Source organism: Parabacteroides goldsteinii (genome assembly GCF_020091425.1).
Lineage (GTDB): Bacteria > Bacteroidota > Bacteroidia > Bacteroidales > Tannerellaceae > Parabacteroides > Parabacteroides goldsteinii.
Genome location: NZ_CP081906.1, coordinates 4902070 through 5017412, shown reverse-complemented (window position 1 = coordinate 5017412; position 115343 = coordinate 4902070). Strand labels below are relative to the sequence as shown.

The window sequence follows — 115343 nt, the reverse complement described above, 5'->3', positions numbered from 1 at the left end:
CCATGAAATTAGGTTCACTAGCTTTTTCGTCCAGGAAGTAGTTAAATTCATGGCTGAAAGAATTGCAGGATTCAGCTGATCAATCAACTCGATTCCGAGTTCTGTAAGTTTATTCTTTGCTTGGTCACGTTTTGCAGCTGCAGTCTCGCTTTTAGTTACTGCCTGTTCAATGGCAACGGTTGTTCCGGTAACAGCTTTGGTATAGTATTCTACTTTCTCAGCTTCGTTGATCAGGACGGAAGCAACGTTATATCCTTCTTCTCCGAATTTTGCTTTGATATCGGCAGCTGTCATTTGTTGTTTACTCAAATTCTCCAGAGCCTGGGTTAAGCCAACTACTTTTGGATTCGTTGTATCTGATCCGGTTTGTAAGGTCAGGAAGAACTTTTTTAACCCGGTACCAGCAATTTCGTCTTTGATACCCTTTTCTCCTAGTGTTTCGATAGTACCGATCAGCTGCTCGATGGGTATTTTTGCTGAAGCTGCAGCGACACCGGAAGTTTTGATTGCTTTTGTCTGACTTTCGACTGCAGCGGATCCGTATTTACTACCGGCTGCTAGTGCATTGGTGTAGCGGGCTGCCTGATCAGCGCCGTCGCCATATTGGTTCAGTGCCAAAGTGGTTGCGTCTACTGCATCGACCAGGCGCATGCCGGAAGCAGAAGCAAGAATCAATGTTTGTTTTGTGACTTCGGCCAATGCTTCTTTGTTACCGAGTAGTTCTGGTTTTGCCGATCCTACCAGTTTGTAGGCTTCGAGGATTTCAGTTGATGATTGCCGGATCCGGATACCTTCTTCTGTGACTGTTGTGGATAGTTTTTGAGCTTGTCCTTTTAACCAAGCAATACTATCATCATCCAGGCCAGTTAACGCCTTCAGGTCTGCAGCAGATTCTTCCAGGGCGTCGCGTTCCTGGCGAAATTTACTGAAGGCAAGAGTAATGCCGGTGAGAACGGCAATGACAGTTCCTATCATACCGGCATACTTTCCGATTAAATTGTTAGCTTTCGTCCAACGGGATTCACCGACCTGTAATTCAGCATTTACCTGGCTAAGTTCTTTTTTGCACCGGCGGATCTGATCATTGAGAAACTTCCAGTCCTGGGAACCTCGCTTTATTTTAGGATCCGATAGTTGTCTGGTTAATTCTCGGATGGTAGCATTTAGTTCTTTAGGCTTGGCCGTCGATAAGTTATTCAGGATTCTGTTGACTTCGATAGCCTCTTTTTGTAGAGCTTTACGGTTTGCTAAGAGTTGGTTTTTCTGATCCTTGAGAGATTTAACGAGTTGAGCATCGCCGGTCTTTCTTGCTTCCCGGATCTGTTTGTCAACGCTTTTTACCTTTTCTTCGATTAGGGTTAATTCTTGTTTCGCCCGTTCACCGTCGATAATTAATTCGGTGGTTGCTGTTTGTTGAATAGGCTGCATAAATTATTGTTTTTGGCGAAAATAGAGGGTAGTCGTGTAGGGTAAAAAGACAAGGGAGAGGCTAAAACCTCTCCCTCCGCGTTAAGGATAGAAATGTAAATCCGGGAACCGATTGTAATGTATAGCCTGCCGGGAACGCCGGAACGCCCTATCCTAAATATTTGAAATCGTTGATTCGATTAATCCAACCCTGAAGGAATACTTTTTGTGATGGATCCTGCTTGCATAGATCTTCACAGAACTTGATACGTTCTTCTTTCAGACGTAAGAAAAATGCTTTCGGGTTAACCTGGTTAATTGTGGCTAACGTTACCGGCCCAACCTTGCCATCAGCTGTAACATTGAGTAAGCGCTGTGGGATAATGACACCCCATTTACCGGAAGCCCAAACCCAGTCTACAAGGATATTTGCAATCGACTGATCCCGGATCTGGTCTGCTTTCCAACGATTCCAGTAGTTTTTCCGGAGCACTTCAACTACGTCGTTACGGGTGATTAGTCGCAGGTCATCAGCGTCAATGTCCCCGTCGCCGTCTTTGTCGTAGCCGCAGGACTTCCAGGTCGAGAGTGTTATACCCATGTTTGTTTTGCCGCCTTTATCAGCTTTGTGGTCAGCCCAACCACCTTCCCATTTGAAGATGATCGGGACGAGTACTTCAATTTTTGCCATTGTTGTTTTTTTGTTTTAGAAAGGTATCTATGAAGGATACATTTTTAATAAATTCGATACTTATTACATAATGAATGAATGCGATCCATTGACTTTCAGTGAAAAGTCTTTTTAAATTACCCGTAACATTGACAGAGAAGAAATAGAGTAAAGCGTAAGTAATCATTGAGATTGATTGTAATGCTCCATTTTGGTTATTCATATGATCACCGATAAAAAAGGTACAGGAAATCAAAACGTAGAATACTGTTGCTTCGATAACACAATTAAATGCTTTCTTGAATGAGAAGTCTTCATTGTCAACTCTTTTACTTGTCAGGTAACCGACAATAAAACGAAGAATAAAAATAACAGTAGCGGATAATACCATCCCGTAAATAGGAGAAAAATAGGCTGCGAGTGCAGCTAATGTTGTAATGATGAGAGTTTTTAAATCTTCCATTGTATAAGGGGTTTAAATTTGAGACAAAGGAAGAATTATAGAGCCTGATCCAAAAAGACAAAAAAGGGCGTCCGGATATCACTACCCAGACGCCCTAACTTTACCTATGAATAGGTTTACGTTTTTGATGCCACAAACATACGACTAATTTCGATCCCTTGTCTTCGGGATCGTATGTTGTTCAACATTTAGTACTGAAAGTTAAAAATGGATATTTAAGCGCTATCCAATTAATACTTAAATGCTCCAAGGAATTTAAGGTAATTAAAAGTCTTCTATAATTGCTAAGGGTAAAACCCGAACATATTTTTAACAATTCGTACTGCTACGCGAATTTGATCCGCAGCAGCTTGGTCACCTTGTGCTCTAAAATTAGCTTCATCCTCTTGTGCTTCATCTACTAATTGTTGCCCATAATGATTAGGAACTCCCCCTGGTTGATTATGTATTGGATGTGCATTTTGAGCTGTTATTGATCCTGCGTCAATTAGAATTTGGCGTGCATTATTATAGACTCCTTGATTTATTTGCCTTTGAATAACATTGATCATTTTTGCCTGAATAATGGCATTTAGTCTGTTATCTACAAAACTAAACTTCGATCTTTCCTGTTTAGGTTGAATTAAACCCGCTTGTAAAACCTTATGTTGCTTATCTGCTTTCATAACTATTATTTAGGGAGGAAAGATACCAAAGTAACAGAAAGCTACCAAACTTAATTTGTAGATAATATAAATAGTACGATGAACAACAGAATATAGAGTGTGAATGTAAAAGAGCGTCTGGTTAGTGACATCCGTAACGTTCACATTTTTTCAAATTTTAATAAAAAAGAAAGCCAGCAAGGACATCTTTGCTGGCTCAACTCTTTTGCGTTTTGAACTATTCCAGTTTGGCAATCTCCAGTTCCAATTGGTTGATCTGATCCCGGATAGATTGTCGTTCTTGATGTATGGCATTAAGATCATATTCACATTTTAGCCCCAAAGCTGTATATTCTGTTGCTTTGATAATCTTATAATCAGAGGCTTGTAAGGATTCTATAAGCTCCTGTCTATCTCGATTGAGATAGTATCGTTTTTCTGTATTTTTATTCATAGTATTCTTAAACTAAACGTTATAGCTCTTGTCATTTTATTGATTATATAAGCCTGAGCCTGCTCGCCACTTTTGACTCCAATGGATACTTTTCCTTCTTTTTCAAATACATCAGAAAAGATATTATCTCCTGAAATTAGTACGCCACCTTGATAATGATTAGTCCTATATAAAGCGCTAAGTCCATCACTGACTGCTGAAATATAGTATAGGCCATAAAAACCAGATCCCTTGGGTATTTTGTATTCACCACCAGCTTCAATTCTTACATTATAGATCATTCTATTCAAAATAACTGACTCCTTAGCCATTAATCCATTAGACGAATCAGTTGCTACAGGTTGTTTATTCGTAAATAATTCAATAAACCTTGCTATTGTCATATTCTCCGAAGGGGCTCCTGTTGTCGGATTAACTAGCGTCACTAACCAGTTATCCGGTAGGGAGTCTGATTTTATATTTAGTTCATTTAAAGCTTTATCTGCCATATTACTTTACTATGTTGTGGGATTTCTCCCTGTTAATTAATTTGATAAAGAAAAGGTCATGGCAGATATAGATAATCAATTAGGCTTTCAAATTGGCAACTTGCTTCTGTAGTTCGAGGATAGCTTCACCCATCTTTTGGATATTGTACTCGTAGTGTTCGACAGTTTGCATTGTCGGTGTCGGTAGTCCATTTTCTTGCAATGTCATCGGGATATCGGCTGATACCGGGACTTCTTCGATAATTGTCTCAGTCAAGTCATTCGGTGTAAGACTGAAAGCGTTAAGAGTAGAAACACCTGCAATCTTTTTGAATGTGAAATTTTGAACTATATCTCCAACCGGTATTCTTGTCCGATCTGTCGCCGCGAAATATATCCCGTCATTAGCAAAAAGGTACATAAAATAAATCGAAGGCTCATTTTGATAACGAGTACTGACTATATCAAACGATTCTTTTTTATATTTGACACCATAGCCTATGTAAGCGAAGCTAGAATTCATTTGAACCCCTATGTGCATTATATCTAATTTATCTTTTATCATTACTTCCCCGCTGGCTGCAAATCCGAATTCTAATGTAGATTTAATCGTTCCACCTGAGGTCGAAAGGAAAGGTAATAATTCTATGAATCTCGCTATCGTCATATTCTCTCCTGGTTCTCCGGTTTTAGGATTAACCAATGTCACAAACCAATCATTTGGTAAACTATCTGATTTTACACCTAATTTATTTAATTCTATATCTGTCATATGTTTGTTAATTAATTAACCGGGGCGGTCCCGCCCGCGGAAGGTTACATTTGTTGTACCTCGCTATCGTCAGAGATATTGAGGATTTGTTTAAGTCTCTTGTTTTCTTCCTGTAGTTCCAGGACAGCTTTTCCGATCTTGTCAATTGACCAGACATACTGTTCCTGTAGTTCACTTTTAACTGGTGTTGAATCTTCCTGACTGGCTGAATCCGATACAGCGGACACCGCAAATTGTTCGACTGAACTGTCTGTAATAGAGGAGTTTGGCACGCAATTTGCGGGGGGGGGGGGTAAAATGCTGTTATTCAGAGAAGTAGTCTCAGTTAAGGCGTTAGCAGAAGCTGCCATTGATCTGCTTGTCCGTATCTCTAATCTAGTTAACCCTCCTGGATCACCTGATACTGTCAAAGGATATGTTACTCCAAAATATCCTATTGGAGTAATAGAAACTTCTATACCATTATCTGATTCAACATATAGTTCCAGCATATCATTATGTACTCTATAATAATACCCTCTATTTAAACCGATATTACCGTCTAGCGAAGTTAACACCGGTATTGAATTTTTCTTTAATACAGCACATATAGGACCGATTAAATAAGAAGAAAGATTACCAGCCCAAATCAAGGCACACCCTTGACTATAATGAAAATCAGCTGTTCTCATTAATAAAATATATTGAGAATCAGAAGAAGCTCCTGTTTTGTATTTTAATGATGACAGTAGTTTTGAGTTTTCGCTACTAAATAAACCATTTGTGTCACTTGTCGCTACGGGCATTTTCCCTGTTAGCGACTCAATAAATTGAGCAACCTTAATATTCTGAGCCGGCTGCAACGTTGCCGGATTAATTAACGATATTTTCCAATCATCAGGCAAGTTATTTGTGTCAGCCAAACCATTTAATTCTATTTCATTTGCCATAATATTTCAATTTTAGTTGTTATTATTTGATTCACTTTTTTATCGTTATGAGCCTAAACCACTCATAATGACTTCGCCTTTTTAGATAATCCTGATCAAAGCGATATTTATTAGCCTCTTTTTCAAACGAGATATTTTCATAGGCCTTTCGGCCATATATAAAGAGCTTGATAAACCATTCGATCACATATAGCAAATAGAAGCCTATAAAGGCTAACTCCTTCATCTGAGCCGTATGTATTGATTCATGATTAATAAATCCTGGCTCCGGAGTATCTCCAGTCCTTATGAAAAGGAAACCAAAAACATTCATGGCGAATCCCCGTTTAGGGATTAAATTATTGTAAATCACTTTTATCATCCTTTTTTTACTTTTAATGTTTCACCATCCAAATACACCTCGTTAAAACCGACTTTATCTCTCCCTAATGGCATACGATCGGCATTTATCTTTATCCTTTTATTTGTAGCATCTACCGCAAAAAAAGGTGCATAGATATAATCATCATAAATTGATAAACCATCACCGGTAATAACTAAGTTCGCTTTCTTAATTCCTGAGTTATAAAGATCAAAAGCAAGACGGGGACCAGACCTGGTTGACGTTACGAAAAAGTCCAAACGAGTAATTTCCTTATTATCGCTATTGATCATTTTAAGGCACTTCTCAACCGGATCAATAATAATTCGATTACCTCCCTTTGATGTTTCAAACTTCCCGCGAAGGGTACATTTGTTACTGATAAGTTCACCAGTCTTTCCATCTAACAACAGATTGGGTTCTCCAGAGTCAGGATCAATATCCTGGCTTTGCATCTTTTTGTTTTTAAACATAAACTCGGCAATGTTAGCCCCATCAATAAAGGCTGTATCCATCGCGACAAAACCGAGTTTATTCGCCGGCTCCCAATTACTATCACCAGACGATGATGTTGGTGGAACCGAAATGCCCTGATCCGGATTATAATTCTTAACTTGAAATATGTAATACACATTACCGAATGGATATAGTATAATATCCCGATAAAGGGAGTTCCAATAGTATGGAGCTTCATTTACATCGAAAAAGCCACAATTACGAGGCATTGATCCGGTAGCTCCACGTTCTCCATCTATGCCATCACGGATAACAGACACCCCAACTTCATCTACATAATTAGAGTTCCAGGCTTGTGCATCTGCCTGTTTTTCATACATTCGGATTGAGTACGCCTTTATTCCCGCTATTACTGTCACATTGATAGACGAGGTTTTAACCGGAGCCACATGTTGTTCCCATGCCGATGTGCCTGTTGCCGATTTGCGGCAGGCCAGATAAAATTTATTTGACGCTTGTACTGCTCCCGCACCGGTCTGCTGTTTACTGATAACGGTAAAAGCCGATGGCGTAGGTGTACCAACTGAGTTAAATACAATGTTTGTTACCGGAGATACCAACCAATAGGCCGTAGCATCAGTTCCGGGCTTGCCGTCTTCGGCCGAATATTGTACAGGATCACTCCAAGTGCCGGCAGCATCTGACACCGCTTTCTTCGTGGACTTCCAACGAGCTCCAGCCATGATCATTTGACTCCAACCACAAGAATTACCGGTCAGGATCGGGCGGGGCGGTTTGGTTATGCTCGTATGATAAGTCGTAAATTCCTTCTCTACAAGTTCAATAACTGTCGGAGGAATAAAGATGTCCCAGTATTCCGAATTAATATTTTCGACTGTAAGAGGCTTGTATAATAGGTAACTACCACCGGTCTTTAGATACTTACCTCCTGTGCTCAGGAATGGCACAGGGGTCTGCCCTGTATTTTTCTTTTTACAAAATATCTTGCCACCTGCAAAAGATAAGAGATCACGTTGGTTGTATTCCCGGTATGGACTATAAGGCTCTGTTATATAGTTCAAGCCAGCTTCACCCGGATCACCTTTAACTTTACTCCATATATAATCAGCAGGATTGTTTGATTCTGTGATAGTTTCTTTATTATATGCCAGCCCTATATATGCCTTTCCATCAGGACTATTACTCATCCCATTACCCTGCGCGTCATCTGCGTATCGGACCCATGTGTAGTAAGTTTTTCCATCATCTCCAGGCTTCCCCGGTATTCCTTCTCCGACAATTAAAGCCCAAGTATATTCAGCAGGATCACTGGATTCGATAGGGCTTAGTTTATTTATGGCCAGTCCTATATATTTTTTCCCTGCCGGTAACTCAGACATACCGTTACCCTTATCATCATCAGCGAATTTTAACCAGGTATAATACTGTATTCCGTCATCTCCTTTTTGGCCAGGAACACCTTGTTGACCAGGTTTACCATCCTCGGAAATTAGTTGCCAAGGATGATTGGGATCACCGGTATATAATCGTTTGCCACCGGTGGTTAAGTATTTTCCTCCGGTGGTCAAATATCCTCCCGGATTCTTCCGTGGCTTTACTCCTTTATTGTCTCTATTGGCAATAAAGGAGGCTCCATCACTTCGAACGATGTTACTTTTTTTATAGCCACGGGCAGAGTCCCATTCACCGACGGCCTCGGCGCTAGTCCCATCTTTTCCGTCTTCGCCTTTTGAGACGCGCTTAAACCAATCCAGATTACCATCGGCCGGCTCCGATGTTGTTCCATCCGGATTGATACAAAGCCAGGAAGATCCGGCATGAGTTACTTCATCATAGTAAGCGTATTTCCCTTTAACCCAAGCACCTTTAAAAAATGGTACTCTTTCAACAGACGTTCCATCTGCTGACATCTGGTTGATCACACCAGTCATGTAAATGTTATTCAAAAAGATTGAATAACCGGTCATGTTATACCCATGTACCGACAGATTGGTTAGATCACCAAACTGAGCAGCAATCTGACGTTTTTCAAATTCCCAGCCATCAACATGATAAAGATAGCGGGTATAGGTCCGAGTTGAATAATTAGATGTCTGACGGTCTTTGTTGACAAAGTTTCCGTAGCTGACAAAATGCATGGCCTCGCATGGATGGAACTCATGAGGATAGCTGGCTGATGAAGGACGGACCTGATATCTAAATGTTTTGTTCTCTTTGTCCAGTATTTCTGTAATGGTGAAATAGGCAGTATAGAAGCCGGCAAAAGTAAATCCTCCCTTGCTATCGTCTTTATCCTCTGTCGAATTTTCAGAAGGCGTAAGAGAGTGAAATATACCCATACTGATATCACCCACTGAGATAGCACCAAATTCACCATCCTCTAGCTTCAGTTTAGCAGTCCGATTTTCTACATCTACAGATTCAATGATACCGCCGCCTGGAGCATTCCACTTGATACCTGTAAATACTTCAACCCGATTAAACCTTATTTCAGGCACTTCCAAAAAACGACGTATAATAAGAGACTCTAGTTCTCCATTTCCGAAAGCATCGATCATTCCACCTTTGCCAGTCAAAATACCAGGAATGAACTCCCCGAATTTTGTTCCCTTCAAAAAATTAATCAACTCCTGAGCAAAATCTTCAATATCTTTCCGGAGGCGTTTGTCATCCTCATTCTTAGCCCGGAGAGCCGAATAAAGATTATTGTCTGTCGGTACAGTTTCGGTGTCAGTTGATTCAATTATTTCAAGATTCGAACCACTCTCTATTATATCAATTAATAATTGACCGACACGTCCTGCAGTATTAGCTGAAATTTGTGTTTCATCCCGGATTATTTCGGCCCTTCGCCTTAATTCATCTATTATTGATCGAATCTTATCCATGCCGTAAAGATGTTAATGTATGGAGGTTTTAAAAAAGACAGTTAACCAACTTGTGCTTCGAGTGTGTCTTTAATTATTCTGCAGAATTGCTGTCCGTAATTAGCTGCGAAGTGATCTCCCAAACGGAAAATACTGTATAAGTATTTTTTTGTCAGCCAGGGTTTAGGCATTCTTTTGGGGGATTGGCCGATATCCCCATTGTTGCCGACGGAGATTTCTCGGCCGTGTCCTCGTTCTACATAAACTCCATACTGGAAGAATTTATGAACGATACTTCCTTTGTCTGAATCATCTGCCCATTTGGAGAGTTCCATCTGGAATGACTTCATGAGTGTACCGGTATCGTAAACCTCATATTCCTGCATTTTTTCTTGCCAAATGGTGACCATCATGTTCATCCAGCCTTCCGCATATTGCCGGGCGTCTGTGTTGCTTGCTTTGTAACCGAGTGTCGTCATTTCCATTTATTGGGGTTAACACATAGACTCAGCGGAGTATTTACAGTAATAGAAAAATAGAGACCGGCTGTTTCCGGGAAAAGCATCAGGGGAATTTCCCAAAAAGGGAAACGATCGGACATATAGGTTAAACCGGATTGCAGTTTATCCCTGTCTGTGATCAGACGAGAAACAATATCGCGATATATTTCCCTGCAGGTATTCATTGTTTCATTCTGTGAGATCATTCCGTCAGGGCCTTTACTGTGATATTTTTTCAGGATCCAGATAAAATAAACCCTGCGTTCCACATAGCCACCAGCAGCCGGCATGATTTGTCCGTCTTCTGTATCATCAACGCAAAAAAAAGCATTCGACGTCCTGGAGTTGCTGATCAGTTCTTCGAGTGTATTTTTGTCCGATACCCGGCAAAATTTGAATGACTCAAGATCTTTTAAGCTGGCATGTATATTTTCAAAATAGGGGTAACAATCAAATCTTTCCATTACGTTGTTTTGTATTAAATTCTTCGACTTCCCGGGCTTTTTCGTTTAACTCATATAACGCATACCAGGTTTCACTATCCAGGACGGCATTCATCTTTGTTACGTCGCATGACGTTAGTACACGCAGCATATTGTTTATGTGTGATCGCATATCCGGAGTTTCGCTACCGGTATTTTCTGAAGGGGAAAATAGAAACGGAAATTTGTCAGACAAGATCTGCTTGATCGAATTGTACCATAGGAATACTGTAAATAATTTTGCCGGGGAACAGTGTTTAAATTTATTCTGCTGTTTGGCCGTGTTGCTGTCATTCCAATTTGTTCCTGCCGAGTATAGGACCGAAGTCAGGCAACGAAGGTAAAAATTGTCTTCAGTATATAGATATGCTTGATAATAGTTTTCGGCTGCCAGATATAACTTTAACGGGGATCCTTCCAACGTATCGAATACCGGCCGGAATCCTTTCAGCTTGCGAAGAGGTTTAATACCTTTCGGCACGTCTGTAATCCAGGAGAGTTTTTTTCGATGAAAATAAATTTGGTAGCTCTCAAGCAGGATCTTACGTTTTTTGAATTTACATAAGAATAGACCAGGCCCGGCGGCCTTGAGTATTTTTAGACCGGAGAAAAATTTCAGGGCCCAGATTTGAATATATTCTTCGCTTTTCCCGGTAGAGAGAAGCATTTCAGAAACAGCCAGGAATTGTTTTTCCGATAAATCAGCCCAGCTGTGTGGTACGGATATTTCAATCTTACTTATCATATACCACCGAAATAAGTTGCATGTTCTTTCTTGTTTTCATATTGCACGGCCGTTTTGAGCGCATATTCATCAGATCCGGCATAAGTGGGGAATAGGTCAAGCTGTAAACACATCGTATTTACCGAGGCTTCCATTGTCCTGATTGCTGCATTTATATCAGATTCAGATGGTGTGTTACTTCTGATCAGCGTGCCAAGGGCACATTTTACTGCATGTAGCACCGTATAATCTGGTGTTGCCGGAACAGAAGTATATTGCTTATTTAAAAGCTCTGCATAATATTCAGAACTAATATATGAGAAAATATATTCCGGCAAAAATTTGAAAGTCCGGGCGTGGGCCTGCCGGTAGATTTCTGGATCTTTCATGTCTTCAGACGGTACGAATGTCCGGAAGTCGGAATAACCGACAAACAGATGATCAGTGATACTGTGTAGTGTCGGATTCCTGTTCCAGAGTTCTTGTAGTTCCTTGTTGATTGATAGCCTGCGAATAATATTTTCTTTGAATTTTTCCTGCCAAACATCTTCCTGCAAACGTAATGCTGCAACCCTGTCTTTGCTGGCCGGTATATATTTGGAATTACTGCCACCAACGACAGCAAAGCCGTTGTTGGTTAGAATCAGGTCAAGGTTCGGAATAGCTTCAAAGAGTGCTTGGTGACAGATGTACCGTTTACATAAGATCCGGAAATTGTCAGTATCTGGAAGATTAGATATGTGATTGTAAAGATCCTCTCCGAATAATCTAAGTGAGGCTGTTTCTTCTGCGATATCAACCCATTCTGAATACAGGCCAACGTCTTGATTTGAATCAAACGTTGTCGGTATAAATTTCATAAATTCCTCGTAATTACTCAGTATCGCCATTGTTATCGTCTCCATCTTTTAGTTCATTACTTGATGTTGCCTTTGCGTCTTTACCCTGGTCAAGCGTGGTGAGCATGATGATCGGAATGTCGAATATAACTTTGTCCCATTCAGGATCTGTTGCTTTATTAAATTCCTGAATGATGAAAAACTGATCGAGCAAAAGATCATGAAACGGGATTTCCATTGACTGTTTCATAGTAAATAATTCGCGTTTGTCGGAGCCGGAGAAAGATCCTTTCGTTTTACCTGGTGTTGCTCCAATGAGTGACGGATGGATCCCTTGACCATAACAAAGCATATTGCTGGCTTCTTCCGAATCTTCGATCCAGTCCCCCCCCTGTTTTGTTTTGTCAATGCAGGTAATTTTTACATAGGATTGTTCAACGCCTTTGGGATCGACGTAATAACCGGTTATCCAAACTTTTCCTTCATTTTCAATCCCCATCATAAACTCGCGGATATTCTCTTTTTCCTTATTCCACCTTTCGATCTGCTTTTTAGGATCGGTGATCTTTTCTTCGTCCATGATCGTTGCCCTATATTTGGGGTTGATTTCAACTAACCAACGAACTGCCAGGGAATTTTGAAATTTTGCTTTTTTGCCAATCGGGATCATTTGTTTAATGTCGAACCAACCCGAATTGAATATGGCCCAGAAGGGTACAAACGGGTAATATTTATTCCCTACGCAGGGGAAAGTAGTCAGGATTGCGAATTTGCGTAATCCAGAATCTTTTTTTGTACCTTTTTCATCGGAAGCTCTGCCTGTTCTGATCTCCAGATCTCCGATCGGGTCTGCAGGATCCAGTAGGGGAATAACTTCGATTTCATCTTTAGAAATATTTTTTTCCCAATTACCGAAAAAGATGTGCTCAATTTTGCCGGTTTTCGGGTCGCAGGTTTCAAACCGGCAATAGCAAGCCTCCTTGTGTCTTAGCTGTACAATTTTTTTTCCGTCGTTGCTCAAAATAAGGACTGATACGCAGAAAAAGAAATGTTTGAAATCGTTGATCTGTTCCATGAAGTATCTGGCCGGCCTGTTGTGACGAAAAAAATTGAATACTGGGCCTGTCTTCGGGATCGGTTTGTTTGTAGTTTCATCAAGGATCTTTATTCCTCCGGAATAGCAGCAGAGCACATTGAAAAGTTGGTTCTGGCTTAAAACTTCGTCTTTGCGAAGTAGTTTCATAATTTCATGAGGCCGCAGGTTATCATCTCCCCAGGGCACATAACCTCTATACCTCCAATCATCCCCACCGAGTTTGATCGGTGTAATATCCGTATTCTCTTCAAATACCTGTGTCCCGACATTAATAACGTCGAGTATTTTGCCATATCCACTGGACATGACGAACATATTTTCTTGTGTCATAGACATACTTCTAAGTCATTAATCATGTATATTAATTTTGTTCGTATCTGCCGGACTTCCCGGCTGCTCTGGTTCATTACATTGATCACGTCCGGATGATAGCGGACAGAGGTAACGATTACTTTCTCGTATCGCTGGATTTCACCCTTTTTATTCCAAAACATAAGAGTGACAATTGCCCCTGGTTTCAGTAGTTTGCGTGCTAATTTTAAATGTATCAGTTCCATATTAATTAAATGATCTGTCGAATGTTGCATCAAATATTCGCCCGGACGTGGCCGTTTTATATCGCTGATTACTTTGTGTCAACCGGTATGAAAATTCGTACCGTGGTATTTCATCAGGAAGAGAGGATCTTTTGACCGATTGATCCAGGATTACAATCTCTTTGATTACCCCCAGCTGGTCATATAGCCATATTTCTTCGCTAGAGAACATATCGTCAATCGCGTAGGCAGCAGCTTGAGTGAGTAAGCCGGTATTTACCGTGTATTCTCTGAGGTTTTTTCGTTTGAAGTTCTTATAACCGCCGCCGAAAGTTGCGTAATAACGCTCGAATTTTCCTTCGCTGGCGGCTTCTCCTATGCAAGTGAAAGTATCTTCAACGCCAAAACAATTTCGGTAAACAAAGTGAGTTTCCTGCAAAAAAGGGGTGTAATCGATTTCGTATTTCATTGAACGCTCACCAAGGGTTACAGTATAGTACAACAATTGTTTTCCTTGATCTTTGAATATATTCGGAGAAACATCCAGGTACTTGACGGTACCGCTACCAATTGCTGCACGTTCAAAAGATTTGGATGATATTTTACCGTCTGCCAGATAGGTCGCATTAACGGTTGCTGTCGTCGATAGGGATTCTTTTGCATAAAATGCTAATGTTTCCCGACGCGAAAGGGCTGTTTTCTTCGTTGAAAACATCAGTGTCAGAAAGTGTGTGTTACAGAATGCTCCAGCTGTCATGTCGAAGTCAACGTCGCAACGCATCACTGTATGTTTTGTTTGCTGACTACTGTTGTAAATGAAGGTAAATTCAGCCACATTGATTTGTTGCTTGAGCAAATAGGCGATAGGGCCTTCGTTGCGAAGCCAGTTGGATAGAACGTCACCAATCCCGGTTATATATACGACACCGTCCGTATTCCTATAATATTTTTCTGTCGGCAGGACGATAATATTACCCATTTGGATCGTAAAAGTGATTGGCTGATTACTGTCCGGACTGATAATGATGTCGCCTATGGAGCTGGTAAAGCAGAATGAATCGGGTTGTTTCAGGATCCGCATAGTTAGTAAATTTTAAATCCGACGCCTAAAAAGGGGTGTCTCTCTTTAAAGTCATATCCGCCCTGTATAAGCCACCTGTTTTTCGTGATAACCAATGAGGTCGATAGCCTGGTATCTGCCGAGAGAAACAAGGAAAACGGCCTCTCAGGACATTCTATGACGGGTGTTGTGAGGGTGTAAGTGAACGTCCGACCGACCAAAGAGTTTTGATAAACGGTGTCTTTGAGTATAGCAATAATACTGTTGTTAGCAACTAAAGTATCGTTGTAGACTTTAGCAGATAAATAGTCTTGAATGATTGCTGAAGTATCTATTAAGACTGGCGGTTCCGGGATGAAGATATCTACGAGTTCTGGTTCCGGTATAAAAACAATATCGGAGCTAAAAATAGTATCTTTAATCTCTACCGGTATCTGTTTATAAATAGTACGGCCAATACCGAAACCAAAGCTAATGCAACCTAGGGTAAAGATTAGGAGGAATAGTATTATACTTTTTTTCATGTCATTTATTTTGGAGCGAATATCGTATACAAATAAGTCTTGTAAAAAGACAAAAGCCCTTTCCGTAACTTTAGGAAAGGGCTTATTATTATTCTATGATTGCTTTATTTGGAGATGATCGTTTTTTCATTAGCCATACAGGTTTATCATCAATAAAAGCAAGTGAATATTTATTACTAATCATCATGATTGAGACATCATCTACTCTTAGGGTTATAATATCTTCCAGATCCTGTGCAATCTCCAAACTACTTTTTCGAAATGTTGCATCTTGATCAGTCGCAGGTTCAAATTCTCCAAGATATCGAGAAAAAATAATGGTGGTAAGTTCTTCGTTCATGCAATACCTCCTTTCATTACAACCATTTTGCAATGGTTGTTTCGTTTTAAACTTTCAGCCAGGAGGCGTGAATATTCTTCTTGTAATTTGGTGTATTGTAATGCGTCGACATATACTTTACCATTGACGAACAAAAAATCGCCAATAATTTCTGTTTTTTTCTGACTCATAAAAGACCTCCTTTCTTAGCTGAACAATAAATCCAGTAAGCCGCAAGAACCAGAGGCAGGAACACGATAGTAAATACAGCCAGCAACGCGGCTGTGTACATCTTAGCTTCGTAGATATCTTTACAAAGGGTAACTTTATCAGGCATAGCGTGGTAGGATTTTTGGACGGTTGTCCAAGAAAAGAAACTCGTTTCGTGAGCTAACGTTGATTGTAGGGTACTATTATTCCCCGGCAAACAAATGTTTTCGTTGAGTTTGAGCATAACTAACATTGTTTGTTTTTGTGGACAGTAGAAACGAAAAACGGTTCCGCCTGTCCCTTTGCTCTACACCTCAACCGGCAGTTACGGCCATTAAGCCGTATCAAGGGGGTACGAAACCGTAATATTATATATACGTATAGTACAGGCACAAAAAAGGCCGATACAAAAATGTTCGGCGGACGATCCGCCAGTTGAGAAATAGAGCATTGCAAATATGAGGAAAGTTTTTGGAATGGCAAAATATTGTCTTATGATATCTTCCCTTTAATTTTTAAATGAATGAGTTGCCCAAAGTTAAATACGTTAATAACCATATCTTTAATAGCAAATACTGCATAAAAGAGAATATAACAGAGTAGAGATAGAATTCCATAGTTGAACTGTTCTATTGGTAAATAATCTGCATATGGCAAAGGTACTATTATTTGGGCCTTTAGAATGAGTTCCACAATTAGTCCAGCAACTAATCCAATGAATAAAGCGAACAGTGCTACAGCGAAAACCGTATTTTGTTTCTGATACAATGTTGGCTTATCATCTTTTGATTTTGACATAGTTTCTACAATGTTACTGCCGGAAAACCCCATGAGTAAAGCGTATCCACCCAATAAAAAGCCGAGTACATTAGGTATGATGGTAATAATTAAATTGGTTATCTCTGAAATAAAGAAAAGAGATGTCTGAGTGGAAAAAATAAAAACAGGGAGTACTACAAGTGTACAAATCAATGGCCACTTGGAGGACTCCCAAAATTTTTTGCGGGTATACAGTTTAAATACAGTTTTCCAACCGAAATTACTCATTTTTCTTCGATTTATACCTTTGTATCATTTGTGTATATACATCATGTTCCATGAATTCTTTATCTACCTGTAAAGATAACCTATTTGGGTGATCTTTTGTTATAATTTTTTTTCTGGGTTTCTTCCCATTTTTGATAGTTGCTGTTGCTGAGCCATTTTTTCTAGAGAGCATCAAGTATCCTTTCAAGAGTTTACTTTTCAATAAATCGAGAGTGGATTTTTTCCGACTATTAGCAACCAGATGTAAGCTACTAACTCCAGTGTCTTTTAAATCATCATCAACAAACATTTCATAATCCTCTGTAAGGTCGTTATTTGTATAACTGACATCTATTTCAAGCCTTGAAACGATATCTGCAGAAAGAATCTCGTTAATAGCATCTAATGATACTTCTATATCAATTTTCAGTTCTTCAGATTCATTAATAGCTGTTTGAAAGGAAGAACGTAGAAAATGTTCCATTTGTTTATCTGAGAATTCATTTTTATCAATATAACAAAAACGGTGAATTTCAGGGAGGAAAAAAAATTTGCACTCAACTGAGTTTGGATACATATCATCATCAATCTCATAAGATTGGAGTTGATTAGTCTTTCTGTTATACCAATTTTCATCGTCCAAAATAGTATATTTGATAATTTGTCCATAGTATAAGAGGATATCCTTATCTTTAATTGTGCGCATAAATTCAATTGCCCTATGGCTACCGACATCGATTCTTGGCCAGTTCTTAAAGACTCGTTCTATTAATTGAATGTACGCTTCGGTACCTTTCCTTTCCTTAGAAATCAATTTGATATTAAATATTTTTACCTTGATTTCTTTTTTTCTTTCAGTTATTTTGTATTCCATTGTATTAGATTGGCGAACTCTCATACGGTGCGCCCATCGGAACAATTAACCGAAACAGGATTGATGACCTGTTACACCGTATGAAAATTCATATAAATTGTTTTTGTTGGGCAATGCCAAAGGTAATGGAACTTTTTGAATAATAAAGGCTCTCTGCGAAAAAAATAATCGCAGCAAATGATTTATAAATAGGAGATTACCAAAAGTATGCAATGTTTTTTCTTGGAAAATATTTGATTTTTCCAAAGTTGAAACACTTATACCCTTGGCAGTGAGGAAGATGGTGACGGAAGAAACGCAGTTTCTTCTGTCTTTCGTACGAAGTACCCCCCTAGGCGCCCTGTTCCGTCCTCGTAATTACCACCCGCCCCCGATTTGTTATATGAATTTTGACATTTTGTAACCTTTGGGGCGGCGGTAAGCTGCCATCCCCGCCAATGAAGTTGGCGGGGTGTGCTTACTAAACAAATGTAATTACCTTGTAATTAAATCATTGAGGATGCTATGCCAGTACCTAGGCCATAGACATAAGGGAATTTGTTCATACCAATGTACAAGGTGTCGAATGCATCTGTACCATCTGTTCTGTATTCAAGTTTGTCTTCGTCTGATTCCGCGAGCTTCTCGCCGCGTTTGTCCTTCTGAAAGCCACGGGTACCGACATAAACCCCAGTTGATTCCATGGCCAGGATTAGTTCTTCGTTGTTATCTTTATTGATACGGGGGATCAGTCCGGATTGACCTTTGAAACCTTGATTGATCAGGATGTGTTTTTCGTGGTGTGGGAGAGGATTGCCTATCATGACAGGTGTAACAGTCCAGCCAAGCCGTTCGTATTCGCTGATAACAATAGAGGCAAAGTCTTCCTCATTTACAGCGTAATTACTACCCAGGGCTGTTGTATCGTAATAATAAACTACATGCTTGAGCGGCTTGTAATAGTAATATGCACAGTACTCTTGCACTACTTCACGGATCTTGCGGTCATATTTAACAAAGAAACTTTTCTGGATCCTGGCATCACGGCCAACTGCTTGCCCTGATACGATCCAGTTAATATTCGCATTGTAGTCCATGCCGATGCAGGTAGGCTCATTAGGTAGCAGATCCTTATCCTGCCGGCATTGCGCATCAGCGATAGCTGAGAAGTTATAATCAAGGCCATCCAGGTAGCTGTAATCGAATGAACTGTAATAATGAACATTCTCTCGCATGGCCGAATAGAAGCCGTCTGTGAGCACGCCAATACGCTTACAGAGGATTGAGGTTTGAAATACTAATGGCGGGAGATCCCGCTTCATTTTCCGGATATAGTTTTCACCCAGGACTAGCAGATTCTGAATAGAAGAAAATTCCTCATAATAGGTAGCGATTGCCCTGAACCTATTTAGCTTTTTGTTCAGCATTTTGATATGTCCGGGTAAATAGGAAGGGATGTTTTTACCTGCTCCGATCAATTGCCGGCATTTATCCTCTAATCGCCAGATCTCAAATACTAGGCCCTGAATGGCAGCGATCAGCTCGTTGTCACAATGATCTTTGTAATTTAGAAACCAGGATCCTTTTTTTGTGGTTGGCATGTCGGATATGATTAGTTCCGAATGATGCCAGGGAATGTGTCCGAAATGACCTTTGTAACCACCATTGGCCGGAAATGTTTCTTCCTTCAGCCTATCGAAATTTAAGAGCTTGGCTTCATCCATACCAAGCCAGTCGAGTGTAAATGAATTTGAAGTACCTTCACGGTCTTGGCTGATCAGGTGGGCGATAGAGCCTGTATAAAAAGAGATAACATGATCGTAGCATTCCGGATCAATATAGGGTACGGGAAAGCCTGCTGATTTTGGTGGCCGACGGCCAACATAAAAATGTACATTTCGCTTATATCCAAAGCTCTCAAGGGCGGTAAGCGTTCCGGGTAGTGTACGTGTAAGGAGTTGCTGAAAAGATGATCCTACGAAAGCGCCTGCGCTCTTAGGCATACGTTGAACATTACGAAGAGTCCAGGGGGCAGCGATTCCGTGCGTTTTACCCAGGCGGCGACCGCCAACAAATACTGTTTTGTTGGCAGCTGTGAACATAACCTTTTGCTGCGGTGGATTGAAGTAAACTTCTCTGGAGGATCGACCGGCAGAAAGAATCTGATCATTTCCATTTATCATCTTCAACCTCCTTCTCTGTTTTGAATATGTCTTCAGGATTAAAGGTTACATCCTCGTAATCGGTATCAGTTGCCTCCAGATCAGTTGCATATTCTTTCTCCAGCTTATTGATTTTATCCAAGATATTGGGTACATTTTTAATGCCGATGACACGAGGGTCCGATGTGGGAGTAAAAGGTTGTACTCGGATAGAATCCCAGTCAATTTCTGTAACTTCCTCCTGATCCAGTTTATTGAATTTGGCATAATCATGGTCGCAACGAGCCATCGCGTTACCGTTTTTCCATTTACGGGCCAGCTCCCGGGTTTCTTCATTGCGTTGATTAAATTTCCATAGGTGCCAGTCGCGGCTTGCCTGTTCAAAGTTACCAATCAGGATCTTGACAACTTTAAGATCATTATAGGCTTGACTTTTGGCGATCCCATATATTGTGATCAGATGATCGACAATTTCCCGCTCTTTTTTGGAGGGATTATCCCGTAGCATGGTATATGCGTCCCGGATCCGGAGAACAACGTTTACCTGATTGGAGGTTAATCCTGATTTCTGCATGACGGAAACGTCGTCATACAAATGATCTTCTGCCAATTTTATGTTGCTCTGGTTCATCTTAATTCATTTGTTTCCATTTCGGTTAAGTAACGACTTACGTTTTCAACGGCTGCCGGGCTTGCCAGTTTTGCCAGGGTAATTTCTTGTCGTTGAATTTCCAGCATTGTCTTGGCTTTGCCGAGCCGATAGGCTTTTCCTGCAGGACTATTTTTGTTTTCGATTTCTTGCCTGAGCTGATCTTCATCTATTTTGGAAAGAATCGCAATGTACTCGATCGGCATGAAGTTAGAGGCCAGATTTTCTATTGAGGAAAGTTGTTCATCGGTGTATTGCATATTTGTACGGCATTATCGGTAATGGCTGCCACGTCTTGAGCGAGATCCAGGTAAACCTGCAGATCGGTTGTTATGACGGTTGATTCCTGCCTGTTACCGCGTGTTAGATTTTGTGAGGTAATAATGGCAATCTGAGAATGATCATTCCAGAGTAGAACAACTTTGGAATGATTACTACCCAGGAGTACGGTATCAAATACATTACCGGCGAAGTTCAGTAACTTCGATACTTTTGCAGAGGCTTTATGGTCGATGATAACTGTCACGCCCTGGATCCTGCCCGCTTCTTTGAAACGGTAGATTTTCCGGATGAACTCTTCAGATATGGAAAAAGAGGTAATGATCATCTGGCATGGTCCGACTTCCTTCAGGACAGCTTCTATCGTGTCGAAGAGCTGAAATTTATCAGTAACGAAAGCCTGTAAAGGACATTCCCGTACAGGCTTGATTCTTTTGGTGGCCTCGTTATACATTGATCCCTAATTTTGCCAGATCTGTTAATTGTTCGTCAGACATTCCGGCATTGGCTGTAAGGAGTTCTGTTACCCGCTCCTGCATTTTTACCCGGAGAGCTTCCGCCTTTGGAGAATTTTCAGCTGATAGTTTTGCCAGTTTTTCCTTGTTGTCAGAGATGTATTTTCTATTCGCAGAAATACGTTTTGCATCAATGTTTTGAGTGGTTTCTGCCATCATTTTGTTAACAGTCACATTTTTGTCACCATCGGTATTTATCTCAGTTTCCAGTTTGTAGGCATCGTACATTTCCCAATTTTTTACGACGGTATCATCCAACTCTAGGAACTCTTTGATATAAGGGAAACGATCACAAGGTTTGGCGCCGTCCATTGTCTTGAGAGCTTCATGCAATTTTCGCATTCGGAGATAAAGTTCTGAGTTTTGCGTGAAAAGTAGGCGGATATTTTCGGGAAGTGCATTGTGATCAGCGCGGATCCCCCTCGTTTTTTCTAATTCTTCCACTGGAGGAATGGCTTGGAAACGTTTTTCCTGTTCTTCCATAACAGCTCCAGGATCTTCTTCAAAGCTGTCGGAGTTGATGCCTAAACGAGCACAAAACAGGTCAAATGTTTTTCTGGCCTCATATTTGAGTTTTGCATACAGCTTTCTTTTGGTGATGTTGTCATATAGGATCTTGTTTCGATTGAATTGCAGCAAAAGTAGTGCTGCTTTCTCCAGGTCAATTTCTTTTTCCGGAGCATTGGAGATCTGCTTTAACTTTTTTAGTTGTTGGATGACTTCTTCTTGATTTTCCATGCGTGTTAATTAATTGATTTATTGATAAAGAGCAATGCGAATGTATTACAGGCCGGTAATTACCGAAAAGACATAAAAAAAGGGACGTTTCACAACGGCCCTTTTTTTCGATATTAATATTAAATTTAGAAAAGAACAGAATGATTCTACTCTGCGGGTGTATCAGGATTTTGGTTGATTGTTCCTTCTTCGGTTATGATCTCACCGGTGTAGAACGGCAACGGACATTCCGAGGTGCATGAGGCTTCGATAGTTGTCCCTTTTTCTGTACCTCCGACCTGGCCGAGTTTAGTTGAAACCTTTGTTGCCGTTTCATACGCTTCGTTACCGATTATCCGGTACTTGCCATCGATCTGAGCAAACAGATACACATAGTCATCATTTGCAGCCTGTCGAGCGAATGCAGCGGCTTCTTCTGCTGTACCCGGATGGACGAACGTTGCTTTGTCCAGGTAAGTAGAGAATGGAGGATCGCCCTGCGGATCTGATACCGGTTCAGATTTTTTTTGATCAACCCGGATCGATTGCCATTTTTTTCCAACGGCCAGTTCAAAACTTCCGGCATATACTGCTAGCTTGTTCGGATCCGAAGAATCCGGAGCAGGTAAGGCCGGCCATTTGACGATATCTCTTTTGGGGATAAAGTAAATCATGTATCGAATACCCGGTGAAACTAATTGCCCACTACACCAGTTTAAGGATCCTGGTGTAGTGGGGGTTTTACATACAACTACGTTTGCCATGAGGTTAAGAGTTAGAAGGTGCGACATATTGTTTTGCTACCAGTAAACGGGTAGAATCAATGCTTTCCATCTGAGTACCCATGAACATTGTGGTAACGAACTGCATCAGGAATGGATTATCACCTCGACGGATTTCAATTTTCTCAAAATCCCCCATCTGGTAACAACCGATCAGCATATTTGATTTTGGAGTGAGGTGCAAATACGGAGAATCCTTCTTTGCAGCCAGGGGTACGATTGTACACATATCGTTTGAGCCTTCAACGAAAGTTTGATTGAACTCTTTGTTATAGGCAACGTTACCGGTTGTTTGCTTGTAATCGTCACAGTAGGCATTGTAAACGAAACGTGGAACATACAAGTTTACTTTTTCTTCTTGTAGTTCGTCCGAAGCATTACGGTAAATTTCTTTCAAAACGTCTACAGCGTTGGTCGCGTCGATGGCACTTGTCAACTCAATCAGATTTTTTTTATCTGCAGAGATAGTGTTCGCTTTGACTTCTACTTCTGTAATGGTGTCAATTCCATTGTACAAATCGACGGTTTTTGTTCCACTTGCATCTCGTTTGGCCTTGAAAATACTTTTTGCGATTGATTCGGAAAGGCGTTTCATCATAAGCGCATTCACTTGCTTATTAATGTCAACACCTTCCAAGCCTTTACCTGAAGTGATTCCGGATCCGTAAATTGTTTGTACCAATTCATTCGGATCAAACTCTTTTACACAGGAGCCGAGGAATGTTTCAACTTCTCGACCTGTAATTTTCAAATCAGATGTTGCATTTTTCTGACCGGTGTAAGGACGAAGTTCAAACGGACCGTCAAGGGTTCCGACTACCTCTTTGTATCGGATACCGGTACGCAGAGTAAAATAGGGAAGGATCTTCTCCAGACCCAGGATTGCCAGTAACAATAATTGTTTACGATACTGTACGGCGGATTTTTGAAGCGAGGCTTCGGTTACTGAAATGGTTGCCATATTAGAAATCTTTGATTGAGTTGTACAAATCTTTTGCTGCGTTGATGTCAGCAATGGTGTCGTCTGAGCCGCCATTCGTGTCTGTGGCGTTTGTCGGTTCGGTTGTCACTGCGCCTGGTTTCCCATTCAGTTCTGCTACTTTGTTCTCCAGATTGGCAATTTTCTGATCCTTTTCTGTGACTTTAGCCTGGAGCTGATCGCGTTCAGAGGTCAGGTTATTGATTATTTCCTGGCGGGCGGCGAGTTCGTTGTTTACTTTCAGCAGGTGTTCGTCTGTGATTTCCTGCTCCTCACGGTCTGCAGGAAAATTGCAGAAGGCCCACAATGCTGCGAGCGAGTTTTTAATTTTTGTCATAAGATTCTTGTTTGATAGGTTTGTTTCTGTGGGTTTTTCCGGTTCAGGGAAAAGGTTTTCAGGTATTTCAGGGTACCCCATATCTGCGAATAGATCCAGGTCTATGTTTACGGCTCCGGAAACGGTAATGATTTCATCGGCCAGACCTAAATTAACCGTATCTTGTGGGGATAACCATTCTCCATTACCATTCTTGCGATCAAGGATATCTCGGAAATGATCTGCCGGTTTCCCTGTGCGGGTTGAATAAATATTGACGATCCGATCGTTGGTTTTTTCCAATGTATCGATTGTGTCTTTAAGATCTGCGATATTTCCACGTGCCACGGTAGAACACTGATGAATAAGATACAAAGCATTGCTGGAGATCTGGCGGGTCTTGCCGGCCTGGGCGATTAGTGTTGCTGCGCTGGCCGTGTAGCCGTAACAAATAGTCGTGACGTTTTCGATCTCACAGAGAGAATCATGAATTAACAGTGCGTGACTTACATCGCCGCCGATCGATCGAATATTAACGGTGACTTCAGAGGCTTTGAGATCACGGATTTCATTGCACTTTTTTTTGAACTTGTCAAAAGTTGCAATTCTGTCCTGCGGATCATCAAATTGCCACCATTCCGGGATTCCGATGATTCCTTCGATGTCGATAATAGCCTTGTTGGGGGCCTGATTGGTGATACAAATTGTTCCAAGTTGGGGCATAAATAGTAATGTTGCAATAAATTATACTGCAACATTACTACTTACCAAGGCGGCATAAAAAGACTGTAAAAGGTGGGTTAATGGCAAAAATAAAGGGGATCAGGGCTTTTGAAAGAAAGAGTAAGTCCCCGGTACCGCTTCCCGGATGCTTCATTTTCGATTGACAATCCAATCGAACAGGTCGCAAAGGGTTTTTCTTTACTTCCCAGGAGATAGGTGGATCGGTTTATATCTGTGACTTTAGCACAGACCGGGATGGCATTCCACTGCCAGAGATTTATTGTATTTTGATCAAAGAGGGATCCCTTAACTGTGTAAGTATAGATTAGCTGGCCCTTTACCACTTCGGAAGAAGTGTCAAAGGAGCATAGACCGGCAATAGGAAGTTGTACAAAATTACCTGTCACATTAAATGTATTCATTTCATTGTAGAATTTACCGATTTCAGCTTCTTCCAACTTGGCGAGGCTGATCGATTTTATCCCAGGCAAAATCAGTTTTGTATAGTTTGTGTCCATTGTGTCCAGTATTATCCACTGTGTCCCGAATTTCGCAGTTGTGTAAAAAACGGGTTGAAGTCGAAAGATTCTTTTGTTATTTAAGAGAGTTTAACACCTGCATGGCGGTAATACTTTTTCCTGAGGCGATAATACTTTTGCCGAACGGTTTCAAAGTTGCGGGCGTTTTGTTCTTCCACTTGCTTGAGTAGATTCATTTCGGTTATATGATTGGTCGGCTGAATGATTCCATGCTTTTCGCACCAACCACGAATAACAGACGTCAGCCGGCAATTCAGGTTTTCCAGATTACCGATCTCGCTCCACATGTTGTTAACAAACATAGCTTCAAAACTTTCAATCAAAGCGTATTTCCCTGATTCACAGAGATAGGAATATACGCGCGGATCTTTGTCTTTGAAATACTGAAGGCTTACAGAAATATTTCCGGTTTCGGGAGTAATGTTGTCGGGTTGTTTGTCAAGCAATCGCTTTAAGAGCTTTGCTTCAGGACCATCTTTCAAAAGTTCGATGGGATTACCAAAGTGCCGCGTTAACCAGGCGGCCAGATACGGTTCTACGTTGAGAGTGATTGTATTCATTACTGATGATTTTATATAGCAAAGATACTGAAAATAAGTGAATTAAACTAAGACGATGAAGTGAAAGTTTAGGTTGCACTTTTAGAAACAAAAGTGTAACCAATTGTAACCGAAAATTGTAACCAATCTAACTTATTAATATAATATCTTTTATATCCTTTTTTCCCTTAGTGGTTACAAAGTTACATTTAATTAGAGTATAATAAGGATGAAAAGGAAGAAGGAAGGATAACGGAGAGGGGGGAGGGGTGAAAAATAGATGTGCTAAAAGATGCAAAACAGGGTGAAAAACAAGGGCTGAATAATTGGTTTGTCACTGAAAATTACTATCTTTACACATGCTTATATTGGGGCGGTATAATCCTCTTTATAAGGATTGAAAGGAAATTAGGATATTTAGAAGGGTGGGAGTTTAAGAATACTCTCAGCAAAAAGGACAGGCACATAACAGGAATAGCGAACCTGATGTGTCTGTCCTTTTTGAATATAACGGAGAATACTCTCAGCGAAAAGAACAGGTTCCTGATCCTGATTGGCGATCGTGGATGTTTTTGTTCTTTTCGAGTGTTACAGGAGAATACCCACTGAGCAAAAAGGACAGGCACATGGCAGGAATAGCGAACCTGGTGTGTCTGTCCTTTTTGAATGTAACGAAGAATACTTTCAGCGAAAAGAACAGGATCTTGATCCTGATTGGCGATCGTGGATGTTTTTGTTCTTTTCGAGTATAACGGTCACTCTGTCCGGCGGATGGCAGAGTAATCATTCAGGAACTCATAGCTAGAGTGTTGAGTGATATAGAAGCAGGCTTGTTTGATAAATATCTCAAGTTCATTTTCTGGAATATATTTCTGGTAATTGAATACCTGACGGGGAACCATTCCATTGAGGTTGGTTTTAACTTTCTCCCATACCTGGAGATAAAGTTTATCACCTACACGTCCCCTTAACTCCTTTAAATCTTCAATCCGATTCAACCGATACTTAGAAAGGCATTTCTCCTGATTGTTCGATACGTTCAATTGAGGCATAGTCGATTGTTTCTTTTGTTTGTATAAAAATCATTTCTGTTGTTTTCTTATCAATCTTCCGGATGATGCGTCCCTCGTTATTACAAAACTCAACCGGATTATATGAGATTATGTGGTCAGCCAGTTTACAATAAGCCTTCAGAGCTTTTGAAAACTTATGCATCGTCCACCTATTTTGCTTAGTATCGTCAGAGAAAGCCTTCAGCGCTTCAGATTTGGGTTTCATGCAATCGCAATTCTCAGAACCAGGACCGAAATAAACCTGTGCCCAGTCGTAAAAGATATCAGTCATTGCTGATCGTAGAGTTCTGGCCGTGACGTTCTGCATTGGGGGGTTGATCTTTACTCCTTTGTCAATGGTAGAAAGATAAAATTTACAACATTGCATACAAAAGTTAATATCATCGTTCCATTCTTCTTCAGTATATTGATCCCGGAAGAGATCCTTTTTGAAATCATTGTGTATTGTCCTGGTTTCATAGTAATCGTTGTAGTTCGTTTTTTGGTGGTAATAATCAGAGAATACCATATATAACAAGCGTCGCTCTGTACTGCCGTCCGTTCGATCCGGAGTGAAGTTGCTGGTGATCGCAAATTTTGCGGCACGTTCAAACGGTATAGTATAACTTCGGGCAAATTTAGGGTTGACAATAATTTCCCCAGTTACGCTGTCAAAAAAGAAACCAAATGGCAGATACTTATCAGCGTCGTCGATCAGGATCAAGTCTGTATATTCCGATACGTTTTCGTAAATGTGTGCATTTTCCGTCAGCTTTGGATTTCGTCCGGATAAAGTTTCAGTATTCATGAAATAGCGGAGTGTCTTCAAGCATGCGGATTTGCCAGATCCTCCGTTACTCTCATCTGAATTACTGACTTTATTATCCATAGCGAAAACACACCAGGCCCGGTGTTCTGACTTTTGTCGGTGCAAAAGATAACCAATCGTGAAGATCTTATTTATTAGGTGCATTTTTTGTTCATAAATCTGATCATCGCTTAAATTGGGGCCAGCTATATTGAAGTGATTCTCCCGTCGGTATCTGAGGGCCTCTTCGCTATACATATCAGCTAGGAAAGGATCTTCCAGTTCTTTACGCCAATGGATGCGACTTGCATTGATCAGGAATTTGAAATAATTGCTTTTCAGATTTCTGATCTCGATGTCCCAATCATCGTCCGTCTGTGTAATATTGAAGGCGGGATCCTGGAGCGTTACCCGATGCGGAATAACTTCGTTCTCCCAGACATAATGCTTATTTGTTTTTCCGATTTCGATGATACGATCCCCGAACACTTCAAATGTATTGTTCGGGAAAAAGAAATACTGACTTGTTGGAGTAAAATCGGTAAAGTCCAGTTGTATTTCGTCCAGGTCATTTAAACTGTCAGCGTTTAGCCTGGTCGAATTATTTATCAAGTTACGAATCTCTACATTCAAGTAGCGTTCTGTAGCAAATCGTCTGAAGAAAGCACGAATGTCTTTTACCTCCACCTGTCGAACAATATTACCGTTGACGTGTACGAACATCTTTCCGGATTTACTGTTTTTGTCAGACAATGTAGCGAACCCATTACAGTAGAGAAAGTGTGATACATAGTCCGAATTTATTTCCAGATTCATTCTTCCTTTACTGGGTTTATATTCCCAGAACTTTACAGACTTTGCCACTTCCATTAAATTTTTCAGATCCTGTTTTTCCGGCCAGATTTCACAGTAATCCCGGAAGTCTTTGCGAGGTTTTCTTCGGTTGTCCCGGTATTCCTTCAGCTTTTTAGGAAGCCAAATGGTAAAGATCTCTATGTATCGTGTAGCCAGCATTTTACCTCTTTTTATACCAGTGTCATCAATATCAGGAATGTTATATAGTTTTTCGACAAATTTCATGATCTGCTTATATTCCGGCTCAGTCAAATTGTAAGTTTCTGAATTGAACCAAAGTGGAATATAGTTGTGCGCTTTAATACATAAAGCGTCACGTTCTCCGGAACAGACAAAAGCCTCCGGGAGTTTTTTTTCTTTGTACTCGCCTTCAGGATTAGAATCTTTCCAAATCTTTTCCTCCTGGTCGTTGTACTGTTTATGCAGGAGCTTGAGTTCCTCAAGTCCATTAATGTACTTTTGTGGTTTTTCAAATTGGTAAAAAAAGCGATATGCTTTATCTGGGTTTAAGGGTTGATATATTTTGTAGAAGAAACCGTCTTTTGTTTCGCATACGCATTTTCTCATGAAGATGGGATATGTGTCAGTGCTGCTCACAGTCGTTGTGATCAGTCCGGACCCGTCTTTTGCCTTATTGGTTTTCTGGTAATACTCCAGGCTGATCCAGCCGAGTAGTTCACAATGTTCGTCCTTAACTCGCGGCCCCAAAAGTTTCAGTTCTGCATCGCTAAAATTCTTTGCTTTGAAAAGAAACTGCCCGTCGATCTCGCCTTCTTTGGCCGGACGTCTGTCGAACTTGGCCCGGTTTTTTTCAAATGTGACAACATCACCGGAAACATCAAATTCTTTGGCAAGCCAATAAATAGCCTCATTAAATTTCAATCCCTTTTCCTGCATACAGATGTCGATGGGTGAAAGAGCTGTGTCGCTTTGACCAAAATCTGTTACTCTCCAGATACCTTTGATTTCTTTGACAAAGGCGGATGGCGTATCATCACTGTCACGGATTTTGAATGGTGTATTTTTTTTGTCTACAACCTCCCGTGCTTGAGGGTAAAAATAGAGTATGATGTCTAAACCATTGCTGGTTTTATCATAGATGTCTTTCGTAGTAATCATGAGCGTGTAAAAATTTCGTAATCAATAGAATGGGATAATAGCTGCAAGAAAGAACGTTCGTCCTTACTATACAAAGACTGAACGTTTGAATGCGTTTGGGCTACCATCGAAATAACGTATGCTTCAAAAGGGGTAAGGTCGTGGATTGCGACCTTACCTGTTTTATCTTTTTCTATATACATAGTTATTCCTTTAATGAATTTATCTGTTCGTCAATGCTAGCAATACGTTTTTCCCTTTTCTGTTTTCGGATCTTCTGAGTTTCTTCAGTCTGATCAGGATATACTGTACCTGCAAAATGAAGGAATACTTCTGCTTCGGCCCGTCTCCACAATTGATTATTTAACCCGTAATTTGAAAGGGTGACTTTTATAAATAGCATGGTGATTTTGAACCGCACCTTTTCGTTAAGAGATTGAATTACTTTTAGGACTCGTTCAACTCCTTGTTTCTCGGCATGGTCAAGACGTAAGTTAGGCAGGATCCGGTGGTATTCGGATTCTCCAATCTGTTTCAGCATTGCGTAGCATAGAATATCATTCTGCAAAGGAGTGAGCTTCTGTTTATCAGGTAAAGGGAAAAGGTTAAATACTTGTTTCAGATCATCAAATGTATTGATTAACTCAAGTTCAAATTCTCTATCCTTTTTCTTAAGTAACTCTTTGACTGTTTCCTCATGGGAATTGGCAAAGTTCAGGTCTTTTTGTTTTTGTCTGACATAATATGCAGTATCGAGATTGTCTTTATGAACATTTACTGCAGGGACATATCCCTGTTCTGGTAATTTCTCGTATCGATCTAAACGCTTTTGATAATTGGTAAGCCTTTTGTCATAATTTTCATCTGCTTCATTGTTATAACGTTCCGGGTAGGTCGGTGGATATTCTATATCATAGAAATCAGCATCAAAAACAGGAATGCCAGTTGCTTTAATAGATTCAGATAAAACATTGTCTTTTTCATAACTATGTTGGAAAAATACACATTTGATTCCGTCATTTTCATACTCGTTGCTGATTTTCAACGCTTTTTTTGTTAATGCGGCCATATTCTTAGCCTCAAAACAGAATTTGTTAGTGCATTTTTCTTCATCACAAAATAGGTCGAAGTACCGACTGTTAAAGGAACATTTCTCACAGTCTAAAGTTGAAAATAAAGCATTTTCAAAATCTATTGATATGTTATTGATTCTCTTGACAAGTTCTTTACTGGTAATAGTGATCCAACTGCTCCAGTTCTCTTCCTGGTAGTGTGAGTTGTATAGATCCTCTTGAATTTTGGCATCTAATTTGCACAATTCCAGGCCATGAGAGATAGGTATCTGATCTTTTTCAATAAGTACTCGAAACTCGTCGATCAGGTCATTTAAACGTAATCTGTTCCGTATATACATTTCACTCTTTCCAAACCTGGCAGCTAGTTCCGGAATAGTTATTTTACGTCGTTTAATCAATTGTAAGAATGCAACAGCTTCTTCCATAGGGGAGATATCCCGACGTTGAAGGTTTTCTGTGATCATGATATCGAGTGCTTCATCATCCGTCAGATCTCGGATCATGGCCGGTATCGTTGATTGTTGCGCAATCATGGATGAACGGTAACGACGTTCTCCGCAGACGATTTCATACTTACCTTCATGTATCTTGGATGGGCGGACCATTATCGGCTCGATCACGCCTTGAATGGCTATGGATTTAGCCAGTTCCATAAGGCTTTCTTCGATGAAAACTGTTCGATGATTCATCGGACTAGGATGGATCTCTGTAATGTCAATAATATTAATTCCTAGCATAGTGTGTAATTTTTTATCTTTGTACAGCAATCGGTTATTACTCCTATAAGTTCAGTGCATAGTTCTTAGCGAACCTCTGCTGGAAGCTGAATACCGATTGCTTCATTTCTATTTAATGATTCAGTTTATTCAATAGCATATCAGCAAGTTCCTGTGTTTTTTGCTCCGTCTCCTGCTCTTGAACCTCGCAAATAAATCTCTTAATTGAAAATACATTACCAGGCAGGATAGTGCCTTCGATGATGTATGTCTTACCGCTTGGATCGGTTTCTTTTACAAACTTTGTTTTCATGACTTATTTATTTCTTAGATTTACGCTAATCATTGTAATTTTGTTCCTCATAAACATTCGTTGTATTTAGAACATTTGCACTATCCTTAGTTTTTCCATCTCGAATGAAAAATTTTTCAGATATAAGTGTTTTATATTCTGATTCAGGAATATACATTGTGTGACAAACCCCGTTGAAATATAAATTACATCGCATTAAAGTTGTATTTTTCAACTTCCCTTTTACATCTATTTGCAATATTCTTTTCTCCATCTTTCAATAATTTTTAATTGTTAATACTCTAACTCCACGCGGTCCTTTGGTTGCTGGATCAGATTTAATTTCTTTGTATGCACAATGAGAACATAGTGTTTCTGTTTCATCAATCCACCAACAGTTACCATGTGTAGGATTAGAACAGGCGTTATCCATAGTACAACCACACATACGACAAATTCCTTTTTGTGGTTCCATCCTGAAGAGGCCGGCATTAAAATATTCACAAATACGAGTGATAGATGTATGTACCTGTTCCTCTTCTGTAAGGTTTTTAAAAAGAAGTTCAGCTTTTTCGTAATCAGTCATCTTCTCGATCATCTCATTTTGTTCTTCAGTAAAGTCAAAAATGACTGCTTCACAGTATGTAACTGGGTATAGAATAGTTCTAATCATAATGTTTTGTTTTTATTAATACTGTTGTTGTTTTGTTCACCTTGATTGGTGTTAACTTCTTTTCCCGTTGTATTTGCTTCCGAATGATCTCATCTAACCCGGAAGCATTAGTTGTAGTGTCTGGCTTTATTTGCCGGTTGATCCGTTTCGCACTCATACTCTAATTTTGCGAAGGATTGTTTTTGAGATCTCTGATCTTTTCTCTTTCCTTTAAAGATTCAACCGTTTCTATTGCGGCTATTGCTAAGTATTCTAATATTTCAGCTTTGGAAAGGCTGTCTTTATTTTCCTTCTCTAATCGTTTTTCTATTTTAGCGGCGAAGGATCCGCCTAGCATGAGAATAAATAAATCGTGCATAGTTGTAATTGTTTAATGTGTTAATCTTTTATTCTATTTCTATATTCAATTCTGCAACGTCTTCCTGCCCTGTATCGGCAGAAGTCTTTTGAGTAGTGAATTTCTCCACCTATAAAGACCATTAAGAGTACGGAAGCTATGGCTGATCGAACCGCAGGTGATAAGTCAAATGAAATATTATAGTGCGTACAAAACCACCAAGCAGAAAGCTCATTGATTTTAGTACATCCAGTTTTTTTGAAAATCCTTTGTTTTACATTATCTACAGTTTTGTATGCTATATGAAGAGCGTAAGCTGCTTCTTTGAAAGATGCGCCCCAGGCAATCCGTTCTGCTACCTGTCTTTCACGTTTTGTTAATTGTGCATCTTTGTTCATTGTTAATCGCTTCTGTAATTTCCCAAATCTCAGTACTCTCCGTAATCCCATATTTCGCGAATATCTTTTCTACAGCTTCTTTTTGATGTGCTGCAATATTCGGTATACACTTTCGCTTTCGATAATAATATTGGGAAGTACGACACCCAAGTACATTCATCAGGTCTGCTTTGAGCTTGTTGTAATTCTCTTTTACAACCTTTTGCGTTCCAGGAAGGAACGAATAGTTTAACTTCTTTTGTTTCATGTGTTTATAATGTTTATAGGGTGTTTACCCTATTGTTTGTGTAACTGAAAATGTCTACCTTTGGAAACATATTTGTTTCCGATTGGTGCAAATTTCATGCATATTATTGGTTAAACCAAATATTTTATTGAATATTTTATGGATGATTGTAATAATATTTTTGATAGAATACAATATATTATTGACAGAGAGGGGCTTAATATATCTTCTTTCTCTAAAGAAATTGGCGTTGTAGATCAGACGGTTCGTAATATTTTGAAGAAGAGAGGTAGTAAGCCTGGTTTCGATGTCTTATCCAAAATAATTCAAAGATTTACATGGGTGGATGCTCGATGGCTTATGACCGGTATTCAACAAGAAACAAAAGAAACCAATAAAATTATTGCTGAAAGTGCTGGTTTTGACGAATCATTTTATAAACAGATGGTTTTCAGCCAACAAAAAACAATTGAAAATTTATCAGAAATTATTCGGGATGCTAAAAAAGAAATTGTCCCAAAGGACACACTTGCAATATGTGCAAGTGCAGAATGAAATTTGGATTTAAAGAGTATAAATATTAATTATAAATTGGCCTTAAAACAGAATTAAGCAGACGTTGAATTACCTACATTGTAGGTAATTAGTAGGTAATTTCAATTGTAAACATTTGAGTATCAATTGTGTTCCTTCTCCAAGTGGGACCACGTTGAAAAAGCAATTATCGTATTGATAATTGCTTTTTTTGTATTCATGTGAAAGCAATGTGAAAACAAAATCATAGTTGTCTGTGGTGTTATGCAGGTGTTATTATATAGAGCTTACTTTTAATCCTGTAGAAGACGCAGAATCCTAAATGGGAGATTACTTAGAATTCTGCGTTGATCAAAATGTTTTAGAAACCATTTACCGCTTCAGCAGATGCGCCGGCTTCTGTCGGCCATCCGGGGTTTTGGTATAATGGTGAGATGGTATAGTCTATATTTCCACTGTTACCCGAAGATGTTATGTTGAACTGGCTCATTCCGATGGGAGATAGATAATAGGCTGCCATCCAGCCGGAGGCCGTAATTTGAACTGTGTCAGCTAAGGAAAAGAATAAAATATTAACTTTGCTAACACAGTTTATTTTATGAGTGAAGAATTTGATTTTGAAAGTATCAAGAACAAGGCTCTTGAACAGTTGAAGTCTGGTAAACCCTTGTTAGGTAAGGACGGTGCTTTTGCTCCGTTGTTGGAGAGTATATTAAATGCTGCCCTTGAAGGTGAGATGGACGCTCATCTTTCTGAGGATGAACGCATGAGTGGCAACCGTCGTAATGGCAAGATGCAAAAACAAGTACAGACTTCGATGGGAGAAGTCACCGTATCTACCCCTCGTGACCGTAACTCCACCTTTGAGCCCCAGTTCATAAAAAAGCGTGAAACCATTCTTGCGGAAGGTGTTGCAGACCGCATCATCGGACTGTATGTTTTGGGAAACAGCACACGTGAAATAAGTGACTGGATGGAGGAGAACTTGGGTAATCGTGTGTCTGCTGAGACGATTAGTGCCATCACCGATCGTGTACTTCCGGAAATAAAGGCATGGCGTTCCCGTAGCCTAGACAGCGTTTATCCGATAGTCTGGATGGATGCCATTCATTATAAGGTAATGGACGAGAGAGGCTGTGCCGTAACCCGTGCGATTTACAATGTACTGGCTCTGGACAGCGAGGGACATAAGGATCTGTTAGGGATGTATATCTCTAAAAATGAGGGTGCGAACTTCTGGCTGAATGTATTGACAGACTTGCAGACCCGTGGTGTCTGTGACATACTCATAGCTTGTGTTGACGGATTGAAAGGCTTCCCGGATGCTATCCAAAGTGTGTTTCCTGATACTATTGTCCAGCTCTGTATTGTCCATCAGATACGTAACTCCGTCAAGTATGTCGGCAGCAAGCACCAAAAAGAGTTCATGAGGGATCTGAAACATGTCTATGGTGCGGTAAATAAGGAATCCGCTGAGACAGAACTTCTTAATCTGGAAGAAAAATGGGGTGAGAAATACCCTATCGTTATCAAGTCTTGGCAGGATAACTGGGAAAGGCTTACTGAATACTTCCAGTTTACGTCGGATATACGACGTATGATTTATACCACGAATACAGTCGAGGGATATCATCGTCAAATACGTAAAGTCACAAAAAACAAGGGCGTGTTCCCTAACGACACCGCCCTTGAAAAGTTGGTTTATCTCGCTTACCGCAACATACGTAAGAAATGGACCATGCCCATAGCCAACTGGGCGGCCATCGCACAACAATTAGCGATAAAGTTTGGAGACAGATTTAAATTGTTGTAACTTTACGCTCGTCGGGAGTGCTGGTGCACCCCCTTGGCGCTGGCCGATCCCCGACCGATGAGATTGGAAGAAAACGCCGCATGACACAGTTTATTTTACGCCCCCGTATTTTTATAAATTAGAAATCCATTTTTTCAATTGTTTTACCATCGGAATTTCAAAGTAAAACATCCAGTCACTATTATTTGTCCTTGCCGAAAGATGTTTATTAGAATCAACCTCCTCTATATAGCCGTCTGCTACGGATAGGAAGCGTATTTCAGAATAAACATTTTCAAATTGACTTCTCATTACATTGAAATAATTGCATAAGTTGTTTATTTCGGAAAGAGCCAGCTCTTTTTGTACAGAAGTACTTGCTAAATCATATTTATGAAGAGCGATTATAACTTTTGCAGAAAATGCGAACAAATGGGCTGTTTGTCTGTATACTTGAAGTGTATATCTGTTTCTTAGAGCAACTTTTTCCCCGAGATTGAGGATAGAATCAATCTTTTCATATCTTTTGATTGCTGTTGTTGCATCTTTCACCCTTTTATCGTTATTTAAACTCCATTTTCCCGAATTATTAGGATCAGGCATATCTAATAAGGTAAAAGGCGTAACACCCCATGCCGGATTTCTTCTTCCACTTGTGACCAGCGCTTCGTCAAAAAAGTCTGCTAAAGCTTTCAGATCATTTATAAATTCCGTTAATGAATCAGCCGGACAAAAGCCGAACTCTCTTTGACCATGTGCCAGGCTGAAAGATTTCCTGTCTTTGCCGGTAGGGTTCCAACTATATTCTCCCAGAGCAATAAACTCACGCCATACGGCTTCTGCATGTGGCGAACCGTCATCCCAGGTTGTGGCCAGAATCCCTGTCAAATTATTTTTTGCAGTGATACCACAGAACCCTTTTATGAAATCTGTCCTTTCAATTTCTCTGGGAAGGTAAAGACTGTTTCCGGTAGCGGCGGCTGTTGCTGCCATTACTTTCAGGCCTTTTTCTTTATACCAATTTAAAAGTTTCTGATGGATAGGAGTCACGGCTTGTTCATATTTCCAACGCATATAAATACAATCTTTAGGAAATAGATTAATAGCTTCATCAAGTTTCTGGGTATTCCATTGAATATCCAATTCTTTCCCTTGAAGAGTATCGTTTTGGAGAATATTCCATAAACCTGCGTGCTTCAGAGGCATATCATCCCAAAAGATAGGAGTGCGTCCATGCTCTGTCGCATAGCTACATGTTTTTTGCAACCAATCCATTTGTAATTCAAAAGGAGTCTTTCCTGTAGCTTTACATCGTTCATCAATACCGATAGACTGAACTTCATCTCCTCCTATATGAAGATATTTTCCATAGGGCATTGCTTCGATGGCATCCTGGTATAAATCAAATTGGAGTTCATACGTTCTGGGATCTGCAGGACAAAAGTCTCTGTCGCTTGCCGGATTTTCCCGTAGTTCCCAATGGTGTTTCAGAATATAAGAAGCATGGCCTAAACCTTGAACAAGAGGTGAAACATCAATATTTCTATCTCGTGCATAACGACAAAGGGCTATCATTTCTTCTTTGCTGATAGCATTAGGTGCTCCTATTTCCGGGCGACGAATGTAGCGGAGTTTATCTTCCAGTTCCCAAATTACAGCATTGATCTTATATCTGGCCAACCGATCCATCGCCTTGTAATAATATTCCATCCGATTTAGATGGTGTTTTGTATCGAAGTGAATGGCTCTGTAAGCTAAGATTGGATAATCAGTGATGATCATTTCTGGAATACTGCGTTTGAAATCCCGACTATCTTCCAATAACTGCTCCAATGTTTGACAACCATAAAAAATTCCAGCTTTATCTTTGGATGCTATAGTAATTCCTTTTGAACTAATATCTAATACATACCCTTCAACGGAAGAAGGAACTCCCTCTTCCGTAATTATTAATTGTACACCTTTACCTGGTTTTTCAGTTTGTGGCAAAGCATCTAATATGGGGGGAAGCACCGGAATCTTGTTATTATGGGTGGATATTAAATAAGTTAACTCTCCATAATGTAAAGCCTTTCCTCCTTTTACTTCTATTTTTTGAGGTGTAGGTACTAGTTGGAATACATTGTCAAGCTCTTTTCCATTGATATTGGATAAGAGTAATAGCATGATTGCAATTAACTGTATCTTCATTTTAATAACCTGGATTTTGTTTAAGATTCGGATTCTTATCAATACTTGACTGTGGAATAGGCAAATATCGATTGTAAGGAGCGAATTTCCGGGTTTCGATCAGAGATAAAACTCCTGGTTCGATTACAGCTCTTTTATATGGATCTGCTTCGTTGTAATTTATTGTCCCCGTAATACGGTATAAATTACTATTCAGCAAGTTTTCTGCCAGCATTTTCCCCGAGGAATCTTTCCATCGGAGGATGTCTGCTTTGCGAAGGCCTTCTCCTGCCAATTCTATTGTTCTTTCTCTTCTGATCAGTTCTCGAAGTGTTTCTTTAGTTCCGTACTTAGTCCGGTTTACAGTCGGCATGCTTACTCGGGCACGGATTTTGTCCAGTACTTTATACACATCATCTGATGGACCATTCAGTTCGTTTTCTGCTTCAGCAAAGGAAAGTAAAACCTCCGCATAGCGAAATACGATTGGGCAAGCACCTGTGTCCCATATATTGCTATATTGATCCATTGGTGCCAGATACTTAGACCATGAAAGAGCCGTTTTAGATGCATTATCTAATCCTTCAGGATAATTGTCATTGCTGATGCCATTAATTTCTTTGTCTAAAGTATTAAGAACTACAGCATCTTTTCCTTGCGCCTGCCACATTTGTCCAGGGAACAAAATTGTCATTTCCATTCTAGGATCTCTATCTTTGAAGGGATATTTAGGGTCGTATATATCTGATTCCTCTTTTGTCGATCCATCCTTCATTTCATACATATCTACTAAATTCTGGGTTGGAACGATAGACGACCATCCTCCATCTACGTTGTTATACATTTGTCCGATAACTCCTAATCCTTGGAGGTTTTCGAGATATTGCACAGACAAAATTATTTCATTCGAACTTTTCCCCTTTAATGTGAATAGCTCTGCATAGTTAGGATGCAGATCATATTTTTTCATGTCTATAATTGCCTGAGCAGCATCTTTAGCACGTTGATAATCTCCCCAGTAGAGAGCAGATCTCATTTTGATTGCCAAACCGGTAGCTTTAGCCACTCTCCCCGATTCAGATGGTGTTTCTTTCAGGTCTGGGATCAAAGCATCCAATTCATCATAAATATATTTTTTTACTTCTTCTTCCGTATTACGGGGAACTTTTGCTTCTTCAGCAGTAGTATAGGATGCTATAATGGGAACACCACCATACCAGAAGTTCATTTCAAAATACTTATAGGCCCGTATTGCTCTTATTTGGGAAATCAAGTCTTTTTTTTCCGCTTCGTCAGTAAATGATATGTTTTCTATGTTTTCCAGGAAATCATTACAACGACGAATTGTTGTGAAATCGTAGAAACTGGCACCAGTATTGGAAGCACTGAGCTTTCCATTTCCGTGTACTGTCCATTTTTCCCAGGGGAAATTATTGTAACCAATATCGGAAGCGCAGTCCTGATAGAGAATTGTGTATCCGTCAAGCCATTTATTGTAACAACCGACAGCAAAACTTCTGGCATCAGTTTCACTATTCCAGGTAGTAGCTGGAGATAATGCATCATAAGGTGCAGTATCGAGAAAATCAGAACAGGATGTAGTAGATACAACAATGGTAGAACTGATCAATATATATGATAATAAATGTTTCATGATGTATAATTTATAGTTATGTAATTTAGAATGTTAAATTAACACCGATAGAATGAGTTTGTACCAGTGGATAATGTGATCCGCGTCCCTCCGGAGCTTCCGGATCTACATTGATCATTAAATTATCGATTGTAAAAAGATTTTCACCGGAATAGTATATTCTCAAGTTGGATAATCCTGATGGTTTTATCCATTCAGAGGGAAATGTATAACCTAGCTGAATACTTTTCATTCTGAGGAAGTTTGCATTTTGTATCCAAAATGTAGAGACTGTATTCATAGAGCTACTGGGTGAGTTTACTGCAACCCGGGGCATTTTCCCATCAGGGTTTTCTGTAGACCAGGCATCCAACCATGCTGTAGACGGATGAGTGGTATCTCCGGAAAATTCACCATACATTTGTGTGTTGAAGAAGCGGGAAACTCCGGCAGCTCCTGTAAATATGGCAGAAAGGTCAAAACCCCTCCATCCTGCATTAATATTTAACCCATAGGTGAATTTGGGGTCTTTACTACCGCAAATAACGCGATCTTCTGAGGTCATTTTTCCGTCTCCGTTTGTGTCTGAGTATATAATATCTCCAGCTTTGAAGTCTGATGTAAACGGATAACCCTCTTTCCCTTTGTATTTATCCATATATGCTTGTGCTTCTGCATCTGACTGGAAAAATCCAACAGCCTTGTATGCATAGTATGAATTAATCGGTGAACCTATTTGTTTAATATCATTTCCGTTAATCATACGTTGTACACCTCCCAAATTCATGATCTCATTCCGGTTATATGTAAAATTACCGTTAACAGACAGGCTCCAGTCTTTCCATCTGTTATTGTATCCAAGTGCAATTTCAATACCACGGTTAACCATTGCTCCTACATTATCTTTATATGCACCTAGTGCAAATTCAGAGGGAACAGGAACATCCATGATGATATCCGTCGTTTTGCGGTCGTAATAATCCATAGAGAAATTTATTTTATTCATTAAGGTCATATCAAGACCAATGCCCCATGTACGTGCCTTTTCCCAGGATATACTTGCAAGTCTGTAGTTTTTCTGATAATATCCTGTTGATAAATTGTTATTGAACGGGTAATTAGCCCCAATAGAATAGGTATTCATCCATGGATAATAATCATTTAGTGCATTCTGATTTCCTAGAAAGCCCCATGAACCCCTTATTTTCAGGTTGTTCATCCATTCATTCGTGTTTTCCATAAAATCTTCCTCGCTTAGGCGCCAGGCAGCTGATAAAGAAGGAAAATATCCCCAACGATTATCTGGGCTGAAGCGGGAAGAAGCATCAGCTCTGATGTTTGCTTCGAATAAGTATTTATTGTCGTAATCATAATTGATACGTCCAAAATAGGATAACATGGCTAACTCGCGTGTAAAACCACCATTGGTTTGTGTAGAGGCTGTACCTGCATTCATATCTGTAAGATCGTTGTTTGGAAAACTTTTACGGAACATTGTGTTTTCATAATAATTATATTTCTCCAAATGATAACCTAGTAATACTTTTAGTCCATGTAGGTTGAGCTTTTTATCATAATTCAATAGCACATCCAGATTGGAGCGGTTCCAGTTATAAACAGTTTCTGTTAATTCGTTCGGACCGTGATATTTAATCGGGTTATATTGTATATCTTTTACAAACGATTTGTAGTGCTGGTTATTTGTGATATATGCTCCTTGTACGGAGGCCTTAAGCCCATCAATTATTTGATAATCTACAGCTACAGTTCCGGAGAAATTCTGGATATTGTTGTCTACTGTTTGATCCATATCCAACCATGCTATAGGGTTTCCATCTGAAACGGTTCCATAACTTCCATCTTCGTTTTTGTATGGGATCCAGGGAGCTACAATATTTACTTCACGAATCAGTAAATTCGAATTACCTGGGATAATACAACTATTTGGATCAGAATATGTGTTATTAAAATAAGCCATATTCATTCGGACATTTAATTTTTCTGAAAGTTTTATATCCAGATTTGTCCGTGCATTGAATTGGTTTCTGGAGGAGTTTCTCAGAATCCCAGATTGATTTAAATATCCTACAGATGCCAGATATCTTATATTATCGGTACCTCCACTAATGTTTACATTGTGCTGATGTTGTACCCCAGTCCTGAATGCCAGATCTTGCCAGTCCGTGTTAGGATATTTGTAAGGATCTGAGCCGTCTCTGAATTTCTGAATTTCTTTTTCATCGAAACGGGGATTTTTTCCTTCTGCCGTTAATGCCTGGTTGTATAATGTTGCATAATCAGCCGAAGATAGAAGATCGATCATTGCGGTAGGGTTTTGGATCCCAACATATCCATTATAAGATATTTGAGGTTTACCGGTTTTTCCTCGTTTAGTAGTGATCAATATAACACCGTTCGATGCTTTGGAACCGTAAATTGCAGCAGAAGAAGCATCTTTTAAAACAGTGATGCTTTCAATGTCATTCGGATCTATGGAGTTCATAGAGCCACTTTCTATTCCGTCAATAAGGACATAAGGGTCTGAAGAATTTAATGTCCCTACACCACGTATGCGGATTGAACCGTTATCTTGTCCTGGACGTCCTTCTGACGTCGTGACGGTTACACCGGGCATTAATCCTTGAATGCCGGATGAGATGTTTGTGATTGGGCGATTGCTCAGTTCTTTACTGTCTAATTGGGCTACAGCTCCGGATAGATTCGCTTTTTGTTGAACACCATATCCAACAACGATAACTTCATCTAATGCTAATTGATCTTCAGACAGTTTAATTGTAAAATTCGTTTTGTTGCTGACAGAGATAGTCTGAGACTCATAGCCTAAGTAAGAAACCACTAACAGATCGTTTGGGGAGACTTCCAGAAAGAATTTACCATCGATATTTGTAGTTGTACCGATGTTTGTTCCCTTAATGATGATGTTAGCACCAATAATCGTCTCTCCGTTGGAATCGGTAACAACTCCGGTTATTTTTTTCTTTTGTGTCGTTACGGGAGTCGATCCGTCCGATTCCTTCTCGAAAAGATAGATCTTGTTGTCTTTGATTTCATAATTTAAATTAGTATCTGCTATAAGTTTTTCCAATACCAGATTAACATTTGCATTTTCAACTTTAATACTAACTTTTCTGTCCAGATTTACAATCTGTTTGCTATATGCTATACTAAGTCCTGTTTGCTTGGAAATGGAAGATAGTACTTTTTCTACCTTTGCATTATTAAAGGAAATAGACACTTTTTGAGCAGAAGCCTTTACTGTGAAAGTTAACAAAGAAATAACCAGAAAAAAGAATGTCAGTTTCATTGCATTCGGAATTTTCTCAATTAATATTAAAAGGTACCTGGATATGAGGCACAAATAATTTTTTTTCATACTTTTGAAATGAATTAATGTATTAGAAATTGAACTAAATTTCAGTACTGCGAATAACCGGGAATGTGGGGACATTTCCGGTTGTTTTTTGAGCTTGTTAGGTTGTGTTGTTCATACAGTCTTTATTTTAAAAGGTCGTTAAACAAAATAGTCTTATCTCGATTTCCTCTGATAAGAATGAGTCTTACCAGTGCTTTGTATAATAGACACATGATAAGAGAAAAAGTATGAGTCAGAAATGTAAAATGTCTTATTTTTTTCTTTTTATTTTAATAATACCTTCTTCCTCTGTAAATTGTATCGGCGTTATTTTCTCAAGATCTTTAAGTATTATCTGAAGTTCTTGATTGGTCGAAGTCAATGTATAGTTGTAATATAGAGCAGAAGAATCCACAACAGTGAACTCTACATTATACCAGCGTGACAGGGTTTCTATGACTTCAGATAGAGGAGTATTATTGAATATGATCTGATTCTGTTTCCAGGCAGAGTTCTGTTCTATGTTTTCGGGTCTGGATATTTTACATAAGCCTGTTTTACGATTGTATGTTGCTTTATCCCCCGGTTTTAGATGACCAAGCGGACGAGTATTGTTAGCTAGTGCTACTTTCCCGGTTTCCAGTGAAACAAAAATATTCGGATCTGTAATATATGCTTTTACATCAAATGTTGTACCTAATACTTTTACACTGACATCTTTCAGATCTACAATAAATGGGCGATCTTTGTTTGGAGACACTTCAAAAAACGCTTCTCCCTCCAATTCGACTTTACGCTCGTTGAAACCGAACTTTCGAGGGTATTTGATGCGTGTCTCGGCATTGAGCATGGCCTTGGAACCATCCTGGAAAATCAGTTGCATACGTTCACCTTTGGGAACATATATCTCTTCGTAGCCGGAATCGGCAAACAGGTCGATACGTTTATCTATATACCAGAATTGACCGAGGAATAATAGTAATGGAATGAGAATGGCGGCTGCCCGGAAAAGCATCCGTTTTCTTTTCCGGAGTTGGATTCTCTTCATGATATACTGATACATTTCATCGGAAGGGATGCTGCGTTCGGCATACAGTTCTTCGTTGCCCGGCTGTATCTTTTCTGCGTCCTCATCCATTAAGGAGGACAGATATTTTGTACCCTCGGGCGTGGAGAACCAGCGGATTACCTGGCGGGCTTCCTCCGGGGTGGCCGTGTTGTTCAGGGTCCTGTCGATGATATGTTTATCTGGTGCTTTCATTTTATTCCTGTTTTCTTAATTGACACATAACTGGGTGGATGGTATGAGTGTTTGCTACTCTTTTTTTCTTTTCAGGAGAAAAGAGAGGAGAGCAATAGGATTAGTAACTTATCGAAATGTTCACGGAGCAGCTTGATAGCCTGCGAGTAATGGGTTTTGACAGTCGGTATGGATATCTGCATTTTTTCTGCGATTTCCTGATTGGATAAACTGTCTTTCAGCTTGTACAGGCAGACTGCTTTCTTTTGTTCCGGCAGGCCGTCGATGGCCCGGTACAGTTGCTCGGTCATTTCCTTCTCTTCCAGTTTCGATAATATTTCGTTTTCATATTCGATTGTTTCCTGTGCCAGTTCGTAATTCTTCTCCAGAGCGGTGTAGTTGTTGCGTATCTCGTTCAGGAGATGGTTTTTCAACATGGTGTACAGGTAGTTTCTCAGGTTGATATGGATGCTGAACAGGGAACGCGATTCCCAGAGTTTCAGAAATATCTGCTGGACAGCGTCTTTTGCGGTGTCATTATCTTTTAAATATTTGTATGCCAACACATAGAGCAGCTTGTGGTAGCGTTCGTAAATAGCAGTAAAAGCCCTCTCATTTCCTTTTTGCAAAAGAATAAGTAACTCGTCATCGGTTTGCCCGGATATGGAGAGGAACCGCTTGTGCATATAATAGTATCCCTTTTAGATTTCTGTGCAAATATAGCTTTAATATGAAACTTTCCAATCGCTGAACTCCAAACTTAACTGTTCCCACCGTTCTTTTCTTTCTGTTTCCTCACGCTCTTCCAATGGATTTGAAACGGAAAGGCCGATTAGCCGGATGGGGTTGGTTGCGTAATCCACTTCCCTGAGCAGTTGTTTAGCCAGGGGAAGAATATCATTCAGGGTGATGAGTTCATGGGGTTGCGTGATACTTTTCGTTTTCAGGGTGAAATCATGGAATTTAATCTTTAATGTCAGTGTGTTCCCTTTGAAGCCTGTCCGTTGCAGGCGGCCGATTAATTCGGTAGCAGCATGATAAAGCTCGATGATGACGGAAGAGGTACGGGAAATATCCTTTTCCAATGTATGCTCACACCCGACGGATTTACGGATACGGACGGCTTCTACCGGGCGAAGGTCTATTCCCCGGGCACATTCGTAATACAGACTGCCTGCTTTACCGAACTGGCGGCTCAGCATTTCCAGCGAACAGTCCCGTAATTCGGCACCGTTATGAATGCCTAATGTGTGCATTTTTTTGGCAGTGACCGGACCCACACCCCAGAATGACTCAATAGGTAGCCGGGCGATAAAGTCGAGTGCCTGAGCCGGATGGATGGTGCAAAGGCCGTCCGGCTTACGGTAATCGGAGGCGATTTTAGCCAGGAATTTATTGTATGAAATACCGGCGGAGGCGACCAGATGCAGTTCTTGTCTTATCCGTTGTTTGATTTCTTTGGCAATGTCGACAGCCAGGGGGATTTGCTTTTTATTTTCCGTCACATCGAGGAAGGCTTCATCCAGCGAAAGCGGTTCGATGATATCCGTATACTCATGGAAAATCTCGTGGATTTGTGAAGAAACTTCTTTATATACGCTCATTCTGCCCGGTACAAAAATCAGGTGAGGACATAAGCGCTTGGCTTTTTGTGACGACATGGCGGAACGGACACCGTATTTACGTGCCTCATAACTGGCCGCGGCAACCACGCCGCGCTCTTCCGAATAACCGACCGCCAGCGCTTTTCCCCGCAGCTCCGGATTATCCCGCTGTTCGACCGATGCATAGAATGCATCCATATCTATATGTATGATTTTACGTTCCGTATAACCTCCTTTTCCTAAACAAAGATACGTAAAAGGGAGGAGATACCGTAGGGACACAACCTTCTTTTGGCTAAATTGCAGATTTTCAAGCGTTTGTTTTAGTTAAGAACACCAAAAAGAACATGAGAGCCTACAAAAAAACAAAATTAGGTGTCTCTAATAATGTCGCAAACATATATATATATTCTTTTTAATCGTATGGTTATTATTGGTTTAAAATAACTTTTCATTCGACAATTATTCTTTATGCATTTAACATCTGTCGCATAATCATTCGATAACTGTCGAATGAATAAAGAACATATGTCGAACGATTATTTATGTGAAACGGAAAAATAATTCAGAAGACAGTGAAAAGTAACTGTGGAAGATTTGGATTGGGTGAAAGGCGAATATCATTCCGTGAATAAAGAGATAATCAGTAATTGAGGTAGTGATGTCTGTAATTTATCTACAAAGGAAGTCTTTTTCTTCCCGTAATTTTGCAACGTAGAAACAATATAGTTAGATAATCCTCCTAAAACATCTTGACAATGCCTATTGAATGGGACTGGAATTATAAAATGAATAACGAAACAATTAAATATTATATCATGGAAATAATTAAAAACAAAGAATTCGGAGGCGAACGTCCTCTATTCGCTACACACGACTTGCAACTGGAAAATGTAACCATTCATACAGGCGAGTCCGCACTGAAAGAATGCAGTAATATCATTGCCGTAAACTGCCGGTTTGAAGGTAAATATCCTTTCTGGCATACTAATGGCTTTATTGTAAAGAATTGCCTTTTTACGGAGGGAGCACGGGCGGCCCTGTGGTATTCCCAAAATCTCCAAATGACGGATACGGTAGTAGAGGCCCCGAAGATGTTCCGTGAAATGGACGGAATCAGGTTGGAAAATGTACAACTTCCCAATGCCCTGGAAACTCTGTGGCATTGCCGCAACGTGGCACTGAAAAATGTACAGATAGACAAGGCCGATTATCTATTCATGCACAGTGAGGATATCCGTATCGAGAACTATAGCCAGAATGGGAATTATTCTTTCCAGTACTACAAAAATGTGGAAATCCGCAACGCCGTTATCAACTCGAAAGATGCTTTCTGGAATACGGAAAATGTAACGGTATACGATTCAGAACTGAATGGAGAGTATCTAGGCTGGCATTCACGCAATCTTCGGCTGGTGAACTGTAAGATTTCTGGTACGCAACCGCTCTGTTACGCCCATAATCTCATTATGGAGGATTGCATAATGGGTGATGATGCCGACCTGTGTTTTGAATATAGCAGTGTGGATGCCACTATCAACAGTCCTGTTCATAGCGTGAAGAATCCGCGTGCCGGTATTATTCTGGCAGAGAGTTACGGTGAGATCATCATTGATAGAAATATCAAAGCTCCTGCCGACTGCGAACTGAAATTATGGGACAACAGAACTTGCTTCAGCGCATGAAATATGTTTTCGATAAAATAACTCCCCGGCGTGCTACCAATTCCTACAAATGGGATACGGCACACGACGATGATGTTCTACCGATGTGGGTTGCCGATATGGATTTCCGTACGGCTCCCGCTGTGGTGGAGGCTCTGCGCAAACGGGTGGAACACGGTATCTTCGGTTACACAAAAGTGCCTCCGGCTTATTATGAGGCAATAACGGATTGGTTTGCCCGGCGGCACGGCTGGCAGATTGAAAAAGACTGGATTATTTATACTTCGGGCGTCGTACCGGCATTGTCAGCCGTTATCAAGGCACTCACCGTTCCGGGAGACTGCATTCTGGTACAACCCCCGGTTTATAATTGTTTTTTCTCTTCCATCCGCAATAATGGTTGCGAAATAGTGGAAAATCCCCTTCTTTATATAAACGAAACTTACCGTATCGATTTCGCCGGATTGGAGCAAAAAGCTTCTGATCCGAAAGTAAAGCTGTTACTTCTTTGCAACCCCCATAATCCGGCAGGGAGAGTCTGGACCCGGCAGGAACTGACACGTATCGGTGAGATTTGTCTCCGCAACGATGTGATTGTTATAGCGGATGAGATTCATTGTGAGCTGGTTTATCCGGGACATACCTATACTCCTTTCGCTTCTATCTCGGAAGAATTCCTGATGCATTCCGTCACATGCACGTCTCCAAGCAAAGCATTTAACCTGGCAGGACTACAGATTGCCAATATTATCTCGGCGGATGAATATATGCGTATGAAAATAGACAAAGCCATCAATATCAACGAAGTTTGTGATGTGAATCCGTTCGGAGTGGAAGCACTGATGGCCGCTTACAACGACGGAGAGGAATGGCTGGAAGAATTGAAACATTATCTGGCGATAAATTACAATTATCTGAAAGCCTACTTCAATGAGTACCTCCCGGAATTCCCTGTAGTGATACTGGAAGGCACATACCTGGTATGGGTGGATTGCTCGATACTGAAACGGCGCTCGAAAGAGATAGTGGAAATACTTCTGGAAGACGAAAAGCTTTGGGTAAATGAAGGAAGCATGTATGGTGAGGCGGGTGAAGGTTTTATCCGTCTGAATATAGCCTGCCCCCGTCAGGTGCTGATAGACGGTCTGGACCGGTTAAAGAGGGGCCTTAAAGAGATAATTCTTTTGCCACACTAAATAGTAGTCTAAATCCTTCAGACCATTTTTTATGAATCAACCAATCCTGAAAGTTCAGATCATGATTGTGGTTTTCTAAAATATGTATGTTCAGGTTTGTTTTATTACAGACTTCGAATCGTTCCTGTAAGTCATAAACACCTTCTACCGGCACGTTTGCATCTTCCTTACCAGTCCCGTTCCTGAGGCTTTTGCCTTTGCTTGTTCAAGCATTGATGAAGTGTAATCTACTCCACAAATCTGTAATCAAGGTTAGAACATCTGTAATTTATCTACAAAACAAAGCAACATAAGCCTTTACCTTTGCCTCTGTAAAATTAAAGAAATCTTTGAACATAGATAAAAACAGAAAAACAATGGAAAAAAGAATTGTCATGGTTACAGGCTCCGGAATGGGGATTGGACTTGCTTGTGCAGAAGCATTTGCCCGTGAAGGGGCAACCGTTATAATGGCGGATATTCAAAAGCCGGAAGAGCAGGCTCGAAAACTTATTGATGCCGGATATGATGCTGTAGCTTATCAATGTGACGTATCGGATGTGCAGGCAGTGAAGGAAATGATCGATTGGATAGTCTCGACATATGGACGCCTGGATGCAGCACTTAACAATGCAGGCATTCAAACACCGCAACGCCCGATGGCGGAAATTACGGACGATGAGTTTGACCGTACTGTTGCAGTCGACCTCAAAGGGGTATGGAACTGTATGAAATTCGAAATCGGGCAGATGCTAAAACAAGGAGGTGGAGCTATTGTCAATACCTCTTCGCAAGGAGGAGTAACAGCTTTCGCCGGACAGGCTGCCTATATTTCCTGCAAACATGGTGTTATTGGCATGACACGTACGGCAGCTATGGACTACGCAGCAAAAGGAATCCGGATCAATGCCGTTTGTCCGGGGGTAATACTTACTCCGATGGCAGAAGAATTAATACGTAGAAACCCGCAATTAGAAAAAGAACTGGTCCGTGATATACCGGCCGGACGTTTAGGTAAGCCGGAAGAGATAGCAGATGCAGTGTTGTGGCTCTGCAGTCCGGCCTCCAGTTTTGTGCATGGTCATGCTTTACTGGTAGACGGTGGCTTTACGATTCATTAAATCTACAAAAAACAACATCAAATAATAAGAAGAATATTGAACTTTTGAAAAATATGAAAAAAGTATTAGTCATATCATCAAGTCTCCGTTTGCGGAGTAACTCGGAAGCCTTGGCGGACGAATTTATTCGCGGGGCTGCCGAAGCGGGAAATGAAGTTGAGAAAATAACCCTAAAAGATAAGGAGATACATTTCTGTAAAGGCTGTCTCAACTGTCAGAAAACACAAAAATGTGTCATCAAAGATGATGCTCCAGCCATCGTGGAAAAAATGCACGATGCCGATGAAATCGCATTCGCAACACCCATTTATTACTATGAAATGTGCGGACAGCTCAAAACATTGCTTGACCGTGCCAATCCGCTTTATCCTTCCGACTATCGTTTCCGTGATATTTACATGCTGACCAGCGCAGCGGAAAATGAGGAGTATGTACCGGAACGTGCTGTTGCAGGGCTCACTGGATGGATCGACTGTTTCGAAAAGGCTCGTCTTGCAGGAACGGTATTCGCCGGTGGGGTTGGTGGACCGGGCGAAACCGAAAGTCATCCCGCGTTAAAGCAGGCATACGAAATGGGAAAGGCTGTCTGAAAAATTTTTATCTGCTAGCCACTTAGAGAGTGACTCCGGATTTGAAGATGGCAATTTCCCGGTATCCTTTCTTTTCGTTGTTTACGAAACGGCCGCTGGCAACTTCCAATATGAATCGGATAAACTGCTCGCTGAGGGTTTCCATCGATTCACCCTCCACCAATGTTCCGGCATTAAAGTCAATCCAGCCGGGTTTGTTTTCCGATAGAGCGGTGTTTGTCGATATCTTGACAGTGGGGATAAACGTGCCGAAAGGTGTTCCGCGTCCGGTGGTGAAGAGTACCATGTGGCAACCGGAAGCTGCCAGTGCTGTGCTGGCTACCAGGTCATTGCCCGGGGCACTTAACAGGTTTAGTCCGCGGGTGGTTAGTTGGTCTCCGTACATGAGGACATCTTTTACTCCGGATTTACCGGACTTTTGCGTGCATCCCAATGACTTTTCTTCCAGTGTGGAGATTCCTCCGGCTTTATTTCCCGGCGAGGGATTCTCGTAGACCGGCTGCTTGTTTTCCAGGAAATAGGCTTTGAAATCGTTAATCAGACGGACGGTTTTGTTGAACAACTCTTCTGTCGCGCAACGGTTCATCAACAATGTTTCCGCACCGAACATTTCGGGGACTTCCGTCAGAACGGTTGTTCCTCCCTGTGCAACCAGGAAGTCGGAGAAGACACCCAGCAACGGATTGGCCGTGATGCCGGAGAAACCGTCCGAGCCACCGCATTTCAGTCCGACGCGCAGTTCGCTCATGGGAATGGCTGTCCGTTTATCGGTCGAGGCGATTGTGTATAATTCCCGCAGGATATTCATTCCTTCTTCGTGTTCATCCTTTACTTGCTGGCAAACCATGAAACGGATGCGTTCGGTATCGTATTCTCCGAGAAATTCGCGGAGAGCATCCGGCTGGTTGTTTTCGCAGCCTAGTCCGACAATTAACACAGCGCCGGCATTCGGATGCTTCGCCATGTCACGTAATATCTTACGGGTATTTTCGTGGTCGTTGCCTAATTGTGAACAACCGTAATTATGGGGGAAGGCAACGATGGCATCGACGTCTTTTCCCGAAGTTTCCTGTCGGAGCGTTTCTGCCAGTTGGTTTACGATGCCATTTACACAGCCTACCGTGGGGATAATCCATATCTCGTTACGGATTCCCACATCGCCGTTCCTGCGACGGTAGCCGTTAAAGGTCAGACCTTTGTCGGGAATGTCCAAAGTCGTGTCCTGCGGTTGCCAGGTATAGTCCTGCAAACCTTCCAGGTTCGTTTTGATATTCTTCTCGTTTACCAGGGAACCTGTGGGTATCTCCTTCCGGGCATGTCCGATAGGGAAACCGTACTTGATGATGGACTCGCCTGTTTTAAAGTTTTGCAGCGCCACTTTGTGACCGGCCGGAATTTCTTCGCGGACAGTGACGGTAGTTCCGACAGTTATATTATCTCCTGCCGATAGCGTATCGACGGCTACGACCACATTATCGGCAGGGTTTATTTGGATGTATTTTTTCATCAGAGAATCTCTTTTACGACTTCGCGCATTCCTTTTTCCTGAATGGCATCCAGGTAGTAGACTATTTTATCGGCCAGGCCGGGTATTCCGTTCAGGTTTTCTCCCCAAATCTCTTCTGCTGCCAGGATTTTATCGGCAACTTCTCGCGTGGAGCCTGTCGCCCAAAGGGTTTTCATCAGGGAGATGTTTTTTGGGTCGTCATTTGGAACGATTGCAGTTCCGTCTGCCCGGTTGCCACCTTTGTAGTAGGTTAAGATGGCTGCCAGTCCCAGGACGAGTCCTTCCGGAAGTTTTCCTTTTCGTTTCAGGTATTCTTTCAATCCCGGCAGGTCGCGTGTCTGGAATTTTGGGAAAGAATTCAACATGATAGAAGTAACCTGATGGTCGACAAACGGGTTATTGAAACGTTCCAGCACATCGTTGGCGAACTTTTCCAGTTCCGCTTTAGGTAGGTTCAATGTTTCCATCAGTTCCTCGAACATTACCTTACGGATGTATTTTCCGACGACTTCATCCTGACAGGCATCCCGCACAATGTCGATTCCTGAAAGGAAGGCAACCGGTGACAGGACTGTATGCGGGCCGTTCAGCAGCGTCACTTTCCGTTCATGATACGGTGCTTCGGATGGAACAAACAGGACATTCAGTCCCGCTTTGTCGGCAGGAAATTCGTTGGCAATCTCCTGTGGCGCTTCGATAACCCATAGATGGAATATCTCAGCCTGCACCACCAGGTTATCGTTGTATTGCAGTTTCTCTTTGATCGCGTCGATGTCTTTGCGGGGGAAGCCGGGGACGATGCGGTCGACTAAAGTGGCATAAACGCCGCAGGCTTCTTCAAACCAATTCCTGAACTCTTTACCCAGTTGCCATAGGTCGATATACTGGTAAATTGTTTCTTTCAGTTTGTGTCCGTTCAGGAAGATGAGTTCGCAGGGAAAGATAATCAGGCCTTTGCTTTTATCTCCGTTGAACGTTTTGAAGCGGTGGTATAATAATTGGGTTAGTTTACCGGGATAGGAAGCTGCCGGAGCATCTTCCAACCGACAGGCCGGGTCGAAAGTGATTCCGGCTTCGGTCGTATTGGAGATGACAAAACGCATTTCCGGTTGTTCCGCCAGCCGGATGAATGCCTCGAAATCCGTGTAGGGATTCAGTGAACGGCTGATCACGTCGATCAGTTCGAGACTGTTAACGGTTTCGCCTTTATCCAGTCCCTGAAGGTTGACATGATACAGGTTGTCCTGCTTGTTCAACATATCGACCATTCCTTTTTCAATAGGCTGGACGACTACGACATCGCTGTTGAAGTCAGCTTTTGCATTCATATTCCAGATAATCCAGTCTACAAATGCCCGGAGGAAGTTCCCCTCGCCAAACTGTATGATACGCTCCGGCCGGGTGATGACCGGAACGTTTTGTTTATTTAATTCTTTCATCTTACTTTTATCTGTTTACGACGAAGTTACGTATCTGGCATTCCGTACCGAGTGAATCGGGATTCTTGTCTTTTGAGATGCGAAGTACCAGTGTATGGGTTGTGTCGTCTAATTCTGTTTCAAACATATATACCCAGGGGATATAAAGATATTTGCTCCATTGAGTGAAAGTATCCAACTTTTTGAACGGGGCACCGTCGATACTGTATTCAAGGATGCCTGCTGTTGGACCGGGCGTACAGAAGATACCGATTGCCTTTCCTGTGAAATCGAGTGTCAGTTTGTCTCCGGGACGGGTTGCTTCGAGCATCGGTACGTCTGCGAATCCTTTCCGTTTTTCGTATTTGTTGTCCGCCCGCCAGGAAGGAACGTATTTCCAGCCTTTATTCAGCTTCGCTTCTTTCAGGTCGATGAAATCACCTTTGTAATAACTGTATTCGTCGAGCGGTTGTTCCGGAATCTCATGGGCAACCACCGGGCTGTCGGGAGTAATTCCTTTCCACATGCTGTCGAACAGGTGGTTGATGGCTGCGGCGTAGAATGTATGTCCGAACGGGAGCGGATGGGTTCCGCCGAACTGTTCCCAGGTGAACTCGCCGTCTTGCATCCGTTCGCCTATTTCCTGCACGAGGTTGACTGACGGGATGAGGTAATGGTTGGCTACCCGTTCATGGTTCAGGACTACGTCTGGCTGTTGCTTTTTCGCTACCATTGGGATAAACGGGTCGTAGATGAAATGCAACATGATAATGTCCATTTCAGGATTGCTCAGTAACGCATGACGTACTTCGCCTTCCATACCGCGCACCTGTTCCAGTGGGGTAAAATAGTTGGTATGGTCGTTTACGGCTGCTTCAACGAATAGCAAATCTATCTTTCCTTTCGACAGCACGTCATTTTGCAGGCGGAAAGAACCCGGTGTCGTACCGGTGGAACCGATGCCGGCTTCCACGAACTCGAATGTGGTGTAGGGGAAACGTTGTTGCAACTGCTTTTCAATCCTGTTCTTCCAACCGTTCATCTCCGTAATGGAACCGCCCAGGAAGGCGACGCGGCCTTTGCGTTCTTTCTCAAACTTGACGAATGAGTTTTGCAGGCTGCCGCGCACATTGTAATGCAGGTACTTTTCATATTCCGGCTGATGGCGGAGGATAAAGTCCACGACAGGTTCCGGGTTTTCGAGGCTGTGCGGATGATGGTCCACACCCGGTTTGATAATCACTTCAACCGGTCCGCCCAATGCCAGGTAACGGGAACGGACTATGTCCATATTATCTTTGAAAGGAACCACCTTGTCTGCATCTCCGCAAACGCTGATGATAGGGATACCAGCTTTAGCCAATGGTTCCAGGTTGTCAATCGGGTTGCCTTTGAATGAATTCATGTCTTCGTCCGTCAGGTTCCATTCCTTCAACAGGTCGTTCCATAATGCTGCATTTTTTCTTCCCGGCCAGCTGAATACGTTGCAAACGGGAGCGTCGATATAGATACAGGCTATTTTGTCTGTATTCTTAGCGGCCCAGTTCAACGCATACAGTCCGCCACGGCTGAATCCTTCCAGGGTTACTTTCGGTGAAAGTCCGTAATAGTCTTTCATGTAGTTATAAAAGTCCGTACCCCATGCAACGGCACGCGGGTTGCCGTAACAATGTGTCACATCATAATAGGCAACATGGAATCCTTTTTCCAGTAGGGCCTTATCTACGCTGGGGAAAGCATCGAAGAAAGCGGGACGCCAAATCCACGGATTCCCTTTGGCTGCCTGTTTCGGCACGACGACGATTGCGTCACGTCCTTTAAACTGAAAGTCGTAGCGGTCGCATCCGTTCCACTCGCTTTTGAAACCGGGAAAGGCCTGCATCCGGTGGGATGATTCCTGTCCGGTGATTGCCTTGTACACCGTTTCCGCAATCTTATGTGCTCCGACAGGGTCGGGATGCACGTTGTCAGGAAAATGCTCTTTCATACCGCTTAGAGCCGTGTGTAAATCGATGACCGGTAATTTGTTTCTTTTCGCAACCTGGTCGATTACAGGGATAACGCCATGTTCGATAATACTGTCGTTAATACTGTACTGTACCTGGTAGGCTTTGGGGGGATAACACAGGTAGATTTTCGGCTTGGACGGTATCGCCTTGAAGGCGCTGACCATTGTCTGAATATCCTTGGGCAGGTCTGCCTTGTATTTCCAGTTGAACGATTTGGAATCGTTTGTTCCCAATTTGATAACGACGATGTCCGGATTGTACTTTAAGGCATCCTGAAACATCTGCTCTTTCATGTAAGGATGATCGCCTTTCATCAGCATGGTGCGGGCACTGAACCCGAAGTTGCGGACTTCATAACCCCGTCCGAGCATTTGCCCGAGCACCGACGGATAACTGTCACGGTCGCGGTTCGCAATACCAGCTCCGAAAGTAATACTGTTTCCTACACAAGCTACCCGAATCACTTCGGTAGCCTCCTGCGCCCAGCCGTTCAGGCCGGCGATTAAAATAAATACAATTAGATTGATTAGCTTTTTCATGGTAACTTATCTCGATTCATGATTATTGTTAGAGAAACCTTGCGAAGATAATGAATTTTTTGATATCTCAGAACTCTACAAGAATACGAAATACTTTTCCCGGATCGGCACTCCATTCCTGCATGGCTGTCAGCGCCTCTTCGGGTGTTACTATTCTGGAAATTAAGTCTTCACGCGGACAACTGTCCTGTTGGAGATAACGGACTACGGCCCTGAAATCTTCCGGCAGTGCATTGCGCGAACCCCGTATATCCAGTTCTTTCTGCACGAAGTATTTGGTCTGGAAAATCACTTCGCTTTTGGCATAGCCGATGCATACCACCCGGCCGGTGAATGCGACTTCATTCACTGCCGTCACATATGTGGCTGGACTTCCAACGGCTTCGACGACTACGTCCGGTCCTAACCCATCCGTCATTTCCAGCAAACGTTCATGCACATTCTCCGTGCGTGAATTGATGGTGTAACGGGCACCGATACGTTTGGCCAGTTCCAGCTTATCGTCATCCAGGTCCATCGCGATGACGGTGGCTCCCCGCAGGGCGGCACGTACGATTGCTCCGCAGCCAATCATTCCGCAGCCGATTACCAGGACTGTGTCGATATCGGTCACCTGTCCCCGGGAGACGGCATGGAAACCGACGCTCATCGGCTCAATCAGGGCACAGTCGCGGGGAGAAATGCCGGCTGCCGGGATAACCTTCTGCCAGGGGAGCGACAGGTATTCGCCCATGGCACCGTTGCGTTGTACGCCGAACGTCTCATTATGTTCGCAGGCATTTACCTGTCCGTTGCGGCAGGCGGCACATGTACCGCAGTTGGTGTAAGGGTTGACAGTTACACTCATGCCCGGCTCGAATCCGGCGGGGACGTCCGGGCCGATAGCTTCGATTACGGCTCCGACTTCATGTCCGGGAATGACAGGGAGTTTTACCATCGGGTTACGTCCCAGGAATGTGTTCAGGTCGGAACCGCAGAATCCGACAAACTTGATTTTCAGAAGAACTTCACCGCTCTTTGCTTCCGGTTTCGCTATATCGACCACCTGCAATGCTGAGGGAGCGGGAATTTGTATTGCTTTCATATACATTATATATATTATAAATTAATCGACCACTTTATAGCCTTTCCATCCGTAGTAAGCACAGAAGAGGAAGCAAACCTGCGGAATGAGATAAGCGGTATAATAGATAGCTTCGAAATGATGCATCACGTAGGCTGTCAACTGGGGCAGGCAGGCGTTTCCGACAATCGCCATGACAAGGAAAGCCGCTCCGCTCTTGGTGTTGTCTCCCAGGTCTTTCAGTGCCAGCGAGAACTGTGTCGGGTACATGATCGACATGAAGAACGAGACAGCCAGCATGGCATACAGTCCGATCGTGCCGCCGCATAATGCAATCACACCGCAGAGTATGACATTCAGCAGGGCATAGACCAGCAGCATATCCTGCGGACGGAATTTAACCATCAGCAACGTTCCTATCCAACGTCCCAGAAGGAAAGCCAGCATATACAGGCCGAAGAAAGTCGTTGCCACGGATTCCGATAAACCGGCATAACTGCAACAGTACACCAGAAACAGGCTGTTGATGGCCGTCTGTCCCCCGTTGTAAAAGAACTGTGCAATCACTCCCCAGCGCAGATGTGAACGTTTCAATACGCTGAAATCTATCAGCTTTCCGTCTTTGTCCTTTCCGCTGTGTTCCTCATCCTGTATCCGGGGCAGTTTGGAGACGATGAATACAACCGCGATGATGATTAATAAAAGTGCTAATATAAGATACGGTTGCTTCATCGAATCCGTTTCAAACTGTATATAGGCTTCCCAGCCGCCGGGATAATCGGCGGGCAGGGTGGTCCGGGTATAGTGTTCTCCGCTCAATACCAACTTACTGAGAAACATGGCGGCGATAAATGCCCCCAACCCATTGAACGACTGGGCCAGGTTTAGCCTGCGCGGTGCCGTCTCCGGATTTCCCAGAGCCGTAACATACGGGTTGGCAGCCGTTTCAAGGAAACACATGCCGGTTGCAATGATAAAGAAGATTGTCAGGTACGCCCAATATTCTTTCAGCATGGCTGCCGGGAAAAACAGTAATCCTCCGAAAGCGGCCAGCAACAGTCCGAAGATGATGCCGGCCTTGTAGCTGTACCGCTTCATGAACATGGCAATCGGTATCGGGAAGATAAAGTAAGCCAGCCAGTAGGCCGTTTCGGTGAAAGAGGCTTCGAACGTATTTAGTTCGCAGGTTTTCATCAATTGTCTGATCATGGTAGGCAGCAGGTTGCTGCTGATTGCCCACAGGAAGAAAAGGCTGAATATCAGTGCCAGTGGCAAGGCGTAATTCTTTTGTTTCATACTATATCGTGTTAGGGTGTGTTTACTCGGACATGTTTTTAATATAAGGTAACTCGATTAGCCGTTCGAAGCCGTAGAAGGCGGCGGCATTTTCTCCTAGGAAAAGGTCTTTCTCCCGTTCCGTCAGTTCATCGGTTTTCAGGATAAAGTCGTACGACATTTTATAGGTAATAGCCGTAATCGTTCGGGGATAATCCGAACCCCACATCAGTTTATCCATGCCGGCCAGGTCTGCCGCCTCGCGTATCGCTTTGACGGCCCCGTGAAAAGGATAAAAACTCATCGTTGAATAACCAGGTAATACCTCCGGATTCAATACGTACATTCGGGTAACGGGCCAGGCGAATCTGCGCCAACCAGTTCGGCCGGGTAACCATACCGAAATGTCCGATTGCAATTCGTAATCCGGGGCATTCCTGTATCACCTCTTCTAATTCACCGGTCTGGACGTCGCCATCGGCCAAATCGATGGAGAGGAGCATATCATTGGTTTCCATAAAATGGAACATTTCCATCATCTCGTTGCAGTTCAGCCAGACGCGCCCTTCTTCGAGTAACAGGCGTTGGGCGGGAATCTTGATTGCCCTGAATCCGCGTGCAGCCAATTCACGTGCCTGTGCCAAATAGCCGGGACGACGAAATTCACAGAGGCCACATACGAAGAAGCGGTCCGGGTACTGCTTAACAACTTCCAGCAGATAATCATTTTGCAGGCCGTCGATAAACTCCTGCGTGATGACGGCAGCCGAGACCTGGGCATAATCCATGTTTGACAGGAATATCTCAGCCGTGTTCCTACCGTCGGTGATAAACGGAGGAACCATCTGCCGGATTTCGCCCATGAAGAGCGAACGTCCGTTGGTCAGTGTCCGTATCGGCATCCCGTCGACTACCGTGTCCTGCCGGAGCCAGAGATGTGAGTGGGCATCTATAATTTTTCTGTTCATGGTATTTTCTTTAAAGGTTATTTATTCTCCGTTTTAAGAATTCGACCAGCTGACCCGTTTCTGGTCGCCGATGATTTCCTGAACTTCGCGCACCAGCTCCCAGTCGATGGGGTCTTCAATATATTGGATATTCTTCCTGACATTTTCCGGATTGGCGGAACTGAATAGGGTGGTCGCTATCCGCGGGCTGCTTACAGAATATTGCATGGCCAGCTTTTCTATCGGATAACCTTTCGAAGCGCAATGTTGTACTGCTTTCCGGCAGGCTTCTACCAATGCCGCCGGCGCCGGATGCCAGTCGGGAGCGCCCCGTTGTGACAGTAATCCCATCGAAAGGGGGGAGGCGTTGATGATGCCAATCTGTTTCGATTCGAAATAGTCGAAATAATCAGCCAGCTTATCGTCGTTCAGGCAGTAGTGGCAGAAATTGAGGATGGTTTCGACCGTACCTTCGGGCACACGGTCGATTACCCATTGCAGGTTTTCCAGTTGCAGGTCGGTGATGCCGACGTGTTTTACAATCCCTTTGTCCCGTAATTCGACCAATGCCGGCAATGTCTCGTTCACCACCTGGTTGAGGTCGGCAAATTCGATGTCGTGAACGTTGATCAGGTCTACGTAGTCCAGATGCAGGCGTTCCATACTTTCGTAAACGCTTTCGGTGGCCCGCCGGGCAGAATAATCCCAGGTGTTCACACCGTCTTTACCGTAACGGCCTACTTTAGTCGACAACAGGAAATGGTCGCGCGGAATATCTTTCAGCGCTTTTCCTAATACTGTCTCCGCCTTGTAATGCCCATAATAAGGGGAAACGTCGATAAAGTTCATCCCGTTTTCGATAGCAGTGAATACAGCTTTGATGCTTTCCGCTTCACGGGTTTCGTGAAATACGCTTCCCAGGGAGGAAGCTCCAAAACTTAGTACGGGAACTTTCATCCCGGTTTTTCCGCAATACGAGTACTTCATGGTTTAAATAGATTGAGTTTGCAATAGTTCAAAAGTATAGCTTTTATGTATTGATAATAACTGCTTTGTGCATAAAAATCTACGCAAAGGTTTGCGTGGCAGGTCCTGTCGGATATAAATGGCTCAATGTCGGCATACAATAGCATCTATCTCGGAGGTAATCGCTTGTATCTGCCGGAAAAAATATATATTTGTCGGACCTAATCGGATTTGTGATGCCTAAGAAAAGACACATATCATTGAAAGACCTGGCGAAGGAGCTGGGTGTTTCCGTTTCTACCGTATCCCGTGCGTTGAACGACAGTTACGAGATCGGTCCCGAGATGAGGGAACGCGTGAAAGCGCTCGCCGAGGAATGGAATTACCGTCCGAACCCGTTTGCCCTTAGTTTGCTGAAGAATACGCCCCGTATTATCGGCATTATCGTGCCGGATATTGTCACTCATTTCTATTCGTCCATAATCAGCGGTATCAATGATGTGGCGCGCAAGAACGGGTATTCGGTCATTATCACTTCTTCGTATGAGCAATATGAGCAGGAGCAACATTGTGTGGAAGACCTGGTGAATATGCGGGTGGAGGGTATGCTGGCCTGCCTTTCGCAGGAAACGACCGATTATGCCCATTTCCTTTCATTGGAAGATATGGATATCCCGCTGGTCTTTTTCGACCGTGTCTGCCTCACGAATGCGATTCCTTCGGTGGTGGCCGACAATCAGGAATCGGCAAGGGTGGCTACCAGCCATTTATTGGAATCCGGTTCGAAGCGGGTGGCCTTTCTGGGTGGTTCCGACCATTTGGCTATTGTGCGGCAACGTCGGGACGGGTATATAGAAGCCTTGAAAGAACATAGCTTGCCTGTTGAAGAAGAACTGGTCGTTTGTAAGAAAATGACTTACGAGGAGGGACGTGAAGGATGCCGGCAATTGCTTTCATTGCCGGAACCGCCTGATGCAATCCTGGCAATGAATGACACATTGGCCTTTGCCGCCATGAAAGAAATTAAGAAACATCATCTCCGCATACCGGCCGATATCGCCCTGATCGGTTATACCGACGAACTTCATTCCAACTACGTGGAACCGGCATTGACAGCCGTTACCCATCAGACCTATAAGATGGGAGAGGAATGTTGCAACCTGCTTCTCAAGCAAATCAAGAAACGGGAGAAACCACGGCAGATTGTCGTTCCCACCCATTTATCGATACGGGAGACTTCGGTTAAGAAGCCTGGTTCTGTTTCTCGAAATCCTTAGGCGTTACCCCGAACTGTTTCAGGAATATCTTGCTGAAATAGGAGGGGGAGTTGATTCCTACCAGATAACATATTTCGCCAATCCGGTGTTTGCCGTCCAGAATCAGCTCCGCCGCTTTTTTCAGACGGATGAGGCGGATGAAGTCGTTCGGCGACAGGCCGGAGAGGACTTTTATCTTACGTAACAGGCTGGAACGGCTCAGGCAGAGTATCTCTGCCAGTTTCTCCACACCGAAGTTTTCATCGGTGATATTTTCATGGATGATGGCTATAATCTTGTCCATAAATTCCTTGTCAGCCTTGTTCATCTGCATGTTGTTGACCGGGAAGAACGGGCGTTTGGAGAAAGCCTCGCGTTCTTTCTGGCGGTTGTTCAGCAGGGAGAATATCTGTGTTGTCAGGTAATTGAAAGAGAAAGGTTTCTCCACGTATGCTTCCGCACCCAGGCGCAGGCCGTTGATTTTGCTGTCGAGGTCGTTCTTGGCGGTCAGGAAGATGACGGGGATATGGCTCAGTTCGATATCGGCTTTCATCTCTTTACATAGTTCGAGGCCGTTCATCACAGGCATCATAATGTCGCTGACGACAATATCGATATGATGATTGCGCAGGATTTCCAAAGCTGCCTTTCCGTCGGGGGCCGTCTCCGTAACAAACATCTCTTGCAGTTTCTCTGCCAGGAACGAACGCATGGTATCGTTATCTTCCACCAACAGGAGCGTATAGTTGCGGCTTTCCACATTGACGGTTGTCCCTTCTTCGGGAAATATGAATTCTTCCTGAATAACGGAGTTTTCCTGTTGCCGCACTTTCTTCTGGGCAAGAGGCAGGGTCAGGACAAACGAATTGTCGCTATTTTCGGTATCCAGCCAGAGTTTGCCGGAATGAAGCATGGCCAGCGAACGGGCCAGTGGCAAGCCGATACCGGCGCCTGTCGTTGCCCCTTCTTTCTTATTGATCTGATAAAAAGGTTCGAATATCTGTTGGCTGAGTTCGGCAGGTATCCGGTTTCCGTCGCTGGTGACGCGGATACTGAAGGTGGTCTCCTCGCACTTCAGTTCGATACGAATGGTATGGGCCGAATATTTGAGTGCATTGTTCAACAGGTTGCTCAATATCTTGGTAACGGCTTCGCGGTCGATAGCAGCTGTGATTTCTTCTTCGGGAATATCGACCGATAATTTCTTATCCTGTTGGACGATGGTCGGCTCGAAGCGCAGGATGGTGTCTTTCAGCAGTGTCGTAACATTGGTCCAGGCAAAATCCATCTTGAATTTGTTGGCCCCGATCTTCCGGAAGTCGAGTAGCTGGCCGGTCAGTTCGAGCAGGCGCTTGGTGTTCTGGGCAATTACGGTCAGGTTACGCGTGATTTTGCTGTCCTGGATATTCATGTCGAGGATTGTTTCCAGCGGACCGTTGATCAGTGTCAGCGGCGTGCGCACTTCATGGGCTATCTCCGTAAAGAATTCTACCTTAGCCTCATAGAGTTCCTTTTCTTTTTCTATCTCGAAGAGTTTCTGTTTCTCTTCCATCTGCCGTTCCTTACGGCGTTTGTACCAGCGGAACCAAGCATATATCAGGCAGAGTACCAGGATCGCATAAACGGCATAAGCCCAGGAGGATAGCCACCAGGGAGGAAGGATGACGATACGGAGTGAGGTAACCGGCTGGTTATCGTCTTCAATCTCAGCTTTTACCAGGAGCGTATAGTTGCCCGGGGGCAGTTTGGCATACGAAATATTCTGGTTATTACTGGTTTTTACCCAATCTTTGTCCAGCGGGTCCATTTTGTAGTAACATTCCTTACTACGGGCAGATGAATAAGAGGGCAGTGCTATATCGAAACTGATATTCGACTGGTCGTACGGCAAGGTGATCCGGTCGGTGTGCAGGATGCTTTTGTTCAACGGGGAGTTGGGGGTATGTACGGTTACTTCCTTATTATATATGCTGAACTTCGTGATGTAGACTGGAGGAATGGAATCGGTCCGCTGGTCGTCATCCGGATTGAAAGCGATCAGTCCGTCGATCGTTCCGAAGTAGAATTTGCCGTTGCTCGCTTTGAGTCCCGAATTATAATTGAACTGGTTGCCGACTAAACCGTCGCGGGTAGTGAATACACGGATATCCCCGGTTTCCGGTTTGAACTTGACGAGCCCCTGGTTGGTCCCGAACCAGAAATAATGATTTTTATCTTCCAGTATTTTATAAGCTACATCGTCAGGTAGGCCCTGTTCTTTGGAGAACGTGGTGAAGTTGTCATCCGCCTCGTTGTACCGGCAGATGCCACCCCGGTCGGTAGAGAACCATATCTGTCCTCTGCTGTCTTCCATGATGGAACTGACGGAGTTTGAACTCAGGCTGGCAGGGTCCTGAGTGTCATTGACATATTTTTTATAAGAATCGTCTTTCGGATTGTATTTCCATACACCGCTCCCCATCGAGGCAAGCCATATCTGTCCTTTTTTATCTTCCAGCATGCATACGATCCAATCGAGCCCGATCTCCGGTATCCGAGTAAAATCGAACGAACCGGCTTCTGCCCTGGATAACCCCCAGGCATTTCCTACCCAAAGACGGCCCCGGCTATCGATCAACTGGGAATATACGCTTTCTTCGTCAAGATTTAATTGCTGGTGGTTGAGATGTTTGATCGAATGGTTGGATATATCTATGATATCAAGTCCGTATTTAAACAAACCGCAATATATTTTGCCGTCGTACATACTCATGGACTGGGTCATGAGATGGCTTTTCCTGTCGGATTCCGGATAGTTGATCTGTGTCACTTCTCCGGTTGCTGGATTCAGAATGTTGATACCGTTATCTTCCGTCCCAACCCAGATGTTGCCGTCTGGGTCTTCCGCCAGTTCGCGGATGCGGCGGGTATTCAGCGAATTTTCCGAACTGGAAGGGACGAACCTTTCAAACAATAGTTTGTAGTTCGGTAAATGGTTGACTCCGCCAAATTTGGTGCCGAGCCAGATGCCTCCTTCCCTGTCTTTATAGATACAGAAAATAATATTGTCGGAAAGGCTGTACGAATGCATCAGGTCTTCCTGGAGATGGGTTACTTTTGGGGATTGCTCGTCAACGATGAACAGTCCGGCATGCGTGCAGACCCAAAGGTTATTCTGATCGTAACAGACCACGTCGCGTAAGATGGTGTGATGCACTCCCGGGGCGTTGACTGTTTGCAGGGTATTTGTCTTGGGATTGTACTTTTTCAGTTCTCCGTCATGGATAGCCAGTGCGATCCAATCGCCGTAATCGCACATAGAGAAGATGTGGGCACCCATCAGGGTGTTGCCATCCTTGTCGGTATGATGCTGAATGAAGGAGTCTGTTTGCGGATTATAGAGGAACAGGCCGACACCGGCTGTCCCGATCCAGACTTCTCCGTTTTCCCTGACGCAGATGGCGCCGGGGCTTTCCCGTTTGATATTATCTTTGTTGGTGATGGCGTAATAATATAATTTCTCGTCTTTATAACGGAAGACGCCCTGGTCGGGAATCAGTATCCAGATATTACCGGAATGGTCGGAGGTGATTTTGGCAACCCAGTTACCCATCTGCTCCCCATTTTCGGTTTTCTGGTCTATAAACGTGAACAGGTCGTATACAGGGTCATAGATATATACTCCCCGGTCTGTCCCTACCCATAATTTTTTGTTTTCATCCTCGAAAAGGGCAGAGATGTTGTGATCGCCTTTTCCAGCAATATAATCATCGCAATTGATCGTTTGGATAGAAGTACCGTCATACCGGTTCAGTCCGTTTTTGGTGCCGAACCACATAAAACCGTAGCTATCCTGTAGTATTACTTTTACCTGGCTTTCCGACAAACCGTCTGCACTCGAAATATGCGAAAAGTAATAGTTGAACGATTTTCTGTTTGCTGCATATAGCTCGGACAGACAGATAATCATCAGGAGAAGATATAGTATAGATTTTCTCATAAAGACAGCCTGTAAAATGTTGTATGTTTTCTTCATACAAAGATGATGAAAAAAAACGTAGAACCAAATATCGTACGAAATCATTTCCGCAATACCTCTGTTTTTACTGTAACTTTCCGAATTAATGTAAATAATCGTGTATTCGCACACACGTTATGCTTTGTATTTAAAAAAATTGATATATATTTGCCGCAAATCATGAAAAACTATTAAGAAATGAGCGCATTAGGGAATGTCAATCAACAAATGACACGGTACAGATGGGTAATCTGTGCGATGTTGTTTTTCGCAACAACGGTAAACTATCTAGACCGTCAGGTACTTTCACTTCTACAGCCGATGCTGGAAGAAGAATTTCACTGGACAGACAACGATTATGGAACAATCACTGCCATTTTCTCTTTGTTTTATGCAATTTCCATGTTATTTGCCGGAAGGTTTATCGACTGGATGGGAACCAGGAAAGGATATGCCTGGTCAATTGCTGTCTGGTCTGCAGGGGCGGCACTTCATGCATTGTGTGGTGTATTAACAGAAAAATGGGTCGGATTACCAGATGCAGATGCGTTACGGGCTGTAGCTGCAGGAACAGACCTTGCGGCTACGATCAGTATGGTAAGTGTTACGTTCTTTATTATAGCACGTTGTGTGCTGGCTCTTGGTGAGGCTGGAAACTTCCCAGCTGCTATTAAAGCGACAGCAGAGTATTTCCCGAAAAAAGACCGTGCTTTTGCAACGGGTATTTTTAACTCTGGTGCTAATGTTGGGGCTATTGTGGCTCCATTGACTGTTCCTCTGATGGCTGAACTATGGGGGTGGGAAATGGCTTTTATTATTGTCGGTCTGATCGGTTTTATCTGGATGGGAATATGGTTATTTATCTATAAACCAATCGCAGATAACCCAAAGGTAAATGATGCGGAACGTGCTTATATTCAGCAGGATGATGCTGAATTGACTCCGGATGAAATTGAGCCTGAAAATGAATCGAAGCTTTCTTTCATTGAATGTCTGGGTTTTAAACAGACTTGGGCGTTTGCTTTTGGTAAGTTTATGACGGATGGCGTATGGTGGTTCTTCCTCTTCTGGACTCCGGCTTATCTGAAGATACAATATAATATGGAGGGAACCCAGATCGCATGGCCAATTGCTATACTTTATTCTATTACGGTGATCGGTTCCGTGTTTGGTGGTAAATTTCCGACTTATTTCATCAATCGGGGGATGAATCCGTATGCAGGACGTATGCGAGCGATGTTGATCATTGCATTCTTCCCATTGGTCGTTTTATTCGCGCAGCCATTGGGATATATCAGCTATTGGGTGCCTATCCTGCTGATCTCTGTCGGTGCTTCTGCTCATCAGGCTTGGAGTGCAAATATATTCTCTACAGTAGGTGATATGTTCCCCAAAAGTGCAATCGCTACGATTACCGGTATTGGCGGTATGGCAGGCGGTATCGGTTCGTTCTTTATTCAGAAGGGGGCCGGCATGCTATTTACATATAGTGGCGATACCAACATGCAGTTTATGGGTTTCGAAGGCAAACCGGCCGGTTATGCTATTGTCTTTATCTTTTGCGCTGTCGCTTACCTGATCGGCTGGATCGTGATGAAGATGCTGGTTCCTAAATACAAGGTGATCACATTAAACTAGTAGGGACTTTTACAAGAATGCAGCTGCCTGGCTGAATATATTATTGAAAGCCTGGTTTACAAGTGTCTGGTCGGTTTTTGACCGGAACGGGAACGGAATCTGATGGGAATACTGGAACGGAAAATCTATTTCTTCCAGTATCTTGTCAGAGGCTTTACCCAGCGCTTTGATCACTCCGTTGGTCGGCATGACAATGTCTTTCTTCAGTGAGATAGCTTTGATGCGGTTGCAGGCTTTCTGGAAAAAGGACTCACGGTATTCTTGTAAGACATCAGGGCGAATCATGGCTTTGAACGCCTGTTCCAGAAAATCATTCTTAAAGGAAGTAGGCAGCGAACGTTCTTCCAGAAAATCGTGGCGGTAAAATCGTTGCAGGCTGTTGAATGCATCCTGGTCCATAATATCCCGTGCGTTTCCGTTCATCTGGCTGAAAATGGAACCGCCGCAGAACATGAACAGGCGGGTGTCGCTGAACATCTTTTCCGGATTACTCAACAACAAGACCTGTGATAACAAGGCCCCGATCGAATAAGCAAACAGGTTGATGGAAGTATCTTCTTTAAATAAGGGATGTTTTCCGCTCTTTATCTCATGTACCAATTGCCATAAGTTATAGACTGATTCGCGGCCGGACGCATAGAAACGCAACGGATTTCCTGACAGACGGCTGCTTAATGTGACATTGGCAAAGGTCGAGTTTTCCAGGTTGTCTATTTCCTGTTTCCTCCTGTTCACCCAAGGTAAAACCATCCGTGGATTGCACCAGCTACCCGGTGTGCGGTTCATATGGAATGCGATAGGGAAAAGGATGACCGGCTTTCCGGTTGAACCGGCCAGATATTCGGCCCAGGTCAGGTATTTTTCCCAGGTACGTTCGTTCAGTCCGTGCAACAGGATGATGGCTTTGTCGCGTTTCTCCTTTCCCGAAGGGGCGAAGATTGTATAATTGAATGTTTTGTTTTCCTGAATATGGTCGTCTGTGACGGAACAAAATTCAGTGGTGGCAAGTCCTTTCTGGAATTCGTTAATTTCGCTGGCACCTATCGTTTGTGTAAAGCGAAAGGGAATTATTTCCAGACGGCTCTCTTCCAGATGCGCCTTTTTATCGTACGAGAAAAGGCTGTTCAGTTGTTGTGTGCGAAGTGAGATATCCATAACAATCGATTTTTTGATGCAAACAAACATTATTAAAACAATCCTTGCAAATAAATGGTTCCGATGAACTCCTACTGGGATATAAACCGGAATGGCGGGGTGAAATTTTTATATGCGGGGTGAATGTTTCGGGATTTACTAGTACATTTGTTTCCAAATAAGAGGCAAAAGATATGGGAATGCTCGGTCATAAAATACCCGGTTATATTTATGAAAAGTCGAACATCGTTCGCCTGATCTTGCTGACAGCATTTTTCGCTTTGGTATTTATCAATATATATAAGCCGTTCAGTTCGTCGAACTGGTATCGGGTTTCAGAGTTTAAGTTTTTTGTTTTTTCCAGTCTGATTATTCTTACCGGTGTGCTGGTGGTGGTGATCAGCCGGATTGTGATGTATTATTGGGGCAGGAAACATGCCATTTCCGTAGGTGCATATTCGGTGTGGATTATTCTGGAGATATTTTTCATGTCTTTGTTTTATACGATCTACACTTTGGTACTGAATCCGGAGCGGGAGTATTTAAGCGTTTTCAAAGAATCGGCTATCAACACAAGCCTGGTTCTGTTGTTGCCCTATTCGGTCTTACATTTCTATTTTTCCTATCAGGAGAAAGAACGGCAGTTGAGGTTGCTGGAAGAGGATCGGGCAGAGGCGGCAAATAAACTATCGGTTTTCTCTTTTTATGACGAAAAGCATGAATTGCGGTTGTCGGTGAAACGGACGAATCTTTTGTATATAGAATCGGCGGATAATTATGTGTGTATCTGGTATCTCAATAAGGGAGTACTGACTAAGTTCATGCTGCGTAACTCTTTGAAATCCATAGAAGAGAGTCTGGACGAAACGAATGTGCTGCGTTGCCATCGTTCATATATGGTTAATTTCGACCAGGTAAAGGTGATACGCCGTGAAAAAGACGGCATTTATCTGGAACTGGGAGTCGAGAAAGTCCCGGATATCCCAATATCAAAAACATATAGTGAAAAAGTGACACATTGGTTTATGACATATTCGTCGTAAATTATAGGGATAAAGTCTGGTCTCAGTATTGTGTAACGTTTGTGCGGATAAGAACAATATTCGTGCGAAAACACACAGGTTTACTATTGCATGAATAGTCTTATCTGTCAGTAGAACAGCGTGTTATAATAATGGCACGTCTTTTGTTTTCTTCAATGAAACAAATGACATTGTATTATGGTAAAGCACTATTTAAAAATGGCTATCCGGCAAATATTAAAAAACAAGGTTCAATACTTGCTCTCCATTGTCGGTATCGCCATCGGACTATTATGTTTCAGCATGACATCTTATTATATAAGGAGATTTAACAGTCAGTTTACGGTTTGGAGCAATAACGACAGGATGGCTAATCTTTATGTGAAGTCGGAAAAAAATAAGTATAACGAACCATATATTCCGGGAAAAGAATTGCAGGCACTGATGAGTAACCCGGTGGCAGGAATGGAAAAAATAGCCTATTCTTACAGTTATGATAAAGCAAATATTACTATTAGTAATGCGGGACAGGAGGAAATACCTTTTCAATGTAGTTTCCAGAATATCACGGAAGATTTTCCTGTCATCTTCGGCATGCAAACCCTTGAAGGGAAAATGCCTGTATGGATACCGGGAGAGGTCTGGATCAGTGAATCATCTGCCCGAAGGATATTCGGGGAGGATAACCCTATAGGCAAAACGCTCTACTTCAGCCAGGCTGATACTGATACTTCGGCTGTTCAATACTCTACTATAAGTGCTGTTGTCCGAGATTTGCCGGATGGATCGCGGGAGAAGAACGATTTTTATTTTCCCGAAATATCGGTGATTAATCCGGATCGGAAATATTCGAACGTGGTTGTATTGCTGGAAAAGGGTGTATCAAGTACTGAAATAAACCAACGGTTGCGAAAACAACTACCTGTCTTTGGTAAGAATAATGATAATTATCTGGCTGTAATGACTTTTAAAGAAGAAATGTACAAACCGGATAATCTCGGAGCAACGCTTTTCATCCCTTTAATCGGTGCTTTGATATTGATAGCGGCTATGATTAATTTCCTGAAGTTCTGTATCCAGTCGTTCTACAACAGGACTAAAGAGTTAAGTCTTCGTAAAAATCTGGGGTCTGGTTCAGTTGGTTTATTCTGCCTTCTTTTCAGTGAGATTGCTATTCTTTTTCTTTTGTCGGCTTTGGTGAGTTTTGTCATGATAGAATGGTTTATTCCTGTTTTTTATCAATATCTGGCAAGTAAAGAGGTGATAAATGAAAATATGCTTATTCATCTTCCTACTTTGATTTGGCAGGAGTTGGAGTATTTATGTCTTTTGTTCATCATTTGTCTGTTAATTGCCGCATGGGCTGTTTTCCGTATTAAACATATTTCCCTGATCGAAGGGGTGAAAGGAGGCAAACGCCAGAAACATGGTGTACGCAACTTTATGTTGGGGGTACAGTTGTTCATTTGTTTTCTTTTCATTTCAGGTGCGATCGGAATAGGATATATTCATCAGCTTGTGGATGGAAAGAGGAATAACACACTGACAGAGGAGGAATGTACCCGTATCTGGAAAGTGGAATTGTGGGAACCGCAATTACAGGGACATGAAGAAGAAATAGTTTCCCGCATCCGGACACTTGCAGGTGTAGAGGATATTGTACTGGACAGAATAAGTAGTTATCCTGATTATAAAACAAAACGAGAGGAGACTATACACGGAATAGAATATGCTGTAAGCAGTAATTATTCTGACTTTATGAATCTGAAAATAGAAGGAAGAATGCCACGCTCTTCCAATGAAATAGTCGTTTCACGTTCACTTATCTGGGAGTTGGAAAAGGAAGGAGAAACGAACCCTTCGTCTGTACAGTTGGGTGACCGTACTTTCCAGATCACGGGTATATATGAACAGTTGCCTTTTGAACCATTATATACCCGTGAACAAATAAGCAGGGCGAACCAATATCATCGTTTCACATTTTTGTCCGTGCCAGAAAAAGCCGATTACAGGACTGCTTATATTAAATGTATGCCCGGTCAGGAGCAAGATGTGCGGAAAGGTATCCTGAACATTGTCCGCAGCAAGTTGCCGGAATCTATCCCTTTCCTGTTGACAACCAAGCAGGAAGAACGTTTCCGGTATATCGGAGGTGAGAAGATGATGAGCGAATTGTTTATGTTGCTTTCTGTCATCAGTTTGATTATAACAGTTTTAGGTATCTATTCTGCTATTACGCTGGATACATACAGCCGGCAAAAAGAAGTTGCCATACGCAAAATTAATGGAGCTGGTCCGCGAGTGATAGCTCTTTTATTTGGGAAGTTGTACATTCGCCTGTTAGTTATTGCGGCCATCTCGTCATTGACGATTGTTTATTTATTCCTGCGTATGCTGATTAGCAAAAAAGTCGTTATTTCTGCTGAATGGCTGAATAATCCAGTTCTGTGGCTAAGTATAATATTCTTAACAACAACAATCGTGTTTATTACCGTAGCATATCGCATCTGGCTGATTTCACGGTTGAACCCGGCGGAAGTTATTAAATCAGAGTAAAGATTAACAATAAGTTTTCTCTTATAAGCGGAAGAGGATCCGCTGGAAATAGTGTAGTGTTTTTTGTCGAATGAAAGACTGAGCAATTGATATTGCAGTGAATAAAATATCTCTATCTTTGTATAATTCATAATGTAATTGTGAATAAGCGGGGATACAAGAAGACTCTTTTATTTAGTTTCGTAAATAAGATGAAAAAGCTACTGATATTGTTGTGTTTTTTATTCATTCACCAAGTTATTTATCCGGTTTATTTTAAGCATCTTGGTATGAGTGACGGATTATCGCAGGTCTCTGTTATGTCTATTTATCAGGACCAACTGGGACGGATGTGGTTCGGTACGCGTGAAGGGCTCAGTGTGTATGACGGAGAACGAATGCGGGTATACAAGGGATGGGAGAATCCGGACCAGGAGAATTCTATAAATGTTTTGTTAGGACATGAATGTGATCATCTGGTCGGCAACCGGCAGGGAGATATTTTTTTCAGAACATGTGATTCTTTGGTGAGGTATGATATCCGGGAAGAAAAGTTCCATGTGATTGGGAAATATAAGGCAAAAACGGTCACATCCTCAAATGGTGATATATGGACGGGGTATGATGGCATGATTTGCCGTTATGATGAAAAAGGGGATAGTTTATTGCTTTATACAGAGGAAGATATACCGGATATTTCCAGTTTGCTGGTCTCTGGAAATAAAATTTGGGTTGGAACGTATGAAGGATTATATGTGATTGAAAAAGGAGAAAAAGCACGTTGTCTGGTTGACGGACCGGAATTTTACCGTTTATTTGAAAGTTCTTCAGGTGAAGTATGGGCTGGTTGCCGTACCGGAGGACTGTATAGGATAATGCCGGATGAGAAGGTTGTCTGGTATTCGGATTCTAATGCGGAACCTTACCATATAGAAAGCAATCAGATACGGAGTTTTGCAGAGGATAGATTTGGGAACATCTGGTTCGGAACCTTTTTAGGATTACATAAATATAATCCGTATACTGATAAATTTACTGTGTACCGACAAGACCATCTACCGGGTAGTCTGTCTCATTCTTCCGTATTTTCTGTTTATATAGATACGCAGGCAACAATATGGGTAGGAACCTATTATGGAGGTGCGAACTATTTTAATCCGGAGAAGGAAATTTTTGCTCATTATACGGATAATCCTTTTCGGAAAGAATGTTTGAATTATTCTTTTGTCGGCCATTTGGCTGAGGATAAGAATGGTAATATCTGGATATGTACCGAAGGAGGCGGGTTGAACTTTATGGACCGTAAAACGCGTACATTCAAATATTTTACTGCGGGACCTTCTAATTCGGTCTTACAGAATAATCTGAAATGTATTGCGTATGACGAAAAACGGGATCAGTTATATATTGGTACGCACCATGGAGGACTGACTCGGTTTGATATAAAAACCGGTATTTTTCATAATTATTTGGATGATTATGAGAAAGAAGATGTGAAACCGGATGGTATTATCTTTCACACGATGATTCATAATGATAAGTTATATGTGAGTGCAATGAACGGGACTTTTGTTATGGATCTTGATACGGGTGAGTTTAAATGGCTATGTAGAAATGCACAGAATTTTACGATTGATAAGGAAGATAATATATGGATTATGATCGGAACTTCCCTTATCAGGATTAAACTGGCTGATCCTGATAATCAGAAAAAATATTTTCTGCCTCAATACGGTATCCGATTTGAACCTAAACGGATTATTACGACCAATAACGGCGATATTTATTTCGTAGTTTTGGGAGGAGGTTTATACCGGTATGATAAGCCGTCCGACTCCTTTATCCATTACTCACAGGGAAGCGGGCATTTGTTAAGTAATTACTGTTATAATGTTGCGGAAACAAATTCGGGAGAATTACTGGTTACCAGTGATAAGGGTATTACTTTTCTGAATCCTTCCAATGAGAATACCCGGTTTGTGACATTGGGAACGAATTTGCCTATCACTTCAATTGCGGATGGATGTGGTATTTTGGTTTGCAGAAATAATGAACTGTTTGTCGGAGGAAATGACGGCCTTGCCTCTTTCTTCCGGGAAGATCTGGATCAAAAAGAAAAGAATTATTCTTTATATTTCTCGGAACTGTATATCCATAATAAAAGAATATATCCGGGGGCTGTTTCGGGTGGGATCTTGAAAGAGTCTTTTCCTTTTAATAAGTCGATTCACCTGAATAATAAACAAAACAATCTGATCATAAATTTTGCAACTACTAATTATATTGATATTCAGAAGAATAATGAATATCAATATAAACTGGTCGGTTTTGATGAAGATTGGGTATCCTCTTTTTCCTCCAGTATTTATTATACGAATCTGGATCCCGGGAAATATAAACTGTTGGTCCGTGAAAAGATTTTACCGCAGCACTTGATGAACCGACGTGAAATTTCTCTGAACATCTTGATTGCACAACCTTGGTATAATACGGTCTGGGCATGGATTCTGTATACTCTGACTACCATTATAATTGTTTATTTGACAATTCGCACGATAAATGCCAGGAGAAGATTAGCCCTTTCTCTTGAGAAAGAAAGAGAAGAGAAAGAGCGGAATGAAGAACTTAATCAGGCCAAACTACGTTTTTTTACTAACATCAGCCATGAGTTCCGCACTCCGCTGACGCTTATTGTCAGTCAGGTGGATATGTTGCTTCAGAGTTCATCACTTCCTCCAACTTTATATAATAGGATTGTTAAGATTAGTAAGAATGCTACTCGCATGAGGAATATGATTTCCGAATTGTTGGAATTTAGGAAACTTGAGCAGAATTATGTTTCGTTGCGCGTCTGTGAACAAAATCTGGTTCCTTTTTTGAAGGATATTTATCTTTCGTATTGTGAATTGGCTGCCCAACGAACGATTTCCTTTAATCTTCATCATGAAGAAGATGATGTTCTGTTGTGGTTTGATTCCAATCAACTGCAAAAGGTCTTTTATAATCTTTTGTCCAATGCTTTCAAATATACTAAACCGGGAGGTGTGGTTGATTTGTATATTTCTCCGGATGAGAATAATGTTCATATAAAAGTGATCGATACGGGTATCGGACTATCGTCTGGTGATGTGTCACGTATTTTTGACCGTTTTTATCAGGCGGAAAATGGGAAACAACTGTCTGAGGCCAATCCGGGAACCGGACTAGGGCTGGCATTGAGTAAGAACATTGTCAACCTTCATCATGGGGAGATTACGGTACAAAGCCAGTTGGGATATGGCACAATTTTTACGATCACCTTATTAAAAGGTAAAGTCCATTTTGAGAATGATGGAAATACCATTCTTCTGGAAGTTCCGGAAGAGCCTATGATCAAACGGGGATCGTTGCCGGATTCCGTTTTACCGGAAGAATATAAAGAGATGGACACAACTTTTCCGGATCTGAAGGTCGGTTCTTATAAGATACTGATAGTGGAAGATAATGAGGAGTTGCTACAAATATTAAATACTTTGTTTACTCCTTTTTATCAGGTGATATTAGCTGGAAATGGAGAAGAAGGTTTACGAAAGACTATTGAGGAAAAACCGGATTTGGTGGTCAGTGATGTTATGATGCCTTTGATGAGTGGCATGGAAATGTGTATGAAAATTAAGAATAATATTGATCTTTGCCATATTCCTGTCGTTTTATTGACAGCCCTTGATTCCGTTGAGTATAATATTGAAGGTTTCCAGCAGGGAGCGGATGATTATGTGAGTAAGCCTTTCCATGCAAGAGTTTTACTGATGCGTTGTAATAATTTAATTCGTAATCGTTTATTGTTGAAATCCAGATTGACTCAGCAAGGTGATTTTGATGTACAGTTGCTGGCTTCTACTTCGCTGGACCAGAAATTACTGAATCGTATTGTAGAAATTATAGATGAACATATGGGTGACCAAGATTTCGATGTGAATATACTTGCCCGTGAATTGAATATGGGACGTAGTTCCTTTTTTGCAAAAATGAAAAATCTTACAGGTATGACGCCGAGTGAATTTATACAAAATCAGCGTATCAAACGTGCAGCGGTTCTGCTACAGGAACGGCCGGATATGTTGGTGAGTGAAATCTCGGATCAACTGGGATTTGTTTCTACCATATATTTCAGTCGTTGTTTTAAGACAAAATTCGGGGTTTCGCCGGCTCAATTTCGGAAAAAAGAGAAGTGAAATAGCTAATCATTTATAATCAAATAGTTAAATCTTCTATTTGGACTGTGTGTATATAAAAAACGGACGCTATGTATAGGTCTTTTTTTGTGTACCCGGCTATTTTTGCCTCAGAGTTTATCTGAATTTATTAATCTAAATCTACCTATTTATGACGAATGATTTGAACATTCCTTCTTTTAGGAAAACAATGTTTGCAGGAATGGCCACACTATTCTTGTCCGTGGGAATGGTCCAAGCCAATCCGGTTAGTGCCGGGGAAGGTATAACGGAAAAGTTGCTATTATCCCAACAAGCGAAAGTGACTGTTACGGGAACAGTAAAAGATGCACAGGGACCGGTAATCGGAGCAAATGTAGTAGAAAAAGGAACTACTAACGGAACGGTCACTGATATGGAAGGACGCTTTTCTTTGCAGGTGTCTCCTGGTGCAGTATTGACGGTTTCTTATATCGGTTATATAGAACAAAGTATACCGGTAAATGGAAAAAACTCTTTTATGATCCAATTAAAAGAAGATTCACAAGCCTTGGATGAAGTTGTGGTTGTGGGATATGGAACACAGAAAAAAGTGAATATGACAGGAGCTGTATCATCTGTTGATATGAGTAAGATGGTAGATAGTCGTCCTATTACTTCATTGTCAGCAGGGCTTTCGGGTATGGCTGCCGGTGTATCTGTGACACAAGGTAGTGGAGGACGGCCTGGCAATGATGGAGCAACTATACGGGTACGCGGACAAGGTACTTTGAATAATTCTGATCCATTAGTTGTTATTGATGGGGTTCCGGGAAGTATGAACGATATTAATCCGCAGGATGTGGAAAGTATTTCTGTGCTGAAAGATGCTGCTTCGTCTGCAATTTATGGTTCACGTGCTGCTAATGGTGTTATCCTGATCACAACCCGTAAAGGTAAAACAGGCGGTTCCAGAATTTCTTATAACGGTTATGTAACTATGCAACAGGTTGCTCATCGTATGGACCTTGTGACCAACTATGCAGATTATATGGAATTGTTTAATGAAGGAGAAAGAAACAGTAATCTGCCGGCACCGTTCAGTCAGGAAAAAATAGACGAGTGGCGTGCTGCCGGGAATAGTGATCCTGTAAAATATCCGAATTCGGATTGGCAGGATGCTGCATTCAAAACAGGATGGTTGCAAAATCATACCATATCCATTACCGGAGGTTCTGATAAAATTCATTATTTCATATCTGGAAATTATCTGAAGAATCCGGGAATTATGGAAAATTCCGGTTATGACCGTTATAGTGCCCGTGTGAACCTGGATGCAGAAGTTAAAGAATGGTTTACGATTGGAGTTAATGCCTATGGTTATCGTGGAAAAGAAGATTTGGGATTGATCCAGACGGAAGGTACAGGCAGTTTATTTTATACACATTTGCAGGCGACGACTCCCGGGATGTGTTTCCAGGCACCAGACGGGCGGTATGGTGGTGTCAATAATCCGGAAGATGATGCCCAGTCTGGTACCAATAATATATTGCGTAAGTTAAACAGTACAAAGGGAAATCGGACAACAAATAAAATGGTATCGCGTTTTTATGCACAGATCAGACCTTTTAAAGGATTGACTATAGAAGGATCTTATACATATGATTTTCAAAATAGATACCGTTATGAACAGCCCGTGTTCCATGATATATGGAATTTGTATAGTAATACTGTCCAGACTGCCGGAACAGGAAAGACAAAAGTGACCAATCATGATGAAAAATGGGTACGGAATCATATGGATGGAATTATTCGTTATGAAACAGATATAGACCGATTAAATATTCAGGCGACAGTCGGAGGTAGCCAGGAAGCGTATCGTTATAATTGGTTCCAGGCCAGTAAGGAAGATTTGATCGCTCCGGAAATGACGGAATTGAATGCCGCAACGGCCAATGCTACAGCGACAGGAAACTATTCTAACTGGGCTATGCATTCTTTCTTTGGAAGAGTAAACCTGAACTGGGATGAGAAATATTTGTTTGAAGCCAATCTTCGTATGGATAATTCTTCCCGGTTTGCTGCAGGAAAAAACAGAAGAGGTTTCTTCCCTTCTTTTTCTGCCGGTTGGCGTATGAGTGAAGAAGGATTTATGAAAGATATAGATCTTGTCAACCAGTTTAAAATACGTGCTTCTTATGGCTCATTGGGAAACAATTCGGTAGGTGATTATGATTATCAGATGTTTTATTCTGCCTCAAATTATACATTGAATAATTCCGTACAGATTGGGATGGCGCAAAGGGCCTTGTCTAATGCCGGTTTGACATGGGAGACGACCTATTTAACAAATGTGGGAATTGATTTCGGTGTTTCGAAATTGAGTGGTAATGTTGATTTCTTCGTAAAAAATACCAAGGGAATCCTGATTGATTTACCTGCTCCGTTAGTGCATGGGAATGCAACTGTTCCTAAATCAAATGCTGCCCAGGTCCGTAACAGAGGTCTTGAATTGAATCTGACGTGGACTGACCGTATCGGGCAAGTAGATTACTTTGTGGGAGGGAATGTATCATACGTAAAAAACAAAGTAACTAAATTTAAAGGTGATGAACCGTCTATTAGTGGGGCTAATATGATATTGGAAGGACAACCAATCAATATTCAGTATGTTCTTTCCGTAGATCGTATTATTCAGACAGAAGAGGATCTGGCATTGGTCCGGGCCATGGAAGAGAAAAATCCGGATGCTTTTTCCCAGTATAAAAAACCGGAAATGGGCGATTTCCTTTATAAAGATATTGATGGTGACGGGTGTATTACGGATAAAGACCGTATCATGGTTGGTAATGGAACTAATCCAACTGTCACTTTTGGTTTCAATTTCGGTGCAAGTTGGAAAGGATTGGACTTCTCATGTATTCTTCAGGGGGCAACAGGACTGAAAGAGTACTGGAGTGGTCAGGATGGAGCTAGCTTTTGGCCTTTAGTTCGCCGGGGTAATCAGATTAATAAGACAATTGCTGACGGACGCTGGTATTCGGGGCGAACAGATGCTACTTACCCGCGTTTGTTGGATTACAGTGATGGACGTAACAGTGTAGCCAGCGACTTTTGGGTCCAGAACAGATCCTATGTAAGGGTAAAAAATATACAATTAGGATATACTATCCCGAAGCAGCTTTCCCAGAGACTATTGCTGGATAACCTTCGCTTCTATGTCAGTATAGATAACGCATTGACATTTACGGGATATAAAGGGCTTGACCCGGAAATATCAGGTACTAAGTATCCAACAATGAGATTAACAACATTTGGACTGAATCTTACCTTTTAAATATTTTGAACCATGAAAAAAATACTGATATATATTTCTATTTTATTGACATCTGCCACATTCAACGGATGTTATGATCTTAATACTTATCCCGGTGATAAAGTAAGTGAGAACCTTTTCTACCAAACGGAAGAACATGCAAAACAAGGATTGATGGGAATTTATGGCATGTTGCGGGATAATCACGCTTACGGTTACCAGTTTTTATTCGATCATCTGGCTGATATTGCTTATGGATATGACTATTATATGATGTATCTGGGTACTTATTCTGATCGTTCAGCAGAAATTCAATCCAAATGGCAAACAATGTATGATGGGATTCAGAGAGCTAACAGCTACCTTCGGGTCATACCCACTATGGATGTTCTTACCGAGGAACAAAAAAATGAGTATATGGCTGAAGCCAGATTCCTGCGGGGAATGTTTTATTTTACTCTGTTGGACTTATACGGCGGTGTTCCTTACTATGATGAAACGACGAATCTGAATGTGGAATACGTTGGCTTGAAGAAACCCAGAAGCTCCGCGGAAGAGATCCGTGCACATATCATCAGTGACTTGAATGAGGCTGTCGCTTATCTTCCGGTCAGGCATAATGATTCTGATTATGGTCGTGCGACGAAAGGGGCAGCCTATGCCTTGCGTGGAAAAGTCTATCTTTATAATAAAGAATGGCAGAATGCTATTGCGGATTTTGAAGAGATTGTCAATAACAAGTCTAACAACTATGGATATGGCCTTGACGCTGATTATGCTCATATATTTAAACTTTATAATGGAGATAAGAGTTCAGAGATGATCTTTTCCGTACAGAATAAAAGTGGTGTCGGAACAGAGTATGGTATGGCTATGCAAGCATTGATGGGAACACGCAGTGCGTTTGGTAGTTGTTGGAACAATACTGTTCCTTCCACTCAATTGGCAGATATGTATGAACTCAAAGATGGCCGCCCTTTCAGCTGGAATGATGTTTTTCCCGGATACAATGAAGCAACTCCGGATCAGCGTAAAGAATTGTTTAGTGTAGAGATGGATGCGTCAGGGGCTGTTATTGGATTGCGAGATGTAGATACAGCACAAATATTGAATGTATATAAAAGCAGGGATCCTCGTATGATGGCTACTTTGATTGTCCCTTATTCTATTTATAAAGGTTGTATAGGAAAGACGACCCCACGGGATATGTTGTTTGCAATGGACCACAATGTGCAAGGGAATGAAAATCAGGGAACCATACGGAACAATAAAGGCTGGATCTCTTATTTGTATCGTAAATTTGTAGTTGAATATGATCTTGGCGGAGCTATCAGTGACCGTTTACACACTCCTTTTGAGTTTCCTCTGATTCGTTATGCGGATGTATTGCTGATGTTGGCAGAGGCCTATAATGAAAATAACCAACTGGATAAAGCTGTTGCCGAATTCAATAAGGTAAGAGCCAGAGTGGATATGCCCGGATTAAACTCTGGTCCAGCATGGATGCTTGTTACATCCAAAGAGCAGATGGCTGAACGTATACGAAAAGAACGTGCTGTTGAGTTTGCGGGAGAAGGATTACGTTTCAGTGATTTGCGCCGTTGGGGATGGGAAATAGCAAGCAAGGCTATGAGTGAGGTAGATGCAATCAATATTTATGGTGAATTTATCTATACTCATAAGTTCTCCGAACGGGATATGCTTTGGCCTATACCTGGTGTAGAGATAGAGCGCAACGAAGCGTTGAAGCAGAATCCGGGATGGTAAATCCGTTCAAAATGTAATTTCAATGTATCAATTTATGAGATTTATTAGTTTAGTGAGCTTATCATTCTTTTTGTTTTCTTCGGTGGTAAACTGTAAAGATGCATCGGCCCTTTTTCCTGAAAGGGTGTTGCAGCAGCATCCCAGGTTGCTGTTTAGTAAGCAGGAAGAACAAAGAGTTCAGGCTTTAGCGGGTAGAGAACCTTTATTGGACAGCCTACGTGCCGGTTTGATGAAGGAAGCGGAACGATTATTGGTTGTTCCATTACAGGAGGATCCGCGCACGAAGGTTAAACAGACGAAAGATATATTGCCGGTCAGTCGTGAACAGGTATACCGAATGGTCAACCTGTCCCTGGCTTACCGGCTCAGTGGAGATAAACGGTTTGCTGAGAAGGCAGAAAAGGAATTGGTGCATGTCTGTAATTATCAGGATTGGGATCCTGCTCATTATCTAGATGTTGCAGAAATGACGACTGCGGTTGCTATCGGATACGACTGGTTATATGATGTGCTGTCTCCTGTGACAAAACAATTGATTGTCAGTTCCATTAAAACGAAGGCTTTGGATCTTGTTGTCGAAGAGTATAAAACCGGTAACAGTGATTCTTGGGCCAAACGTGAGACGAACTGGAATGTGGTTTGTAATACAGGGATGGTATTAGGGGCTTTAGCCATTGAGGAGTATTATCCTGAACTTACTCAACATATTATCGGTGAAGCTGTAAAGTATGTTCCTAATTGTCTGAAACATCTGGCACCGGATGGAGTTTGTTATGAAGGACCTGCCTATTGGGGATATACCAATATGTATCTTTCGCTCTTATTAAAGGCCTTGAATGATAATCTCGGACAGGATTTCGGACTTTCTGAAATGCAGGGTGTGGATAAAAGTGTTTTGTATTATATGCATAGCACAAGTCCTTCCGGTAAGATATTCAATTTTGCTAATTCCGGAAGTACGGCGCCGGCAGCAGAACCTATTTATTTCTATTTCAGTAAAGCATTCAATCAGCCGGAAGCAGCAGCGTTTTATAGGAAGGTCCTTTCGGAAACAGTACAAAGCGGGAATTATTTCAGATTTTATTTTTTGTCTATTCCCTGGTATGATACAGCCTTTTCTGCTTCAAAAACCTTGCCGAAGTTAAACGTCTACAAAGGAATAAACGATATTGTTGTATTTAATGGAGACAGGAATGTATCCAACAGTATTTATCTGATCGCTAAAACCGGCGATCCGGATATGGCACATCAACAGTTGGATATCGGAACTTTCATTGTAGAAACAAACGGGATAAGGTGGACTGACGATCTGGGAACGGATAATTACAGTTTGCCCGGATTCTGGGATTATAAGCCGGATGGCCGGAGGTGGACTTATTTTAGGAATTCCAATTTTAGTCATAATACTCTGTCGATCGATAATCAATTGCAAAATTCAGCTGGGATGGGAGAGATCAAAGATTGTGACGATAAAGCTGTCCGCCCTTTTGTAACAATGGATATGAGTACGGCTTATCAGGAACAGAGCCACTTTGTTTACCGGACTTTCTGTTTGTTGGATGATACCCGGATAATGATTACGGACAGCGTAGGGTTAAAAAATGCGGAGCAATCGGTTCAATGGTCTGTGATTACTTCTGCCGATGTTGAATGTAATGGAAATACGGCAATTTTACGAAAAGATGGTAAATCATTCTTTTTGAAGATTGAATCGCCGGTTAACGCTTCGTTTACAACAAAAAGGGCAAAAAGAGAGACGGAAAATGAAAAACCTATAGAAGGTTATACGGTTTTATCGGTTTCGGTTTCAGATAGCACCATCCAGGTAATCAAAGTCTTATTATCAGGAGATTAGAGATGTAATTAGATCAAAAATAAATATATAATATGGTAAAAATGAAGTATTTAATGGGTATAGCTTTCTGTGCTGCGTTGATTTCATGTAGTGAAGTGAAGAAGGAGTTTATTGAAGAAAATGTGGAGTTTGCCCATAAACAGATAGGTAATGAGATAAAACTTATTGAAGAAAGCGGTAAGTTTATGAATCCGACGACCTTGAATTCAGACGGCTCCGTTTATTACTGTAATCTGACCGACTGGCGAAGCGGTTTTTTCCCAGGTTCTATATGGTATTTGTATGAATTGACGGGAGATAAGACGTTGTTACCTATAGCTCGAAAGTATACAGAGGAGGTTAAGGATGCCAAAAACATTACATGGAATCATGACGTCGGTTTTATGATCTATTGCAGTTTCGGCAATGGATTACGTTTAACAGGAGATGAGGAGTATAAAAATGTGATTGTTGAGGCAGCCCGGTCTTTATCGACTCGTTTCCGGCCTGTGGCGGGTATCATTCAGTCCTGGAATGTTGACAGGGGATGGATTTCCGAACGTGGTTGGGAATGTCCTGTCATTATTGATAATATGATGAACCTTGAGTTATTATTTGCTGCAACAAAATTGTCCGGCGATTCGACATTCTATAAAATTGCTGTTTCCCATGTGGATCGTACCATGAAGGAACAGTATCGTCCGGATGGCAGCTGTTATCATGTGGTAGATTACAGTATGGAGAATGGTTCCGTTCGTTTCCGTCATACTGCACAGGGATATGCACATGAATCGGCATGGAGCCGTGGGCAAGCCTGGGGTATCTATGGTTTAACACTTTGTTATCGTGAAACGGGAGACCGAAAATATCTGGACCAGGCGTTAAAATCAATCCATTTTATGTTTACTCATAAAAATACTCCTGATGATTTTATTTTTTACTGGGATATGGATGCTCCTAACATACCAAATGACTATCGGGATGCTTCGGCTGCGGCTTGTATCGCTTCTGCCTTATATGAAATAACAACGATGGGAGTTTCTGAACCGCAGACATATAAGGCATATGCTGACCGTATTATGGAGAGTTTGGCTTCTCCGGCATATCGTGCGGAATTGGGAAAGAATGGGAATTTTCTATTAATGCATTGTGTAGGAAGTATACCTCATAATGGTGAAATAGATGTTCCACTCAATTATGCTGATTATTATTTCTTGGAGGCATTAAAACGGAAAAGGGATATAGAGAAGATGTATAATTCGTAACAGCACAAGACTCTTTTTGTATTGTATGGCACATAATCCTTTGTTCTAATTCAAAGATTATGTGCCTGTACAATTTATTCTGTAATTACCGAAAACTCACCGATCCCTGCCCGGGGCTGATTATCGACGATGCGGGTTGCAACAAACCGTATCTTGTTTCCTTTTATAGCCGGGAAACGGATTTCCTGTTCTATCGGATTATGTTTGATATTCGAGAATTCGCCTTCTGCAACTTTCTTGTTATTGACAAATAACTGGTAATTTGAAATATGTCCTCCGGCATCACGTCCCTGGTTGGGTACATAGCGGAAGCCGGCAATCGGCATATCATTTGCTAACTGTATTTCGATTTCCTGTTTCCCTTTCGGTAAATAGAATGTCGTATATCCGTTGCCGTCGAACATCGCTATTGTTTTTTCGTCTTTTGGATAAATGACAGTGTAGTTGGATGCCGGAATATCCAGCTCTTTTACGGAAACCGGACTGCTCTTGTCGAAAGTACGGTCGTACGAGATAGCCTTGATTGTTCCTTTTTGAGCAAAAGCAAAAGGTTCGGTATAACGGGGAGAATCTTTTGTCGGTACCGAGCCGTTAGTCGTATAATAGAGTTCCGAGTTTTTATCTTCTACCCGGATAGAAACAACATCTTTGCGGTCACGTCTGATTTCCGGTTCGGTTAATATGGCCGGTGCCAGGAAAGCCTCTACATTATTGATACATAGCGGGCCGCGTGCATCCAGGAAGTTGATGCGTATCTTGTCTGCATTGACAGTCTGGAAACGGACGATACGTTTGTAGCCGACAGTCGTCGTGGAATCGGCTGCTTCAACCGGTGTCCATTGCCCGTCTTTTTCTGTTTCGATGGTGAACGCTTTGACACGCTGTCCCAATGGGATATATTCCTGTATCATCAGGCGGTTTACATCCGTTGGTTTGCTGAAGGTGAAGGTAAGCGTAGCGTTTGTAACTCCGTCTTCCGTAGCCCAGTAAGAATCCCAATTGCCGTCATTCGTTTTGTCAGCCTTAAACTGGCCGCCGCGGGAATTGCTGGCTTTTACGGATGCACCCTTTAATAAATTGGTTTTTAAATCGTTCTGTATGGTTTGATACCATTCGACTGCACGGATAGAATCCGCCGGACTGATCTTTCCGTTTAATGCAACCGGGAAGTTTAGCAGGAAGTTTGCATTATGTCCGACACTGCGGTAATACAGATCGACTAAATGTGATAGTGATTTTACCTGATGGTCTTCACGTGCGTGATAGAACCAACCCGGACGAATGGAAACGTCGCATTCGCCACCCAGCCATTCTTCACCGTCTTCCAGTCCCCACTGGCTCTGACGATAATGTATGCCGTCTTTTTTAGTGAACATACTCCATTGAGTATCGCCTGCCCAGCCTTCTTCGTTGCCGATCCAGCGGATGGTCGGTTCGGTTCCTCCAAAAATCATGACGGAAGGATTATACTTTTTAATCGTGTCGACAGCCTGTTCATATTTATAATAGGTATTCGGGTCGATAGAACGCGTTTCATTTGCGCCGCCGTACCAGCCGTTGCCGCCGTTAGCTCCGTCAAACCAGTATTCGAACAACGGACCGTAATTGCAGACTAATTCATGTAATTGGGCATGGAACTTTTCTACATATCCCGGTTGTCCGTAATTCTCACTGTTACGGTCCCAGGGGGAGAGATAAATACCGAATTTCAATCCATGCTTGTGGCAGGCGTCGGAAAGCTCTTTTACCATATCACCTTTTCCGTCTTCCCAGGGAGAATTTTTAACGCTGTATTCTGTGGTTGCCGTTTGCCACAGGCAAAAACCGTCATGATGTTTGGCAGTGAGAATCACCCCTTTTAATCCGGCAGCCTGGATCGTACGAACCCATTGTTCGCAATCTAAATCTGTAGGATTGAAAGTGGAAGCAGGCGTGTTCCCGTATCCCCATTCCAGATCATTGAATGTGTTTAGACCGAAATGAACGAAGGCATATGTCTCCATTTTGTGCCATTCCACCTGCTCAGGCGTCGGAACAGGATAAACAGGATCAGGGGCGTTTACTTCTTTGCAGGAAATTAAAGTAGTAAGTCCTAATCCGAGGAGGAAAAGATAATTTGCGCTTTTCATCGTTTGATTATGTTATTGTTGATGCTTCAAAGGTACAAAAAATATAATTTGTATAAGGATATTCTGTCTGTTTTGCTATTTTTAGTTATTGTATTACAGAGCCGTGCTGGTTTTATAGGATACTTGCCGTATTTTATACAATATCATTTTGCTTATTGTCTAAAATACATCTAAAATTCATCTATGTCTCTAATAATGTGGTCTATAAAAAATCTTTTATGCTTGTTTTATTCCAGGTGAATTTATATATTTGGGCGTCTAATAACTATATTTTTATTATTAATACCATGAAAAGAAGAGATTTCTTAACAAACACAGCATTGCTGGGTGCCGGAATACCACTGGGTATGTCGTCGGCTGTAATGACTTCATGTACACAACAACAAAGTGCAGGAACGGCTGCGAAGAGTTATTCTCCGGAAGAATTGGGAATGTTCTCTTTCGTAGAGGTGGCACCTGATGGGAAACCCTTAAAAGCTGCTTTGGTGGGTTGCGGCGATCGTGGAACCGGGGCGGCTACACAATTCCTCAAATCAGGACCGAATGTGTCTATTATTGCTTTGGCTGATTTGTTCCCGGATAGAATGGCGACCTGCCGGAAAGTATTGTCTGAACAATTTAAAAATGAAGTTCCTGATGCCAATTGTTTCTTAGGCTTCGATGCTTATCAGAAGGTGTTGGCAATGAATGATATCGATGTAGTCCTGTTATGTACTCCTACACATTTCCGACCGGAGCAATTCAAGGCGGCGGTTGAGGCTGGTAAACATATTTTTATGGAAAAGCCTTGCGCTGTCGATCCGACCGGAATACGTACAGTGATTGCGGCAGCCAAAGTTGCAACATCTAAGGGGTTGACGGTTGTAACAGGTAATCAACGCCGTCATCGCAGAGATTATTGGGAGGCTTATGTGCAGGTAAAAAACGGATTGATTGGTGATGTCGTATCTTCTTCCGCTCATTGGGACCAGGGGGCATGGTGGAATAAGCGCAAACGTCCGGAATGGAGCGATATGGAATACTGTATTCGTAACTGGTTTAACATTAAATGGTTAAGTGGGGATCACCTGTTGGATCAGGCTATTCATAATATTGATGTGGTAACCTGGTTTATGGAAGACCGTCCTATCCGTGCTGTTGGTTTCGGTGGTCGTGCGCAGCGCCTGACCGGTGATATCTATGACTTTTTCAGTGTAGATTATTATTATAACAATAACAAACGCATGTTGGCGACTGCTCGTCAGATCGACGGTTGTGACGGAAATGTTTCCGAGCAGGTATATGGAACCAAGGGGATGGCCTCTCTGAATGACCGGGGTGAAATTAAAATTGTGGATTATAATGGAAACATTCTTTGGGAATATGATTATCAGAATAAACCTGTAAAGAATCCATATGATCAGGAACATGTGCATTTTGTTGAATCAATCCGTTTGGATAAGAAAATAAATCAGGCAGAAGCGCTGGCCTATTCTACTCAGGTTGCTATTCTGGGACGTGAGGCAGCTTACACCGGAAAGCCTATTTCCTGGGATGAGATCATGGCATCTACTCTTCGCTATGGTCCGGAGAAATATGAAATGGGAGCATTACCTGACTATAAAGAAGGAGAAGCGCCGAAACCGGGTAAAGCTCCGGATGCACCAGTGATGTAATTTCGTGTTTATATTAGTATTGAAGGCTCTGAATATTTTAGATGGTATTTAGAGCCTTTGTCTTTTTATAATATGGGGCACTAATTTTTCGTCTATACAAAAAAAATCGTTCGACAGCTGTTCTTTATTCATTCAACAATTATCGAATAAACATTCGACAGTTGTCGAACGAATAGAAAACATATATCGAACGAATAATTCTTTGAATCGGAAATTTAATTGTCTTGAGGAAGAAAGTTTTTTATCTGAGAAAGCCCTGGGAGCCTCCCTGTATTTTTTCAGTCCTCTTTGTGCGTACATTATATTACAATGCCTGCCGTTAAAAAAATAAATGAAAAATAGTTGGTAAAAAGTTTGGAACGTATGTAGTAATCTACTACTTTTGCACCCGCATTCGAGAGAGAACGGCGCACCAACATGATGAAAGAGGTAACCTGAGGAAAGGGGATGAGGTTAGAGGTTCTAAGCAAAATTCCAACCGCCACAGCGACTCAAAAAAAACTTTTCAAATTTTTCTTCTAAAAAATTTGGTGGTTTAAAAAAAGTCCTTACCTTTGCAGCCGCAATCGAAAAGAAAGCGAAAGTTCTTTGAAAGATTTACATATCAACAAGTAGTACAAGTATTAGAAATTAATACCGTCAATAACTTGAAATAAATACGAATTCTGAGCATAGAGATATAAAACAATTTAAACAACGAAGAGTTTGATCCTGGCTCAGGATGAACGCTAGCGACAGGCTTAACACATGCAAGTCGAGGGGCAGCACGGTGTAGCAATACATTGGTGGCGACCGGCGCACGGGTGAGTAACGCGTATGCAACCTACCTATCAGAGGGGAATAACCCGGCGAAAGTCGGACTAATACCGCATAAAACAGGGGTTCCACATGGAAATATTTGTTAAAGATTTATCGCTGATAGATGGGCATGCGTTCCATTAGATAGTTGGTGAGGTAACGGCTCACCAAGTCTACGATGGATAGGGGTTCTGAGAGGAAGGTCCCCCACACTGGTACTGAGACACGGACCAGACTCCTACGGGAGGCAGCAGTGAGGAATATTGGTCAATGGGCGAGAGCCTGAACCAGCCAAGTCGCGTGAAGGATGAAGGATCTATGGTTTGTAAACTTCTTTTATATGGGAATAAAGTGAGGAACGTGTTCCTTTTTGTATGTACCATATGAATAAGCATCGGCTAACTCCGTGCCAGCAGCCGCGGTAATACGGAGGATGCGAGCGTTATCCGGATTTATTGGGTTTAAAGGGTGCGTAGGTGGTTAATTAAGTCAGCGGTGAAAGTTTGTGGCTCAACCATAAAATTGCCGTTGAAACTGGTTGACTTGAGTATATTTGAGGTAGGCGGAATGCGTGGTGTAGCGGTGAAATGCATAGATATCACGCAGAACTCCGATTGCGAAGGCAGCTTACTAAACTATAACTGACACTGAAGCACGAAAGCGTGGGGATCAAACAGGATTAGATACCCTGGTAGTCCACGCAGTAAACGATGATTACTAGCTGTTTGCGATACACAGTAAGCGGCACAGCGAAAGCGTTAAGTAATCCACCTGGGGAGTACGCCGGCAACGGTGAAACTCAAAGGAATTGACGGGGGCCCGCACAAGCGGAGGAACATGTGGTTTAATTCGATGATACGCGAGGAACCTTACCCGGGTTTGAACGCATATTGACAGCTCTGGAAACAGAGTCTCTAGTAATAGCAATTTGCGAGGTGCTGCATGGTTGTCGTCAGCTCGTGCCGTGAGGTGTCGGCTTAAGTGCCATAACGAGCGCAACCCTTATCACTAGTTACTAACAGGTCATGCTGAGGACTCTAGTGAGACTGCCAGCGTAAGCTGTGAGGAAGGTGGGGATGACGTCAAATCAGCACGGCCCTTACATCCGGGGCGACACACGTGTTACAATGGTGGGGACAAAGGGCAGCTACCGTGTGAGCGGATGCTAATCTCCAAACCCCATCTCAGTTCGGATCGAAGTCTGCAACCCGACTTCGTGAAGCTGGATTCGCTAGTAATCGCGCATCAGCCATGGCGCGGTGAATACGTTCCCGGGCCTTGTACACACCGCCCGTCAAGCCATGGGAGTTGGGGGTACCTAAAGTCCGTAACCGCAAGGATCGGCCTAGGGTAAAACCGATGACTGGGGCTAAGTCGTAACAAGGTAGCCGTACCGGAAGGTGCGGCTGGAACACCTCCTTTCTGGAGCGAAGAGTTCGTTATCAAGTTGACAAAAGGTATTAGTTAACTTGTACTACGGTTGAATATGTATAAAATATAGATCTACCGGCAATAAAGTGTCGGCAAGAGAGAAAAATGATGCTGAGGGAAACCAAGGCAAAGTTGACAGTCCTATAGCTCAGTTGGTTAGAGCGCTACACTGATAATGTAGAGGTCGGCAGTTCAACTCTGCCTGGGACTACAGAATCTCTGAGAGAGAATTTTGGGGGATTAGCTCAGCTGGCTAGAGCATCTGCCTTGCACGCAGAGGGTCAACGGTTCGAATCCGTTATTCTCCACAAAAAGTTACCGAGACATAGGAAACGTAGAGTAACGACAAGATCTTTGACATGATGGACAACGTAAAATAAAGTAACAAGAGCAAGCTGAAGATATATCAATCCAATTTACCCCTGTGGTAACCGGAAATAAGAAAGTAAGCAAGGGCAGACGGTGGATGCCTTGGCTCTCGGAGGCGACGAAGGACGTGATAAGCTGCGATAAGCTGGGGGGAGATGCAAATAATCTTTGATCCTCAGATTTCCGAATGGGGCAACCCGGCAGGTTGAAGGCCTGTCATCCCGTAATGGGAGGCGAACGTGGGGAACTGAAACATCTAAGTACCCATAGGAGGAGAAAATAAGAATGATTCCGCAAGTAGTGGCGAGCGAACGCGGAAGAGCCCAAACCGGTATTGTTTAGGCAATACCGGGGTTGTAGGACCACGTTGTGGCAAGAACTTAGGAAAGTGGAACACTTTGGAAAAAGTGATCGTAGAGGGTGAAAATCCCGTACACGACTTTCTAACGAAGCCTAGTGGTATCCTGAGTAGCGCGGAGCACGAGAAATTCTGTGTGAATTAGCGGGGCCCATCCCGTAAGGCTAAATACTCCCGAGAGACCGATAGCGAACCAGTACCGTGAGGGAAAGGTGAAAAGAACCTCGAACAGAGGAGTGAAATAGACCCTGAACCCGTCTGCCTACAAGCGGTCGGAGCAACGTAAGTTGTGACGGCGTGCCTTTTGCATAATGAACCTACGAGTTACTTTCTCCGGCAAGGTTAAGTATTTCAGATACGGAGCCGAAGCGAAAGCGAGTCTGAACAGGGCGAATTAGTCGGAGGGAGTAGACGCGAAACCAAGTGATCTACCCATGGTCAGGTTGAAGGTTAGGTAACACTAACTGGAGGACCGAACCGGTAAGCGTTGAAAAGCTTTCGGATGAACTGTGGGTAGGGGTGAAAGGCTAATCAAACTTGGAGATAGCTCGTACTCCCCGAAATGCATTTAGGTGCAGCCTAGGGTTAGTATAGTATGAGGTAGAGCGACTGATTGGATGCGAGGGCTTCACCGCCTATCAAGTCCAGATAAACTCCGAATGCGTACTATATATTGCCCTGGAGTGAGGGCGCGGGTGCTAAGGTCCGCGTCCGAGAGGAGAAGAATCCAGACCATCAGCTAAGGTCCCCAAATAACAGTTAAGTTGAACTAACGAAGTCAGACTGCAGAGACAGCTAGGATGTTGGCTTGGAAGCAGCCATTCATTTAAAGAGTGCGTAACAGCTCACTAGTCGAGGAGTTTGGCGTGGATAATACTCGGGCATAAACTGTTTACCGAAGCTATGGATCCAGTAATGGATGGTAGGGGAGCATTCCAGTGGCGTTGAAGGTGAGGGATAACCCTTGCTGGAGTAGCTGGAAAAGCAAATGTAGGTATAAGTAACGATAAAGGAAGTGAGAAACTTCCTCGCCGAAAGACTAAGGTTTCCTGATCAACGTTAATCGGATCAGGGTAAGTCGGGACCTAAGGATAAGCCGAACGGCGATTCCGATGGAAGAATGGTTTAATATTCCCATACTACTTTATAGAGCGATGTGGAGACGGAGAAGTGACAGTCCTGCCAACTGACGGAATAGTTGGTTAAAGGGTGTAGACGTTGATCGCGGTAGGCAAATCCGCCGTGAGAGTCGAACCTGAGAGTATGCCGAGTACTTGTACAAGGCAATATGGATGTAAACAGGCTCCCTAGAAAATCCGCTAAGCATATCTATAGAGTACCCGTACCGTAAACGGACACACGTAGTTGGGTTGAGAATACTGAGGCGCTCGAGTGATTCACGGTTAAGGAACTAGGCAAATTGACCCTGTAACTTCGGGATAAAGGGTCCCTGTCAGCGATGGCGGGGCGCAGAGAATAGGTCCAGGCAACTGTTTAACAAAAACACATGGCTGTGCGAAATAGAAATATGAAGTATACAGCCTGACACCTGCCCGGTGCTGGAAGGTTAAGAGGAGAGCTCATCGCAAGAGAAGGTTTGAATTGAAGCCCCAGTAAACGGCGGCCGTAACTATAACGGTCCTAAGGTAGCGAAATTCCTTGTCGGGTAAGTTCCGACCTGCACGAATGGTGTAATGATCTGGACACTGTCTCAACCGTGAGCTCGGTGAAATTGTAGTATCGGTGAAGATGCCGATTACCCGCGATGGGACGAAAAGACCCCGTGAACCTTTACTATAGCTTTACATTGAATTTGGGCAACTAATGTGTAGGATAGGCCGGAGACTGCGAAGCAGGCACGCCAGTGTCGGTGGAGTCGCCGTTGAAATACGGCCCTTTGGTTGTTTGAGTTCTAACTTGCTAAAGCAAGGACACTGTATGGTGGGTAGTTTGACTGGGGTGGTCGCCTCCAAAAGAGTAACGGAGGCTTCTAAAGGTACCCTCAGACCGATTGGTAACCGGTCGTAGAGTGTAATGGCATAAGGGTGCTTGACTGGGAGAGAGACAACTCGATCAGGTAGGAAACTAGAGCATAGTGATCCGGTGGTTCCGCATGGAAGGGCCATCGCTCAAAGGATAAAAGGTACTCCGGGGATAACAGGCTGATCGCTCCCAAGAGCTCATATCGACGGAGCGGTTTGGCACCTCGATGTCGGCTCGTCACATCCTGGGGCTGGAGAAGGTCCCAAGGGTTGGGCTGTTCGCCCATTAAAGTGGCACGCGAGCTGGGTTCAGAACGTCGTGAGACAGTTCGGTCTCTATCTATCGTGGGCGTAGGAGATTTGAGTGGCTCTGACACTAGTACGAGAGGACCGTGTTGGACAGACCTCTGGTTTACCGGTTGTACCGCCAGGTGCACCGCCGGGTATCTAAGTCTGGATTGGATAAGTGCTGAAAGCATCTAAGTACGAAGCCAGCCTCAAGATAAGATCTCCCTGAGGGTCGTTGTAGACTACGACGTTGATAGGCTACAGGTGTAAGGGCAGTAATGTCGAAGCCGAGTAGTACTAATAGCCCGAGACTTTCTATTTCCGGAAGGAAGGATTGATATATCAGCAGGGTTAGTAGAGATACTGACAAAGCGAAGGTTACTGAAAGAGTAGCGTTGTCCAGGTCAAACATCTTAAAAGGTATTAAGGTGGTTATAGCGTTGGGGATCCACCTCTTCCCATTCCGAACAGAGAAGTTAAGCCCAACCACGTCGATGGTACTGCGTAAAAGTGGGAGAGTAGATAGCCGCCGTTTTAGAGTCACAGACTCCAAACAAATGAAAGGAATCAATCGAAAGGTTGGTTCCTTTTTTATTTATAATAATATCATTTATCTTTGTCCCAAAATCAATGCTTTATGATCAAGTCTTATATCTTATTTGTTTTCTTTTTTATCTCTGCTATTCTTTCTGCACAGGAGAGTATTAATTATGCTGTAGTAAAAGATATCCCTTACCGGACTACAGGTGACCCGTATGGTCTGGAACGTTGCAAGCTGGACGTCTATTATCCTGAAAACGGGAAGGACTTCGGGACGGTTGTTTGGTTCCACGGTGGTGGTTTATCCGGTGGAAGTAAGTTTATTCCGGAAGAGTTAAAGAATAGTGGTTTGGCTGTCGTTGCTGTCAATTACCGCTTATTGCCTAAATGTTCGATTAAAGATTGTATTGATGACGCGGCTGCGGCAGTGGCCTGGACATTTAAAACAATAGAAGAATATGGCGGTAGCCGGCAGCGGATATTTGTATCCGGACATTCTGCGGGCGGTTATCTGACAAATATGATCGGGTTGGATAAGAAATGGCTGCAGGTTTACGGTATAGATGCAGATTCAATTGCTGCCCTTATACCTTTCAGTGGACATGCTATCAGCCATTTTGCCTATCGGGAATCGCTGGGAATGAAGGAAACGCAACCCAGTATCGATGAATTTGCTCCGCTTTATTATGTCCGTCCTGATGCTCCTCCTCTAATAATCGTATCAGGCGACCGCGAAATGGAAATGTTGGGGCGTTATGAAGAGAATGCTTATTTCTGGAGAATGATGAAGGTGGCCGGGCATAAAGAGACTTATATCTATGAATTGGATGGATACGATCATGGCTCGATGGCGGCACCGGCTTTTCATATACTAAAGAACCATGTCAGAAGAATTTTAGGGGAATAGAAACAGATGGGGGACTTTTATCCCCCCATCCGTAATTTTATTCATATCGAACTGCGGTACCGGCAGCTGTAACCATCAGCATGCTTCCGCTTCCTCCTACAGTTTCATAATCCAGATCGACAGCAATAACGGCATTGGCTCCCATTCGTGCAGCCTGCTGGCTCATTTCCTGTAAAGCCGTTTCTTTTGCTTCACGCAATACGCTTTCATATGAACCGGCTCGTCCGCCTACTATATCGCGTATTCCGGCAAAGAAATCTTTGAATACGTTTGCTCCTATAATTGTTTCACCGGAAACGATCCCGTAATATTGGGTAATCTTTTTCCCTTCGATGTTGTTTGTTGTTGTCAGTAACATAATTTTCTTTTTATGGATGTGTATTGGTCATTTCAAATACGAGTTTGCCGCCTTTCGCCATCTCGGCATGTGAGAAGAACGGGGTTTCGAGCTCCTTTCCATTCAAAGTAACCGTCCGGATATATTTGTTTTCCGGACTGTTGTTTTTAACCACGATCTCGAAAATGCCGCCTTTTACGTGAATTAAGGCGCGATCTACCATCGGACGGCCCAATGTGTAAACCGGAATACCGGGAGCAACCTGATAGAATCCCAGGGCACTCATTACGTACCATGCTGACATCTGTCCGCAGTCTTCGTTCCCGATGATACCGTCAGGCTTGTTTGTATAGAACTCGCGCATGATATAATCCAGACGTTCCTGGCCTTTCCATGGGGAATCTGTCCAGTTATACAGGTAAGCCATGTGGTGGCTCGGTTCGTTTCCGTGGGCATACTGGCCGATCAGGCCGGTGATGTCGCCGGATGCATGTTCGCCGTCAACCTGTGAAGAGGTAGTAAACAAGGTATCCAGACGTGTTTCCAGTTCTTTTTTGCCACCGATGGTAGCAATGAAGTTGTCCATATCGTGCGGAGCAAAGAAACTCCACTGGAAAGCATTTCCTTCCGTATAATCGCTTCTCATATGAGCTGAATAACGCGGATTGAACGGTGTACGGAATGAACCGTCACTCATGATCGGACGCATCATTTTTGTTTCCGGGTCCAGATAACGTTTGTAATATTCTCCTTTGGCAGCATAAGCCTGAGCCAATGAATCCAGTCCTGCTTTGGCTGCGATCTGCGAGATACACCAGTCTTCGTAAGCCATTTCCAGTCCCCATGAAACGGATTCGGGAACAGAGTCGGCAGGAACGAAGCCATATTTCTCTTTGAAGTACGGATGGAGGGTAATCAGATCCAACTCGCGTGTCCCTTTGAACTTCTCTGCCAGGTCTTCACGGTATACGGAAGAACGGGCACCGGCTTCCGCCCATGTTTTTAGGTCACCGTCTGCCAGGTCTTTGGAAACCAGGTCAGCCAGGACAGATACAGCCGGGTAGCCGACCATACAGCCGGTATAGCTTGAAGCCAGCGGCCATTTGGGAAGAATACCACCTTCTTTATATCCTTGTACCAACACTTTACCCCAGTCGGCAGCCAGTTCCGGATTGATGATCGTCATCAGCGGGTGAAGGGCACGGAAAGTATCCCACAGGGAGAATACGGAATAATTAACGTATCCCGGTTCCGCCTTATGCACCTTTTTGTCCATACCCAGATAACGACCGTCTACGTCCTGATAGGCGAACGGTGCGATCATCGTATGATATAATGCCGTATAGAAGTTGACCATTACGGTCGGGTCAGCGCTCTGAATTTCGATTGCGTTCAGGGCATCGTTCCATATTTCAGCCGATTTGATGCGGGTTGCTTCGAAATCCCATCCCGGAAGTTCTACTTCCAGATTCTTTTCGGCTCCGTCAGTATCAACCATGGAAAGGGCAACCTTTACGTACAGAGGTTCTGCTTTTTCCGGGAACTTATAATGGAATTTCAGGTCTTCTTCCGTATTGATGCGCAGGAACAAAGAATCCTGACGTAATTTGCCTCCGATGTATTGGTAAACGGTTTCGATCGGCTCAGAGAAAGTGATCCGGTAAGAAACCGAATGGAAATGTGCCCATCCCTGTGTACGTACTGTACCTTCAACCGTCGAGTCGTTAACAAACAGGTAACTGTTATCTACCAGTTTGTGTCCCCAGTTCGGTTGCAGGATATGTCCCAGGTCGAGCATAACGCGGCGGTCTTTGGGATTATCGTAAGTATATTTATGAAAGCCGACTTTATCAGTGCTCGTCAGCTCTACGTTTACACCGAAGTTATCCAGACGTACGGCGTAATAACCCGGAGTCGCTTTTTCGGTATCTTTATTGAAAAGTCCGACCGGTTTGATCGAATCGCCTCCGGAGAAAGGCAATAGAGCCACATCACCCAGGTCGCCGATACCGGTACCGGAAAGGTGCGTATGACTGAATCCATAGATTTCGCGGTCGTCATAATGGTAACCGCTGCTGGCATCCCAACCCATGATATGCGTATCCGGACTGACCTGTACCATCGCAAACGGGCGGGTGGCACCGGGGAAAGTATGACCGTGGAATCCGGTTCCTATGAACGGGTCGACATACTTGATTTCATCACTTAATAACCCACTGTTGGGAGCCGGCTTGCATCCTACCAGCAGGCAAACTAAGACTACCTGAAAGAATAAGATCGTTTTCTTCACTGTTTATTTTGATTTAGTTTAAAATTAGCGGACTAAAACTATTTAATTAGCACAGCTACAAATATAATGAAAAAGAACTATATACAGGTCTTTTTCCTTTTATGAATAAAAAAGTCACAAAAAACTGCAACCTTTTACCAGGCTGTCTCGTCTAATATAACAGAGATGAAAACAGATGAGTTCATAACAAGGATACTGCCTTTAAAAGACAACCTGTTGCGGGTTGCTTACAGGATCACCGGAAATGCAGAGCGTTCCGAACAGATCGTTCAGGACGTGATGTTGAAGGTCTGGGGAGAGCGTGCCGCCTGGATTGTGATAGAGGATATTCCATCTTATTGCCTGATGGTGACACGTAATATGGCGCTGGATACAATTAATTTACAGCGGAAGCGGACAGAAAGTTTTACCGTCAGATAACTCTTTTATAGAAATAATATGGATTATAACCGTATTACATCGTTATTAGACAAATACTGGGAATGTGCGACCACGATTGAAGAAGAACGGGAGTTACGCCACTTTTTCTCGTCAGACGCATTACCGCCTGAGTTGCGTCCTTATAAGGCATGGTTTCTGACACCGGAAGCAGAGACATTGCCGCCTTTAGGGAAAGAGTTTGACTTGAAGGTGTTACAGCAGATCACCCGGGAGAAAAAGCTACGCCGCCTCCGTCTGTTTTATTCTTTTTCGGCTTTGGGGTTGGTCATACTGGTTCTTTTGACGATCCTCTTGCTGACATCTTCTTTTATGTTGTAATGTTGCTGTGTTTAATATGAAGCCTTGCGGATTTGTTCTGCAAGGCTCTTTCTGTTACCTTTGCGGAAAAATAACAAACTATGTTCACGGTAATCGGAATCATGTTCGGAGGTATCGCCGTAGGATATCTATTGCGCAAAGTCGAACTGCTGCAAAAGATAGGCAAACCTATTTCTTATACGATCCTGCTATTGTTGTTTCTGCTGGGTATTTCGGTGGGGGCCAACGATGCTATTGTAAACAACCTGACAACATTAGGCGGACAGGCTTTCCTGATCGCCTTGGCCGGAACGACCGGAAGTGTTTTAGCCGCCTGGGGAGTCTATCATTTCTTTTTTAAGGAAAGGAGGAGAGAATGAAAGGGAGTCTGATTGTAGTCGGATTCTTCGCTTTGGGCTGTGTTCTCGGATGGAGCGGGTATCTGCCGGAAGTGGTCGTTAAGAACGATATCACCATGTATGTACTTTACCTGCTGATGTTTCAGGTCGGGTTGAGTATCGGGAGTGATAAGAAGTTGAAAGATATATTGTGCAGTATCCGTCCCAAGCTGTTGCTGGTTCCGTTGGCAACTATTATCGGGACGCTGACGGCGTCGGCTTTGGTGAGTTTACTGATTACCAAATGGAGTGTGTTCGATTGCCTGGCGGTAGGAAGTGGTTTTGCCTATTACTCATTGTCTTCTATCCTGATTACGGAGTTGAAAGAGGCGTCGCTGGGTGTACAGATGGCGACGGAGTTAGGAACAATCGCATTGATCGCCAATATCATCCGTGAGATTATGGCGTTGCTGGGCGCCCCGTTGTTTGTCAAGTATTTTGGGCGATTAGCTCCTATCTGTGCCGGCGGTGCCACGACGATGGATACAACATTACCGATTATTACGCGTTATTCAGGAAAGGATCTGGTATTCGTTTCTATCTTTCACGGCATTTTGGTCGATTTTACGGTACCGTTCTTTGTTTCTTTTTTCTGTTCGATGTAAATTAATAAATGGAGTAGGAACCTTTATGAAGCACTTACTGATCGTTTTATTGTTGATAATCTCATTCGGTGTAACCGCTCAACCGGCACGAAGACTGGAAAAGTCGGCTGCGGATGGCCCTATCCCTGTAGGACAAGCTGTTTTTTACGGTGAATTTATTCAGCGACTGAAGAAATTCAAAAGTGGCGGTTATCCTCAGGATATCCGGCTGATAAATATTGAAACGAACGAGGTGCTTGTCTTCCGGGTGAAGTCGACCTTTAAGACTTCGAAAGAAAATCAATTCTGTTACCTGATCGAACCGGGGACGTATGCAATTCTGAATTATTGGTGGACCGAAAGCAAATGGTACGGTGGCCGCTCTTATATGGAACCTATTTATAAGGGGGAAGATTCCATTCAGGAAACCGAACGGAAAATAAAAAGCAAAGAACAACGTCCCGATGAATTAGTCCTGTTCAAATTTTCTGTTGCCGAAAATACATTGAACTATGTCGGAACATGGCATTTCGAGAACTCCCCTGTTTTCTTCACCAACGACAAGGAAGAAACTGACGAAGAAATGCAGGGTAAATACAAAAAACTTGATTTTCGGTCTTCCCGCACGGCTATACCGGATTAATCGTTATTCTGTTTATCTGTAATAGCGACCTGTTTGTCGGGTATAAAGCGGGTATAAAAGAAGGAGGTTGTATCAATAAAAACTTTGATGTAACCTCCTTTTTTATGTTCTGATTTTTATTTCTTTACTGTCTGCAACATTACTTTTACCGCTTCTTCCAGTTGATGGTCTTCGCCTTTCAACTGTGATTCCGGTGTGTTGTAGATTTCGATATCCGGCTGCAGTTCATGGTTTTCCAGGTAATTACCTTGCATATCCTGAACGCCTACCTGTGGAATACCGAATACGATGGACGGGTCGATCTGCGATTCCCACCATACGGCAGTCATGGTTCCCGGAACAGGAGTACCGATCAGTTTACCGATACCCAACGTCTTGTATACCCAAGGGAAACCATGTGCATTCGAGTAGTTGTCTTCGCAAACCAGTACACACGACGGTTTCAGCCATTTGTTGAACGGATCGCTACCGATATACTGCCCGCGCGGCATGAAACGTTGGTACTCTTTACCACTCAGCAAGGTTGCCAGGTCATCGTGCAACCAGCCTCCGCCGTTATGACGGGTATCCACAATCACCGCTTCTTTGTTACGGCAACGTCCCAGCAGTTCGGAGTAGACTTCGCGGAAACTTTCACTGTTCATGCCTTTAATGTGTACATATCCGATCTTGCCGCCGGACAGTTCATCCACTTTCTTGCGGCAGTTTTCTACCCAACGTTTGTACAGCAGGTTAGATTGTTGGCCATAAGAGATCGGTTTCACCTGCTCTTCGAAACGTTCTTTTGTTGCCGGGTTGTAGACGGACAACAATACTTTCTTTCCGGCTTTACCGCTCAGTAACGGATAATAGTTTTCACCACTTTTGATAGGTTTCTCATTGATCTTTTCAATGATGCAACCCGGTTTGATTTTTGTATCAGCCAATGTCAACGGCCCTTTGGCGATGATCTCGGCAATCTTTAATCCGTCGCCGGTATAGCTGTTATCGTAGAATGCACCCAGGCAGGCTGTAGCCGGAGCGGATGACGATGAATAATACCGGGCACCTGTATGTGAACCGTTCAGTTCGCCCAACAGTTCGGACAACATTTCCTGGAAGTCGTAATTGTTGTTGATATGCGGCAAGTAACGGGCATATGCTGTTTTGTATCCTTCCCAGTCGATGCCATGGATCGTCGGATCGTAGAATTTGTCTTCCACCTGACGCCATATATGATTGAAAATATATTCGCGTTCCTGCGGCGGGCGATAAGAAAACTCAGCCTTGAAGGGGATACCTTTGGTTTTGCTGTCTTTGATCTCCACCTTTTTCAGCTGGCCACCGGATACCAGGAACAGGTTCTCACCTTTCTTGTCGGCAAACATTCTTCCGCCACCGACACCTTTTATCAGTATTTTGGTTGAATTTTCCTTGAAGTTACGTTCCCACAGGTCGTAACCGCTTTCGAAAGCTGCACAATAGTAGAGTTTGTCTCCTTTCGGTGTCAGCACGGCGTCGCCCATATTCGAAGAGTTGATCGTCAGACGGATGACGCGGTCTTTACGGTTTTCCAGATCGAATTTCAATGGTTCGACAGGCTTGTCCGCATCGTCTTTCTTGTCTTTATCATCTTTCTTCTTGTCATCTTTTTTAGCTTTGGAATCTTTCTTATCTTCCTTTTTATCGTCTTTCTTATCCTTGTCTTTGTCCTTATCCTTTTCTTCATCTTCAACTAGGGCAAGTTCTTCCTTGCTCAGGCGGAATTTGTCGTATGCTTCGGCATCGAAGAACATGATATAGGTATCATCCTGTGCACCCCAACTGCCGTGGCTGCGGTAACCGGCACGGTCGGACGACCAGATCATCGCTTTGCCATCAAGTACCCATTTCGGATCACCATCAGAGTATCCGCTTTCGGTCAGGTTGGTAATATCTCCGCTACCATCTGCCTTTACCAGGGCAATATCCTTATTGTTCCATCCGCCGATAGCGATATATTGCACCAGGAACCATTTACTGTCGGGTGACCATTGATAAGTCTGGTCGCCGTCGGCATACGAATAGTTGTATTTACCATCCAAAACAGTACGTACCTGTTTACTTTTCAGATTGATGACGCGTAAAGTGGTACGGTCTTCCAGGAATGCCACTTCTTTACCGTCAGGAGAATAAGTAGGCTGGAAAGACGTTTTGTCGGTAACTACCAGCGGTTCTTCCTTGATTTCTTGTGCGTAAGTAAAATATTTGTCGTCTTTACGAACCAGGCTGCTTTGATAAATGCCCCATGTTTCGCCGCGTTCGGCCGAGTAAACCAATGAACGACCGTCAGGGCTGAAATCTATATTACGCTCTTGCTGCGGCGTATCGGTGATCTGACGGGTTGTTTCATATTCAACCGATGTCACATATACATCTCCTCGTACGATAAAAGCAACCTCTTTTCCGTTCGGAGAGACAGCAATACTGTTTGCCCCGCTCGACATCAGGCGATGGATCAGATTATTTTCGGTCTGGTCGGAGATGATGCTTACCTTTACTTTAGCAGGTTGTCCGCCTTCTTTGACCGTGTAAATCTCACCGTCGTAACCGTAGCATAAAGTACCGTTCTTGTCGGAAGTCAGGAAGCGGACCGGGTGTGTCGTATGGTTTGTTATCTGTTTACCGCTCTTGCCGGTCAGGTCATTCTTAAAGATATTGAAGCTGCCTTTTTCTTCACTCAGATAGTAAAAGGCATTTCCGTTCGGCGACCATACCGGATCGCGGTCTTCTCCACGGAAAGAGGTAATCTTTTTGAATGTACGGTCATTATCCAATGTACATAACCAGATATCGCGGGTAATGGAGGATTGGTGGTGTTTGCGCCAGGGATCTTCATATCCTTTGAAATCGTTATACAATACTTGTTTTCCGTCTTTGCTGAATGCCAGGTTTTCCATAGCCAGCGAGGAGAATAATTCTGGGCGTCCTCCTTGGGTGCCGACCTGATATATTTGGGCGAACAGGGAAGAAGGGAACTGGCTGTCTTTTACATCCTGCTGGATAGAAGCAGAATAAAGGACATGGTCGTTGTCGCTGAATGTTTCCGGATATTCGTTTGCCGAATGTACGGTCAACTGCGTAGGGACACCTCCTTCTTTGTTCATAATGAACACATCGAAGTTTCCGTTGCGGTCGGAAGCGAATGCGATTTGTTTTCCGTCGGGCGACCAGACAGGGCGTGTGTCGTGGGCTGGATGGGTTGTTAACTGGGTAGCTTTACCACCTGTTGTCGGAACGGTATAGATATCCCCCTTGTAAGTAAAGGCGATCATTTCCCCGTTCGGAGATATTGCCGGATAGCGCATCCATAGCGGATCGTTCTCTGCAAATGCCGACCTTGTCAGTAAAAGGGCCGATGTTAAGATCAGTAATTTTTTCATGCGTTTATTAATTTCCGTAAAAATACGAGATTATTTTTATACAAATGTCATATTTAATAATACTTCGGTAAATTTTTACTGAAACTTTAAAGCTGAACCCTGAAAAATGAGAATAAAGGGTGCAATTGGTAGCATTATAGTGTCACCCACCTTCACACAGTAGAGCTAATGGTACTGACACTACTATGCTAGCAAGATGACATAGTAGTACTGGTATAATGGCACAACTAAGTCGTCCATATCGGGTGAACATCTATTAATAGGTCAATCTTCATGGATTTGTCTACTAAACCCTATAATGTACATACCGATACAATATAGGATATAGGTGTGTACATTATAGGGTATGATCTGCAGGAGTATAGGGAAAAGCCGTACGTATTCCTGAAAAAAACTTACACTTTTCTTCCAATGGATAGGCAGGGAATGGGAAACGGGTAGGCATCCGTTCACCATTCCCTGCTAATTCATACAAATCTATGTTTTTATGAATTTTGGAGTCACTCTTCACCATTTTGATTATTACCCTTTGATTATCTTTGTATAGAGGGGTGACGCTACCTTTTTTCCCGGCGTCACCTTGGGTTTGGAGAGGTGACGTCGCTTTTTATATTCGGCGTCACCCATGTGTGTATTGAATATCATACTGTAAAATCATTTAAATGAAGACGTGACTCCGAAAGTTGTAAAAAATTTTATGAGCCTGTTTTTTACTCTTGGCTTTCTATCGGTGAGTCTATTTCTGATATTGTATTTGGTTGACGCATTTAATTTTTTTATTATTTGCAAACAATAAGATAGAGTATTGTTTGCAGCTCATGAGATCTGAAAGTTATGTTAATGGTTGAAGTTTTGTTATTTATTGATAATGAGGATTTTGCTTTTTTAATATAAAGTATGAGAAATAAGGTTAATAACTGCCATAGTTCTAGAAGAACTCTGTCTTTATTTTGGAACAAAACAGAACAGTTGCAAAAATAACGTACAGCATGATATGTCAACATACATTTTTGTCTAATATTGGTGCATTTATTGTCCATGAATAAAAAATTAACAGAATACTAAGAGGCTGTATATTAACAAAGTTCATGAATTATGGTGAATTGTTATCTTATATTAGAACATTGTATACGAAAGAACCAGATGAGCATTTTTTCAAAATTTAGATACACGAATTACTATATTTCTATTAATATTAAATAATAAAGCCTCGCTATTTCCTTAAACATACTATAGCTTCAGTGTTGAAATCAACAGTGATAATAATATTTTGAATTTCAAGAGTTTATATATTGTAAAAATCTTATAGTAAACCTCATTTTATTATGTATCAATGAATAAACTGCCAGAGTTCTTCTAGAACTTAGTAACTTTATATATATTAATATTAAACTTAAAAAACACATGAATTACAAATCTATTTTAAAGCAAAATCGATTTTCTTTGCTTTTAATTGCATTTGCTTTTCCTGTTTCAACAATTACACCTTTTGTGCGCGCGAATACATCAGAGGTATCTATTACGCAACAGAAAAAATCCATTAGCGGTGTAGTTTTTGACGGAGGGATGAATGAACCTTTGATCGGCGCCAATGTGATTGTGAAAGGATCCACAAACGGTACGGTTACAGACATTGACGGGAAATTCTCCCTTGAAGCAAATCCCAATGACATCCTGGTCATTAGTAGCATTGGTTTTAAAACGGTTGAGATCAAAGCATCCGAAGTTGCCAAAGGGAAAGTTACACTACAAGAAGACTCACAAGCACTGGATGAAGTAGTAGTGGTAGGTTATGGTGTGCAGAAGAAAGTTAATCTGACGGGAGCGGTAGCTACCGTGCAGGCAGAAAAATTAGAGAGCCGTGCGACGACCAACTTGTCGAATGCTTTATCTGGTTTGGCAGCCGGTGTGTCCGTAAGTCAAAGTTCCGGAAAACCGGGTAGTGACGGTTCCAGTATTCGTATGCGTGGTATCGGAACTTTCAACAGTAGTTACCTTTCTCCGTTGGTGATAGTAGACGGTTCCGAGGCTAGTATGTCATCTGTAAACAGTGATGATGTTGAATCTATTTCTTTTTTGAAAGATGCAGCCAGCGCTTCTATTTACGGATCACGTGGTGCCAACGGGGTTATTTTGATCACGACCAAGAAAGGGAAAAAAGGTCAGGCTCCTAAAATAACTTATTCGGGTCTTGTCACTAATTCAAAGATGAGCGGTAAGGCATTTCGTTTCGAGGATAATTTTGCTGAGTATATGGAAATGGCGAATCGTTGGAATACGAACCGCAACTATGAGGCCGGTACCAAATATACACAAGCTGATATCGATGAGTGGAGAGAAGGTTTAGTAAAGGCCGCCAGTGATCCGTATGGAACGGATAATCCTTATGGCGTAGCTAATATGTTAGCTTATCCGAGTACGCAGTGGGTGGATGAGATGTTTTTGCCCAGTACGTCGCAAAAACATAATGTGTCGGTTGTCGGTAGCAGCAGTAATACAAACTATTTGCTTTCATTTGGTTTCCTGGATAACCCCGGTACATTGGATAATACCGGCTTGAAGAATTATTCCGGACGTGTCAACGTGGAGACTGAAATCACGAAGTTCTTGACCGTAGGTACTCAGACGTATGCCACATTCCAGAGTCGCGAACCGGGTAATACGAGCTTCTCGTATATGTTCCAGAATACACCGAACATGACTCCTTATTATAATGGTAAGTATGGCGTTTCTGTTGACGGATCTTCTAGCAACAACTTGCTGGCTACCGTGATGAGTCGTGGAGGTTCTTATGATGATACCCGATTGAACACGACATGGTTTGCGCGTGTGAAGATTATTGACGGGTTAACTGCCGAAGGACGCTATAACTATCAAACGTTGTTTAATGAAGAAGCTACTTGGAGCAATTGTATCGATAAAATGAACTTCCGTAATGGTGAATTGTATCCGGGGACTAGTAGCTCGCAGGCTACAACTAAACGTTCTACTACTCGTTATTGGAATCGTACGATAACCGGAACGGTGAATTATAATAAGACGTTTGGCGACCATGATTTGGGAGTTCTCCTTGGTACAGAACAATACTATTGGAATGTGAAGGGATTTAATGCGACTCGTACCGGTTTGCTGGATCTCTCATTACCTGATTTTACGGCTGCTATGGATTTGCTGGAACCGACAGTGGGAGGAACTGCTCAACAAGATTATGGCGTTATCTCATATTTTGGTCGTTTGAATTATGCCTATAAGAATCGTTATTTGTTCGAAGCCAATTTCCGTCGTGATGGTTCGTCTCGTTTTGGTCCGGACTCTCGCTGGGGTACTTTCCCTTCATTTTCTGCTGCATGGCGTATCAGCGAAGAGCCGTTCATGGAAAGCGTAAAGAGTACGATTTCCAACTTGAAGTTGCGTGGTTCTTGGGGTAAACTGGGGAATACGACTTCCGGTTACTATGAATGGCAAGCCACGTATGGCGGTGTGAATTATTCTTTCGGAGAGAATGTATTCGACGGTTTGCGTCAGGGTAAGATCGCTAATTCGAATCTTCGTTGGGAAGCCAGCGAATCTACAGACATAGGACTTGATGTAGGCGTATTAAACAACCGTTTGACATTGGAAGCAGACTGGTATTCGCGTACCACAAAAGGTATTCTGGCTTCTCCTTCCGTTTATATGACAATGGGTACAGTGAGTGCACCTACTACCAATACGTCGGATATGAGAAACCGAGGCGTGGAATTTACTTTGCGTTGGGCTGACCGTATCAAAGATTTTGAATATAGTGTCAGTGCCAATTTAACGTATAATAAAAATAAGATCGTAAAATACAAAGGTAAATATCAGGAAGGTTGGGAAACAGATGCCGACGGTAATCGTTCGTTTGTGACTAATCGTGGAGATGTTGCTGATATCAGCGGCAATACGATTCGTGTAGAAGACCATATGTTTGATGAGTATTATATTTGGGAACGTCATCAGGGAAATGGTAATATTTATTTGGCAGACGGTGTGACTCCTGATCCTAACGGAGGGCCTCGTGACGGTATGATTCGTACTAAAGCTGATTTGGACTGGGTAAAGGCAATGTTGGCTTATCGGGATGCAGATGGCAATAAAGTCTACGATTTTAACGGACAAAGCGTAGGTGCAAACAACGGCTTGTGGTATGGTGAATTGGTGTATGCCGATATAAATGGAGATGGTTATTATGGTTCAAATGCTAATGACCGTGTCTTTACTGGAAAATCTTCAACTCCGAAATTCACTTATGGTATCAATCTTTCGGCTGCATGGAAAGGATTCGATTTAAATATGACTTGGGCAGGTAATGCCGGTATGTATTATTACATTTACGAACGTGGTTTTAACTCCATGAGTAGCAGTAGTTGGCAAGAAGGAACAATTGTTGCTCGTAATGCCCGTAATATTTTCTACTATTGCGATCCTATGTTGGCTGCAACTGACCCGAATTATGATCCGGCTGCTGACCCGAATGCGAACGTCAATGCTATGTATCCGCGTATAGGTAATGAAAATGGTGCTTATCGTGCCAATACCGGTAATCTTTATAATGCGTCTTATATCAAATTGAAAACATTGCAGATCGGTTATACTTTGCCGAAATCATGGGTTCAGAAGGCTTATATCAGTAATTTGCGTGTGTTTGCTTCTTTTGAAAACTTATTGACGATTACAGATTTTCCAGGTGTTGATCCGGAAATAGGTGGAAGCGGTTTCACTGCTTATCCTATTCCCCGTATGATTTCCGGCGGTATAAATCTTACATTCTAATCATTTAATGAATACAAAAATGAAAAAAATAATATATTCTTTATTAGGGTTTGCGTTTTGTGGGTTACTGGGATGTGTTGACTTAGATATGGCACCCTATAACCAAATAGCATCCGGTAATATGTGGACAAATTCAGCGTTGACCAATCAGGGGGTTGCCGGAGTGTATAATAAATTGCGTAATTGGGGTGTTTATAATACTTCTTATGATATGAACACAACCCCGTTTGAAGCCATGTCTATGACAACAGATGCTTATCGTACGATTCCCTATACAAAAGGTACGGCAGGAGCTGATAATGGTTTTTTCTCTACGGTGTGGAAAAACTTATATGAGGGTATTCATCGTGCCAATGACGCTATTGTGAATTTGTCTGTCGAAGGCGGAGGCGGTGTAGAAGAAGACGTTCGACTGCGCTTATTGTCGGAATGCAAATTTTTGCGCGCTTATTATTATATGCGTTTGAATGAACTTTTCGGACGAAACGGATTAGGGGTTCCTGTTTATACCGAGCCATTGGAATCGGTAGAAGATTGTACTAAAGGACAGTCGCCTGAGTCGGAAGTTTGGGATCTGATCGTAAAAGATTTGACCGATTGTATCAATGAACCTAATTTCCCGAATCATTATACGGAATCCGGACGTGCTTGTAAAGGGGCTGCTTATGCTTTACGTGGTAGGGCTTATTTGATGCAGGGTGCCAAATATAATTATGACAATAATGCAGGAAAAGTAACGGGGACTACAATCAACGAAAATCTGTTGAAATTGGCTGTATCTGATTTCGAAAAGGTACAGGGATGCGGTTTCGGTCTTTTCCAGGGTGGTTATGATAAATTATTTACGCAAGAAAATGAAACATGTGAAGAGATGATTTTCTCTTTGACGAACATTTTTAAAGACGGATATGGGTCTTCTATGCATCGGTATTGTGGCACACGTTCTATGATTGATATGGAAGGTACTACCGGATATTCTTATTACCAACCATCTAATGCTTTGGTTGATCTATATGAATATAAGGATGGTACTCCTTTTGACTGGAATGACATCATTCCCGGTTATTTTGATGTACCGGCCAAAGACCGATTGGTATATTTTCTCCGTGATACCTTAAATGACGGAAAAATACTTGGTGGTCCGGAATTGAGAAAAATGGTCAGAAATAAGTTATCGGGTTCTGTTGTCGATCAATATTTGCCGCAAGGGAATGAAGCTCGTTTGAAAAAAGCTTGGGAAAATAGAGATCCGCGTTTGGGTTATAATGTAATTCTCCCGTATGGAGAACCTTATATGGGTGGTGATCCGAATCGTATGAAAGTGGGTGATTACAGTGATATTCCTTATGTATTCCGTTGGCCGGTAAAACAATCAAGCCACCATGTAGATTCACAAGAAGCCGATGATTGGCAAGTAACGGCTCCTTATGATTTGAAACAAGACGGAAACGGCGAAGCAGAATTTGCATATCGTTATCGTAAGTTTGTCATGACCGGTTATCCCCAGTTCGCTTTACAGGGAGATATTGATGAACCGATTATCCGTTATGCTTATGTTCTTTTGATGTGGTCGGAAGCATTGGTCCAATTGGGGGATTTGCCAGGTGCAGCTGAAAAGGTGAATCAGGTTCGCGGGCGTACATCCGTTGAAATGCCACCTTATACGTTTACGAGTAAACAAGATGGTTTGGAAAAACTACGTAATGAATCTCGTCGGGAATTATGTAATGAAGGTGTAAACTTTTACGAGGAGTTGCGTTGGGGTACACTGCGTGAAACAAAATATTCTAAATACATGAACTATGATGCCGGTTCCCTTACTTGCAATGGTATACAGAGTAGCGGTAATGGTGGTGTAAAATGGTCTGAAACGAATGATTACAGTATTTTTCCTGTTCCCAGTGATGAAATAGAGAAGAATCCAAATCTGACTAAAACTCCGGGATGGCTTTATTAAGTATGTTCATTCCGCGATAATTTCTGTCTAAGGGAAAAGCTTAGATAATAGAAAAATAAAGGGGTTGTCTAAAAAGTATTTTTGACTTTATTTTATTCGGATACCTATCTGAGATTGATTTCAAATATTCAATTCTCAAGGTCGAATGAGTCACTTTTTAGACAACCTCATTTTTCTTTTGAGAAAATAATATAGTCGTACCATAGTAATTTTTTTACCTTTGCCCGTAGACTAAACAAATATAACATGAACAAGAAACTTATTCTTTCTTTGCTAGCTTTAGCCGGTGTCCCTGCCTTGATGATGGCGGCGGACGATGCACGCCTGTTGCGTTTCCCGGCAACGAATGGTAATGAGATTGTTTTCTCGTATGCCGGCGATCTTTATAAAGTTCCTGCAAAAGGAGGTGAAGCTCAACGTCTGACTTCGCATGTCGGCTATGAGATGTTTCCTCGCTTTTCTCCTGATGGTAAAACAATTGCTTTTACAGGACAGTATGATGGAAATACGGAAGTGTTCACTATTCCTTCTACCGGAGGCGAACCTTTGCGTGTAACCTATACGGCGACTAATGCACGTGATGACCTGGGTGACCGCATGGGACCGAACAATATCGTGATAGCCTGGACACCCGACGGCAGTCGTATTGTTTACCGCAACCGCATCAGTAGCGGCTTCGACGGTAAATTATATACAGTAGATAAAGAAGGAGGCCTTTCAGAAGTTATACCTTTGCCTGAAGGCGGTTTCTGTAGTTATTCTCCGGATGGAAAACAGTTGGCTTACAATCGTGTAATGCGTGAATTCCGTACCTGGAAATATTATAAGGGAGGTATGGCTGACGATATCTGGATTTATAATCCGGAAAAGAAGTCTGTCGAAAATATAACGGACAATGTGGCTCAGGATATTATTCCGATGTGGATCGATGATGAAATATTTTTCCTTTCTGACCGAGACCGGACAATGAATATCTTTGTTTATAACACAAAAACGAAACAAACGAGTAAAGTCACTGATTTTACAGAATATGATGTAAAGTTCCCGAGTGCAAATGGTCATACTATCGTATTCGAGAACGGTGGTTATATTTATAAAATGGATGCTACGGCGAAAAAGCCGGAAAAAGTAGAGATCAAACTGGCTTCCGATAATATCTATGCCCGTAGTGAAATAAAAGACGGTTCGTCATACCTTACCAATGCTAGTATTTCTCCTGATGGGGAACGTGTGGTAGTAACTACTCGTGGTGAAGTTTTCAACCTGCCTGTAGAAAAAGGCGTGACAAAGAATATTACCCGTTCGCCCGGACAACATGACCGTGAAGCCCAATGGTCGCCTGATGGAAAATATATTGTTTATATTTCGGATGGTACGGGCGAAACAGAACTTTACCTTCAGGATGCCACTGGTGGTGAACCTGTTCAACTGACAAAAGATAACGATACTTATATCCGTTCTTTTGAATGGAGTCCCGATTCAAAATCAATTGTTTATACCGATCGTAAGAACCGGGTAAACCTGCTTGATGTAGCCGGAAAGAAAACAACCGTATTGTTTCAGAACCCGATGGCGGAGATACGCGACGTAACCTTCTCTCCGGATAGTAAATGGCTGACTTATAGCCGTCCGGCGGAAAATCAGGTGAGTATTGTGTATGTTTATGATATTGCTGCACGTAAGGAATATCCTGTTACGGATAAATGGTACGACTCTCATTCTCCGGCCTTCAGTACAGACGGAAAATACTTGATCTTCGCCTCTTCACGTGACTTTAATCCGACTTATGGCTCTTTGGAATGGAACCATGTTTATAACAATATGGGAGGTGTTTATCTGACGTTGCTTCAAAAAGATACTCCTTCTCCATTCCTTCAGAAAGATGCCGAAGTAAAAGTTGCTAAAGAAGAAACGGCTAAGAAAGAGGATAAAAAGAAAGAAGATAAAGATAAGAAAGATGTTTCGACAGAAACCGGTGTAAAGATTGATCTGGAAGGTATAACCGACCGTATTATCAAACTTCCTTTACCGGGTTCTTATTATGGCAATTTTTATTCGGATGGCGAAAAAGTCTGGTATTATGGTCGCGGCGGAACAAAAGTGTACGATCTGAAAAAACAAAAAGAAGATACTGTTGCTGACGGAGCTTCCATGTCTGTTACTCCGGGAAGTAAAAAAGCCCTTTTCTATAAAGGAAGACAGATCTATGTGACCGACATACCTTCCGGCAGTGTTGATCTGAGTAATGCAGTCGATCTTTCCAATATGAAGATTACGGTGGATTATCCGAAAGAATGGGCACAGATATTCGATGAGGCATGGCGTGCTTACCGGGATGGTTTCTATGTGGAGAACATGCATGGTGTGGACTGGAAAGCGATCAAAGAAAAATATGCCGTTCTTCTTCCTTACGTGAAGACTCGTCTGGATCTGAATTATGTGATCGGTGAAATGATTGGCGAACTGAACTGCGGCCATGCCTACGTGAATCCTGGTGAAACAGATCGTCCGAAACGTGTACAGACCGGTCTGTTGGGTGCTGAGATTTCACGTGACAAGAGTGGATTTTTCCGTCTGGAAAAGATATTACCGGGAGCATCCTGGAGTAAAGACCTGCGTTCTCCGTTGACAGAACCGGGTATCGAGGCGAAAGCCGGAGAGTTTATCGTTGCAATCGACGGGATTCCGACTAACAGTGTAAAGGATATGTATTCTTTGTTGGTTGGTAAAGCCGGTATCCCGACAGAACTTTCGTTGAACAGCAAGCCTGAATTGGGGGGAGCTCGTAAAATTGTGATCAGTCCGTTGGCTGAAGAATATTCGTTGTATCATTACAACTGGGTACAGGATAATATCAAGAAAGTGGATAAAGCGACTAACGGCCGTGTAGGATATATCTATATTCCGGATATGGGCGTAGACGGATTAAATGAATTTGCCCGTTATTTCTATCCTCAGCTGGATAAGGAAGGTTTGATCATCGACGACCGTGCCAATGGTGGTGGAAATGTATCTCCGATGATCCTGGAACGTCTTTCCCGCGAACCGTATCGTCTGACCATGCGTCGTGGTTCGAACCATATCGGTACTGTTCCGGATGCCGTACAGGTGGGTCCGAAGGTTTGTTTGATCAATAAATATTCTGCATCGGATGGAGACTTGTTCCCCTGGGGATTCCGTGCTTTGGGACTGGGTAAGCTGATTGGAACCCGTACCTGGGGTGGTATCGTCGGCATTAGCGGCCCACTGCCTTACATGGACGGAACAGATATCCGTGTACCTTTCTTCACCAGCTATGATCCGAAGACGGGTCAGTGGATTATCGAAAACCATGGTGTTGACCCGGATATCCTGATCGACAATGATCCGATTAAGGAATGGAATGGCGAAGACCAGCAGCTGAACAAGGCTATCGAAGAAGTAATGAAAGATCTTCAGAACCGTAAACCGTTGGCTCCGGTTCCGGCTCCGAGGGATTTCAGCAAATAATGTTGAAGTAAAATATGGAAGAAAGGATATCTCACAGCATGGGGTATCCTTTTTTCATTTACATGCTTAAATTACTTTTTTACTGCCAGAAGAACATGCAATAAATTGATTTGCCGATGAATGAAGTTTATTATTTTATATATTTGTGACCGTTAATATGGAAATGGAGAAAGCATGCTAGAGGAAAGGAGATTATTAAAAGAGTTAATCGAAGGATCAGAGTTTAGTTTTAATGCTCTGTACAACCTATGGGCCTCCAGACTTTACCATTTTGCGTTCTCTTATTTGAAATCAGACAGTGCGGCGAAAGATGTCGTGCAGGAAACATTTGTAAAGATCTGGTCTAATAGAACGAGTATTAATCCGGATGCCTCTTTTAAGGCTTATTTATTTACTATCTCCTATCATTTTTTATTGAAAGAACTTCGTCGTCAGTTGAATCATCCGCAGATGGAGGATTACCTGGATTTTAAAAAAGAACTTATTTCGACTGATAACGTAGAAGCTAAATATGATTTCGACCTTTTTCTAAAAGAGTTGGAAGTTGCCAAGCAAAAACTGACACCCCGGCAAAGGGAGATATTTGTTTTGAATAAGGAATATAATCTTTCCGTTACAGAAATCGCTTCCCGGCTATCTATAACGGAGCAAGTGGTGCGTAACCAACTTTCAGCTGCATTGAAAGTGTTGCGCAACGAATTATCCAACTATTCCTATTTATTTATACTTTTCACGATTTATTTCTGAAAATATGTTTTATAGCATGCAGAAGCGTATGTTATAAATTTAACCTTTCAGGATATTACTCATAAACGAACGAAATTTCCAGCTTATGAGTACATCATTATATAGAAATTTGAAAGATTGGTTAACGAAATATCAGACTGAACAAATTAGTCGGAAAGAATTTCGTGAACTCAGGAAAGAAATCAATAATCATTCGGATGAGGAACTTTTCCCTGTATTGCTTGATAGTTGGAATAGTTGGGATAATAACGGAAGTTTATCGTCTGAAGATGCCCAAAGTTTATTGGTTCGTATCCGGCAGGAGATGAACATAATACCAGCTCCTAAAATTAGAAAATTTAACTGGCGACAAATTGCTGCGGCTATAGCATTTCTGATTATGGGAAGCTTGTCAGTTTATTTATATGTAGATAACCGTGAAATTACTCAGTTGGCGGACCGAATCATGGAAGTTAAAGTCGGAAAAGGAGAGCGGGTTTCAATTACTTTACCGGATGGAACAGCTGTAAAGCTTAATTCAGAGTCTATACTTTCTTATAAACAGGATTTTGGGAAAAAAGACCGGCGTGTATCTCTTTCTGGTGAAGGATATTTTGATGTACAAAAAGACGTGCAAAAGAAATTTGTAGTGAATACCGAATTTATGGATATTGAAGTAACGGGTACTTCGTTCAATGTATATGCTTATTCAAATAAGGATATATTGGAAATGGCATTAGTGCAGGGGAGTGTTACTGTTTCTTCTGTTCGTCCGCCTTTTGAGAGGCTGAATGTAGTTCCTAACGAGAAAGTCATTTATGATAAAAAAACGGGTACAATGAAGAAAATAACGACTTCGAATGTATTGGAAACTGCTTGGGTAAGTAAAGAACTGGTGTTCAGGTCGGAACCGATGGATGCAGTATTAAAGAGAATAGGGCGGAAATATGGTGTCTCTTTTGAAATTATGGATTCCTCACTTGTTAAGGATACCTATACCGGTGTGTTTGATAAGGAAGAGATTGAAGAGGTTATAGATATATTGAAAGTGCACTATGGTTTTGATTACAAAATAAAAGGGAATGAAGTTCAACTTTTTGCGACAAATAAATAGAGTGTTAACCTTAAAAAAATAAGCATTATGAAAACATAGGAAAGAGAAAAAATATCCGGAAAGCGGGCAGGCTCTCCGGATAAATCGTCGAATTCAGTTTCGCGAAGCTATGTGATGGCATAGCAGTAAAAAAACTAAAAGTCAACTTTAAATTTTTTATTATGAATGTTATTCAACACTTAATTAAGTTAAGACGTAAAAGTACGAATTTTTGTGTAACAAACTTGTTACTTGTACTAAGTTTTATCTTTTTAACAACTATACCAGCGAATGCGCAAACAGGTAATGTTAACCTGAAACTAAAGAATGTCACATTGCCTCGTCTTTTTCAAGAAATAGAAAAGCAATCAACTTACCGTTTTTCTTATCGGGATGCTGATCTTGTGGGAAAAGCCCCCGTTACAGTATCAGTGAAAGAACGGTCACTGAAAAGTGTTTTGACTGATATA

At 42.4% G+C, this 115343-nt stretch carries 88 protein-coding genes, 2 tRNA genes, 3 rRNA genes and 1 pseudogene (1 of these 94 running past the window's edge); 32 read left to right on the top strand and 62 right to left on the bottom strand.

The genetic code is table 11. The features are described from left to right. The 42 genes from K6V26_RS21100 to K6V26_RS20895 form a co-directional block, all read right to left on the bottom strand. Window positions 1–1428 carry the 5' end (the start) of a phage tail tape measure protein gene (locus K6V26_RS21100; protein WP_224263774.1) on the bottom strand. The gene continues 2319 nt to the left of window position 1, outside the view, so 1428 of the gene's 3747 nt are visible here — the first part of the coding sequence; it begins with the start codon at window positions 1426–1428; the stop codon falls past the left edge of the window. A gap of 148 nt (window positions 1429–1576) precedes the next feature. Further along, complete coding sequence (locus K6V26_RS21095; RefSeq protein ID WP_224263773.1) at window positions 1577–2098, bottom strand: glycoside hydrolase family 108 protein; 522 nt, start codon at window positions 2096–2098, stop codon at window positions 1577–1579. Further along, window positions 2085–2540 carry a hypothetical protein gene (locus K6V26_RS21090; protein WP_224263772.1) on the bottom strand — a complete coding sequence of 152 codons (456 nt, stop codon included), beginning with the start codon at window positions 2538–2540 and terminating at the stop codon, window positions 2085–2087. Before K6V26_RS21090 ends, K6V26_RS21095 begins: the two co-directional genes overlap by 14 nt. 284 nt (window positions 2541–2824) lie before the next feature. Further along, window positions 2825–3205, bottom strand: a complete 381-nt coding sequence (locus K6V26_RS21085; protein ID WP_224263771.1) for a hypothetical protein — start codon at window positions 3203–3205, stop codon at window positions 2825–2827. Window positions 3206–3422: 217 nt separating this feature from the next. After that, a complete protein-coding gene (locus tag K6V26_RS21080) occupies window positions 3423–3638 on the bottom strand; it encodes a hypothetical protein (RefSeq protein WP_224263770.1) in 216 nt (71 codons plus the stop codon). Beyond that, window positions 3635–4126, bottom strand: a complete 492-nt coding sequence (locus tag K6V26_RS21075) for a hypothetical protein (RefSeq protein ID WP_224263769.1) — start codon at window positions 4124–4126, stop codon at window positions 3635–3637. Before K6V26_RS21075 ends, K6V26_RS21080 begins: the two co-directional genes overlap by 4 nt. 79 nt (window positions 4127–4205) lie before the next feature. Continuing rightward, complete coding sequence (locus K6V26_RS21070; RefSeq protein ID WP_224263768.1) at window positions 4206–4877, bottom strand: hypothetical protein; 672 nt, start codon at window positions 4875–4877, stop codon at window positions 4206–4208. Between the two features lie 44 nt (window positions 4878–4921). Continuing rightward, the gene (locus K6V26_RS21065; RefSeq protein WP_224263767.1) at window positions 4922–5806 is read right to left on the bottom strand and encodes a hypothetical protein; all 885 of its coding nucleotides are present in this window, start codon (window positions 5804–5806) and stop codon (window positions 4922–4924) included. 31 nt (window positions 5807–5837) lie between these two features. Next, window positions 5838–6167 carry a hypothetical protein gene (locus tag K6V26_RS21060; RefSeq protein WP_224263766.1) on the bottom strand — a complete coding sequence of 110 codons (330 nt, stop codon included), beginning with the start codon at window positions 6165–6167 and terminating at the stop codon, window positions 5838–5840. Continuing rightward, window positions 6164–9532 (bottom strand): hypothetical protein, encoded by a 3369-nt coding sequence (locus K6V26_RS21055; protein ID WP_224263765.1) that lies wholly within the window; start codon window positions 9530–9532, stop codon window positions 6164–6166. The genes K6V26_RS21060 and K6V26_RS21055 overlap by 4 nt, the downstream gene beginning before the upstream one ends. 41 nt (window positions 9533–9573) lie before the next feature. Further along, on the bottom strand, window positions 9574–9996 hold the full coding sequence (locus K6V26_RS21050) for a hypothetical protein (RefSeq protein WP_224263764.1): 423 nt from the start codon (window positions 9994–9996) through the stop codon (window positions 9574–9576). Further along, entirely contained in the window at window positions 9987–10475 is a 489-nt protein-coding gene (locus K6V26_RS21045; RefSeq protein WP_224263763.1) for a hypothetical protein, read from the bottom strand. The genes K6V26_RS21050 and K6V26_RS21045 overlap by 10 nt, the downstream gene beginning before the upstream one ends. Beyond that, the gene (locus tag K6V26_RS21040; protein WP_224263762.1) at window positions 10462–11238 is read right to left on the bottom strand and encodes a hypothetical protein; all 777 of its coding nucleotides are present in this window, start codon (window positions 11236–11238) and stop codon (window positions 10462–10464) included. The genes K6V26_RS21045 and K6V26_RS21040 overlap by 14 nt, the downstream gene beginning before the upstream one ends. After that, complete coding sequence (locus tag K6V26_RS21035) at window positions 11235–12122, bottom strand: DUF6712 family protein (RefSeq protein ID WP_224263761.1); 888 nt, start codon at window positions 12120–12122, stop codon at window positions 11235–11237. The genes K6V26_RS21040 and K6V26_RS21035 overlap by 4 nt, the downstream gene beginning before the upstream one ends. Then, complete coding sequence (locus K6V26_RS21030; RefSeq protein WP_224263760.1) at window positions 12091–13482, bottom strand: hypothetical protein; 1392 nt, start codon at window positions 13480–13482, stop codon at window positions 12091–12093. Before K6V26_RS21030 ends, K6V26_RS21035 begins: the two co-directional genes overlap by 32 nt. After that, the gene (locus K6V26_RS21025; protein WP_129697876.1) at window positions 13479–13709 is read right to left on the bottom strand and encodes a hypothetical protein; all 231 of its coding nucleotides are present in this window, start codon (window positions 13707–13709) and stop codon (window positions 13479–13481) included. The genes K6V26_RS21030 and K6V26_RS21025 overlap by 4 nt, the downstream gene beginning before the upstream one ends. A gap of 1 nt (window position 13710) precedes the next feature. Beyond that, the gene (locus K6V26_RS21020; protein WP_224263759.1) at window positions 13711–14769 is read right to left on the bottom strand and encodes a hypothetical protein; all 1059 of its coding nucleotides are present in this window, start codon (window positions 14767–14769) and stop codon (window positions 13711–13713) included. Window positions 14770–14771: 2 nt separating this feature from the next. Then, entirely contained in the window at window positions 14772–15272 is a 501-nt protein-coding gene (locus tag K6V26_RS21015) for a hypothetical protein (RefSeq protein ID WP_224263758.1), read from the bottom strand. An 88-nt stretch (window positions 15273–15360) separates the two neighbouring features. Beyond that, window positions 15361–15612 carry a hypothetical protein gene (locus K6V26_RS21010; protein WP_224263757.1) on the bottom strand — a complete coding sequence of 84 codons (252 nt, stop codon included), beginning with the start codon at window positions 15610–15612 and terminating at the stop codon, window positions 15361–15363. Beyond that, on the bottom strand, window positions 15609–15782 hold the full coding sequence (locus K6V26_RS21005; RefSeq protein WP_224263756.1) for a hypothetical protein: 174 nt from the start codon (window positions 15780–15782) through the stop codon (window positions 15609–15611). The genes K6V26_RS21010 and K6V26_RS21005 overlap by 4 nt, the downstream gene beginning before the upstream one ends. Further along, entirely contained in the window at window positions 15779–15928 is a 150-nt protein-coding gene (locus K6V26_RS21000; protein ID WP_224263755.1) for a hypothetical protein, read from the bottom strand. The genes K6V26_RS21005 and K6V26_RS21000 overlap by 4 nt, the downstream gene beginning before the upstream one ends. Window positions 15929–16293: 365 nt before the next feature. After that, the gene (locus K6V26_RS20995; protein WP_224263754.1) at window positions 16294–16848 is read right to left on the bottom strand and encodes a hypothetical protein; all 555 of its coding nucleotides are present in this window, start codon (window positions 16846–16848) and stop codon (window positions 16294–16296) included. After that, the gene (locus K6V26_RS20990) at window positions 16841–17701 is read right to left on the bottom strand and encodes a DUF4747 family protein (protein ID WP_224263753.1); all 861 of its coding nucleotides are present in this window, start codon (window positions 17699–17701) and stop codon (window positions 16841–16843) included. The genes K6V26_RS20995 and K6V26_RS20990 overlap by 8 nt, the downstream gene beginning before the upstream one ends. 485 nt (window positions 17702–18186) lie before the next feature. Beyond that, the gene (locus K6V26_RS20985) at window positions 18187–19863 is read right to left on the bottom strand and encodes a hypothetical protein (RefSeq protein WP_224265861.1); all 1677 of its coding nucleotides are present in this window, start codon (window positions 19861–19863) and stop codon (window positions 18187–18189) included. Continuing rightward, window positions 19847–20473, bottom strand: a complete 627-nt coding sequence (locus K6V26_RS20980; RefSeq protein ID WP_224263752.1) for a hypothetical protein — start codon at window positions 20471–20473, stop codon at window positions 19847–19849. Before K6V26_RS20980 ends, K6V26_RS20985 begins: the two co-directional genes overlap by 17 nt. Then, entirely contained in the window at window positions 20470–20751 is a 282-nt protein-coding gene (locus K6V26_RS20975) for a hypothetical protein (RefSeq protein WP_224263751.1), read from the bottom strand. Before K6V26_RS20975 ends, K6V26_RS20980 begins: the two co-directional genes overlap by 4 nt. Then, a complete protein-coding gene (locus tag K6V26_RS20970) occupies window positions 20718–21224 on the bottom strand; it encodes a hypothetical protein (RefSeq protein ID WP_224263750.1) in 507 nt (168 codons plus the stop codon). Before K6V26_RS20970 ends, K6V26_RS20975 begins: the two co-directional genes overlap by 34 nt. Continuing rightward, window positions 21217–22023: a hypothetical protein gene (locus K6V26_RS20965; protein ID WP_224263749.1), complete on the bottom strand. Its 807-nt coding sequence runs from the start codon at window positions 22021–22023 to the stop codon at window positions 21217–21219. The genes K6V26_RS20970 and K6V26_RS20965 overlap by 8 nt, the downstream gene beginning before the upstream one ends. Window positions 22024–22169: 146 nt before the next feature. Further along, window positions 22170–22676, bottom strand: coding sequence for a hypothetical protein (locus K6V26_RS20960; RefSeq protein WP_224263748.1), 507 nt, complete (start codon window positions 22674–22676; stop codon window positions 22170–22172). A gap of 94 nt (window positions 22677–22770) precedes the next feature. Further along, on the bottom strand, window positions 22771–23745 hold the full coding sequence (locus K6V26_RS20955) for a hypothetical protein (RefSeq protein ID WP_224263747.1): 975 nt from the start codon (window positions 23743–23745) through the stop codon (window positions 22771–22773). Window position 23746: 1 nt separating this feature from the next. Next, complete coding sequence (locus tag K6V26_RS20950; RefSeq protein WP_224263746.1) at window positions 23747–24802, bottom strand: Clp protease ClpP; 1056 nt, start codon at window positions 24800–24802, stop codon at window positions 23747–23749. A gap of 77 nt (window positions 24803–24879) precedes the next feature. Next, complete coding sequence (locus K6V26_RS20945; RefSeq protein WP_224263745.1) at window positions 24880–25320, bottom strand: hypothetical protein; 441 nt, start codon at window positions 25318–25320, stop codon at window positions 24880–24882. Between the two features lie 80 nt (window positions 25321–25400). Further along, window positions 25401–25901, bottom strand: coding sequence for a hypothetical protein (locus K6V26_RS20940; protein WP_224263744.1), 501 nt, complete (start codon window positions 25899–25901; stop codon window positions 25401–25403). 734 nt (window positions 25902–26635) lie between these two features. After that, a complete protein-coding gene (locus K6V26_RS20935; RefSeq protein ID WP_224263743.1) occupies window positions 26636–26932 on the bottom strand; it encodes a hypothetical protein in 297 nt (98 codons plus the stop codon). Next, window positions 26886–29714, bottom strand: a complete 2829-nt coding sequence (locus tag K6V26_RS20930) for a primase-helicase family protein (protein WP_224263742.1) — start codon at window positions 29712–29714, stop codon at window positions 26886–26888. The genes K6V26_RS20935 and K6V26_RS20930 overlap by 47 nt, the downstream gene beginning before the upstream one ends. Window positions 29715–29898: 184 nt before the next feature. Next, complete coding sequence (locus tag K6V26_RS20925) at window positions 29899–31506, bottom strand: ParB/RepB/Spo0J family partition protein (protein ID WP_224263741.1); 1608 nt, start codon at window positions 31504–31506, stop codon at window positions 29899–29901. A gap of 112 nt (window positions 31507–31618) precedes the next feature. Next, the gene (locus K6V26_RS20920) at window positions 31619–31798 is read right to left on the bottom strand and encodes a hypothetical protein (protein ID WP_224263740.1); all 180 of its coding nucleotides are present in this window, start codon (window positions 31796–31798) and stop codon (window positions 31619–31621) included. 25 nt (window positions 31799–31823) lie between these two features. After that, window positions 31824–32051, bottom strand: a complete 228-nt coding sequence (locus K6V26_RS20915) for a hypothetical protein (protein ID WP_224263739.1) — start codon at window positions 32049–32051, stop codon at window positions 31824–31826. A 3-nt stretch (window positions 32052–32054) separates the two neighbouring features. Beyond that, a complete protein-coding gene (locus tag K6V26_RS20910) occupies window positions 32055–32450 on the bottom strand; it encodes a hypothetical protein (protein ID WP_224263738.1) in 396 nt (131 codons plus the stop codon). A 160-nt stretch (window positions 32451–32610) separates the two neighbouring features. Beyond that, window positions 32611–32808: a hypothetical protein gene (locus K6V26_RS20905; RefSeq protein WP_224263737.1), complete on the bottom strand. Its 198-nt coding sequence runs from the start codon at window positions 32806–32808 to the stop codon at window positions 32611–32613. Window positions 32809–32828: 20 nt separating this feature from the next. Next, on the bottom strand, window positions 32829–33185 hold the full coding sequence (locus K6V26_RS20900) for a response regulator transcription factor (RefSeq protein ID WP_224263736.1): 357 nt from the start codon (window positions 33183–33185) through the stop codon (window positions 32829–32831). Beyond that, the gene (locus tag K6V26_RS20895) at window positions 33154–33432 is read right to left on the bottom strand and encodes a hypothetical protein (protein ID WP_224263735.1); all 279 of its coding nucleotides are present in this window, start codon (window positions 33430–33432) and stop codon (window positions 33154–33156) included. Before K6V26_RS20895 ends, K6V26_RS20900 begins: the two co-directional genes overlap by 32 nt. 138 nt (window positions 33433–33570) lie before the next feature. Between K6V26_RS20895 and K6V26_RS20890 the strand changes: the two genes are divergently transcribed. Continuing rightward, window positions 33571–33966 carry a hypothetical protein gene (locus K6V26_RS20890; RefSeq protein WP_224263734.1) on the top strand — a complete coding sequence of 132 codons (396 nt, stop codon included), beginning with the start codon at window positions 33571–33573 and terminating at the stop codon, window positions 33964–33966. Between the two features lie 340 nt (window positions 33967–34306). Here K6V26_RS20890 and K6V26_RS20885 read toward each other — a convergent pair whose 3' ends face one another. Further along, on the bottom strand, window positions 34307–34465 hold the full coding sequence (locus K6V26_RS20885) for a hypothetical protein (RefSeq protein WP_154278431.1): 159 nt from the start codon (window positions 34463–34465) through the stop codon (window positions 34307–34309). Between the two features lie 78 nt (window positions 34466–34543). On the opposite strand from K6V26_RS20885, the gene K6V26_RS20880 reads away from it, so the two are divergent. Beyond that, the gene (locus K6V26_RS20880) at window positions 34544–35758 is read left to right on the top strand and encodes an IS256 family transposase (RefSeq protein ID WP_010801386.1); all 1215 of its coding nucleotides are present in this window, start codon (window positions 34544–34546) and stop codon (window positions 35756–35758) included. 111 nt (window positions 35759–35869) lie between these two features. Here the strand turns inward: K6V26_RS20880 and K6V26_RS20875 are convergent, their stop codons facing one another. From K6V26_RS20875 to dinB, 6 genes are all read right to left on the bottom strand, one after another. After that, window positions 35870–37927 carry a family 20 glycosylhydrolase gene (locus tag K6V26_RS20875; RefSeq protein ID WP_009860757.1) on the bottom strand — a complete coding sequence of 686 codons (2058 nt, stop codon included), beginning with the start codon at window positions 37925–37927 and terminating at the stop codon, window positions 35870–35872. A gap of 1 nt (window position 37928) precedes the next feature. Beyond that, window positions 37929–39560 carry a RagB/SusD family nutrient uptake outer membrane protein gene (locus tag K6V26_RS20870; protein ID WP_009860758.1) on the bottom strand — a complete coding sequence of 544 codons (1632 nt, stop codon included), beginning with the start codon at window positions 39558–39560 and terminating at the stop codon, window positions 37929–37931. Between the two features lie 25 nt (window positions 39561–39585). After that, window positions 39586–42933, bottom strand: a complete 3348-nt coding sequence (locus K6V26_RS20865; protein ID WP_010801387.1) for a TonB-dependent receptor — start codon at window positions 42931–42933, stop codon at window positions 39586–39588. A 250-nt stretch (window positions 42934–43183) separates the two neighbouring features. Next, window positions 43184–44173: a FecR family protein gene (locus tag K6V26_RS20860; RefSeq protein ID WP_224263733.1), complete on the bottom strand. Its 990-nt coding sequence runs from the start codon at window positions 44171–44173 to the stop codon at window positions 43184–43186. Between the two features lie 71 nt (window positions 44174–44244). Next, window positions 44245–44838, bottom strand: coding sequence for an RNA polymerase sigma factor (locus K6V26_RS20855; RefSeq protein WP_009860761.1), 594 nt, complete (start codon window positions 44836–44838; stop codon window positions 44245–44247). 39 nt (window positions 44839–44877) lie between these two features. Beyond that, a complete protein-coding gene (dinB, locus tag K6V26_RS20850; protein ID WP_122326851.1) occupies window positions 44878–45954 on the bottom strand; it encodes a DNA polymerase IV in 1077 nt (358 codons plus the stop codon). Window positions 45955–46574: 620 nt separating this feature from the next. On the opposite strand from dinB, the gene K6V26_RS20845 reads away from it, so the two are divergent. The 4 genes from K6V26_RS20845 (at window position 46575) to K6V26_RS20830 (ending at window position 50306) form a co-directional block, all read left to right on the top strand. Next, a complete protein-coding gene (locus tag K6V26_RS20845; protein WP_224265860.1) occupies window positions 46575–47441 on the top strand; it encodes a DUF3737 family protein in 867 nt (288 codons plus the stop codon). After that, window positions 47438–48616 (top strand): MalY/PatB family protein, encoded by a 1179-nt coding sequence (locus K6V26_RS20840; RefSeq protein WP_122326798.1) that lies wholly within the window; start codon window positions 47438–47440, stop codon window positions 48614–48616. The genes K6V26_RS20845 and K6V26_RS20840 overlap by 4 nt, the downstream gene beginning before the upstream one ends. Before the next feature lie 356 nt (window positions 48617–48972). Then, window positions 48973–49716 (top strand): SDR family NAD(P)-dependent oxidoreductase, encoded by a 744-nt coding sequence (locus tag K6V26_RS20835; protein WP_009860765.1) that lies wholly within the window; start codon window positions 48973–48975, stop codon window positions 49714–49716. Window positions 49717–49769: 53 nt separating this feature from the next. Continuing rightward, on the top strand, window positions 49770–50306 hold the full coding sequence (locus K6V26_RS20830) for a flavodoxin family protein (protein ID WP_009860766.1): 537 nt from the start codon (window positions 49770–49772) through the stop codon (window positions 50304–50306). Window positions 50307–50328: 22 nt separating this feature from the next. On the opposite strand, the gene K6V26_RS20825 is transcribed toward K6V26_RS20830, so the two are convergent. The 7 genes and pseudogenes from K6V26_RS20825 to K6V26_RS20795 all read right to left on the bottom strand — a co-directional run bounded on the left by K6V26_RS20825 (window position 50329) and on the right by K6V26_RS20795 (window position 60051). Beyond that, window positions 50329–51813 (bottom strand): UxaA family hydrolase, encoded by a 1485-nt coding sequence (locus K6V26_RS20825; RefSeq protein WP_394373098.1) that lies wholly within the window; start codon window positions 51811–51813, stop codon window positions 50329–50331. Beyond that, window positions 51813–53252, bottom strand: a complete 1440-nt coding sequence (locus tag K6V26_RS20820) for a tagaturonate reductase (RefSeq protein WP_224263731.1) — start codon at window positions 53250–53252, stop codon at window positions 51813–51815. Before K6V26_RS20820 ends, K6V26_RS20825 begins: the two co-directional genes overlap by 1 nt. Window positions 53253–53259: 7 nt before the next feature. Then, complete coding sequence (locus K6V26_RS20815; protein WP_224263730.1) at window positions 53260–55779, bottom strand: alpha/beta fold hydrolase; 2520 nt, start codon at window positions 55777–55779, stop codon at window positions 53260–53262. A gap of 67 nt (window positions 55780–55846) precedes the next feature. Continuing rightward, window positions 55847–56863: a zinc-binding alcohol dehydrogenase family protein gene (locus K6V26_RS20810; RefSeq protein ID WP_224263729.1), complete on the bottom strand. Its 1017-nt coding sequence runs from the start codon at window positions 56861–56863 to the stop codon at window positions 55847–55849. A 21-nt stretch (window positions 56864–56884) separates the two neighbouring features. Beyond that, window positions 56885–58138, bottom strand: coding sequence for an L-fucose:H+ symporter permease (gene fucP / locus K6V26_RS20805; RefSeq protein WP_046145677.1), 1254 nt, complete (start codon window positions 58136–58138; stop codon window positions 56885–56887). A 22-nt stretch (window positions 58139–58160) separates the two neighbouring features. Beyond that, a pseudogene (locus K6V26_RS20800) lies at window positions 58161–59085 on the bottom strand (amidohydrolase family protein). 33 nt (window positions 59086–59118) lie between these two features. Then, entirely contained in the window at window positions 59119–60051 is a 933-nt protein-coding gene (locus tag K6V26_RS20795) for an aldo/keto reductase (protein ID WP_224263728.1), read from the bottom strand. Between the two features lie 215 nt (window positions 60052–60266). Between K6V26_RS20795 and K6V26_RS20790 the strand changes: the two genes are divergently transcribed. Further along, window positions 60267–61307 (top strand): LacI family DNA-binding transcriptional regulator, encoded by a 1041-nt coding sequence (locus K6V26_RS20790; protein ID WP_009860774.1) that lies wholly within the window; start codon window positions 60267–60269, stop codon window positions 61305–61307. On the opposite strand, the gene K6V26_RS20785 is transcribed toward K6V26_RS20790, so the two are convergent. Then, entirely contained in the window at window positions 61273–65265 is a 3993-nt protein-coding gene (locus K6V26_RS20785) for a hybrid sensor histidine kinase/response regulator transcription factor (RefSeq protein ID WP_224263726.1), read from the bottom strand. The genes K6V26_RS20790 and K6V26_RS20785 overlap by 35 nt on opposite strands. Before the next feature lie 216 nt (window positions 65266–65481). Between K6V26_RS20785 and K6V26_RS20780 the strand changes: the two genes are divergently transcribed. Then, on the top strand, window positions 65482–66921 hold the full coding sequence (locus tag K6V26_RS20780) for an MFS transporter (RefSeq protein WP_009860776.1): 1440 nt from the start codon (window positions 65482–65484) through the stop codon (window positions 66919–66921). Window positions 66922–66930: 9 nt separating this feature from the next. Here the strand turns inward: K6V26_RS20780 and K6V26_RS20775 are convergent, their stop codons facing one another. Continuing rightward, window positions 66931–68076 (bottom strand): DUF6051 family protein, encoded by a 1146-nt coding sequence (locus K6V26_RS20775; protein ID WP_224263725.1) that lies wholly within the window; start codon window positions 68074–68076, stop codon window positions 66931–66933. A 179-nt stretch (window positions 68077–68255) separates the two neighbouring features. On the opposite strand from K6V26_RS20775, the gene K6V26_RS20770 reads away from it, so the two are divergent. The 7 genes from K6V26_RS20770 (at window position 68256) to K6V26_RS20740 (ending at window position 83966) form a co-directional block, all read left to right on the top strand. After that, on the top strand, window positions 68256–69098 hold the full coding sequence (locus K6V26_RS20770; protein WP_009860778.1) for a LytR/AlgR family response regulator transcription factor: 843 nt from the start codon (window positions 68256–68258) through the stop codon (window positions 69096–69098). 177 nt (window positions 69099–69275) lie between these two features. Then, on the top strand, window positions 69276–71633 hold the full coding sequence (locus K6V26_RS20765; protein WP_224263723.1) for an ABC transporter permease: 2358 nt from the start codon (window positions 69276–69278) through the stop codon (window positions 71631–71633). A gap of 269 nt (window positions 71634–71902) precedes the next feature. After that, entirely contained in the window at window positions 71903–75826 is a 3924-nt protein-coding gene (locus K6V26_RS20760) for a hybrid sensor histidine kinase/response regulator transcription factor (RefSeq protein WP_224263722.1), read from the top strand. 151 nt (window positions 75827–75977) lie between these two features. Then, window positions 75978–79121, top strand: a complete 3144-nt coding sequence (locus tag K6V26_RS20755; RefSeq protein WP_224263721.1) for a SusC/RagA family TonB-linked outer membrane protein — start codon at window positions 75978–75980, stop codon at window positions 79119–79121. A gap of 12 nt (window positions 79122–79133) precedes the next feature. Beyond that, entirely contained in the window at window positions 79134–80867 is a 1734-nt protein-coding gene (locus tag K6V26_RS20750) for a RagB/SusD family nutrient uptake outer membrane protein (protein WP_046145669.1), read from the top strand. Between the two features lie 34 nt (window positions 80868–80901). Next, on the top strand, window positions 80902–82722 hold the full coding sequence (locus tag K6V26_RS20745) for a heparinase II/III domain-containing protein (RefSeq protein ID WP_224263720.1): 1821 nt from the start codon (window positions 80902–80904) through the stop codon (window positions 82720–82722). A 32-nt stretch (window positions 82723–82754) separates the two neighbouring features. Next, window positions 82755–83966, top strand: a complete 1212-nt coding sequence (locus tag K6V26_RS20740; RefSeq protein ID WP_010801400.1) for a glycoside hydrolase family 88 protein — start codon at window positions 82755–82757, stop codon at window positions 83964–83966. A 74-nt stretch (window positions 83967–84040) separates the two neighbouring features. Here the strand turns inward: K6V26_RS20740 and K6V26_RS20735 are convergent, their stop codons facing one another. Next, the gene (locus K6V26_RS20735; RefSeq protein ID WP_224263719.1) at window positions 84041–86095 is read right to left on the bottom strand and encodes an alpha-L-fucosidase; all 2055 of its coding nucleotides are present in this window, start codon (window positions 86093–86095) and stop codon (window positions 84041–84043) included. A 287-nt stretch (window positions 86096–86382) separates the two neighbouring features. On the opposite strand from K6V26_RS20735, the gene K6V26_RS20730 reads away from it, so the two are divergent. From K6V26_RS20730 to K6V26_RS20700, 7 genes are all read left to right on the top strand, one after another. Continuing rightward, window positions 86383–87750 (top strand): Gfo/Idh/MocA family protein, encoded by a 1368-nt coding sequence (locus tag K6V26_RS20730; RefSeq protein WP_224263718.1) that lies wholly within the window; start codon window positions 86383–86385, stop codon window positions 87748–87750. A gap of 693 nt (window positions 87751–88443) precedes the next feature. Next, a 16S ribosomal RNA gene (locus tag K6V26_RS20725) occupies window positions 88444–89970 on the top strand. 146 nt (window positions 89971–90116) lie between these two features. After that, window positions 90117–90190, top strand: a tRNA-Ile gene (locus tag K6V26_RS20720). Window positions 90191–90213: 23 nt separating this feature from the next. Then, window positions 90214–90287, top strand: a tRNA-Ala gene (locus K6V26_RS20715). Between the two features lie 131 nt (window positions 90288–90418). Next, window positions 90419–93296, top strand: a 23S ribosomal RNA gene (locus tag K6V26_RS20710). Between the two features lie 104 nt (window positions 93297–93400). Further along, a 5S ribosomal RNA gene (gene rrf / locus K6V26_RS20705) occupies window positions 93401–93511 on the top strand. The 16S, 23S and 5S rRNA genes sit together here with 2 tRNA genes alongside, the layout of an rRNA operon. Window positions 93512–93613: 102 nt before the next feature. Next, entirely contained in the window at window positions 93614–94423 is an 810-nt protein-coding gene (locus K6V26_RS20700; RefSeq protein ID WP_007655894.1) for an alpha/beta hydrolase, read from the top strand. 37 nt (window positions 94424–94460) lie between these two features. Here K6V26_RS20700 and K6V26_RS20695 read toward each other — a convergent pair whose 3' ends face one another. Together K6V26_RS20695 and K6V26_RS20690 are read right to left on the bottom strand one after the other, a co-directional pair. After that, window positions 94461–94781, bottom strand: a complete 321-nt coding sequence (locus K6V26_RS20695; protein WP_010801405.1) for a YbjQ family protein — start codon at window positions 94779–94781, stop codon at window positions 94461–94463. A 10-nt stretch (window positions 94782–94791) separates the two neighbouring features. Then, window positions 94792–97050: a GH92 family glycosyl hydrolase gene (locus tag K6V26_RS20690; RefSeq protein WP_224263717.1), complete on the bottom strand. Its 2259-nt coding sequence runs from the start codon at window positions 97048–97050 to the stop codon at window positions 94792–94794. A 165-nt stretch (window positions 97051–97215) separates the two neighbouring features. Between K6V26_RS20690 and K6V26_RS20685 the strand changes: the two genes are divergently transcribed. The 5 genes from K6V26_RS20685 to K6V26_RS20665 all read left to right on the top strand — a co-directional run bounded on the left by K6V26_RS20685 (window position 97216) and on the right by K6V26_RS20665 (window position 99413). Beyond that, a complete protein-coding gene (locus tag K6V26_RS20685) occupies window positions 97216–97470 on the top strand; it encodes a sigma factor (protein WP_007655888.1) in 255 nt (84 codons plus the stop codon). An 18-nt stretch (window positions 97471–97488) separates the two neighbouring features. Further along, complete coding sequence (locus K6V26_RS20680) at window positions 97489–97809, top strand: hypothetical protein (RefSeq protein ID WP_010801408.1); 321 nt, start codon at window positions 97489–97491, stop codon at window positions 97807–97809. An 80-nt stretch (window positions 97810–97889) separates the two neighbouring features. Next, window positions 97890–98168, top strand: a complete 279-nt coding sequence (locus K6V26_RS20675; RefSeq protein ID WP_007655885.1) for a LysO family transporter — start codon at window positions 97890–97892, stop codon at window positions 98166–98168. Beyond that, window positions 98165–98791 carry a lysine exporter LysO family protein gene (locus K6V26_RS20670; RefSeq protein WP_195437214.1) on the top strand — a complete coding sequence of 209 codons (627 nt, stop codon included), beginning with the start codon at window positions 98165–98167 and terminating at the stop codon, window positions 98789–98791. The genes K6V26_RS20675 and K6V26_RS20670 overlap by 4 nt, the downstream gene beginning before the upstream one ends. Before the next feature lie 25 nt (window positions 98792–98816). Continuing rightward, entirely contained in the window at window positions 98817–99413 is a 597-nt protein-coding gene (locus tag K6V26_RS20665) for a restriction endonuclease subunit S domain-containing protein (protein ID WP_224263716.1), read from the top strand. Between the two features lie 116 nt (window positions 99414–99529). On the opposite strand, the gene K6V26_RS20660 is transcribed toward K6V26_RS20665, so the two are convergent. Beyond that, window positions 99530–102814: a S41 family peptidase gene (locus tag K6V26_RS20660; protein WP_224263715.1), complete on the bottom strand. Its 3285-nt coding sequence runs from the start codon at window positions 102812–102814 to the stop codon at window positions 99530–99532. 1491 nt (window positions 102815–104305) lie between these two features. Here K6V26_RS20660 and K6V26_RS20655 point away from each other — a divergent pair. The 5 genes from K6V26_RS20655 to K6V26_RS20635 all read left to right on the top strand — a co-directional run bounded on the left by K6V26_RS20655 (window position 104306) and on the right by K6V26_RS20635 (window position 114894). Next, complete coding sequence (locus K6V26_RS20655) at window positions 104306–107608, top strand: SusC/RagA family TonB-linked outer membrane protein (RefSeq protein ID WP_224263714.1); 3303 nt, start codon at window positions 104306–104308, stop codon at window positions 107606–107608. A 121-nt stretch (window positions 107609–107729) separates the two neighbouring features. After that, complete coding sequence (locus K6V26_RS20650; protein ID WP_262905143.1) at window positions 107730–109565, top strand: RagB/SusD family nutrient uptake outer membrane protein; 1836 nt, start codon at window positions 107730–107732, stop codon at window positions 109563–109565. A gap of 246 nt (window positions 109566–109811) precedes the next feature. Continuing rightward, window positions 109812–113054, top strand: coding sequence for a S41 family peptidase (locus K6V26_RS20645; protein ID WP_224263712.1), 3243 nt, complete (start codon window positions 109812–109814; stop codon window positions 113052–113054). Window positions 113055–113228: 174 nt separating this feature from the next. Further along, window positions 113229–113801, top strand: a complete 573-nt coding sequence (locus K6V26_RS20640; protein WP_129698682.1) for an RNA polymerase sigma factor — start codon at window positions 113229–113231, stop codon at window positions 113799–113801. An 85-nt stretch (window positions 113802–113886) separates the two neighbouring features. Continuing rightward, on the top strand, window positions 113887–114894 hold the full coding sequence (locus tag K6V26_RS20635) for a FecR family protein (protein ID WP_010801415.1): 1008 nt from the start codon (window positions 113887–113889) through the stop codon (window positions 114892–114894). Window positions 114895–115343: the final 449 nt, after the last annotated feature.

Coding starts and splice junctions, on each gene's coding strand:
- K6V26_RS20895 (WP_224263735.1), bottom strand. CDS start 33,432: ATGAAACAAAAGAAGTTAAACTATTCGTTCCTTCCTGGAACGCAAAAG.
- K6V26_RS20960 (WP_224263748.1), bottom strand. CDS start 22,676: ATGATTTACTTTATCCCCAAAAGAGATATCGTCAAATGGCCGGCCTTA.
- K6V26_RS20930 (WP_224263742.1), bottom strand. CDS start 29,714: ATGATTACTACGAAAGACATCTATGATAAAACCAGCAATGGTTTAGAC.
- K6V26_RS21035 (WP_224263761.1), bottom strand. CDS start 12,122: ATGGAGACGATAACAATGGCGATACTGAGTAATTACGAGGAATTTATG.
- K6V26_RS20770 (WP_009860778.1), top strand. CDS start 68,256: ATGCTCGGTCATAAAATACCCGGTTATATTTATGAAAAGTCGAACATC.
- K6V26_RS21080 (WP_224263770.1), bottom strand. CDS start 3,638: ATGAATAAAAATACAGAAAAACGATACTATCTCAATCGAGATAGACAG.
- K6V26_RS20700 (WP_007655894.1), top strand. CDS start 93,614: ATGATCAAGTCTTATATCTTATTTGTTTTCTTTTTTATCTCTGCTATT.
- K6V26_RS20650 (WP_262905143.1), top strand. CDS start 107,730: ATGTGGACAAATTCAGCGTTGACCAATCAGGGGGTTGCCGGAGTGTAT.
- K6V26_RS20940 (WP_224263744.1), bottom strand. CDS start 25,901: ATGAATACAATCACTCTCAACGTAGAACCGTATCTGGCCGCCTGGTTA.
- K6V26_RS20785 (WP_224263726.1), bottom strand. CDS start 65,265: ATGAGAAAATCTATACTATATCTTCTCCTGATGATTATCTGTCTGTCC.
- K6V26_RS20870 (WP_009860758.1), bottom strand. CDS start 39,560: ATGAAACATTTATTATCATATATATTGATCAGTTCTACCATTGTTGTA.
- K6V26_RS20985 (WP_224265861.1), bottom strand. CDS start 19,863: ATGATAAATGGAAATGATCAGATTCTTTCTGCCGGTCGATCCTCCAGA.
- K6V26_RS20635 (WP_010801415.1), top strand. CDS start 113,887: ATGAGTACATCATTATATAGAAATTTGAAAGATTGGTTAACGAAATAT.
- K6V26_RS20790 (WP_009860774.1), top strand. CDS start 60,267: ATGCCTAAGAAAAGACACATATCATTGAAAGACCTGGCGAAGGAGCTG.
- K6V26_RS21085 (WP_224263771.1), bottom strand. CDS start 3,205: ATGAAAGCAGATAAGCAACATAAGGTTTTACAAGCGGGTTTAATTCAA.
- K6V26_RS20910 (WP_224263738.1), bottom strand. CDS start 32,450: ATGATTAGAACTATTCTATACCCAGTTACATACTGTGAAGCAGTCATT.
- K6V26_RS21005 (WP_224263756.1), bottom strand. CDS start 15,782: ATGAGTCAGAAAAAAACAGAAATTATTGGCGATTTTTTGTTCGTCAAT.
- K6V26_RS20665 (WP_224263716.1), top strand. CDS start 98,817: ATGAAGCACTTACTGATCGTTTTATTGTTGATAATCTCATTCGGTGTA.
- K6V26_RS21065 (WP_224263767.1), bottom strand. CDS start 5,806: ATGGCAAATGAAATAGAATTAAATGGTTTGGCTGACACAAATAACTTG.
- K6V26_RS20695 (WP_010801405.1), bottom strand. CDS start 94,781: ATGTTACTGACAACAACAAACAACATCGAAGGGAAAAAGATTACCCAA.
- K6V26_RS20670 (WP_195437214.1), top strand. CDS start 98,165: ATGAAAGGGAGTCTGATTGTAGTCGGATTCTTCGCTTTGGGCTGTGTT.
- K6V26_RS21000 (WP_224263755.1), bottom strand. CDS start 15,928: ATGCCTGATAAAGTTACCCTTTGTAAAGATATCTACGAAGCTAAGATG.
- K6V26_RS21045 (WP_224263763.1), bottom strand. CDS start 10,475: ATGGAAAGATTTGATTGTTACCCCTATTTTGAAAATATACATGCCAGC.
- K6V26_RS21015 (WP_224263758.1), bottom strand. CDS start 15,272: ATGAAAAAAAGTATAATACTATTCCTCCTAATCTTTACCCTAGGTTGC.
- K6V26_RS20755 (WP_224263721.1), top strand. CDS start 75,978: ATGACGAATGATTTGAACATTCCTTCTTTTAGGAAAACAATGTTTGCA.
- K6V26_RS20905 (WP_224263737.1), bottom strand. CDS start 32,808: ATGCACGATTTATTTATTCTCATGCTAGGCGGATCCTTCGCCGCTAAA.
- K6V26_RS20735 (WP_224263719.1), bottom strand. CDS start 86,095: ATGAAAAGCGCAAATTATCTTTTCCTCCTCGGATTAGGACTTACTACT.
- K6V26_RS20820 (WP_224263731.1), bottom strand. CDS start 53,252: ATGAAAGAATTAAATAAACAAAACGTTCCGGTCATCACCCGGCCGGAG.
- K6V26_RS20680 (WP_010801408.1), top strand. CDS start 97,489: ATGGATTATAACCGTATTACATCGTTATTAGACAAATACTGGGAATGT.
- K6V26_RS21055 (WP_224263765.1), bottom strand. CDS start 9,532: ATGGATAAGATTCGATCAATAATAGATGAATTAAGGCGAAGGGCCGAA.
- K6V26_RS21095 (WP_224263773.1), bottom strand. CDS start 2,098: ATGGCAAAAATTGAAGTACTCGTCCCGATCATCTTCAAATGGGAAGGT.
- K6V26_RS21010 (WP_224263757.1), bottom strand. CDS start 15,612: ATGAACGAAGAACTTACCACCATTATTTTTTCTCGATATCTTGGAGAA.
- K6V26_RS20760 (WP_224263722.1), top strand. CDS start 71,903: ATGAGTGACGGATTATCGCAGGTCTCTGTTATGTCTATTTATCAGGAC.
- K6V26_RS20840 (WP_122326798.1), top strand. CDS start 47,438: ATGAAATATGTTTTCGATAAAATAACTCCCCGGCGTGCTACCAATTCC.
- K6V26_RS20995 (WP_224263754.1), bottom strand. CDS start 16,848: ATGAGTAATTTCGGTTGGAAAACTGTATTTAAACTGTATACCCGCAAA.
- K6V26_RS20845 (WP_224265860.1), top strand. CDS start 46,575: ATGGAAATAATTAAAAACAAAGAATTCGGAGGCGAACGTCCTCTATTC.
- K6V26_RS21030 (WP_224263760.1), bottom strand. CDS start 13,482: ATGACACAAGAAAATATGTTCGTCATGTCCAGTGGATATGGCAAAATA.
- K6V26_RS20835 (WP_009860765.1), top strand. CDS start 48,973: ATGGAAAAAAGAATTGTCATGGTTACAGGCTCCGGAATGGGGATTGGA.
- K6V26_RS20855 (WP_009860761.1), bottom strand. CDS start 44,838: ATGCACAAGCGGTTCCTCTCCATATCCGGGCAAACCGATGACGAGTTA.
- K6V26_RS20740 (WP_010801400.1), top strand. CDS start 82,755: ATGGTAAAAATGAAGTATTTAATGGGTATAGCTTTCTGTGCTGCGTTG.
- K6V26_RS20920 (WP_224263740.1), bottom strand. CDS start 31,798: ATGAAAACAAAGTTTGTAAAAGAAACCGATCCAAGCGGTAAGACATAC.
- K6V26_RS20685 (WP_007655888.1), top strand. CDS start 97,216: ATGAAAACAGATGAGTTCATAACAAGGATACTGCCTTTAAAAGACAAC.
- K6V26_RS20965 (WP_224263749.1), bottom strand. CDS start 22,023: ATGGAAAATCAAGAAGAAGTCATCCAACAACTAAAAAAGTTAAAGCAG.
- K6V26_RS20730 (WP_224263718.1), top strand. CDS start 86,383: ATGAAAAGAAGAGATTTCTTAACAAACACAGCATTGCTGGGTGCCGGA.
- K6V26_RS21075 (WP_224263769.1), bottom strand. CDS start 4,126: ATGGCAGATAAAGCTTTAAATGAACTAAATATAAAATCAGACTCCCTA.
- K6V26_RS20825 (WP_394373098.1), bottom strand. CDS start 51,813: ATGAAAAAATACATCCAAATAAACCCTGCCGATAATGTGGTCGTAGCC.
- dinB (WP_122326851.1), bottom strand. CDS start 45,954: ATGGATGCATTCTATGCATCGGTCGAACAGCGGGATAATCCGGAGCTG.
- K6V26_RS21050 (WP_224263764.1), bottom strand. CDS start 9,996: ATGGAAATGACGACACTCGGTTACAAAGCAAGCAACACAGACGCCCGG.
- K6V26_RS20970 (WP_224263750.1), bottom strand. CDS start 21,224: ATGTATAACGAGGCCACCAAAAGAATCAAGCCTGTACGGGAATGTCCT.
- K6V26_RS21070 (WP_224263768.1), bottom strand. CDS start 4,877: ATGACAGATATAGAATTAAATAAATTAGGTGTAAAATCAGATAGTTTA.
- K6V26_RS20660 (WP_224263715.1), bottom strand. CDS start 102,814: ATGAAAAAATTACTGATCTTAACATCGGCCCTTTTACTGACAAGGTCG.
- K6V26_RS21040 (WP_224263762.1), bottom strand. CDS start 11,238: ATGATAAGTAAGATTGAAATATCCGTACCACACAGCTGGGCTGATTTA.
- K6V26_RS20775 (WP_224263725.1), bottom strand. CDS start 68,076: ATGGATATCTCACTTCGCACACAACAACTGAACAGCCTTTTCTCGTAC.
- K6V26_RS20745 (WP_224263720.1), top strand. CDS start 80,902: ATGAGATTTATTAGTTTAGTGAGCTTATCATTCTTTTTGTTTTCTTCG.
- K6V26_RS21090 (WP_224263772.1), bottom strand. CDS start 2,540: ATGGAAGATTTAAAAACTCTCATCATTACAACATTAGCTGCACTCGCA.
- fucP (WP_046145677.1), bottom strand. CDS start 58,138: ATGAAACAAAAGAATTACGCCTTGCCACTGGCACTGATATTCAGCCTT.
- K6V26_RS21020 (WP_224263759.1), bottom strand. CDS start 14,769: ATGCGGATCCTGAAACAACCCGATTCATTCTGCTTTACCAGCTCCATA.
- K6V26_RS20765 (WP_224263723.1), top strand. CDS start 69,276: ATGGTAAAGCACTATTTAAAAATGGCTATCCGGCAAATATTAAAAAAC.
- K6V26_RS20645 (WP_224263712.1), top strand. CDS start 109,812: ATGAACAAGAAACTTATTCTTTCTTTGCTAGCTTTAGCCGGTGTCCCT.
- K6V26_RS20875 (WP_009860757.1), bottom strand. CDS start 37,927: ATGAAGATACAGTTAATTGCAATCATGCTATTACTCTTATCCAATATC.
- K6V26_RS20975 (WP_224263751.1), bottom strand. CDS start 20,751: ATGCAATACACCGATGAACAACTTTCCTCAATAGAAAATCTGGCCTCT.
- K6V26_RS20900 (WP_224263736.1), bottom strand. CDS start 33,185: ATGAACAAAGATGCACAATTAACAAAACGTGAAAGACAGGTAGCAGAA.
- K6V26_RS20810 (WP_224263729.1), bottom strand. CDS start 56,863: ATGAAAGCAATACAAATTCCCGCTCCCTCAGCATTGCAGGTGGTCGAT.
- K6V26_RS20955 (WP_224263747.1), bottom strand. CDS start 23,745: ATGGCAACCATTTCAGTAACCGAAGCCTCGCTTCAAAAATCCGCCGTA.
- K6V26_RS20935 (WP_224263743.1), bottom strand. CDS start 26,932: ATGCCTCAATTGAACGTATCGAACAATCAGGAGAAATGCCTTTCTAAG.
- K6V26_RS20980 (WP_224263752.1), bottom strand. CDS start 20,473: ATGAACCAGAGCAACATAAAATTGGCAGAAGATCATTTGTATGACGAC.
- K6V26_RS20750 (WP_046145669.1), top strand. CDS start 79,134: ATGAAAAAAATACTGATATATATTTCTATTTTATTGACATCTGCCACA.
- K6V26_RS20675 (WP_007655885.1), top strand. CDS start 97,890: ATGTTCACGGTAATCGGAATCATGTTCGGAGGTATCGCCGTAGGATAT.
- K6V26_RS20795 (WP_224263728.1), bottom strand. CDS start 60,051: ATGAAGTACTCGTATTGCGGAAAAACCGGGATGAAAGTTCCCGTACTA.
- K6V26_RS20880 (WP_010801386.1), top strand. CDS start 34,544: ATGAGTGAAGAATTTGATTTTGAAAGTATCAAGAACAAGGCTCTTGAA.
- K6V26_RS20950 (WP_224263746.1), bottom strand. CDS start 24,802: ATGCCCCAACTTGGAACAATTTGTATCACCAATCAGGCCCCCAACAAG.
- K6V26_RS20925 (WP_224263741.1), bottom strand. CDS start 31,506: ATGCTAGGAATTAATATTATTGACATTACAGAGATCCATCCTAGTCCG.
- K6V26_RS20830 (WP_009860766.1), top strand. CDS start 49,770: ATGAAAAAAGTATTAGTCATATCATCAAGTCTCCGTTTGCGGAGTAAC.
- K6V26_RS21060 (WP_224263766.1), bottom strand. CDS start 6,167: ATGATAAAAGTGATTTACAATAATTTAATCCCTAAACGGGGATTCGCC.
- K6V26_RS20945 (WP_224263745.1), bottom strand. CDS start 25,320: ATGGACACAAACTATACAAAACTGATTTTGCCTGGGATAAAATCGATC.
- K6V26_RS20915 (WP_224263739.1), bottom strand. CDS start 32,051: ATGGAGAAAAGAATATTGCAAATAGATGTAAAAGGGAAGTTGAAAAAT.
- K6V26_RS20780 (WP_009860776.1), top strand. CDS start 65,482: ATGAGCGCATTAGGGAATGTCAATCAACAAATGACACGGTACAGATGG.
- K6V26_RS20990 (WP_224263753.1), bottom strand. CDS start 17,701: ATGGAATACAAAATAACTGAAAGAAAAAAAGAAATCAAGGTAAAAATA.
- K6V26_RS20815 (WP_224263730.1), bottom strand. CDS start 55,779: ATGAAAAAGCTAATCAATCTAATTGTATTTATTTTAATCGCCGGCCTG.
- K6V26_RS20860 (WP_224263733.1), bottom strand. CDS start 44,173: ATGAAAGCACCAGATAAACATATCATCGACAGGACCCTGAACAACACG.
- K6V26_RS20640 (WP_129698682.1), top strand. CDS start 113,229: ATGCTAGAGGAAAGGAGATTATTAAAAGAGTTAATCGAAGGATCAGAG.
- K6V26_RS21025 (WP_129697876.1), bottom strand. CDS start 13,709: ATGGAACTGATACATTTAAAATTAGCACGCAAACTACTGAAACCAGGG.
- K6V26_RS20865 (WP_010801387.1), bottom strand. CDS start 42,933: ATGAAAAAAAATTATTTGTGCCTCATATCCAGGTACCTTTTAATATTA.
- K6V26_RS20885 (WP_154278431.1), bottom strand. CDS start 34,465: ATGGCAGCCTATTATCTATCTCCCATCGGAATGAGCCAGTTCAACATA.
- K6V26_RS20890 (WP_224263734.1), top strand. CDS start 33,571: ATGGATGATTGTAATAATATTTTTGATAGAATACAATATATTATTGAC.